The organism is Paenibacillus sp. OT2-17, assembly GCF_009827695.1.
Taxonomy (GTDB): domain Bacteria; phylum Bacillota; class Bacilli; order Paenibacillales; family Paenibacillaceae; genus Paenibacillus; species Paenibacillus polymyxa_B.
Genome location: NZ_WUDQ01000008.1, coordinates 1 through 81351, shown reverse-complemented (window position 1 = coordinate 81351; position 81351 = coordinate 1). Strand labels below are relative to the sequence as shown.

Genomic DNA, 81351 nt, shown 5'->3' with positions numbered 1-81351 from the left:
CCGCCCGTTGTCCGCCAAAAAGTGGAGGACGGGTGAACGCTGCTGTCACACGTGCTTCGCCAATCCAGCGAAGGCTTGGGCGAAACGGAACAGCAATGGGTCGCAGATGCATGCCAATCAGCGTTTCGCCGATGTCTATCCCGGCATGAGCCTGCACGTTCGCCGCCAAACACGCGTCGCTCATAGAACGATAGGCGACGGTAGCCACAGAGCCTCCTGCTGTACGAACAGGAACAGCTGCAACCTCCATCAGTCCCAATCGCTCCAGCACAGCCCGTTCAACGACCAGCGCTCGGTTCAAATGCTCACAGCATTGAAACGCCACATCAAAGCCATACTCCCTGCGAACAGACTCTACTCCAGACAACAGTTGCTGAGCCACATCGAGCGCTCCCGCCGTACCAATCCGACTTCCAGCCACTTCACTTGTGCTAACGCCGATAACCAGCAGGCGACCAGCCTTGAGACTGGCTGCTTCTGCGATTTCCCGCACGACAGAAGTGGTCTGTGCTTCCAGCGGAATCTCATGATCTAATTGTTCCACCATTGGAACCTCCTTTGGTTGAACAGCCTCTCAGAGACTAGGCACGGTCTCATGCCCCAAGTTCAACACACTCTCTCCTGATCACAATCTGACTATATTATAGCCGATGTTTCAGATTTCGAGCAGAAAAAATGGAAGAATCTTTAATGGAATCAACTCTCAGCTAAAAATCTGGCATAACTTGTATATGAAAAAAAGAGCAGTCCACACCTATGTGGAATTGCTCTTTTGCCCAGGCGACCGGCCGTATATCCGATGCTCCATCGTGGTTAATCCCACTTTTGTCGCCAGTTACATCGGATTCTCATTTTTCCACCTTATCTTAACGGATTAACCGCCGAAAATCAACAGATTCCGCACAAAACAGATGAGTAATACCAATTTTATTCGGAAGATGCCTTTAGCTTGTCCAGCAGCTTATGCAGTGCCGTACGGATTTCCGCAGCTGTGACATCGTAATCTTCTCGCGAACCGCCAAACGGATCAGAAATATCAAAGCCCGGAATCCGTTGGTGTAATTCAATCATTCGTTCACGCTCCTGCGCCGATAGCTCTTGTCCGAGTGAAGCCATCAACTGCTGTGAAGCATATAAACTATCCAACTCCTGTACATCATTCAACACCGCATCCCGGTTCTCCACATATTCCTTAAGCGTAAATACTTTGCCCGCCGTTTGGGGAAAGCGCTGAATTACGTGCTGTTTATGTCCTTGCGTCAAGGTTAAGATCAGATGCGCCCACCCGGCAAGCCCGTCGCTCAAAGAGGTTGAAGTGATCTGATCGGATATATCATGATCACGTAGAACCGCCTCTGCATGTCGGGATATCGGCGTGCCTTCCATCGCGGCTACTCCCGCAGAACGCACTTCCAGTTCTAGCCCATGCTCAGCAGCCAACTTACGCAGCATCCCTTCAGCCATTGGACTGCGACAGGTATTCCCTGTGCATACGAATAAGATATTCTTCAACGTTTTCACCCCCCGTATGTTAAAAAAATATATAAACAGAGGATTACTATAGTTCTAATCCCTTACTATAATCCTGCATTTATTTTACACTGTCTACGCTAAAATCAAAACATAAACATAAAGCCGAATGCCAGCAAAATGGCACCGCCCACTGCTTCTCCATAATCTCCTAGATTGCGGCTGACCTTGCGACCCAGCAGCAGACCCAACATCGCCATTGCTCCCCCGCAAAAACCAAACGCCAAAACGGACAGCACCAGATCACTTTGGAACATACCTAGTGACACTCCTACAGAAAATGAGTCAACGCTCACCCCAAGTGCAAACAGCAAAAGGCCTAAAGGCGAACGATGATCCAATACCTGTACGCCGTCCCCTTTAAAGGAATTATACACCATATGCCCGCCCAAAAGGATGAGTAACCCCCCTGCGAAGTAGGCCGTCACATGACCTAATAAAGAACTCATATAATGGCCTGTGAACATTCCCAGCAATGGCATCAGAATGTGAAAAAAGCCAATAACAGTACTGATGCGCAGCACGTCTCGCAGGCGTATCCCCTTCATGCCGATCCCTACGCCCAGCGATAACGCATCCATTCCTAGCGCTACCGCCATGATCAGAATCGTTACAACCTGCCCGGCATGGGCAGAGGCTGCCAGCATACTCCATCCCTCCATTATCCGTCTGTTCTTGTACACGTTATGCGGACAAGGGGGAAATCAGTACAAGCATACACTGAAAGTACCCAATACCGAGATGAGGAGGGAGGAAAATTTAATATAAGAGGCTCTGATTCGACAGAAGCTACAAGCGGACGATTCGGTGACCTGCCGCTTTAAGCAGGCGGTTCATGACGGCGTCTCCCAATCCTTTCGGCGGACAGGCTTCCGACAAAATGTAGGTGACGCCGTCCTCGTCGCAGCGGCGCAGCACGCCGTACAGGCGCTGCGCTGCCTCATGGAGCGCGTCCAGCTTGCCTAGCGTGTAGACGCGCTCTCCGGCGTAGCCGGCGGCATGCTCGTCGAACGCGAGCACTGCCGTGCGCTCCCCGCGCGCGGAAGCCTCCGCCAGCGCGGCGCGAATCCAGCCCGTCACCTCAACGGACGACGGGCCTTGTACCACGCTCAAGCGGCCTCGCGGCGCGTAGTGCGTGTACTTCATGCCCGGCGAGCGTGGCGCCGGGCTGTCCGCGTCCTCCCCGGGCGTAGCGACCAACGCCGGGTCCAGCACGACAGCGCGAGCAACCGCAGCGAGCTGCTCGGCCGTCACGCCGCCGGGGCGCAGGATGGTGACGGTTCCGTCGTCACCCGCCTGCACTACCGTGGACTCCAGTCCCACCCCCGTGGGACCTCCGTCCAAAATGCCGCCGATGCGGCCCTCCAGATCCTCCCGCACATGCTGTGCAAGGGTGGGACTGGGTCTTCCCGACCGGTTGGCGCTTGGCGCAGCCAGTGGACAACCCGCTTCAGCGATCAAACGAAGCGCTATCGGATGATCCGGCATGCGCACACCAACCGTGTCCAGCCCGGCTGTCACACGCGATGACAGTGCCTGCGGCACTACCGGCAATACGAGAGTCAGTGGTCCCGGCCAGAACATATTCATCAGCGCTCGGGCTGTATCGTTTATTTCTGCTACCATACCCTCTAATTGATCAACATCAGAAATATGTACAATGAGCGGGTTATCGGAAGGGCGTCCTTTGGCAGCAAATACCGCCTCCACCGCTTTTGTACTACGCGCATCGGCCCCCAGGCCGTACACGGTCTCCGTAGGAAAGGCTACCGTCTCTCCAGCTTGGAGGAGTAAGGCGGCCTCGCGTATGCCCTCTTCCGCCGCAATCCGAGCCTGTTCATCCCAAATTTCGTCAGAAACATCCCCGTCAGTGTTGCTCACAGGAACCAAACATCTTACATCCCACCATTGTGTATGGGAAGACTTCAATGCCTGCTTCAGCTCGCGAATCCCCTGTTCATCTAGCTTTTGCTCAGGTTTTTCCTTTTGCACAAATTCTCCGCGCAAGTCTTGCATTTGATTCGATTTATCGCTCATATCAGATCATCCCATATCTTATTGTCATATACAGGCCAGTGATTTCGCCTGATCCTATAAGGCTACTTTGTAAGATCAGTTCATTGGCTCTGCCATGTGTATATCTATCGTAAGCTCCATTATAGCATATGGGGAAACTTACACTCCTCAACGTTTAGGCAAACAAGCCACTCACCCAGCTACACAGTCCCGCAAGTGCATCCCACAGAAAAAAACGTACTTCCGGCTCCTTGTCAGCGGCATTCGTCCGACTTTCTCCGTGATCCGTTTTTGCTGATACCGTTTGTGCCGCTGCTTCCCCACTGCCTGCATCAATAAAGCACAGCGGAGGAAACAGCACGCACCACCAATTTTGCCCTTTTCCTTGCCCCAGCGTAACCCGAAGCGCTTCATAATTCCCTGCTGGGTAGACCAGACCACCGTACATTTTCGTTGGGAAAGGTACGCTCGCCAGTTCCACCTGATGATCATATGCAATGCCGCGACGAGCCAGTTCCGTACCTACCAAACGGTCAATTTCAGGTAAATGAGCACCAATCAATGATCTAGCTTGATCTAAGCTTTGCGGGTTTTCCAGCTCACCCACCCAGGCATTCATCTGCTGTACAATAGCGTCCCGTATTTCGCGTTTAACCAGCTGATCCTCCGGACGATCCGAGTTGGCCAAAATACGCAGTCGAATGGAGTCATGTGGAATCACATTCAGCCCTGTTGTAGCTACTCCTGATGCTAAGGTTCCTCTTGTTCCAGTGGTCATAGCAGCATCCGTCTTTTGACCTTCCCAAGACATCATTAATATCGAAATACAAAATAGTATCATTGCGGCTTGCTTTACCCAACTTCTCATTTTCGTCCCCCCAAACCCAAACTCTATCATGTCTATCAGTCTGTCCGGTTTGGGAGAGTCTAAACCTATGATTCTTGTAAAAGATTCAGGACCACTTTACAGATTTTTTTCAATAATACCCTCAAATCATGCTACACCAAGCTTCTGACCCTCACCGAGGAATATGAAAAAGCCCAGATTTCACAATCTGGACTCTCTCGTTGCACCGTTTCAACTCACACAAATACCAATCATTATCTAGCCACATTCCACCTGTGCTAGGCTTTTTTCGCCTTCGTCAAGCTTAGTCTGGAAGGCTGTGGCAGATCATCCTCCAGCTCTTGGCCGTGCACCTTAATACTCATAACCAAGCCGATACTAGCCATGTTAATAAGCAACGAGGTACCACCATAACTTATGAACGGGAGCGTAATCCCCGTAAGCGGCATAATGCCCAGAAACGCACCAATATTCTCAAAAATCTGGTACAGCAACATGGACACAATCCCGACAATAATATACGGTCCGGCGCGATCCCGGCATTCCAGCGAAATCAGGATCATGCGGTGAATCAAAATAAAATATAACAATAGCAGCACTGAAGAGCCTACAAAGCCAAATTCCTCCGCTACGACCACAAAAATAGAATCCGCGTACGTATAAGGAACACGCCCGGACTGTACCGAGGTTCCTTGCAAAAAGCCCTTGCCCATCATCCCGCCAGAGGCTATCGCTAGCTTGGCATTTTTGGTATGATAAGACGCCTTCGCGGTTGCCTCTTCCGGTACCAACCAAGGGTCCAAACGCTCAACCCAGTGACTACGGCCAATCCCCTTCATAAAGGAATCAATCTCATCGTGAAACGAAATATAAGCTTTAATCCCGCCGCCAACAGCGACTGCAAATACGATGAATCCGATTAACGCATGGGATGCCTTCACATTACCAATCCATAGCATACCGATGACGATGACAATGTAACCGAGCGCATTACCCAAGTCATTTTGTGCCATAACCATGGCAAACGGGACAAAGCTCACCAGAGCGACTGGAAGAACATCCTGAATAAAATACAGCTTGCTCTTGCGCTTCTTGATCAGCATATAAGTCAGAAAAACGATAAGGACCAGCTTGAATACCTCAGCAGGCTGAAGGTTCAAGCCACCAATTTTCAAAAAGCCCTGAGAGTTGTTAACCGTCCCGCCAAAAAATCCGAGACCCAACAAGAATATTCCGCCTCCATATACGTACAGGGCTTTTTTAATGAATATCCGAAAATCGACCATCGCTAAACCCAAGATCGCCACAAAACCCAATATATAATACCCGATCATCTTCTGGTAGTCATTGCCGTGCTCTGCCAAGTTCGTAGGGCCCCTACCTGCGCTGTATACCGTTATGATACTAATCGCCATGAGCAAAACCAGAATAAAGATAACCGGACCGTCAATTTTTTTCAATTTCTGAAGCATGATTTCCCCCTGAGCCGTTTCTCGGTCATACTCCTCTTATTCTAAAGGAAAGACTCGCAAAAAGAAAATGCAGCACTACTCCGAGACACCTAGGACATGTCGCTCGATCCCTGCAAGGTCAGGAACGATTATAATGTTCTTCCAATGACCTGCCTGTGCCAGCAGACTAGCCACGTCTCTGGCCTGTCCCATCCCCAGCTCAAACCCGATTAGCCGCGGCGGAGCCTGAAGGAGTCCGAGCTGTTCCAGCATTGCCCGATACGGGCCGAGCCCGTCAGGACCACCATCCAACGCCATCCGCGGCTCATGGTCGCGTACCTCTGGCTGTAAGCCAGCGATGTCAGCAGCCGGGATGTACGGCGGGTTGGACACGAGAATGTCCACCGCCGTTCCCACGAACGGCGCCAGCAGATCGCCCTCGCGGAATTCTACGGCTGCGCCGTTCGCAGCAGCATTATGAGTCGCTACTTTTAACGCAGCAGCCGAAATATCCCCTGCCGCCACGCGCCAGCTCGGTCGCTCAGCCGCCAGCGTCACGGCAATCGCACCGCTGCCTGCGCCGATGTCGAGCGCCTGCGGAGCGCCGCTTGGCCACAGCCGATCGCCGTGCTGGAGTATCGCCTCGACGAGCAGTTCTGTCTCGGGGCGCGGAATCAGCACCGACGGCGAAACCGCGAACGGGCGGCCATAAAATTCCTGCCGTCCGATAATATACTGCGCCGGTTCACCCGCAGCTTTGCGGGCTATAATCCGTTCCCACTCCTCCCTGACGGAGGAAGGGAACGAATCACCCAGAGCAGCGTAAAACGCCGTGCCTTCCAACCCGAGCACATGCTCCAGCAGTAAGCGGGCATTGTGCTGCGGCTCCAGAACACCACAGCTTCCTAAAAAAGAAGAAGCCTCAACTAAGGCTTCTCTGACACTCATGTTCCGTTCCGGCGACATCCGATACACACAATCGCGTTCGTTCCCCAAAACTTAAACCTCTTGTTCCATCAAATCAGCCTGCTCTGCAATCGTGAGCGCTGATACGATTTCTTCGATCTCCCCGTTCATCACCTGGTCCAGCTTATGCATAGTTAGGCCAATACGATGATCCGTTACACGGCTTTGCGGGAAGTTGTAGGTACGTATACGCTCACTGCGGTCTCCAGTACCTACTTTGCTCTTACGCTCGCCTGCATATTTGGCTTCCTCTTCCTGACGCAACATATCCGAAATACGGGCACGCAAAACTTGCAGCGCCTTCTCCTTATTGGAGTTCTGGGATTTGCCGTCCTGACAGGTTGCCATAATACCTGTAGGCATATGTGTCACACGCACCGCCGACTTGGTCGTATTAACGGACTGCCCGCCTGCACCGCTGGAACAGAACGTATCCACGCGAATATCCTTGTCGGAAATTTCAATATCCACTTCTTCTGCCTCAGGCATAACGGATACTGTAGATGTCGACGTATGAATACGTCCACCTGATTCCGTCGTCGGAATCCGCTGTACGCGGTGTGCGCCGCTTTCGAATTTCATTTTGCTGTATGCACCACGGCCGTTAATCATGAAAATAACCTCTTTAAAGCCCCCGAGATCATTCATGTTCGCGTCCATCAGCTCTACACGCCAGCCTTGGGTATCGGCATAACGAGTATACATCCGATACAAGTCAGCTGCGAACAGTGCCGCTTCGTCACCACCCGCTGCACCACGAATCTCGATAATAACGTTTTTATCATCATTCGGGTCCTTCGGCAGCAGCAAAATACGGATTTTTTCATCCAGCTCCCGCTTGCGAACACTAAGTTCATCAATCTCCATTTTGACCATTTCACGCATCTCGTCGTCCAGCTTTTCACCCTGCATGGTTTTTGCAGCTTCCAGCTCTTCAACGACATTTTTATATTCGGTATATGCTTCATAAGCAGGCTGTAAATCAGACTGTTCTTTGGAATAATCTCTAAGTTTTTTGCTATCGTTCGCTACATCCGGATCGCAGAGCAGTTCGCTCAGTTTATCGTAGCGGTCCGCCAATGATTGCAATCGGTCCAACAAGCGATTCACCTCTTCAGTTAAATTAATATGAAACCAGCTTCAATTTCACTGGCTACAGCTCTTTATTATACCAACTAATTCATCAATTAGCTACAAGAAATACTGACTAATTTAGGATTTTGCAAAAATCCACACAACATGCAATACAATAAAAAGTCGCCGCCCTAATATAGGCAGCGACCACGTAATCTAGCACATTTCAGAACACACATACATTGAATCATCGTCTTTTATATATCCGAATCGAGTATTGTACTCTGGAAATTATATATTAAACATTAAAACGGAAATGCATAACGTCTCCGTCCTGCACTACATATTCCTTACCTTCCAGACGAAGCTGACCACGTTCCTTAGCCCCGTTCATCGAACCAGCAGCGACCAAATCGTTGTAGGATACAACCTCGGCACGGATAAATCCGCGTTCAAAATCCGTATGAATTACGCCCGCAGCACCCGGTGCTTTCGTTCCTTTGTGAATAGTCCAAGCGCGTACTTCCTGCACACCTGCTGTGAAATACGTATACAGGCCCAGCAAGCGATAAGCTGCTTTAATCAGACGATTCAATCCGGATTCAGCTAATCCCAGCTCCTCGAGGAACATCGCCTTGTCTTCGCCTTCCAGCTCAGCAATTTCAGATTCTACCTTGGCGCTGATCGGCACCACTTCTGCATTTTCATCTATGGCAAAATCGCGTACCTTTTGCACATATGGATTGCTGTCAGCTTCCGTTACGCCATCTTCGCTAACATTAGCTGCGTAGAGTACAGGCTTCATCGTAAGCAAATGAAGATCGCGTACAATCAACCGTTCTTCATCCGACAATTCTAAGCTACGCGCAGGTTTATCAGCATACAGCGATTCCTTGATCCGCTCCAACACTTCAACCTCTTGGGTGTACTGCTTGTTGCCACCCTTCATGTTTTTGCGGGAACGTTCAATACGCTTGTCTACGCTTTCGATATCCGCCAGAATCAGTTCCAGATTAATGGTCTGAATGTCGCTGATCGGGTCAATTTTGCCGTCCACATGGGTAATGTTCTCATCTTCAAAGCAACGTACCACATGTACAATCGCATCCACTTCACGAATATGAGCCAGAAACTTGTTACCCAGACCCTCGCCCTTGCTCGCACCGCGCACAAGTCCTGCAATATCAACAAATTCAAATGCCGTTGGCACCGTTTTATTCGGTACAACCAGTTCAGTCAGCTTATCCAGCCGCTCGTCTGGTACTTCAACAACGCCTACATTGGGGTCAATCGTACAAAATGGATAGTTTGCGGATTCCGCACCCGCCTGCGTTATTGCGTTAAAAAGTGTTGATTTGCCCACGTTCGGCAAACCCACAATCCCCGCTTTTAAAGCCATAATCAGAACAACTCCCGTTTATATAAAATATGCGTTATGCCATCCGTTAGTTTACCAACCCACATTATATATGAGAACCTATACACGCGGCAAGCATACGGTTATGAAATTCAGGATTTTGCTATATCCCTATTTAGATTTCTTTGCTCATCTGGATATCCGTAACCAGGTATCCCGATTTGCGATATACATGCAAAGCTCGCTCATTATGCCCAAATACATGCAAACCGATGCGGACAGCTCCCAGTCTGCGAGCCTCCTTTTCCAAAGCCTCCATCGCCAGCATACCTAGACCTCTCCCCTGGTATGAATCGTATACAAGAATATCCAGTAGAAAAGCTTCTTTTCCTTGCGCGCCGTCCGTAATATTGAACCAGATATAGCCAGCTTCCTCCTGACTCTGCCCCCCGGCATCGGAAAACATCAACATATACAGGTGAGCATGAGGTGTGTCTAGCCTCTGTGGCAGGTATCGAGCAAAACTTTCTGCCGCACGTTCTGGTGCTTCTTCTACCGTCCATGTACCTGCTTGGATTTTCTCATCCGCATAGTCGGCAAGCGAGCGTTGTTCAAATCGATCATATTGCTCCGCATTCATCGGAACCAATGTAATAAGTCCGCTCATCCGTTTACCTTCTTTCTTAGTCGAGTCGTGTCTTTAAGCCCTTCTATTCCATCTACCCCAATCCCAAACATGACTGTTCGGAGTTCCAGCTCCACCTGCTCCAGGCGTGCTTCCAGCGCTTCGCTGGAGGCAACCGCCGAACCGAGCAAAGAACGCCCGAAGCCTGCCATGTCAGCCCCCAGAGCGAGCGCCTTCGCTGCATCGACACCGTCTCTCAGTCCACCGCTACCGATCAGAGCACCATGTGGCTGAGCAGCTCTAACTTCCACGATACAATCAGCGGTTGAATTTCCCCAATCCGCAAACGCCTCCGCTGCGGCACGACGCACAGGATCAGGATTACGAAATTTCTCCACTTGGCTCCAGCTTGTCCCACCTGCGCCAGCGACATCAATAAAGGCAGCACCCGCATCATACAGTCTCGATGCCGTCTCGCCATCTATGCCCCAGCCTACTTCCTTCACTCCTACAGGCACTGAAAGCTGACGACACAACTCCTCGATGCGCTGAAGCAGGCCGCTAAAATCCAAATTCCCTTCGGGCTGGAAAATCTCCTGCAATCCGTTCAAATGCAGCACCAACATATCTGCTCCGGCAATTTCCACTGCACGGCGACAATCGTCCACGCCAAATCCGTAGTTCAGCTGCACCGCGCCCAGATTGGCAAGGACCGGGATGCTGGGTGCTAGACGGCGAACCGCAAAGGTTGAAGCTAATTCTTCCCTTTCCACCGCAGCCCGTACCGAACCGACGCCCAGCGCCCAGCCGCGTCTCTCCGCTGTCTCTGCTAATCGCTCATTAATCGCTCCTGTCTCGGCGCTGCCGCCTGTCATGGAGCTAATAAGCAGCGGTGTTCGTACAGCCTGTCCTAAAAAGGTAGTATCCAGACGAACCTCGTCAAAATGCAACTCCGGCAGAGCGCAGTGCTTAAAGGCATATCGCTCTAGCCCGCTGGTGATGCCTTGTCCGGCCACATCTTCTTGCAAACAAAGGCGGACGTGCTCAATCTTCCGTTCACCTGTCCGTGCGGCAGGTAACAAAGAGCCGGATCTATTAAAACCGTCAGGTGCTCCTTTTTCATTTTCTGTACTACTCATCTATGTTCCACCTCATCCAAAGTCACTCTGTTTATTGTATCAAGTTCAAGAAGCACAAATAAGACCGTTCCCGAACACGGTAACCGATCTATTTATCGTCTCTTATATCAAATATCGTAGCCCTTAATGTGGCTATTTTAAGATACTTTCATTGTATCATGGATGGAAAAATATATACACGATCGTGAACATTTTTTCTTTCGGAAACTCTACAGAAAAGCCGCTCCTAATTGAGCTGCCGCTTTTCTGCAAAATGCCTATTCGAAAGGACAATCCCTATCCCAGCAAGATAAAGGCCATTTACAATCTCCTCTATCCCTTCATCGAATCAGGTACAGATGAAATGTTTTCTGCTTGCTCCTTCGTACGCCCATGTCCAAATTTGAATACGAGAATACCACCGATAATGACCAATACTCCGATCAACTTGTTAAAGGTAAACGGAATCTTTTCTAATCCCAGCCATCCTAACGAATCCCACAACAGGGCGGTCCCTAATTGTGCCGTCAATACAATGGAGATCGCATAGGTCGGGCCAAGTCGCTTCATTCCTTGTACCAGACAGAACACAACACCGACACCAATCATGCCACTGAACCAGTACCACGGCTGCATATGCTGTAAAGCAAATGTATTTTTCCCTTCAAAAATAAGACTCCCGAGTAAGGAAGCCAAGAACCCTGTACCCAGCACCAATGTTGTTGTGGCCCACGATCCTGTCCGTTCATTCACCTTATTATTGAATATCGTTTGCAGACTGACCAAGGCACCTGCGATAATCGCCAATACAATTCCTAATAACATATGTTAACTCTCCCTTGATGATCCTGATATTCTTCTGCCTTTATCCTAAATGCTCCTATTACAATGATTCATAAATATTATGTCCTGCCAGTTCACTCAAACCTTTTCTGTCCCGAATGACAATGTAGCCTTTTGTCCGTTCAACCCATCCATCTTCAATCATTTTGCGAATGACACGGTTGAGATGTCTATAGCTGGTTCCGATTAAATTCGCCACATCTACCAGACTAGAGGCACGTAATTCCTCATGAAAAGCCGTATTCGATTCGTCAAAAGAAACCGATAGCAGGTAGCTCGCCAGCCTGACTTCCACCGGATACATGAGATTGAAACTGGAAAAGTCGGAGTCCAGGCAAAACTTTCGCGTGACAATATCCAATAGAAATTGCAGCAAAGGAGCATAGTCTCTGCCGTATTTGTTCATCCATTGGTGGTGAATACCGATCACATAGATCGGAGACACTGCCTCTACTGTGTTGATAACGTGACTACTCCGAATATATTCAACATCTCCTATGACCTCGATCGGTGTTTTGAAGCAAAGGATCAGGGTTTTCCCTTCTGTAGAACTGGTATAAATCTTGACCTTGCCCTGCACCAGTATATATAGATGTTCGATGGAGTCCCCCTGTGAACAGAGCCTTTCCCCTTGCTCCAAACGATGCAACGACAAATAAGGATGTAGTGGCTCGTAGAGTATGGATTCCAACTCATGCAGCTGCAAAAAATATTTTAGCTGCTCTTGATCCTGAATTTCTCTCATTCCTAAGCTCACCTTCAATTTCTACATACTAAGCTTTCTTTACAAATAAAATTCTATTTTAGAGCTTCAGAATAATTACACCTGCGATCATCATACCAATACCTATAAATTGTGGCAGCTTCATCTTTTGCTTCACTATACCGAACCATCCCTTAATATCTACCAGGAAGGTTAAACACAACTGCGCAATCAACAACGCCGAGATCGTGAACGTAACCCCAATATGTTGGATTGCCGTGACTTCACTAAATATAATAATTGCTGCAAAGGCACCGCCCCAAAGATACATTGACTTTACCTGTTTCATTTCAGCTACATTGCCATCCCTTGTAAACATCCAGACTAATGCTGCCAAAATAAAGCCTATTAGCTGAGTAACAGCGGCCGCCGGCCATGTACCGATATCCTGACTAATCCGTGTATTCGCTACCCCCTGTAGCGTAATACAAGCTCCTCCCAGAAAAGCAAACAAGATTCCTCTCATAAATCGTTATTCTCCCCATGTAAATGACTTTTCTATATATTAAATTATAGGGCAGACTATTCATAAAGGACATATGTCCTTTATGAATAGTAAAACATTCTCCATTTCATTCCATTCAGTATCCGCGTCAATCCTGCACACTTGCGTTAATAACTTGACAGTATCCCATCATAAAACTGCATGTTCCGGCACGATAAAATGGAATGCAGCATTCAATTGAGGAGTTGATCGTCATATGACTACACGTGATCCGCTGCATTCTGTGCCGGAATATCAAAGAAAAACCGGGAAAAAGGGCCGTACTCTTAAAATCGCCATTCTGGTACTTATCCTCTGGCTGATTGCCGTCATGCTGTATCAGACCCATAAACCATTGCCTCCGTTCGTCTCCTATGAAAGTCAGGAATATTCAACCCATGAGGTAAACTTCTGGACGGATTTGACCTATCCCACCGGGGATGGAAGCACTGCACAGCATGAAGGACAAATTTTGAATCGTATGCTCGGGATCATTGATGAAGCCCAACAATTTATTGTCATCGACCTGTTTCTGTTCAATGACTATAAGCATAAAGGTCAACGCTTCCCCCAAGTCAGCGCACAAATGACCGATCATCTTATTGCCAAAAAGAAAGCTCATCCGGATATGCCTATCTTTTTCATTACAGATGAAGTCAATACCAACTACAATTCTGCCCCCAATCCTTTGTTGGAGAATATGAAGCGAGCAGGGATTCAAGTCGTGCAGACCGATGTAGACCCGTTGCGGGACTCCACCCCCATATATTCGGCAGTGTGGCGTACCTTTTTCCAATGGTTCGGGCAGCAGGGCACAGGCTGGATTCCCAACCTGATGGCCAGTGACGGACCTGATGTAACGGCTCGCTCCTATCTTAAGCTGTTAAACGTCAAGGCCAATCACCGAAAATTGGTTGCCAACGAACAGACAGCGCTCATTTCTACAGGCAACGTGCACGACGCGAGCGCCTATCACTCCAATGTAGCGCTGGAGGTGAAGGGGCCTATCATCGGAGACATTTTACAAACAGAGCAAGCGGTGTTGGACTTCTCGGGTGGTGGTCAGCTTCCTGCCTATACACCACAGGCCGAACCCAAAGTTCCATCGAATAAGGACAGCTATCGGATCAAATATCTAACTGAGGGCAAGGTGTACACCTCGGTTCTGGATGGCATTGCGCAGACGAAAAAAGGTGACAGCATTCATATGGGCATGTTTTATTTGGCTGACCGCAAAGTATTGAACAGCCTGCTGGATGCCTCTGCGCGCGGTGTAAACATCCAATTGCTGCTGGACCCCAATGAAAACGCGTTTGGTCAGGAAAAAATCGGCATCCCCAATCGTCCGGTTGCCCAGGAGTTGTCCGATAAATCGGGCGGGAACATTCAAATTCGCTGGTATCATACCACCCATGAGCAGTTCCATACCAAACTGATTTATATCGCCAAGGCACAAGGAGAGCATATCATTTGGGGTGGCTCTACCAATCTGACCCCCCGTAATCTGGATGATTTGAATCTGGAAAATGAATTGTGGGTGGCCGCTCCGGCGGACAGCAAGCTGACCCGACAGGTTGCGGCCTATTTTGATAAGCTATGGAATAATCAGGGGGCTGAATACAGTTTGGATCTAGCAGCTTACGAGGATCATTCAACATTTTGGAAAGATATTATATACCGTCTACAGGATATTTTAGGCTTTACTACATTTTAACTACGGGATACTGCTGTAGCGAATTCGTTTATGTTACAGCAGCGGTGAAAGCAGCCGCGCGAGTGATTCCATCAAACGTTTGAACAGACGTTTTTTCATGAATTCTTCGCGTACGATCAGACTGGCAGAGTGCAAATCTCGTTCGTAGTCTGTTACCATCTGCTGCACACTGTGCGTTTGAATTAACAGAGCGTTAACTTCAAAATTCAAATGAAAGCTACGCATATCCATATTGGCTGTCCCGATGGTCGCAACTTCCCCGTCAATGATGAGGAGCTTGGAGTGGAGGAACCCTTTTTCATATTCATATACCTTGACTCCAACCTCCAGCAACGACTGGAAGTACGAATGGGACGCGAGGAACGGTAGCCATTTATCCGGTTTTGCGGGAAACAGAATACGCACGTCCAACCCGGACAGGGCAGCCATCCGTAAGGCAGTCAGGATATCTTCATCCGGGATAAAATAAGGAGTGGCAATCCAGACTGATTTTCGGGCGGACGTGATCATGGAGAAAAAGAGATTTTTAAGTACTCTCCGCTCATTATCCGGGCCGCTGGCAATAATCTGCACGCCTCCATCCGTAATGGGTTCAATATTGGGAGACAGATATTCGCTATCGAGCACCGACTCGCCCGTCATGTGAAGCCAATCCTGTAAAAATATAAGCTGCAACGTCCGCACAGCTTCGCCCTTCACAATCATATGCGTATCACGCCAAAAGCCGTAGGCTTTGTTGCGGCTGAGATACTCATCCCCTACATTTAGTCCACCAATTAATCCGATATTACCGTCTATGACTACAATTTTACGGTGATTACGATAGTTTACCCGGCTGGAGAAAAACAAGATCCGAGCTCCACCGTATGCAACGACCTCTACTCCTGCATCTCTCATTTCCTTCAAAAATGACTTCGACAACTGAATACTGCCCACCGCGTCGTACATAAACCGAACCTTAACACCCGCTTTGGCCTTTTCGATCAAAATCTTCTGAATGCTGGTACCGATATCATCCGACCGGAAAATGTAATATTCCATATGGATATGATGCTGCGCCTTGCGCAGTTCTTCCAGCAAAGTGGAGAAGGTTTCATCTCCATTGTTCAGAATTTGAGTTTCTGTCGCAAAATAAATCGGGGAGCGGGCCAGTCTGCGGGCCAAACGCATCAACTGCTGCTGCTCATCTGTAAAGCAGGTCAGATCCCGTTTGACTCGCAAAGCATCCTTTTCAATGCGGTCGTAAGCCTGTTGGTCACGCAATGCCTTTTTGTCATACTTGCGACGCTTGAATACATTTTGCCCAAACAAAAAATAAAGAGGAAGTCCAACGACTGGCAGCAATGCCAGCAGCAAAATCCAGGACATCGTGGTGGAGGGATTACGATTCTCCGTAAAAATAATCAGACTGATGGAGATCACTGTCAGAGTGGAAAAAATACTGATGACAGTTCCTTCATTTTTGCCGATGTAATTAAACAAGCCAAAATAATAAATAATAAACACCATAGCCGCGATCAATACGGCCAGTAAGCTTCGCCTCATAACTAACCTCACTTCCAGTGGACTGCATTTGACAGGTATTCTTCATTATATTGTACATGAGCCCCTTATTTCTTCCCACTTTTTTATTAAAATGTTGATAAAAAAATCCAAAGAAAAGCTTTATACAAAACGCAATGATGCTGGGTTGACACTTACTTTTTTTCGTGTAAAAATAAACTAACGAACGTTAGGTAGGTGAAAATAATGGGGATGGAAGAGATTCGAAAGGCCGCTCTTTTTCAGTTTGCCACCAATGGGTATGAGGGTGCCTCCTTGAGCAGTATTGCCGCTGAGGTCGGTATCCGAAAACCGTCTATATACGCGCATTTCCAAGGCAAGGAGGATCTGTTTCTACAGGTGGCGAGGTACGCTTTTCAAGAGCAGAATTTACGTATTTTCGAATACTTTACGGAACGTAAAGATCAGCCGCTTAAGCATACCCTGCATGACTTCTTGTTTTGGATGGGACAGGAATATGAGAGCAACGACTCAGCCAAGTTTATGCTTCGCTTTTCCTTCTTTCCGCCTGTATCGTTGTATCACGAGGTGCTGGATATTGTTAATCCTTTTCTGGACAAAATGGAGCGAAAATTAACTCGCCGCCTCCGGAATACACGGGATCGGGAACCCTTTGGGCATATGGAGCCAGTGGATGTGGCTTTAGCCTTCATGACACTGGTGGATGGAATCATGGTGGAGCTACTGTACAGTGGAAGCATCAACTACCACCGAAGACTGAACGCTGCATGGCCTATTTTTTGGCGTGGGATTACGTTAACCTCACCTCATGAAGCGTGAAGCCGTCGAACTTATAAAATCTATTTTTGAGGAGAACATTCATCATGAATCGCAGTTGGATTTACGTTTTTGTTGGCGGCCTGATTGAGGTCGTATGGGTATCGGGTTTGAAGCATGCGGATTCTGCACTCGCCTGGGCTGTAACCGTGCTGGCTGTGGTAGCCAGCTTTTATTTGATCATGAAGGCTGCGAAGCGTTTGCCTGTAGGCACGGTATATGCTGTATTCACCGGACTGGGGACAGGGGGAACGGTCGTAGGCGAAATGCTGCTATTTGGGGAACCGTTTCAATGGTCCAAAACGCTGTTAATTGCCCTTTTGCTGGCAGGTGTGGTCGGCTTGAAGTTAGTTACCGACCGTGATGTTCAGGAAGGGAGTGGTGCATAATGGCTTGGATTGCATTGGTTATCGCGGGATGCTCGGAAGTGTTAGGAGTCATCGGTATGAAGGGCATTACGGTGGGCAAAGGCTGGAAGTCCTTAGTGCTTATGGTCTTATCCTTTGTTCTTAGCTTCTCTCTACTCAGCTATGCCATGAAAAGTTTGCCTATGGGAACTTCCTATGCGGTATGGACAGGCATCGGAACGGTTGGCAGCACGATTACAGGCATGTTCTTGTACGGTGAACAAAAAAGCGTACTGCGTGTTTTATTCATCGCCATGATTCTTGCCGCAGCATTGGGATTAAAGCTGATATCTTAGCATGAGCGAATGGCATCAAATGTTGCAAATTGCTGATCTTAAAGGAGTGATGCCTTGTGATTACCACCGTAACGCTTAACGCGGCTGTGGATAAAATCTACACGGTTGCAGGCTTCGGTTTGAATGCCGTCCACCGCATTGAAGGCGGCCTCACGGTGCCGGGCGGCAAGGGCGTGAATGCCGCTCGCGTCATTCGCACGCTAGGCGAGCCTGTACGAGCGACCGGGTTTGCTGCCGGGCACACCGGACGGCTGCTCATTGACGGGTTGAGCGCAGAAGGCGTAAGTGCCGATTTCATTGAAACGGCACATGGGGAAACCCGTCTCGCCATTACCGTGCTCGACCCGTCCGCGCGCACGCAGACCGAGCTGATCGAGAGCGGACCGACCATTGGGCCGCTTGAATTAGCCGCACTGCGGCGCAAAATCGAGACCCTTGCCGAGGATTCGGCTTGGGTCGTATTCTCCGGCAGCCTGCCACCCGGCTGCCCGCCCGATCTGTACGCCGAGCTGTGCACGCTGGCGAAGGCGCGCGGCGCGCGGGTGGCGCTGGACGCGAGCGGGGAGGCGCTGCGCTTGGGGCTGCGCGGAAAGCCCGACCTCGTGAAGCCTAACGAGGACGAGGCCGCCCACTTCGCGGGAATCGACGCAACGCGCCCGGATGCCGCTGAAGCGGCGGCAGCAAAGCTGCTGGAAGCCGGAGCGCAGCTGGCCGTCATCTCGCTCGGCGCGCGCGGGGCGCTGGCGGTAACGAGCGATGCGCGCTACCGCGTGAGCCTGCCAGAGGCGGACATTGTCAGCGCGCTCGGCAGCGGTGACGCCATGGTCGCCGGGCTGGTCACCGGCGCGGCGACGGGGCTGGATCTCCCTGCCATGCTACGGCAGGGAGCGGCCTGCGGCACAGCGGCAGCTCTGCACGCCATGGCCGGGAAGATCGAGCTCCAGGACGTGAAACGTCTGGAGCAAGGCATTACGGTGACGCTGTTGTAATTCAGCGTCACTTTTTTTATTTCATCCAAGCATTCGCTTATCTTTATTTCACAAATACAGTTATTCCGAATGCTCTATATTCCAAATGTTCGGTTCTCCGATTGGCTTACAGCAAAACCCTGTTCTCCAGTATATTTTTCATACAAATATGCGACTTCGAAGGACCCAGCTTGACTAGTGAATCCTGAAGCTCTGCAATTTCCTCTACCGACGCGGTTTGTACCTTAATGAGATAATTAAATTCCCCACTAATGCGAAATAAATCGGTGACTTCCTTCGCCTCTCTACAAAATTCAACCAGCTCTTGGCAATGTTCTGTCTTTATTAGAATAAATGTAGTCGTCCCTCGATTCATTTCCCGTAAATTAAATACGGTGCTATATCCAGAAATAATCCCTCGTTCTTCAAGCTTGGTTATCCTTTCTTTAACAGACGGCTGTGACATCGAGATTTCTTTACTGATTTGGGAAATAGTTATCCGAGCGTCATGCTGTAGCAATTTCATGATTTTGTAATCTATATCGTCAATGTGATGCTGCATATCGAGCCCTCCTAACCTGAATTTAAAAAATAATATTTTTCACCCAAATTAACTTTTATTTAATAATTAATATAGTATAAAAACCTTACTTTAAATATATAAGCACCACATCATTATTCATATAATAAGGTTTACTTACATGAGGATTTTGCAAAAATCTCATAAGCGACTTCCAATGAACAATATATAGATCGAAATGGTTTAGTTCGTCTATATATTGCACTTCGGAGCGACTAGAATCGAATTTTGCAAAATCCTGAATCAAAAGGAGGATCTGAAATGAGCGTAAAGGGACTAGCGCATGTTGCCATACAAGCCCGTGACTATCAAGCGACCATTGCATTTTATACCAAGGTATTGGGATTCAAAAGAGGACATCACTGGAGTCTTCCGTCTTTTCGAATTCAAGAGGCTTCCATGCTGATCTCACCCGATCAGAGAACCTGTCTCGAAATTTTTGATAATGATGCTGTCATTCCTGCCCAAGGAAAAAAAGCTTCACCCGAGCAAGAGATTGCTCACGGGGCTTTATTACACTTGGCATTTTACGTAGACAATGTAGATGAAATATATCAAAAAGCCCTTGCCCACGGAGCAAGAACCTTTGTGGAACCCAATCAGCTTACACTTGGCGAACCTCCTCTGGTTGTAACAAATGCATTAGTCCACAGCCCTAATGGTGAGGTTATCGAATTTATTAAGGATGTTGATTTTGATAGGTCCCTATCGAGCAAAAAGTAATCCTCATAGCTATTAAAAAGATCCACTTCCCGGTGAAGTAGGATCTTTTTATATTCCATACAGCTCTGCCGTTATCTCTATGGAAGAATTAAACTGTTCCTAAAAAACGTCCGATATATTGATTATCTCTTATTTAAAGGAGTAGATTATCATCTCAATTGATTTCAATGTGTATTGGTTTCATTTTAGCTCCGATCTGCTGATGCCATTGTTCAGCTTGATTGGACTGCTACTCATCTATTTTGGATTCAGAACGATCCGTCGTCATCGTTATCGTAAACGCCACTGGGTCCGTACCAAGGGGCAAATCGTTGATGCGCATATCGAAGTAGATATTGATGTCGTTCCCTTTGACCGAGATGATCCGGTAGATACTAGCTACACCCGTCGATTAAAGGTGCGCTTCTATACAGCTTCAGGTGAAGCCGTAGAATTCTGGAACCCTTATAGCACCAACCTAAGCCTCAACCGGGTTGGCAGCAAAATTAAGGTATTATACAATCCATCCAACCCTCGGGACGCCCGAATTGCAGGCGGTGTAAATGGTGCTGGCTGTCTGGCCTTTATGCTGTTTTTGATCGGTGTTCCCTTTGCTTTGAGCGGGGTATTCGCTGTTTTGAAGTTTTTCCTCTAACCAGGCTTGGATCACATACTGGTAATAAAATTTATCGCCATATACATTGCCAGGCCTAAAATAATCAGTGCCGATATTTTGTTGAGCACAGTACCAAACTTCCCTTCTGAATCCATACGTCCCACGAGACGTCCCGCCGTTGCCAGACCGATAAACCATATCCAAGATACGGACACGGCAGCCAGACCAAAGGCCCAGCGTTCCCCGCCGTCATATTGAAGGGAGCTGGTTCCAATTACCCCAACAGTGTCGAGTATGGCATGTGGATTCAATAGCGATACCGAAGCGGCAAAAATCATCTGTCGTTTCGGGCGCATCGGCTGACTTTCTCCTGAGGAAGCTGCCTTCGACCTCCATAGAGTCCAGGCCATATACAGCAGAAACAAACAGCCCGCTGCATAGAGTACATTCGTGAGCCATAGAAATTGCTGCAAAATAAGAGACACGCCCCCAACCGCAAGCGTGATCAGGATTGTATCACAGACACCCGCTGTAATGACAGCAGGCAGTGCATTGCGAAACCGCGACTGGGACGCCCCTTGATTAAACACAAATACATTCTGTACCCCCAAAGGCAAAATCAAACCCAGCGCTAGTAAAACAGCATGGATAATAGCTTCCAACATGTTATGTACTCCCCTCAAAATCATTACACTTCTTCTCTCTCATCTCCTGTTATTTCCTTCCGTTCTTGATGTGGTTATCGTTCTGGTTTTTCCAGGTTCTGTGCACGTTCGGTACGTTTTTGTATATGCTCCAATTGCTCCACTGTAGTCTGATAATCTTGCGGGTAGTTCATATTAAATACAGCTTGCCGCCACATCTCTAAGCTCGCACCTGGCCAATCACCCACTGTCTCATAACGAACGTTCAATGAATCTAGCCAGTCGATCAGACGAAGACGTCCACTACGCAGACATTGCTCGGCAGACGGCAACACACTTTGATGATATATGCCTAGCAGCGGATGTATACGTCCATCCACAGAGGCAATCACTGCCTGTAATGCTGGTTCTGCTGGCTGGGGCGATGAGCCTTTTCCTGTCAAGGGTGCATGATCCCCCTGTACTTGTTGTTTTCCTTGTTCACTGCTTGTCTCTTGCGCCGCTGTCCAGTTCGTTGCGTGAGTAAGCAAAGCACACAATATCTCTGGCTGCACGAAGGGCATATCGCAGGCAACGACAATGCTCCACTCCGTTCTGGAAGCAGAAAGCCCCGCATGAATGCCGCTCAAAGGCCCTAAGCCGGGATACAGGTCTTTTGTCGTTTCCAGATCAAACTCTCTATACTGTTGTGCATCCCGGGTCACTACAATAACCCGTTTTGTTACCTGCCCTAGCACAGCAGCTATTCTCTCCAGTACCGTAATCCCTCCCAGCTGAAGCAGCGCCTTGTCCTGTCCCATTCTGTTGGAGCGTCCGCCTGCCACGATAATTCCAGTCACCTCCACCATCACCACCGCACCTCCTTTTTGCTAGACAAATTCTATCATTAAACACGGATAAATCTAATAATATCATCTATATAAAGTATAAAAAATGGCGATCCACCTGGATCGCCAAAAAAGAGGGTGCCTATTCGTCTAGTTCATTACTTTTAATTCGTGAACTTAATAAGTTGCAAAAATCGTTTTATTATGGAAGTAGCCTCCGCCCGGACCGCCTGCTGTTTGGGCGCAAGCAAGTCGGGAGAGACGCCCTTAATTAAGCCTTGCTCTGTAGCCTGCGCCATAGCATCTTGAGCCCAAGGAGAAACAGTAGATGCGTCGCTGTAAATCTCTTTATATTTCTCATTAGCAGGACCAGCATTCAGTGTTTGAGCGTAATGCACAGCCTTTTCGGTAATAACCACGATCTCCTCGCGAGTAATCAATCTTTCTGGTCCAAATGACTGATTCCCGTAACCACGGATCAGACCAGCTTCCACCGCAGCTCCAACACTACCAGCATACCAGGCATTCTCTTTCACATCTGTAAAAGGCTCCGTTAACGGCTTCTCCTGCATACCAAGTCCGCGAACAAGCATTGCCACAAATTCAGCTCTTGTTACAGCCCGATTCGGTTCAAAAATATCAGGCTGAACACCTTGGACAATCAACTTGTTTGCCAGCATCTCTACATCTTTCTGCGCCCAATGATTTTCTAGATCCTTAAACTTTTTGTCTGCTGAGACTACAGCATAAATGCTGTTATGGTTTGACTTAATAATTGCCTCTAATTGCCCATCCACATTCTGGATCAACACGGGAACAGACGACAACACACCTGTCTTAGGATCGAACCAAACGGCCGCTATATGCTTAGGATCAACTTCATGATCGAGAATCAATTTCCGTTCCACGTAATGCCCGAAAAACTCAGTGATCTCTTGATCTCCAGCCATAAGCTTGAAATCAACCGGGTTTACCACAACATTCGCTAAACCCGTGTCAGCAATAGCTTGTCGCACTTGTACACCGTTTTCGCCTGACAACGCTGAAATTTCGACGATCAGGTTGTCTTCAGGATATAATGAGACCAATTTGCCAACCAATTCAGCAGAAAGAGTAAACTGGGCTACTGCTGTGTGAATGCTAATCGGCACCTTTGTATTTTCTTTCTCATATTCCTTTAAAAAGGTAGAAGGTATACTCACTTTTGCTGCTTTATTGTACCCCGAGGCGTTCACGACCAACTCTTTCTGCTCACCGATTGTAACATTCAGGGCTTGGCTGACGTCTCCATCGTTCAAACCAATAAGTTGAATAGTGCGGCTCTTATCGGCTACTGTCTTAGCGTCTGTTAATACGGCACCCGTCTTATTCTCTGTTTGGAGAGCAGCAGACGAAGTATCCTGATCAGACGTTTTTTTATCCTTAGAACGATGTGAGCGCTCATCTAGCGTACGGAACGTCCACTCCTCTGGAGTATGCATCCCCACATACGGATTCATCGCCGAATCCGTCAGTGCTCCCGAGGTAATTTCCACATAATAGGGCTTTCCTTCTTCCAGTCCACCTGATAGCGTAAATTGTACTATTTTTTCCTGGCCTGACACCTCATATATCCTATTCGAGTCCCCTGCGCCAGATATCCGCAGCTCGCGAACCACGGCTCCTCCCGAAGCTTCGTGCAGTCTTACATATCCGCGGTCCCATCTTACTGACTCATTGAACTCCATGTTGAAATACGCTTTCCCTGGACCCATACCACTTAAATAAAGTCCTTCCGGTGACTTCGATACCAGCTTTGGCGCCGTCTCATCTGCTGTCATGAAGTTCCACATGCTCTTGTCCCAAACCGCGTTCGATCCCTGCCCTCCACGGTCTACAAACATGCCTGAGCTGACTTCTACATAGTACCGGGTATTGTCAGACAACGGATGGTCCAGCTTCATCGACACGTGCTGACCGCTCATTTGTACCGTACCTCCTGCAACCGTTCCTCCGCTCACATCAATCCGTCCAACCTCAGTTCCATCCCACTGATGCACGATAAGATGGCCTGTCCCCAGTTCTACATCTTCGCTGAATAACATGGAGAGATTTGCGGACAGTGAAACTCCACTTTCCTGCTGAGGCGATAGCCAGGTATAGTGAGGAGGCTCTTCCATCTGCGCCTGCATATAGACCGATGAAGCCACACTTAGTGGAGAAACACTCGTGGAGAATCCATCCGACATATCTGCATTTTCTATGATTTCACTGTTAGGACTCTCCGCCGCAAACGTCGCTGCCATATAAGGATTGGCTAGGTTAAATACCTGTGTTGTCAGTACACTTGCCTTAATCATTCTGTTTAAACGTTTCGTGTTTCTTTTTTTCTCACTCATAACATACTCCTTTTTATTTAGGACCCTTTTGTCCGTGGTATTCGATTCTAGGGTGTTTGCAAGTTTATCCATAAGGACCATACATAAAACGAACTATACATCTAGTTTTTCATGCCATTGCATTGACGGATATGCTTATGAACACTTTCATCTGCATAAGTATGAATAAAGCGGTGAAATTTATGGATCTCGTTCTTGATTTCCATATAATCCTGCTGGCATTTCCATATGAAATCCCCGAAGTACAGCAGAATTTGCTCCCCTCTGATCAGAGGATTTCTACTGTTCTGAATGGCGCCCATTTTACTGTACAAAAACTCATACCGCATACGATGGCGAGGCAGAACATATATTTCAAAAAAACGATTACCTAATAATGAGGCAAACAAGTCGTCAAACTGTCCAAAGGACACGTTCAGCATATTGGCCTGCTTCAGACTGAGCTTATGTTTGATGCCGAGCAAAGCATGATGAATCTGCTTCATAATCGCTTGAAAAACCTCTTCATCTCGCTGAAGCTCTTCAATGCGTGACCTCAGAAACAAGAGATCGTATTCCGAATTACTGTTGGTTTGCAGCCATAAATCGTCAATCGGACTTTTTAACCGCGTCTGGATTATCTCTTCCAAGTTTTGAAAAGATGTTCCCTTAATAACAGCACCCTCACATGTTGTATTAATAAATTCCGTCTCTCTCGCTATATTGATGTAAAATTCCATTTCCGTTTTCATTTTAATAAAAGAATGATTTGTGACAACCAGTTGGCCATGAACACCATCAACACGCGGTGAATTAACACTAACCGGAATTCCTTGAGAATTGGTGATCCCCTCAGCATAATATTGTTCATCTCGATAAGCTAAATTTTGCCCTACCAACACAACAGGGTCTGCTTTCATCTGGATCAGACATTGGAGTGCAATGACCGCTACTGAAGGAGCATCGTTAATAATCGTTGGTTTATTTCCCTCCGGTGTACGCAATACGTGTTTGGAGAGTTCATCCTGAGAAATGATGATATGCATAAGACGACCTGGATAATGATCGAGTGTGTGTTTACCGACCGTACTACCGAAAATAAGTGGAATTGAGTCAATTCGCTTGTCGATCACCTTTTGAATTACATTTACGTTGTGTTCGTTCGGGTCATAACTGAACGTGCCGTGCGGATAAATGCCATGCTCCACCAGCGTGTTCACTGCCGATCCTACTGTAAACAGATAAGCAAGATTATTCTCACGAATATGTCGCAGGTGCTCAATTTCGTCGTTAAGCGAAGGGCCAGCAGATATTACTAAGGCTGGCTTACCCCTAATATGCTCTGAGCCCACCTGCAGAAAATCCGAACTATGTAAAATATAAGGGAAATTATGAATACTGTTTAACGCCCATTTTTTTTCGTACACGTTATTGATAGCCATTTTGTCCTTCTTGTTAGAGACCATTTTGTACAATATTTCATTAAACTTCTTCAGTTCCACAGCAAATAAGGAGCGATACGGGAGCCATGGAACAACTAGGACCCCAGATACACGGTCGATCAACCTATGCAGTGTACCGATTGTCTCTCCTGTCATTCCTCCTACCATAACCTCTTCGATCATCTCATCAGCCAGCCAATCGTTTTCATTCAGATGCTGCAAAAAAATATTCATCAAACCAGTGTCTGGCTCGACGATGGAGAAGCTGGTATTCGGGTACTTACGTAGAAATTCACGAATATGATACCCAAGTCCTACACCAAAAAAGATCACGTGCGCTTGAGGTTTAACCTCGTTAAAACCCAAAACAAATAATTGTGCTTCCCGCTCAGGCTGCTCAGGATCATGCAAATAATATGATTGTCCCTCACGAGTCAGTATTACATTGGGCTCGTTGGTTTCAGAAGTCACCAACTCACCTCCTTCTCCTGCCTGAAGCAAAAGAAGCCGAGGAAATCGGTGGTACAAGGAATTGTCTCTATGATGCTGTAATGCCATTTTCCATCCCTTTCCACCCGATATTTCATAAAACCAAGTATACAGGCCAGTCGATTAAACCTATATCATTTCTTATGAAGCATAGTATTCTGATTTTATGTAATATCTGCGACAATGTATTTTTATTCAAGAAAAAATAATCCTAAATTCTCCTGATTATGGATTAAGTATCGGCTATTCTATGTATAAACTTTAGGTCTTAAGAACCTATTTATAAATAAAGATTTTGTAACTAACCAAGCATTTACTTGGACTAACCATATATAGTTTCAAATGCTGTAGTTCGTCTACATGTCGCCCCTTGGAGCAACAAAAACAATAACTAGTAAAATAGCGAAATAATCATTAAGTTTTTCATAAACCAATATCAAATTAGTATCTTCTAATAGTTATTACATAATTGTTAATTTATTGGTTTGTTAACCCTTTCAACACATGATACATTGGAATAAAGAACCTCCCACAGATCGGCATCGATGCGCAATTCTCTATCGGGCTAAGAAAGGAATGGCTTGTCTTGCAAAAGAGAGAAATTCAAGAGACTCCTCTATATTCCTTAAAACTGTATAATTTTTTTCTATATGGAGCTATGGTCATTTTCTCCAGCTTCTTCCCGTTGTATCTGCAAGATATCGGCATGGACAAGCTGGAGATCGGGAGTCTGATGGCTATCGGACCTTTTGTATCCGTATTCGCGAACCCTTTTTGGGGCTATACAAGCGACCGGAGCCGTAACCTCCGACGTATTCTGCTATTTATGATTATAGGTACCTTGTTATTGCTACAGGCTTTATTTCATGTCCATACGTATATCATGATTTATGTGGCGATGATTGGTTTTTATTTTTTCCAAAGCCCTTTATTTGCGCAAAGCAACAGCCTAATTCTCAGCTATATTGAGGGCACAGACCGGAAATTTGGTTCATTCCGTATATGGGGCTCCTTCGGTTGGGCTGTGACAGCGGCAGTTGCCGGCATAGTTATTGACCAAACGGGGATATCCAGCATATCCACTATCTTTACGGTACTTCTTCTGGGTGCATTGGTCTGCACCTTGTCGATTCCACCACTGAAAAGCACTGTGGAGACAGCAACCATTCATTTGCGTGGCTTTGGCAGCGTTTTAATGAACGGATACTTTATATCCTTTATTTTATTGGGCATCCTTGTATCCATCCCGAATTCGATCAACAGCGCCTTTATGTCCCTGTATATCACCGAACTGGGTGGGTCCAAGCAGATGCTTGGTTTTGCTGTTTTTATGTCATCGGTATTCGAAATTATTGTCTTTTTGCTATTTGATCGCTTCCTGAAGAAAAGAATGACCGTGATGGTCGGTTGTTTGGCACTCGTCAGTTTGCTGTTTGCCTTACGGTGGGAACTGATGGCTCTGGCCACAGACCCGATTCAGATCGTGTTCATTCAGGCACTTCATTGCGTCACCTTCGGTGGATACTTCTATGTAGGCACCCAGTTGACCGTCCTATTTACCCCTGCAGCATACCGATCATCCGGACAGGCCGTATATACCTTGACCTGGAGTGGTATATCCGGTATCGTAGCAGGTTTTGCGGGAGGTTGGCTATTCCAGAACTTTGGCGGAGAAATGATGTATCATGCAGGGGTCTTTTTCGCCCTACTTGGCTCTGTGGGATTCGCTATCATGTGGTATATGCTGTACAAGAACGGTTATCAGCCAGGACTGCCAGCAGGCACAAACGAATAGAAGAAGCCCCTAACAACACTAGAGGAATGAGCTATCCCCTCTTCCCTTCTGGCTTGTTAGCAAAGACAATAGAGTATCGTCAAGTCAATGATCATGTATAAAGAGTGTGCATGCGTAAAATAAAGGAGTCTGCCGACGGCAGACTCCTTTTCAACTTGGTCGCACGAAGCTACCATCTCTCCCACACTTTCCAATAACCTATTGCTTAGGCAATTGGAAAGAGCTTTTCAACGATACAACACGGTTAAATACAGGCTCACCCGGCTTGGAAAGCTTCGGATCGACACTGAAATAACCATGACGGAAAAATTGGAACTTGTCCTGCGATTGAGCTTCTTTCATGTTCGGCTCGACATAGCCATGAGCAATTTCCAAAGAGTTCGGATTCAATTGGTCAAGGAATGTTTTTTCCGATGCATCCTCTTCAATCTCTTCCGTGTCCTCTGCGTTAATCAAAGGCTCATACAAACGGAATTCGGCAGGTACAGCCTGAGTAGCCTCTACCCAATGGATCGTGCCTTTCACTTTACGTCCAGTAAAGCCTGATCCGCTCTTGGTTTCTACATCATAGGTACAGTGAATCTCCGTTACATTTCCGTCCGCATCTTTAATCACATCGTTGCATTTAATGAAGTAAGCATGTTTGAGACGTACTTCATTACCAGGGAACAAACGGAAGTATTTGCTCGGTGGATTTTCCATGAAGTCCTCACGCTCAATATAAATTTCACGAGAAAACGGAATTTGACGTGTACCGAGTTCCGGATTTTCAGTATTATTTTCCGCCTCCAGCATTTCAACTTGTCCTTCAGGATAGTTTGTGATAACCACCTTCAACGGATCTATGACTGCCATGGTACGAGGTGCCTTAAGCTTCAAATCCTCACGTACAAAATGCTCCAGTACCTGCAAATCGATGACTCCGTAGGCTTTGGAAATGCCTGTCTCATATACGAAGCTGCGGATGGCCTCCGGCGTGTAGCCGCGACGACGTAAACCGGAAATCGTCGGCATACGCGGATCATCCCAACCATCTACGTGCTTTTCATCGACCAGAAGCTTGAGCTTACGTTTGCTGGTTACGGTTTGAGCCAGGTTCAGCCGTCCAAATTCGTATTGGTGCGGTACCTTTTCCATCTCGCATTCAGCTACAACCCAATCGTACAGCGGGCGCTGATCTTCGAACTCCAGCGAACAGAGCGAGTGCGTTACTCCCTCAATCGCATCTTCCAGCGGATGAGCATAGGAGTACATTGGATAGATGCACCATGTGTCGCCTGTATTGTGATGTGCTGTGTGTGAAATGCGGTAAATAACCGGATCACGTAAATTAATGTTTCCTGAAGCCATATCAATTTTGGCACGCAGCACCTTTTCACCATTTTGGTATTTGCCTGCACGCATCTCTTCAAACAGCTTCAGATTGTCTTCAACACTGCGATCCCGATAAGGGCTATTTTGCCCCGGTTCGGTCAGTGTGCCACGAGTTTCACGGATTTGGTCCGCGCTTTGATCATCCACGTAGGCTTTACCTTTTTGGATCAGCAGGATGGCACGCTTGTACATTTCTTCGAAATAATTGGAGGCAAAATGTTTTTCCTCCCATTCATAACCGAGCCACTTCACGTCCTCCTGGATGGAGTTCACGTATTCCGTGTCTTCCTTCGCCGGATTGGTGTCGTCAAAACGCAGATTTGTGCGTCCTCCGAATTCATCTCCCAGCGAGAAATTGATCCAGATAGCTTTGGCATGTCCAATATGCAAATATCCGTTAGGTTCAGGCGGAAAACGTGTAACAACCTCCTTTACCTTACCCGTACGTAGATCCTCTTCAATAACATTTTTAATAAAATTGGGGGGAGTGATCGGCTTCTCCACGCTAATCAACCTTTCTTCCGTATAATCTGTGTAAAACCTGTTCCCTTAAATATACCCTTTCACACCGCATAACTCAATAAAATGAAAATCCTTATGCACGCTTCAGCAAAAAAAGTGACAAGTTATGAAAAAGAGTTAACATTTTCGGCAAATAAATTCGTTATAGTGTATATATCTTTTATTTTGCCCGGAAAAGGAGACCCACCCGTGTTTAAGCTGCTCATTGTGATCCTGCTGTCTATGCTTTTGTCCTCTTCCGTCATGACTTCCGGCCATCCCTCACCGGACCCGGTGAACGAAACCGTACAATCTCGTCCGCTAGCCAGCGCTCCAGAAGAATCATCTGTCCGCTTATATGCTGTTAATCCGTCACAGGGATTATTCCATTCAGCTGTACTGGAAATCGGCCAGCAACGCCGCACATTCCGATGGTCGGGCTCGGCAGATATTTCCACCGCACTACAATTATATTACAGGGATGTGAACGGGGATGGTGTCCGTGAAGCTGTCGTGATCCTCACGCGTGCCTCGGGAACGGGTGTCGAATTGCAGGAGTTGCATATTGTTAACGCACGCACGATGGAAGAATATGTAGTCGAATCGGCAGCAGATGCTGTATCCCAGCGCGTACACAGCTCAGTGGAGCTACGTGATCACAACCGCCAGGTCCATATTGCTATCACGATTGACGGTGTTACACACACGATAGACCCTAAAGCATCCGTATTTTACGATGATCCTGCCCAATTTACAAAACATCTCGATTTTAGCTCTTTCGTCATGTATGATGCCGAACAACTTCCTCTGCAAGCCACTGTATCTGGCAGTGTATCCCCAACCGAATTTGTAGGGGATTTGGATCTGAAATATGTATACGAGCATGAACGGTTCCGGGTGGGACCTATAGAATTTGAAGCTTCCTCTCCCTTTTGACGACTCTCGCAGAATAAGGTAGCATGGGATTAAATGCTAGACTGGCTGGTTTAGCGATTTTCCGAGTGAAAGAGGGGATCAATCATGTTTACATATGCGTTGGACGAACGCACAGTCCTTCGGCCGCTCACCAAGGAGCATGTGCAGCCTCTGTTTGAGCTGATCGAAATGTCTCGTGACCGCCTGCGTCAATGGCTTCCATGGGTAGACTCTACCACGGAAATCAGCCACACAGAGCAGTTCGTGCAGGGCGCCTTGAAACAAGCCGCAGAGAACGGTAGTCTGACCGCCGGAATTTGGATAGACAACGAGCTTGCTGGCATCATTAGCTACCATGAGATCAATTGGACTCACCGCTCCGTTAGCATCGGATACTGGCTTGGACACGGGTACGAAGGACAAGGTCTTATGACCAGCGCCTGCCGCGTATTCGTTGAATATGCTTTGGTGGAGCTGGACTTGCATCGGGTCGAAATCCGTTGCGCAACTACGAACCGCCGCAGCCGCGGTATTCCAGAACGTTTGGGCTTTGTGCTCGAAGGCATTGTACGCGAAGCGGAATTGCTGCCCGACGGCTACATGAACCACGCAGTGTATGGTATGCTCCAAAATGAATGGAAGCAACTTCGGTAATATTGATGTACAACAACGCCGCAGACCTGATCAGGTCTGCGGCGTTGTTGTTTTAGACCGGGCATACAACCGAATTGCTGTCTGTAGCCTCCCGCCTATTTTAAGAAATAGGCCATTAACACATCATCCACGAATTGGCCTGCTATGTAAAACTCCTCATGCAAACGTCCTTCAATCGCAAAACCGCTTTTTTCATAAAACATAAGGGCTTCCGTGTTGCAAGAGAGTACACGCAAACTCAACTTGCGTATGCCCTCGGCAGCTGCAATGTCCTTCATGGAGTTCATGAGCGCCGTCCCAATACCTTTGCGATGATAAGCTGGATGTACAGCTATATTTATTTCGAGTACATGACAATTACTAGCCAACAGCGTTGGAGAACGAAATCCAATATACCCGCAGAGTACTTCCTGTTCGATGGCGACCAGTTGAGAGCCTGGAGGCGTATTGCGCAGAAACTCTCCGCGCGACTTCCAAGACAGCGAAGCGGGAGCCGTGCGTTCATTCCATACCAATTCATCCAGCGCAATCAGATCAGGAGCATCCTTCATCTCCGAATGACGTATTGTCAAAGGTTGACTTGTAAACAATTCCTTTCAATCCTTCCTGTGAAGGCTTTCCTGAAGCAATAACTACAACCATTCGTCACTTATTGTACCATAATTACAGCATATTACTGCACTTTTATTAGGACTTAAGAACTGGGAGCATCTACCTTGGATGTCGTAGTATCCAAAGTATCCGAATGATGCCGGAAACGGTTCAACCAGCTATGCAGGACGAAAAACAGGATCGACAACACCGCTACGCCTGATGCCAGCCAAAGTGTAGGCGGTAACCCACCGCCATCATACAACTTCCCCATAATATAAGGCCCCATTACCCGTCCGGCTGCGCCAATACCCCCCACAAGCCCAATGTAAAAGGGTGCACCCCGACCTCCATGATCAGACAGGAATGCTGGAACCGCAGGTGCAATCAGCATTTCTCCCAGGGTCGCCAGAACCATAGCGAATATCATTCCAGTATAGTTCTGTGTGCCCAGCATGACAATATAAGCCGCCAAATAAAATCCTCCGGCCCATGTCATTTGCGCTGAAGCGTGATGAGCGTACAGTCGTTTTATCCAAAAAATAATAGGTTGTGCGGCAAAAATAAGGATACCATTCAGCGTCCATAGTAACCCATACATCGTTTTAGGCAAGCCCTGCTCAATAATATGGGGAGACACTCCTGTATTCCAGATCGAATTGCCGAACCATAAAAAAAGCGAGCCTACCCCCACAAAGAGATACAATCTGGTATCACGAAACAGCAAACGAGCTGGTATTTCCTCTCTTTTCTTCACGGACTTGCTGAGCTGTACTTCTCCCTCTTCTCGATCTACCCTGCTTAGATAAGACCAGAAGAACCCGGCAAATACCGCAGAAGTCACCCCGTTCATCACAAAGCTGAGCTGATAGGAAAGGTCAGCCAGAACGCCGCTCAATCCCGTACCCACTGCAACCCCAATATTGTTAGCGACATAAATAATATTAAACAGCTCTCCACGACGGTCAGCGAAACGAAAACCTACAAAGGCCTGAATCGCAGGCACAGATACGACATTAAAAAAGCCGATAAAGCCCATCATGATGACAAACGCTACCCAATGACCACTGGTAAATGGAAGCGTGAGAAGTCCCAGCGCGTTCATCGCCAGTGAGCCAACAATCAATTTTTTGGCTCCAATACGATGATAGAGGGCTCCGCCCAGCACTTGACCAAAAATTCCGCCCAGAGACTGCACTAAAATCGCAATCCCTGCATCTCCCATACTACGGTTCAGTTCGTCAAACACATACATGCTAACCAACGGCCACATCAATGAACTTCCAGCGGAATTAATCAGGCTAGCAATGAGAAACACTTTCACTTCTTTCGGATAAGACTCCAACCATTTCATATCTTTTGTTTCTCCTTTTGCATCTGACGCCATAAATGGCATTATCTCATTGGTGCTTCACATTCACCACCGTTGAGAAGAAAGTAGCCCCCTGTCCCATATCCGACAGCCGATCAGAGGTTAACACATTGGCACGCTGTCTGCGTCCTTTGCCTTCCCACCATAATCCCTGGCTAATCACTGTACCGGGCAGCATCAGATCGGTGACTTTGGCTTTCAGCTCATACGTCCCCCGATCATTCCATACGGTAACCGGTTCCCCATCCGCGATGCCTCTTGTCTGAGCATCCTCCGGGTGAATTTGTAGCAATGGCTCCCGCTCCAGCCGCTGATGCTTGGGTAAGTTAGCGAAAGTAGAATTCAGAAAATTATGGTTTGGCGGTGAAATAAACATTAATGGAAACCGCTCGTCCGCTTGCGGTCGATGCTCTCCATCATACCCTTCAATGAGCGGCACATATGAAGGCATCGCGGGCAGACCTGCTTGTTTCATTTTTTCCGAATATAGCTCAATCTTGCCTGAAGGCGTGGTTAGACGATCCAAATAAGTAGCCTTTGGCGACATATCGAGCTTTACAAAAGGTGACTTCTTTAAGGCTTCCAAGGTTACACCGTTGAGATAAGGGTTCGTTGGATTATCCAGCGCGCCTGCGATCATGTCCGCTTCACTTTCCGTAAAGGCAGCTTCGTCAAAGCCCATAGCCCGTCCGAGCAGGCTAAACAGCTCATAATTGCTTTTGCTTTCCCCCAGTGGAGCAATGACGGGTTCCTGCATCTGGACATAGTGATGCCAGTAGGATTTATATAGGTCTGTACCCTCAAAGGAAGACGCTGCAGGCAGCACAATATCGGCATAACGGGCCGTATCCGTAAGAAACAGGTCATGTACGACTGTGAACAAATCCTCTCGTTCAAATCCTTCAGTCACCCGTTCCGAATCGGGAGCTACAACTACCGGGTTACTGCAGTATACAAATAACGCCTTAATCGGCTGTTCCTTCTGTAGCAGCGCTTCTCCGATCCGGTTCATGTTGATCACCCGGGCATCCGGGTTCTGTCGCAGATCAGGACGCGCCAGATTGGCGCCGTTAAATTTGCCATAAGCGCCATTAGAGCGTGACGCTCCCCCGCCGTGCTTTAGCCATTGTCCAGTGAGCGCAGGCAAGCATGTAACCGCACGTACGTTCATACCGCCATTATCATGATGCTGAAGCCCATTACCTATATTGATATACGCTGCTCGCGCAGTTCCGTACATTTCCGCTAAACGGATAATATCTGCTTCCGGCACGCCGGTAATCCGCGAAACTCGCTCTGGTGTATATGTCTTAACATGCTCGCGCAGTTCCTCATGGCCTACCGTGTAGCGATGTAAAAATTCGTCGTCCGTCAGTCCCTGAGCGAACAGCACATTCATAACACCCAGCGCGAGCGCCGTATCCGTCCCCGGATATAACGGAATGAACCAATCCGCCCATTGCGCCGTCCGGTTGCGATGAACGTCAATAACGACCACCTTAGCACCCTTTTTACGTGCCTTCTCAGCCAAAACGACCTGATGCATGTTGGTGCTAATGACATTTCCACCCCACACAATAATGAGGTCTGCATCCTCCGTGTCCTCCGGGCTGGTGCCGCCCTTAAAGCCCATAACGGATGCCCAGCCTTCATTCCCAGCCACGCTGCAAATCGTCTGATCCAGTTGGCTTGAACCCAGCGCATTAAAAAATCGGCGATCCATTCCATCCACACTCAATACGCCCATATTGCCATAAAAGCTGTAGGGGAGAATAGATTCCGATCCGTCCGTACGTATCAGCTCCTTGAATCGACCTGTAATGGTATCGACCGCTTCCTCCCAGCTAATTCGTTCAAACTTCCCTTCTCCTTTGGGGCCTATACGTTTCAACGGATAGAGCACCCGATCAGGATCATATACCCGCTCCGTCATATTGCGAACTTTGTTACAAATAGCGCCTTTGGTAATAGGATGATCCGGGTTCCCAGTGACCTTGACTATCTTTCCATTTTCCTTGTGAAGCAGGAGCCCACACGTATCCGGGCAATCTAACGGGCATACAGCCGGAAAAATACCGTCCTGCTGCTCCGTCATCCGCTGTCCCCTCTGTAAGTCTTGTTGAAGCGTGGCCTCAGGAGGCGCGCTATTGCGATGATCCATAGTGTTGATGCTCCTTTCCGTTACCGTTTCCAAAAATTACACTGATCTTATCATATCCACAGCTTTGGCCTATGGCAAGAGAAGGATTTTCCCACACAGCCGCTCTCCAAAATATTAAAAAAATCCGTCTGCTGCATAGAGCAAAACGGATTTTTTTAAGAATCATAATTTTTTTCGACATCCTGTTTCATCATATCTTACCGAGGGTAAAAGAGATCAAGGCATTATGGGACGAGAGCACACTCATCCTCCATGCCAAATCATGGACCACTCCCAAAAAAATCCGCCATGACAGGTTTCGTTCCCCCGGGCCTGTCATGGCGGATTTGCTTTGTTCATTGCTGTTTAAAGTGCCGTAATTAAGCAGGATCACTCAACGGATTTGATGTGCAACCGAAGAAGTGGTTGGAGATTCATTCACTGGATGTGCGTTGGCTTGAGGCTTTTTTAAATAGGCCAACCAGTAGGCTCCAGCCACAAACAGGCTACCTCCTACCAAATTCCCCAGCCAGACCGGAATGAAGTTCATAACATAATCTGCCCATGAAAAGTGGCCTGCAAAAATAGCCGCCGGAATGAGAAACATATTGGCAACAACGTGCTGAAATCCAATAGCGACAAAGGCCATGGTCGGGAACCAAATCCCCATAATTTTGCCGCCAATTGAGTCTGTGCTATAAGCCAGCCATACAGCCAGTGCTACGAGCCAGTTACATCCTATACCCGATATAAAAGACTGCAAAAAGCTTTCATGTAGCTTATGTCCTGCCATATCCACCACTTTGTCCAGGTAAGGACCCGTTTCTGTCAAACCCAGCACATGGCCAAAGAAAAAAGCAACGAATAACGCACCCGCAAAATTACTGAGCGTAATAATCGCCAAATTACGAAGCATGGCCCCTGTCTTAATCCGTCCTGCCCATCTCGCCAAAGGAACCGCCATCATATTGCCGGTCAGCAATTCTCCGCCGGCGATCAAAACTAATACCAGACCTACAGGGAACACCGCAGCTCCAATAAAGGTGGCAATGCTTCCCCATTCTTTAGGCGCACTTGCAATAACACGTATATCCAGCAAAAACCCGAGTGCAATAAATGCACCTGCCAAAAATCCCAGTACCACCGCCACAGTCCACGGGTTGTTCGCCTTGGCCACTCCTGTTTCCACCGTCTTTTCGGCAATTTGCCCCGGTTTATAGCTCGCCATATGTCCCCGCTCCTTTAATATCTTTTCACTAAAATGTTCTTCTTTCATATTTTATTTAAAATCAGTGATTATGTTTGTGAAAAAAATCACTTTATCAAGCATTAAAAAAACAGCCCTTGGAAAAAGGACTGTCTTTTCTGTATTATTACATCTACTGCGCTACTACGCGCTTTGCATTTAGTTGTATTCTTCCTTTTCAACTGCTCTCAAGAACCAAATAACTCCACCGAGGCCTACCAGCGCTACGACTACAAGAAAAAGGATATAAAACAAATCCATAAGCTACTTACCCCCTAATCCTTATGCTACTCTATATTGTACTATAAGGATTCGTCCATACGTCTCAGATTGTTGACAAACTTATGAACAATGTCACAGACAAACCGAATTATACAGTAACTGGGTTCCGTTCGGATATTGTAGGCAATGCTTGTAAACCTGCTGCGTTCAGGAAATTCCAAGGCTTGTTATAATGTGGCTGGAAGAAGAAATCGACAAAGGCCAACTGGTCAATGGTCATATGATTTTGAATGGCTACGGATAGCGTGTTAATGGATTGCGTCAAATCCACCTTCGACATAATTTGTGCCCCCAAAATTCTCCGTGTCTCCTGCTCATATACCACTTTCAGTAATACCTTTTCGGAGGTTGGCATAAATTCAGGCCGGTAGCTGTCTTCAATGGTTACAGCTTCTACAGTCATGCCTTCGTCCGTTGCCGCCGCTTCCGTCATGCCTGTTCCTGCAATATTGTCTTCGTAAATTTTGATACCCGAAGTTCCTTGGGTTCCCATGTAGGCAATGGTTGGTTGTACCAGATTACGTGCTACCAGCGTACCCATACGAACTGCGTTGGTTGCCAAAGGGATATAAGCCGTTTTGCCTGTCGGATTATAGCGGATTGCACAGCTGTCACCTGCTGCAAACACGTCCGGGCAGCTACTTTGCATATAGTTATCCACAATGATCGCACCGTTAGGCAACATATCTACCTGACCTTTGAGCAGATCCGTTTGAGGTCGGAAACCGATGCAGAGAATAACAAGCTCTGTTTCATATTCTCTTTTAGAGGTCACGACTTTACTTACCTTACCGTTCGTACCCTCAAAACGACTCACCGTCTCGCCAAGTACCAGCTTAATGCCATGTTCCTTCAGGGAACTTTCAATCCGGTCTGTATACTCATGGTCCAAATACTTATTCAATATACGATCAGCACTGTCGATCAGTGTTACATTTTTACCGTTCATTTGGAAAGCTTCTACCAGTTCAACACCAATGTATCCAGCTCCGACGACTGTAATGTTCTGTACATGCTGGGCTTTCTCAATGATATCATTCGAATGATTATAGTTTTTACAGAGCAAAATATGATCAAGTTCAATGCCTTCCAGCTTCGGAATAATAGGCCATGATCCTGTGGTCACAATTAATTTATCAAATGTGTCTGTAAATTCTTCACCTGTTTGGAGATTACGTGCATGCAGCGTCTTGCCTGCCGTATCCACACTCGTTACCTCATGAAGCATCTTGGTCTCTACACCCAAGTCAGCCAGTTGATCTGGAGACGAATAAAACAGTCCGTGCGGATCTTTGACGACACCACCTACGTACAGCGCAATACCACAAGATAAGAATGAAATATTATCATTACGCTCATAAACGGTAATTTCGGCATCTGGATAACATTTAGCTGTGTTGACGATAGCTGCCGTGCCTGCGTGTGTACATCCGATAACTGCTACTTTCATGTTAAATTCCTCCTTGGTGTGTGGGCATAAAATGTATAATAATTGTGAATAGTTTCACGTAAACAGCTCGTTAGCGTTTGTGATTTATTTCACTTCATGCGCTTATTATAGTGTGATATTTTTCACATTACAATAGCTTTTTAAGATATTCACAATTTGTCCACATTTAAAAAAGAAAGGATATACGAGTTCAGTCGTTTGCTGAAATGTTTCTTTGCTCCATCCAGTTTTCCCTGTAAGCCCCCTGATTATGCCCTTGGAATCGACCTTCACATGATGCAATACACCTTAGACAAATGCATATGTAGAGAACAAAAAAGGTCCGTTTCCCGGAGACATTCCGGAAATCAGACCCTTTTTAAACATATACGTTGGAATTAAAGCGAAGCTACTATAGCAATTGCTCAATAGCTGCTTTCATCGCTTCTGGTGACTCCTTCGGTTCAAAACGACCCACAGGTACACCTTCACGATTCACAATGAATTTCGTGAAATTCCACTGAATTGTCCCATCTTCCTGTTCTCCAGGCTGTTGCTTTTTTAAATATTCAAACAGAGGCGCTGTATCAGGTCCGTTGACGTCCACTTTGGCGAATATCGGGAAACTAACCCCATAATTCAATTGGCAAAATTCAGCCGCTTCCTCGCTGCTGCCCGGCTCCTGACCGCCAAATTGGTTGCAAGGAAATCCTAATACAACTAATCCCCGATCCTTATATTCGTCATAAAGCTTTTGCAAATCCCCATATTGCGGGGTAAGTCCACATTTACTGGCGGTATTCGCAATAACCAGCACCTTACCGGTGTAAGTATCCAGAGAAACCTCCTGATTCGCTGGTGTTACGGCATTATGTGAATAGACAGACATACAGCATCCTCCTTCGTGTCGCTTGGTTTAGGTTACATAACCTATTTTAACCAAAACGTGACGGACATGCCAACATCCACAGTGATTTTACCGTGATGCCATCACTTCGAGTCTGCGTTCTTCGCGTTCGGAAGCGGACATTTTTGGGCAAGCATAACAATACCGCTGGCCTCCACCTGTCTTGTAATATTGGCAACAGGACGGTTTCATGTAGGTATTTTCACCGGGGCGGTAAGGATTGTCCAATTCAATGAGACGAACCGTAAACGGATTTCTTTTACGCCCGAATACCTCTCCCTCCAGCTCACGTGTCACATACATATAATCTTGTTCAAAGCGCTCCACATCCTGAGGATCAGTCAACGATGGCTGTACTCTATCCTTAAAATACAGCAATGTCAACGGAAACTGTCCCCACATTTGCCCAATAGATGCGCTCCCCACTGCAGCTATTGCCTCCAATATGGGCCGCATCTGCAAACTGTAAAAGTCACGTAACGCTTGCTGAGCCTGTCCGGAAGAATGGTCATCCCCATTGTTCCGCGTATTGTCCAGCTCTGTTAGGTCGATGACCTGGAGGCTAATAGAGGGATATTGACCTTCATAACAAATATGAAATCTGAGATTGGAAACGGACAGGTCCAGACGGCGTTCACACAGAGACACCATAAAATGCTGCGCAAACACGAGGCCACGCAACTGGTTCACAAAATAAACAGCTGCGGTCAAATCGTCTTCAGCACGCAGAAGATCGCTATAGTACTCCATTACAGAGCGGAGCTTCTCTGGTTCAAGCCATTCCGCCACTGGGCCGGAATATACTGCATCCTCCGGCGTGACTCTCACTATTTTCGCTAATTGCTCAAGCTGATTGTAATCCAGTGGTCTCATGGTATGTCCCCTTTAACCTCTTGCCGCTACTTGTGGTCTGGCATCACGTCGCTCGGCAACAGAACCCACGGGTTGCTTCTCTTCCACATTCATTTCCTTTACTGCTTGGCTTACCGCTGGCTGTCCAGCCAAAGCATATGGAAGACAGAGCGGTACACCCGTACGAGGATCTGTTACAATATCCGCCTCAATCCCGAACACCTCGCGCAGCACATCAGGAGACATAACCTCAGTTGGAGTTCCTACCGCCTCGGCCTTCCCTTTTTTGATCGCAATCATATGCTGAGCATACCGGGCCGCATGGTTCAAATCATGTACGACCATAACAATGGTGCGCTCCGCCGAAGTATTCAGATACTCTAGCAAATGCAGCACTTCCAGTTGATGCGCCATATCTAAAAATGTCGTCGGCTCATCCAGAAACAAAATATCCGTATCCTGCGCAAGCGCCATAGCAATCCAAGCACGCTGACGCTGACCGCCAGAAAGCTGATCAATCGGACGATCGTGGAACTCGCTCATTCCCGTTACTTGAATGGCCCACTCTACCATTTTGCGATCTTCCGCTTTCATGGAGCCAAAGCCTTTTTGATAGGGAAAACGTCCGTAAGATACCAGTTCCGTCACGGTTAATCCTTCCGGTGCAGTCGGATTTTGTGGCAAAATAGCCAGCTGTTTAGCTACTTCCCGGGTGGATTGCTTATGAATGGATTTACCGTCAAGCAGAACACTGCCGCCCTTAGGATTCATGATGCGAGCCATCGTCTTCAGAATGGTGGACTTGCCAGAACCATTTGCGCCCACCAAGGCTGTGATTTTCCCTTGCGGTATTTCTACGTTCAGATCTTCTACAATCAATCGATCTTCATAAGCAATATCCAGATTTGCCGTTTTCAGACGAAACATTTGGAATCATCCCTTTCCCTTATCCAATATATATAGTCACGGGCTTAACGCACGACTTTCATCAAAACTTCATTCTATCTTTATATAATAAAGATATTGATAATCATTATCAAGTGTTAACTGGTTTATTTCCTATATCATACAGTGCATATCATCCAATATTCCCTCAAAAAATTCAAAAAAAGATCACAGCTCCTCGAAGCTGTGATCTTTTAAATCCGGCGAATCGCATTATGACTATACAGAAGACAGTCCAAATGCTTCAGCCATGAGACGTATAGATTTCATTTTGGCATCAAAGTCGTGAATAATGCTCGCAACCATGATCTCCTGTGCATTATAGTCCTTACTTAATTGCTCAATCTGACGCTTCACCTGTTCGGGCGAACCGACCACCATACGTTTGCGATTCTCACGAATACGCATCCGGTCAAACGGCGTATACGGATACGCCAGTGCCTTTTCGACGGAAGGTGTTCCAGCGGAGCGCATTCCCTGCTCTAATAGTACAAGAGACAAGTCCATACTGGAAGCCAACCGATTCGCCTCCTCTTCGGTGTCCGCACAGATCGCAAATACGGCAACAAGCGAACGCGGTTGGTCACTATGCTGGGAAGGCTGGAAGCTTTCCTGGTATTCCTTCATAGCCCCTGTGCCGCCTTCACCGTTAATGAACTGCGCAAACGCAAAGCCCACGCCACGCTCGGCTGCCAGACCTGCGCTATCACCGCTGGAGCCGAGCAACCACATTTCCGGTACAGTTTCTATGAGCGGCATCGCCTGTAGCGAACCGAAACGGTGATCATTGCCTGTGCTGTCATGTAAATAAGCTAACAGGTCATCCAACTGCTCAGGGTATAGATCTACGCCACCTCGCATTTTGCCTTCTTGCAGTGCTCTGGTAGCAATGGGCATTCCTCCAGGCGCTCGTCCCAGACCCAGATCAATGCGTCCCGGATACAACCCCTCCAGCACACGAAAGTTTTCCGCTACTTTATAAGCGCTGTAATGAGGCAGCATCACACCACCCGACCCCACTCGAATGGTTGAAGTCCGGGCGGCCAGATGTGAAATCAGTACCTCCGGACTGGACCCTGCAAGATTTGCGGCAGAATGATGCTCTGATACCCAAAAGCGATGATAACCCAAGCGTTCCGCCTCTATAGCAAGCTCAGCGGTCTTTTGTAATGCCTGCGCATGCGTCATGCCTTCCGATACCGGAGATTGGTCAAGAATGCTGAGTTTTATCATAAAAGTCTGACCTTTCTATTTTGGAATAAGGATAGGCATTAATTATAGCACGCGTAGCCACAGTTACCCAAGAGGGGGCCATATCAATTTTATAGTGGAAAATTTTATTTCTCGTAAAGACTTGCGTTCTCTTTATCCGCCTCATAGAGATGCGAACGCTTTTTAAAGAAACTGTACAGATGTGTAACGATTACTTTCAAGACAGCATATCCCGGAACCGCCAGTACAATTCCCACCACACCAAACAAATTGCCTGCCGTCAGAATAACGAAGATAATCGTGATCGGATGTACTCGAAGAGATTTGCCCATAATTTGTGGAGAAATAAATTTACCCTCAATGAGCTGTACGACTGTCCATACGATAACCATCTTGAGCAGCATAATCGGTGAGGTGACCAAGGCTACAATTAACGCAGGTGTAATGGCAATAACGGGACCTAAGTAGGGGACAACGCTCGTAAAGGATGCAATGACTGCAAGCGTCAGAGAGTAGTCTAATCCAATGATTAGATAACCAATATACAACAGCGCCCCAATACAGAAGCTGACAATAATCTGCCCACGAATATAGGAACTGACCTGATGGTTCATTTCAGTCATAATGCGATCTGTTTCTTTACGAAACATAGGCGGGAGCATTTTCAGGATAAACTGTGGCAGCTTGTGTCCATCTTTTAGCAAGTAGAACAGAATAAATGGAACCGTGGCAATCGCAAGTACCGTTTCTGTAACCACGCCCAAGAAGCTGCCCACGCCCGTCCATGCATTATTAATAAAGCTAGATAACTTTTCAGAAGCTTTGGAGGCCAGCTCAGATGGATTAATTTGAATGGTGTTCTGGAACTGGTTTACAAAATCGCTGCCGATCAGTTTCTCGAATTGTCGTTGTACTTGCTCGCTATAGGCAGGGAAATTTTGGATGAGCCCCTGTATTTGATCACGGATTACAGGTACCACCGATGTAACCACAATCGCAATAACCCCTATAATGAGCAAAAACAGTACAATAATGGAGTATATTCGTTTCACCTTATTACGCTCCAGTACATCAACCAACGGATTGAACAGATAGTACAACACGCCGGATAAAATGACAGGGAGAATTATCGTTTTCAGCAGCACCATGACAGGTGTGAATATGTATGAAATTTTGGTAAGCACCAAGATATTCAAGCCGATCAGCAGCAGTACCAGCAGGAATAACACAAACTTGTTGTTCAGAAAAAACTTCTTGAATCGGTCTTTCCATGCCGGAGTTATTTCCACACCACATTCCCCTTCTCTTTACACAATTGAGTATACGTTCTTCATAGATACGATATATTTTTGGAACAAAATATACAAGGTTATACCCAAATACACACAAAAGCAAACAAAGTTGTACGTCATCGTACGAACTTCGCTTGCTTTCGAGGGTTATGGAGTATCATTTATCGTGGTTGCAGCATCCACCGTCGTGGTCACAGGTTTGTTCTCCTGTTCAAAAAGATTCTGTATGAAGCGCTTGAGCTTTCTTTCGTCCACACCCAACACCTGCGCACCCTTAATGGTTTCCCCGCGTACCAATTCATTTGGTGGGATTTGCTGCTTCGCTACTGTTGTTGCATCGATATTAAAGCCCAATGAAGCCAATTGCAGCATTTCCGTAGTATTGAGATTCGTTTCAATATAAGGAGAAATGCTATTTAAAATACTTGGCAGTTTGATTAGAGATGAGGTTGACTGAATTTTACCGCCAAGCTCGGTAATGAATTTGCGTTGCCGCTCCGTACGCGTAAAATCGGAAGTCGCATCATGACGGAAGCGTACATATTGCAAGGCTGTTTTACCGTCCATGTGCTGCATTCCCTTTTTCAAATCAATATCAAACTGGTGTTTATCTGCCTTGGAGGTATAGTGCATATCTTTTTCGACATCCAGGTCAATACCACCCACAGAATCAACCAACGCAATAAAGCCATTAAAATCAGTATATACATAATATTGAATCGGTATCCCCAACAGGTCGCTCACGGTCTGTCTGGTTAAATCCGGTCCACCGTAGGAAAAAGCAGCATTCAATCGACTTTGCCCATGACCTGGGATATTGACGTACGTATCACGAAGAATCGACATAAGTGTAGCCTTTTTCGTAACCGGATCAATAGAAGCAACCATAACGGAGTCAGAACGCCCTGAATCCTCTCCACGGGAGTCGCCGCCTAGCAGCAGAATATTCACTCTTTCTGTCCCATCCCATTCTGGTGGGAGCGATACCTCTACTGGTTGTACATTGGTTTGAGTTTGTGCCTGCGGTTTGAATTTCGAATCCTGTCCCGAAGCAACCGAAATTTGATTCGTAAAATGATATATAGAATACGTATAATATCCGCCCACTAAAAGAACAGCCGCAGTCACAGAAATGCCTAACCATTTTAAAAATTTTCGCATATTTTCGGGTAACCTCGCTTTTATTCATCATCGTTCGGCTTTTAAAAGCATACCCTCCCTGCAAGTTATCTGTCAATTCGCGTCGTCTGTTCTAGTGGTCGTCTGGATACCATGGATTCAAATGGACAAGCACCTCATAAACCCGCGGTTCCTGCTTCATGACAGCCCCCTTAATCAGTCGGATAATATCGTGTCCCTGCTGAATCGTCAAAGAGGCATCCACTGAAGCGCGGATATCCACGATAATATAATGGCCGTGCTCACGGGCACGGATACGGTCAATACGTTGAACCTCGGCTACACTCAGTGCGGCTGCGGCGTAGCTTTCAATTTCCTCCGTGGCAATCGCTTTTTCCATAAGCACATCTATGGATTCACGGCCCATTTCCCACGCCAATTTCAGAACTAGCAATGCCACTACGAATCCCGCAATAGGGTCGCCGTAAGATAAGATTGAAATGCTCCAGTGCTCCCCAATCAGCCCCAAACCGATACCCAGTACAGCAGCCCCAGAGGCGTACACATCAGCGAGATGATCTTTTGCCGTTGCGATAAGACCCTGACTATTGGCCGCTCTCCCGATACGAATCGTGTAGATATACAACCACTGTTTCCAGAGCAAGGAAATAATGGCGGCCACCAATGCCAGTATATGCTCCTGTGGCATCGGTTCGAACAGTGCTGCAATCGAATGATAGCCGATAAATATGCCCGCTCCAAACAATATGACCGCCACCACGCTTGCACCGATCACTTCTGCTTTGCCGTGACCATAAGGATGATCCTCATCCGGCGGCTGGCTGGATATGCGCATCGCTCCCAGTGCCGTTGCAGAGGCAATCACGTCCCCGGCATTATGCACACCATCGGCCACCAGCACCTTGCTGTTGAACATAAGTCCTGTAATAATTTTAATGCCGGTTAATAGGATGTTGCTAATCAGGCTGATCCATGCTGAGACCATGGCGCGCTTGCCCATATCCTGTTCCTGCATGATGTATAACCCCTCCAAATTTATCTTTTTGAAAAATGCATCCTAAACGCTAATCGTTTATTTCAAGGTAGCCCCGCTGCTCATGTCATCTTATGGTGCTGCTTCTTCAAGCGGTATGGGTGAAGATTACAATAGCCCCGGAAGATGAGCCTCCCCGGGGCTATTATGATAACCATACTGCAGTATTCTATGAGAATACTCCTGTTTTATCTATCTGGACCGTCCGCGACGGCCGCCTTGTCCTTGACCACCACGCGGGCCGCCTTTGGCTTGTCCACCGCGGCCACCTTGGCCTCCGCGTGCGGAACCGCCGCTACTGCGGTCATATCCGCCACGCTCGCTGCTTTGTCCTGCCGAGCGGCCTTGGCCTCCGCGTGCGGAACCGCCGCTACTGCGGTCATACCCGCCACGCTCGCTGCTGCCGCTGCTAGAGCGACGTTCGCCGCCTGTGGCATCACGACGGCCCGCCTGTTCGCGGCCGCTGCCCCGGCGTCCGCCGCCGGAGTCGTTGCCGCCGTAGGAACGGCGGTCGTTTCTGCCCGAACGGCGTTCTCGACCCTGTCGATCAGCCGTATCGGAAGCAGGTCTACGCTGTCCGCCGCCCTCACTGCTGGTGAATGTGACACCAGCAACTTTCTGGATGTTCCGAAGCTCTGGAACATCTCTTGGCGTAGCGAGCGTCACTGCCACGCCTTTGCCTCCGGCTCGGCCGGTACGCCCGATGCGGTGGATGTAGCTTTCGGCATCCTGCGGCATGTCATAGTTAAAGACATGCGTGACGCCTTCTACATCCAGGCCGCGCGCAGCTACATCAGTCGCTACGAGCAATTGGAGTTTCGCTTCCCGGAACGCCTTCATCACTTGCTCCCGCTTGTTCTGGGACAAATCTCCGTGAAGCTCACCGCTCTCAAAGCCCATCTCTTGCAGCTCTTCGTTCAGTTTGGCAGCCCGGCGCTTCGTACGGCAGAAAATAACAGCCAAGTACGGGCGATCCGTATTTAGCATATCCACCAATGCCTGTTGCTTACCACGGTCTGTTGTTTGCACAACGACCTGACGGATTTGGCTCACCGGAACGGAAGAAGCGGATTTCACTTTGACATCTACGGGTTCGTTCATATATACACGAGCCAGCTTGCGAATACCGGCTGGCATCGTAGCGGAAAACAGCATCGTCTGTCTCCGGTAAGGAACCTCCTGAAGAATCGTCTCCACATCGTTCAAAAAGCCCATGTGTAACATTTGGTCGGCTTCGTCCAGGACCAGCATTTTAATGCCACCCAGATCCAGCGTGCCACGTCTCAGGTGATCCAGCAGTCGCCCAGGTGTACCAATAATCAGTTGTGCGCCGCCTTTCAGTTTACGAAGCTGACGCTCTACGTCCTGTCCTCCATAAACAGCCAGTAATGACAAGCTTGGCTCTGTAGCGGCCAACGTGTTCGCTGCCTCTGTAATCTGGAGCGCCAGCTCACGCGTCGGTGCAATCACGAGCGCTTGTGGATGACGCTTGTCCAAATTCATTTTTTGCAAAATGGGTAGTAAGAACGCAATCGTCTTCCCGGTTCCCGTATGTGCCTCGGCGATAACATCCTGACCTTCCATCAACAGTGGAATCGACTCCTGCTGTACAGGAGTTGGGGATGAAATTCCCTGTTCTTTCAAGGCTTCTACCCAATGCTGCTCTACGCCTAATGCTGCAAAATTCTTCAAGTGGTATTCACTTCCCTTATCTGTATTCAATATGTGTCACGTAAAATAGGTTCATGTGCCATATGACATCTATCGTTCCATAGTTCAGAATTCCCATTTTTGTATCGGTTCTCATTCTACCCTTTTCAGGAAGGGAGCTTATCCGTTATCGTTGAATCTGTTCATGTAACCAACATACGGCCGCAATGCGGCTCAGGCCCGTTCCATCTATGACTTTCCTAGTATACGCGAAGTTGAACTGGTTTCCAAACGATTTTAATGAACAGCACCACAGTCAATGTAAAAGGTGAATTCGATCTTCATGTCATATATTATGGTATATGAATTGGTAATTCATGAATAAAGGATGGATGCTTGTGGTTAACAACCTGCATTATAATTTCATAATGACCGGTCCCTTGTCGGAGAAGCACACTTTGTTTGCCGAAGAGTGCTTTACTAACCTGTTCGATTGTTTTGAAACGCTCCTGAATATATCAGGAATCCGCAATACCCGTGTGTCAGTCTATCAAGCCGGGGCTAAAAAGGCCAAACACGGTAAGTTTCGCTGGGACAAGCAGGAGTTGCTTCGTATTGTTACCGATGATGAATTGATTCCGCTGATGCTAGCTATCGAGGCTCCCAGTATCAAATCATCCTATAACAAAGGGACAACGCCGGAACTGTACATTCTTTTGTCCAATGACCCCCTGTGCCAATCTTCTAATCATTGCGGCATGCTCGTTTCAATCCGTCAGGACGTTTATGAAAGTATCGACCAAGCAATCGTCGAAGACGTTATGATGAAGCTGAGCCAGTGGTTAAAGGCAAACAAGCTGCTACACAGCTCGCGTAACTTTTATGCTGGCAGTAAAGCACACGCTATTATGGATATTCTTCCATTTATGCTCGAACAGGATACCCCGGATATGAAGTATGTTTTTCAATCGTGGACTCCGTTCCCTTTACCACACACTTAAACAATCCGTCATACTATTAACCCCAGGAGGCTGCAATTTATGCAAATTCAAATTCAAAAGGTTGAAAAAAAAGAGAACGAATATCTCATTCATTATCAAGCCGGGGGAGCGTTGCCGTTCGTTCCGCATGATATTGTTTTGATCCATGGCAAACAGTATTTTATAGGCACGATTTTAAAAGTAGAGCCGGAACAAGCCCTTATACGTATCAATCCAGAATATGAAGACCAACTGGCAGGGTCCATCGGACTGGAACTGGCTTTCTCTCCAACCGTTTCTATTCAAGGAGCAGACAGCATTGTCGAGAAGCTTGGCTATTTCCCTCCCTTTCATTATGACCGAATTACAGCTGCTAATATGACGAAAGACCAGATTACGCTGACGATTGAGCTATCCTACGCTAGCGTGCTTGTCCCTAAATCACCGGATCTGGAGCCTTCGGCTGAGGCACCTGTAATCCCTGAAGCTCCAGTAAAAGACGTCCCACGCTATGCAGTGACTTTTACATTTCTGGAAACCAAAGAGCATGTATTAACTCCTGTAGAAACAGAAAACATCATCTTGCAGCTTGATTTCCGCTATGAAGAAGCAGACATGGTAGTTGATATCGATGCCTTGTCGGGACTGTCAGGTAGCTTTCTGTGCAGAGGTATCCGCGCAGAGATTAAGGAGCTGAATGAATAAACAGGAGGCTCGCGAGCTGTTACGTTGTCATTCTTTTATTCACGATGATCTGGAGCATCCCAAAATGCAAAACGGATTTCTAGGGATGCTCCGCCCCTTTCAGGGAGAACTGATCGAGGACAACTTCCATGAACTGATGACCATCATTGAAGTTCTCGCAGATGAGTTGGAGAAACCATCCGTAGAACGGGAGCTGATTGCCGCTCTGTGGGGGATTTGCCAATATACATGGGCATGGGCATTGTATCCTGATAGTATGCTGCAGCGAAACAACCTACTGACCGTAGAGCAGATCAACACCCTCGACGATTGGATTGATACGATCTCCTATGCGGTTATGGTGCTGCTGGAGGGTGGCGGACGGGAAGAAGCTTTATCGAACTACAGACATGAGAGTTGATCCGCAGTGATACATATATCTTAGTCAAGGAGGCCGCTTGTGCACTGCTTCGCGCACATAAAAGCATGCCTTTCGCACAACATGCTCTGAAGCAATTATCGCAGCATGAGAATTCGGTGCATCTGCCAAACGGGAGCTGTCCACATAATCGACAACCAAAGGAGAATCACTCTACTTATGCGTGTAAGAATATTTATATTCATATTGATTATCGGGATTATATGTGTGCCTGCCTATTTCATCATGAGCAGCTTTGGATTATTTCAAAATGAAAAGGTGCTTGTACATTACAAGCTTGCCATTGAGGTAAAGGATAAAAAGTATGATGCCTGGCCTTTAATCAGCAGCTATACCGCTATAGATAAAAAAGGGGACAATCGTCAGCTCTACTATCAGGCGGAGGGCTCAGGCATAGAGTATCTGTTTCAACTGGCGTATGGACAATATGAACTCCGACCCTCCAAGGAAAATCCTTTTCTGGACGGGGGAGTCCACTACACCATGGACCATCCTGAGTATGTGCGTGAGGAAAAGCAGTATGAGAATGCTAGCGACTACACGGAATTAACCCATTATTACAATCAGCAGGAACAGATTATTTATACCTATAATCCCGAAGCCAAGCTCGATAAAACATACGTCCGTTCCATCATCACCGCTGGGATGACTCGCACAACCGGTAGATCAAGCCGTGCGGTAAAGGATGACTATATCAATATCAGTAAGCTGTTTAAGGACAAGCTGGGAGTGAATGTGAAGGTAGATGTGGATGAGGACAACAAAATCGTCACCCTATCCATGACATGATCTCACAAACGATGCACCGCTGCGTCTTCTCATTTCCAAAAAGAGGTCTATGGTTTACTAGGATCAAGGGGGCTGGTTGTTGATGTCATTCGCAATTGAATCAGGGCTTTCGCCTGCCCAGATCGCGGCATTGGAGGAACAGATACAGCATATATTGCCCGCTGGCTATACACGTTTTCTTTCACAATATAACGGTTTTTATGTAGCCGCCCCTTTTTATTGCAATGTGCCCTTCGATCGCGTGGATAACGGAGACATTGATTTGACTTGTTTTTTCGGATATGAGGTATCCAACAAAAACCATGACCTTCTAGCGATTAATGATGAATTTCTGGATGAAATCAATCATGTCCAGAACGCTTTGTTGATTGGTGCAGATGCGGGCGACAATTTTTACGTTCTAATATGTAATGAATACACCCCGTATGTGTACTACTGGGACCGCACACATCTTCATGCTTATGATGACAAACTGAACTATGATATTGCAGAGCAGGACGAATGTGGACATTTGTATCTGGTGGCAACAGACTTTACAACGTTTTTTAATCAGGTAATTGAACGACTCAACGAGCAGAAAGGGAGGCCTACTGATGACAGAAATACATAACCCTAATTGGGGACCGGCTTATTTAGAAGGTTGGGTTGTACCCGAAAACCCAGAGGCATGGGTCGAGCAGGAGTGGACAGGTACGCTTCGTTCACAGGCAGGACATACGAAATTCCACATTTTTTATTATGGAGAACTTATGGACGAGCTGATCACTGGAACTGAATTTGCCCCCCAACTCATTATTGCAGAAGAGGCAGTCACAGGTGAACAGATCGTGATTTTTGACGGAACCCGCCATGGTTACGATGCTCTGCTATGCGAAGTTTATACCAAGGAACAGCAGAACAATCGTACTCCCCTGCTGCCCTATCTGGACGAAGATGGTGAAGATACTTTCGAGGTAAGCTTGACCGCTTTTTATAATGTTGATTGGGATGACGAGTTTGCAGACGATGTGGATGAGAATGGACAGTTAGAGCTGATCAACGGCGAACGATGCGATTTTGAAGATGCGAAGCGGAACGGCTATGATGCGATCAGCATTACGATTACCAACGCTAAAGGTCTAAAAACAGAGATCATTCAGGAAGAGCTGGCCTGACGATGGTGTTTAAAAGAATCAAACATCGGGAAGGCGATATTTTTGTTATCCCCATGCATGACGGCCGATTTGCGGTATGTCAGGTGATCTGCGCACTGTATGGTAGATTCAAAAAAGCGTTCTCCTTCGGGGTTCTATCCATAGGCCAGAATCAAGCGTACAAGGGTGAAAAGACATATCTTCCGTTCACAAATTATCGCGGCCGATTTGAAGTTATATTCACCGCCACCCAAAATCTGACGAAGGGAGTATGGCCTATTATCGATCAGCGCCCTCTATCCGAGGAACAACAGCAGCTAAAATATTTTAATTGTGCGGGCCATCTGTATTGCGGGGATGAATATATACGCAATCTGGAACTGGAAGAATATAATCAATATACTGTAATGGACGTGGCTGGATATGAGTTGGTACAGCGATATTTAGCCCAATATGAAGACCACTAGCAGAAGAATAGCAGCACAAATAACTACCTTGAAGTTTGATACCAAGGTGGTTATTTACGCTGCTAAAAGGGCTCGAACGTATAAGAGAATGGTGTACGCTCTGTCCCTAATACTGACTTCACGCGCTCTTCATCCACCAACGCTTCGACGAGGCTATATAAATCCGAGGCTGCATACCGAAAATTGCCCCATGTGCGTAGATTCAAAGCATAGATTGGGAATTCTCCCCGTTCATCAGGCGATTGAATATCCCAAATCAGCAGGTCATTCCCTTCACTGGAAGCGAAGGGAACCGCATGCTCCAAAAGCTCCGGAAAACCATCTGGCTCCAGCGCCGCTTCTTGTAGAACCTCTTCCGATTCCAGTAAATCATCAAACCAGGCCCGCCAGTTATGATAACGATGAAGCCATGAATCCGGGTGATCGCCAAGAGGAATATGAATGTTCCATAAGCCACATAGTCGCCCGTAACCAAGAGTTTTGACATAATCTATATAAGAAGGCGGAAAGCCCATACCATTTTTAAAACGATGCTCTATTAGAAAAACCTCATCATAATAAGCCTGAAACTGCGGACGTTGCAGCCCTGTAAAAATGCTCATGTTCGCCCTCTCCTTTTGCACGTCCTATTCACCTTTTCACCCTTCGGCGCATTGAAAAGGCCATTTTCAAGTGTTAATGTTGTTAAGAAATATTATAACATATGAATCATAAAATGTACGTTTTTACGCTCTTTCCGAAAAGGAGGAACGAATATGGAGCAAAAGCGCTTCAAAGATGAACATGGATATAAATATGACTTTAGCGCCGTGATCAGGAGAGGAGAACAGGTAGCTGTTCATTGCCCTCGTTGTCAGGGCCAGGCTTTTATTTCCAACTCAAAGGAAGACTGTCATTACGTCGTTCGATGTTCTCATTGTTACTACACGTATCAGCAGCCAGAATCTTATACATTCTATGCACGCGGCGTATGCAACCATTGCGAACGGTATTTTAATATCGAAATCCATGATGACCGAACGAAACTCCATAAAAATACGAATATAAACTGTCCGCACTGTGAGACACGCAATCAGGTTCCGGTGCATCGTGTTCAATCACGCGAATGGCATACGGACGTGATCCAAAACGGAAAAGACCCTATTTTCCAGCTCCAGCTGTACTTCCTTGATTACTATCGGGGTAAACCTGTCTGGGCTCTTAACCGGATACACCTGAATTACCTGCTCTCCTATATCTCTGCCGAGTTGCGGGAAAAGCCTACATCCGGTATGATGCGTACGGCTTCCCATTCCATTCCCAAGTACATTAAGGATGCGAAGAATCGCCAGGCCATCTTGAAAATATTACAAAAGCTACAGCATAAGCAAGCCGCTAAGGGAGGGGCCTCCATACATGAGCATACAAACTTTTGACAGCCTTGAAGCATTGATTCGTGCCGTTGGCCAAACAGAGATCAATGAATGGGTATTTGCCAATCTGGAACGTGTTCAAAGTAATCCGCTCAATTCTACCTATTACATCATCCCCGAGGAAGAATTGTGGGAACTGGAGGATGCCGGTCTCACCGTCACCAATCATCGTGATGAAAGTATACCTGCATCTCTACCAGACCATCACGTGCAATCTTGGTTGGAGGTGGCGACTGTACAGGATGTCATTGAAGTGTTACGCCACAGCGGAAGCGAGCCGGATATTGAACGCATTGCGCAGGGACTGCGATATTATCATGAATATGATGCTTTTATGGAATAAGCGTTTCCAGCAGCTCTTTTACCTCAGGGACAGCCTGCTTCAGGCTGTTTTTTAGTTTCTTCGCGCCACCCCATATACGATAAACAAGCACCTCTTGTTCATAGTCCTCCAGCTTCTCAAGCTCCTCCACCAGTACCTGTGCCTGCTCTACAGTTTCGATTCTGGATGACTTCAGTGGTTTGGCAGACTCGTTGCCTGCCAGTAGAACCCTCGTCCAAATGGGGATCGTGTCCGGTGTCAGTCCGTGTGCGTCAGCAAATACAGCGGCGTAACCGTCCTGTACGGACTGATGTTCACTGTCCACCAGCTTCATATAACGATTCACTAGTGGGAAATAGTTCTTTCCTTTTAGGCCCAGTCCCATCACCGCATAGGTTCCCGGCATCGCCGACTTTTCACCGGGCTCTACATCGTTATACCATTTGAATTCTTCCATCACGGTTTCGGCATATTCAGCCAGCAACGGATGCAGCGACGGATACTCAAGTGCATTGGCGAAGAAACGATGTAGCGTAGATTTAGCCAACTTGGGTACAGGCAGGTAGTTTTTCACCTTGCTTTTGAACTTCATCCGATATTCCTTGGTAAAGCCCTTCTTTAAAATATCGCATAAATATACAAGTGCTTCTCTATAGCTTTCTTCTTCCTCTGAACGAATCTGAACCTCCAGCGTTTGCAAAATATCATTGGCTTGGCAGATGACTCGCTCGCTTGTATGTAGCGCTGGGATGCTTCCTGATCCGCTCTCAAGCCACACGGAAGCCTGCTCCGAGCCTAACTGTGTAGCAATCTCCAAATACTTCTGCCGTGCATCGGCATCGGTCGAACCCACCCGCATCGCGGTAAGCAGGAACATCTCCATGGCTGGCGCAGGAATTTCCGAAGGGAGAATATCAGGCTTCACTTTATAATCCAGCCCATAGCTTTTTTCCCGATCTGTATAATTGGCCAAAAATTCATCCTCTGCCCAATGCTTCAAGCCACTGCTGAGCTGATACCTCCATGCTTCCTCACGCTTGCGGCTGACCTTCACTTTGGCATCCATTCGATTCAGCAGCTCATTCATCCACTGGGCGTTTACAGGGTACAAATGAGGATCAAGCAAGTGCCTTACTAAGAAAAAATCGTCCTCTTCCTTCGGCACAGCTTTACTAGAGGGGTTGAGTTTCTGCTCTACAAACTGTTGGATAGTGGCTAACAGTTGCTGCCGCTTATCTTCGTTCAGGAGTGAGAATGTAAAATGACTAGCCTTATTCTCCAAGACTACTTCCAGATGAAATTCCAGCCGATAACGAAAGAACATGGAACTAAATTCTTTCGACTTAAACAGAGCCTCTATCCGTTCCCTAAACACAGGCATCCATTCGTCCTGTACCTGCTGCAATGTTACCCCATCTGTAAACCCAGAAATTTTCGTATCCGGTCTACGATGATCCCAATCAAACGGTTCGTAGGTATCCACCCACAGCCCATCCTTCTTACAGGTAACTTTTAAGTATTCATGAATCCCTTCGTGAAGGACACTTTTGATTTGGAATTCGGCGATGCGCTTTTGCTCAGAAGCGTACGCCTCATCAATCGCCTCAAAAATTGGATCTATGTAGGCTTGTACCCCTGATGTCATAAGATGTGTTCCTCCTTCGTCCCCTCACAAATTGTAGTTCCTATGAAATTAAGATAGACTAATCTATAACTATTTTATTTCCTGATTATAGCATATCTCTCATTTACTTTTGGGCTCTATCCCTATAGATAGAGTGCCGGGAAGCAGGTGTATTCTACATGTATTGGGTTTCCACACAGCACACACCGATGGCTACCGATGAACTGACAAATATTGAGCATACCTATGGAATAACTTTACCACCTCCCTATGTAGCATTCCTCACCCGCTACGGGCCGGGCACCTATTGTGGCCTGCTGATAATTGAAATGCCTGATCCTCAACTATTGCAATCCTATACGGATTACGAACTGTGGACGCATGATGATAACTGCCCAATTACAGCGCGGCAGCTGGGTGAGTGCGTGGTCATTGGCAGCTCCATAGATGGTGACTTCCTAGCGATTCACCCTCAGGTTGAAGGCTTAATGTGGCTGCCACGACACTCGGAGATCATTACTACGAAGACTTTAGATGTTCAAGTTCCATTCACAGAAACATTAGAGCATATACTACAGGATGAATTCGGAAGAACGGAGCCATTCCCCCGTTATTTCGAACCTGTCAGCCCAGACAAAGCCGCTACATTCCTACTGTTTAGTCCCTCGGATACGGCCGAGGCCTACAATCCAGACAATCCGAGCGATCAGGCGCTGAATTTTGCTCCGGCATCCTTACAAGCATTGGCTCAGCGATTTAAACAGCATTTTAGCTCAAATCTATGGATTGAAAATGAGCATATCTGCATGGCTTTTCTTCAGACTCTTGGCGGATACGTGCGTTTTAACTATGCATATGGACGCGAAGTGGCGATCATTTATGAACCCAAAGCGATAGCACTTCGTGATGAAATTCTAGCATTCTTGCAAAAAGAGCATTGCCGGGTTGTAGAGTAAGGGGAGGAGGAGGACGAATGACAGTACATTTTGCACAAACCTTAGAAAAACTGGAACAAGTCGTTGATCGTCTGAGACAAAGTGGGATGCCTGATGTGGTATACCAATGGACGGAAGGGATTTCTACAGGTGAACTAACTGAGCTGGAGGAACGGCTGCAGATGCATTTGCCTGCCTCCCTGTCTGAATTGATAAAGCGGTGTGGCAGCTTAAATTTGCTATGGTGTCTCCCCCAACACTGTATTGTAGCTGATGAACCAGAGTGTTCATATAAAAACAGCAAGGATCTTGAACAAGAGCAGTGTATCCTAGACGATATCACAGGAGAGTTTGGATGGAATCATGAGTATATTGGCTATTTTACATCCTATGGGGAAGATACCGACTCAGCAGCGGACGAGCAACGATATCTGATCCTTAATTATAATGGTGCGGGTGATCCGATACTGCTTGATATGGCAACATCCGCAACAGAGCCAGCGGTTTTCTGCTATCATCACGAGCTGGATCAGTTCACGCTGCTCGCGGAAAATCTACCCGCCTATATAGACACCATGCTCACCTTGCACGGGCTATGGCTATGGGATTGGTTTAAAGTGGCCGATGAGCATGGCATTCAGCTAAACAGCCCACCACTGCAAATGTGGCAACGCTGGTTGAACATGTTTTGCACGATGAAGCTGGAGGATGCACAGTCGTTGGAGACGCTAATCCATTACACCACCATGCATGGCGTAGATTATCCTGCTGTGTTGCAGGCTTTTCAAGCCTATGATCCAAAGGATATTTTTCTTGCCTGGGAGCAGCACTGGCAGAACATTCAACATAGCCAGGTTCCATTCTCTACTTGGGCCGTTTTGGTAGGGGAGACTGCGGGGATTGGGGCTGCTGATTGGGTCCGCTCCTTGTGGGAACCGGAAACCGCACAAGCATGGACATCTTTAGCTCAAAACAATACCCTACATGCTAAGGGTGCATTTGCGTCCACACGTGCTTATCTAAGCGCCCGCTGCCTACCCGAGCAGGAAGGCTTGGTATGTGTTTGCAATCACCTGCTACAGCATTCGGTCGCAGAAGACAAATTAGAAGGATACACCGCTAATGGGCAGCTACAACATTTTCGTTCACCACAGATCATTAACTGGATGCGGGATAAGGTCAATCATCCGGTGGATGGCTGGGCAATACTTTTCGCTCACTCCCGTCCTACAGCTGAGCAGTTGATTGAATGGCTATCCGATAGCGAGCTTCATCAAAAAATTGCAACCGAGGCGCTGGATATTATGATTCATCGGGATCTTCTTCCCGCTCTGGAAGCAGACGCTTGGGCCAATATCTCAGATCTGCTTCTTGCTTCTTTGCAGCTCGTTATGCTCAAAAAAGATAAACGTCGTATTGAAGCCGTACTTAAGCAGCTTTCAGATTTGGAACTTCGTTAATCTTTCGGAATAGTTGTATGCGGATTCGCATGTACAGTGGTGTGAGGTAAAGAAAGTTAGCCGCTGCGTCAGCGGCTTAACCCCTTGAGGAAAGTATCTATAGTGAATGCGATCAATTCATCATTGGATTTTGCCATAGGAAGTTCAAAATTCAGGAGCAAAGAAGTCAATCCGTGCAGCATGCTCCATACGGATCTGGCGATCAGGCGCTCGTCTCCTTGAATGATGCAGCCTTCCTCCATAGCGGCTTTGAGCCCAGCTTCAAGCAACTCAAAGCCTTTAAAACGCCCACTGTCTATAAGGCTGACCAAGCTTACAGATTCCAGGTTGCTGATAAACAGGATGTTGTAATATTCCGGGTTAGCCGTTCCAAAACGAACATACGCATCAGATACCGTTTTCAGTGTGTCCAGAGCGTTCAATCCCGCTGCCTGTGCTTCATCCACACGCTGCTGAAGAGCCTGCAGGAACAAGGTATTTCCTTCTACCAGCAGTTCACGGACCACGGCTTCCTTATTGGCAAAATAATGATAAATAGTTGTTGGTGAATATTCGATCTGATCCGCAATTTTGCGCATGGAGACTTCGGCATATCCTTGATTCAGGAAAAGCGACCGGGCGGCCTCAATGATTTTCCGGCGGATCTCACTGCTTTCACGTTCTCGGCGTTTGATATGTTTCATGAGTAGATGTACTTGCCCTTTCTGCCTACCCCAATTTGGCGGCGATACGATCAGCTTCCATTATACCCGAGTTCATAACCCCTTGAAACCCGCCCCCAGGCTGTGTCCAGGCCCCTACCAATGACAGACGATTCACAGCTGATTTGTGCTTCAGTCTTTTTATACCAGACTGCCGGACCGTTTGTGCGTAGCCATAAACGGCCCCGTCGGGATTAGCGGTATAACGCTGCATTGTGCGCGGTGTGCCCAACTCGGCCACCACTACCTTGCTGCGAAAACCCGGATACAGCTGTTCTAGACATCCCAGTATCTGCTGTGTCACGGCTTCTTTTTTGGCTTTATATTCGGGACGTGCGGCAGGCCAGTTCTCCAATCTGTCCAAAAATGTAATTGCAATGACACCCTTTCCCGGTTCATTGAGCTTAGGGTCCAAGGCGTTATAATTCGTGAGCATCCAGTTGCCTTTGGTATACTGGCCGCTCATCATAACTTCATAATCTATTTCCGAATCCGGCTCATTGCACAGGATTAAGTCTTCTTCGGTGATGCCAAGCTCATGAGGCTCACATGATAATCCCAGATATAGCTGGGTGAGAGACGTGCCAGTCTCCAGACTGCTGACAGCTTCCAGCTCACGACGGGCAGCATCATGGTTTTCCAGTAAGCGGCCATACGTATGATGGGGACTGATACCAGACACAATCCAGTTGGCTTTATATACATCGCCTTTTTTCAGACGGACTCCAACTGCTTTACCGCGTTCGAGTATAATCTCAGATACTTGACTGCGCAGGTGAACTTCTCCTCCCGCTGACTTAATAGCGTCAACCAATGCATTGGATAAAGCCTGTGCGCCTCCCTCAATGTAATACGTCCCCTCCAAATGATAGCCGATCCAGGGAATGAAAAAATATAAGGCCGCAAGCCGCTTTGGAGGCAATCCATAATAGGCCCACAGCGCGGTAAAAAATTCCGTGAATCGTTCAGACAACCCGAATTGTCTTACAGCTTCCCAGGTCGTCATTTGCGTCCAACGGAAGAAGGTTCCTGCTTTGAGCAGGCCAACCGCCTTGCGCCAGGAAGTGAGAGTAGAAAAAGCAGAAAAGCCTGTTTCAAAACGGCGAATGCCCGCGAATAAACTGTCAATGCCTGCCACCTCAGCGGGAAACATGTTTTTGAGGAACTGCACATACCCCTGAACATCGGACGGAATATCAATGGTCTGTCCTTCCCAACGAATGGAGTAAGGGTGCTTTTTGCGGAGAGGAACAATTCGCTGGTCCGCATTGCAGTCCTTTAACAGCCGACCGAAGCTGCCCTCCTCGAGTCCGCCGACACCGTGCAAGGAGACATCAAAGGTATATCCCTTTCTTGTAAATTCAGTTGCGAAACCGCCAGCTAAAGTATGGCTTTCAAAAACAGCTGTTCGGTAACCGAGCGCGGAAAGTCTTGCTGCACAGGACAAGCCACCCAGTCCTGCACCGATGACAATAACATCGTATTGGTTCATGATTTCATCCCCTTTTGTTAACATCGTTATATAAGTTAACACTGTTAAGTTAAGGAGATTATATACCACAATATTACCGTTGAAAAGCCCCTATGACTTGGTTTTCCTGCTATAGATGAATACCATGAGTTCGACATATCCACTTCTAATTGCAAGTTGCTTTAAGGATTTTTGTAGAATCCTCCGTAACGAAAGTAAAACTTTTTTTAAAAAAACACCCAAAAATGTAGCGCTTTCACTTGTCAGATTCCAATGAAGGTGCTATCCTTCAAGTGGGATTGTTACTGAAAAGGCAAAACCCGAGTACACACGTGTACCCGGAGTTTGCCTTTTTTTGATTTGTATGAATTCCACAGCATACAGTCAATTATCCCGAACATGTAGTAAGCGCTTTAAAAAATGACACCAAAGGAGATTAATCTCATGCAAAGAAGACGTTTTGCCCTTGTTTTATTATCTTTCGTGTTCCTGCTAACGATCTTTTTCCCATCCTCCAGCTCTGCCGCAGCAGCCGATGTCCCAGCGCCACAGGCTACCCTGCTTACTCAGGTACAGCCTTTGGGTGAAGTCGTTTCTGCTGTCGTACTGAAATACAGCACCAATATTGACGGGGCATCCTTATCCACGTCCAGCTTTCAGGTTCAATCTGTACTCAATGATGTATATACAGACAGAACCGTGACCAGTGTATATACCAATGATACTGGAGCCATCACCAACCGCAGTACTTATGGTAAATATGTCGTGATTGAGCTGGATACGCAAGATAAAAATGCAAGTACCCTTACTTACGATGCAACAAGCGCAGTTAACCGCATCAACACGTTGAACTATACGATTAGTCAAAAGAAAGATATTGCAACTTCAAAGAAAACAGTCATCTCAGCCTCTACACAGACTGTAAAAGCAACGGATAAAATTACACCGATCGTGGACGATTTCCAAAAAAACACCTTTGAAAATAAAGAAGGCTTCAAGCTGAACTACTTTACATTTGAACCTAAAGTAGAACCAGGCAAAACTTACCCGTTGGTTGTATTCCTGCACGGAAACGGCGAACGCGGTGATGGAAACGGAGTCAACCTGTTAGCGAATGCTGGTGCTGTCACTTGGGCTTCTCCTGAGCAGCAAGCCAAACACCCATCCTTCGTAATCGCTCCACAAAGCCCGATTGACCTGGAGCATAAATTCATTTGGGCAGATGAGCCACGCAACAGCGCTGTAGCCGATCTGGTACGTGATGCGGCGTTAAAATACCCGATCGATACCAACCGAATCTATATCGTAGGTATTTCTCAAGGTGCCATGGGAACATGGAGATTGTTGGAAAAAAATCTGGACTTGTTCGCCGCAGGTGTGCCGATTGCCGGTTTGACCAACTATGAAAAAGCCGTTAACATGTATGCGCCTGTTGAACCTACACACGTCGAGGCATTGAAAAACGTTCCTATTTGGGCCTTCCATGCTGCAGACGATACCACAGTAAGTCCTAAAAACTCGCAAGAAATGGTCGCTGCCATTAAAGCACAAAACGGAAACCTCATTCACTTCACTGAATACGAAGCAGGGATTATCAAACCTACAGGACACTTCTCCTGGGTTCCGGCTCTGCAAAATCAGGATATGATTGAATGGCTGTTTGCACAAAAGAAATAAATGTAGTTTTTCATATCTATAAAAAATAATGCGCCAGAACGGTTCGATACCCGTCTGGCGCTTTTTTATATCATTCAAAAAAGGCACCTGCCTTCCTGTGTACCACCATCAGGAAAGCAGGTGCAATATCAAAACGAGGAGACTGAAAAATTTGACACTGGTATTGCCATTTGCAGTTAACTTGGAACCTGCTACTTTGCCCGTTTCGCAGCTTTGATCGTTCTCAAAGCTCGTCTGCGAGTTACCTTGTTCGGACTCCGAAGCTGTCTTCTGGCAGTTGCCACATCTGCTTTAGCCATGTGCACATCACCATCCTATTCACTTAGGCTCATATTGGGAGCATGCACCTAAAGACTGTTAGTAATGATTATGATTCTCATTATCATTTAAGATTATATAATGAAATCTACTAGCATGCAAGAGCTTTTGGGGGAGTATGTATCTTTATTAGGACGGTGTTCATTTCACCCTTTTACGCTTCTGTGTTACATTATATAAGTAAAACGAGAACAAAAATTCGAATCAGATTTATGTTCGCCATTTTCATAGTCCTTTATTCCGAACTAAATCAAAGTCTATATCTTCCCGACATGTGTTCCATAACAATTCATCTGTAAGAAAACTTAATGCATCCATGTTGCGCAATCGTTCGACCAACTCAGTAATCACATCTATGTCTTCACGTTGTACATGCCTTGCAAGAGTGAATTCCTCCCGTGTCACCATCAACATATAGATGCGAATAATGCTTTTCCTTTTTTACATGTCGAAGAGTAAGCACGCTATTGTCGATCATCATGACGTAACGGTCCTTGATCAGATAGCCTTCAAAAAGCTCATACATATGCGGAAGATCACAGGGACCAAGAATGACACTTACTTTTTCAAAATTACTTTTGTTCATTTAGATTTAGCTCCCTTCACATCTATTAAAACGGTCTTTACTAAAGATTAGATTTGTAAATTTTATAACTTTTAAAGATTAACCTTTGTAGTTATTTTATATCCTTTAAAGATGAACTTCAATAGTTAATGTTATTTCTATTTAAATTTCTATAATGAGGTGTATGTATGGGAATTGTTTTTAAACTTGAAGAATTACTTCGAGAAATCGGGATTACTAAAAACGCTCTCGCTCGTGAGGCAAAAATCAGGCCTAATACCATCTATGAGATGTGTAACAATACATCCAAGCGAATCGAATTTAAAACATTTAATACCGTGATGGAAACACTGATTCGGCTCTCTGGTCGTCCATTAACTCTACATGATGTTCTCGAATATATACCTGAAAATGAACTAGAGAAACACTAATTCATTCACAGAATAGTCCGCTGCACCTTATATCTCTGCCCCTGGCAGGGATATTTTTTCCCTTGTTATTTAGCATAATTGTTATCATTATTTCAGAGTACGTGTAACTAGAATCTATACTGATAAAGGAGTATTTTTCATCATGAATGTTCATGAGAGATATCATTTTAAACTTGGCGATATTTTAGAAGAACTTGATATTTCCCGAAATAAACTGGCCGTAGAAGCAAAAATACGTCCGGCTACCGTAATAGATATGGTAAATGGCAAAACCAAAAGACTTGAACTGGAAACACTAGTCCATATACTTGATGCTTTGAATAGATTTGCCCGCCAACGAAGATTTACAAGGGCTATTACTCTCGCTGATATTATAGAATACATTCCTGAAGATGGAATTGAGAGACAGTGAGACTGTAACATGAGAATGAGGATTACTATTAGCCCAGTGGGCATTTCCATGACAAAATAAGAGGTTGCTAAGGCCCTCTTTTCCCCATATTAAAGAAGCGTTGGGCTTGTTGTCCCAACGCTTCTTTATGGTAAAACAACAACTTATACTATGATTAATCCACTTTGCCGCCCTCTACAACCAATTGATCTGTAAAGCCTTCTCCATAAACAGAGGTCAATGTGTCCTTGTAGGCTTGATGCACAAAGTTTTCCTTGCCTAATGTAGCCAGCTCATTGTTGATCCAGTCTAACAACTCCTTATTTCCCTTTGCTACTGCGGGTGCAATTGTATCTTGACCACCAAAAGCCGGGATGGTTACGGTAAAGCCGGGGTTGGCCTTGGCCCAGGCGATCAGCTCTGTATTATCGTTGGCAATGGCGGCGCCGCGTTTGTCTTTGAGGGCTGAGAAGATTTCTGTATATTGATCGAATTTAAGCAGCTTGATGTCAGGATAATTTTTCGTGAAATAGGTTTCAGCCGTCGTTCCCTTTGCGACAATCAGCTTTTGTTCCGAATTCTTCAATTGGTCAATCGTGGTGATTGGAGCGCTGTCAGGTGACACAATGCCAAAGGATAATTTCATATATGGATTGGCAAAATCGACTTTTTCTTTACGCTCATCCGTCACCGTAAAGTTAGCCATGATGATATCTACCTTGTTGGATTCCAAATAGGCGACCCGGCTGGCAGCATCCACCAGGACAAATTCCACCTTGGACTCGTCACCCAAGAGATCTTTGGCAAACCGCTTCGCAATGTAAACGTCAAAGCCTTGATTCTTCCCTTCCGAATCCACGTAGCCAAAAGGCGGCTTATCTGCAAATACACCAATTCGAATCTTGCCATTCTTTTTAATGTCCTCAATCGAAGCAAATTTAGCCGAGCCTGAACTACCGTTGGTATTTCCGCCTCCTGCACATCCCGCCAAACCAACAAGCAGCAAGCTTAAAGCCAGTAATAACGTCGTGAACTTCATTCCTTTTCTCATCTGTATTCATCCCCCTGTTTATATCGTTTCGTACTGAAATATATCCAGAAAGTGCTGGGCACGCTCTGTTTCCGGTTGGGTAAAAAATTGCTGTGGCGTAGTCATTTCACATATTTGTCCTTGATCCATAAAAACGATACGATCTCCTACCGACTTGGCAAATCCCATTTCATGCGTCACGATAATCATGGTCATGCCCTGTTGTGCCAGCTCTCGCATGACATCCAGCACCTCTCTGACCATTTCCGGGTCCAAGGATGCGGTGACTTCATCAAAGAGCATAATTTCCGGGTTCATACACAGGGCGCGCACAATCGCAATCCGTTGCTTTTGCCCGCCTGATAATTGTCTCGGATACGCATCTTTGCGATCCAGCAGACCCACTCGCTCCAATAGCTGCTCCGCTTGCTCAAGTGCCTCCTGCTTGTTTCTCCGCTGAACTTTAAGCGGGCCGAGCAATATATTTTCTAAGACCGTCATATGCGGAAACAATTCGTAGTTCTGGAACACCATTCCGATATGCTGCCGCACCTCGCGCCAATTCACTTTCTTATCCGTCAGGTCCTGCCCTCTATAACGGATAGCTCCGCTCTGGACTGGTTCCAGACCATTGAGACATCGGAGGAGTGTGCTTTTTCCACATCCCGAAGGACCGAGAACGACCACGACTTCCCCCTTCGTTACATCCAGATTAATCTGTTGCAGTACTTTTCGGTCTTCGAAGCTTTTGTGCAGCCCTCGAATTTCGAGTAAAACCTCCACAGCCTCTCCCATGACACCCACCCCATCCTGCTAATTTTGCCATCTGCGTTCAAATCTTTTGGAAAGTCTGGATAACGGATAGCATACGAGAAAATACAATATGAAAATAAAGCCGTACACCCAGAAGGATGCCGAGGGCGCTTTGATTACACCGAGCTCAATAATCTGCTGTCCGACCTTGACCACTTCCACTACACCGATCAGCACCACTAATGAAGTGGTTTTGATCATCCGTGTCGCCAGATTAATAGAACCGGGAAGCATTCGGCGCACCGCCTGGGGAATGAGCACATGGCGGTATAACTGTCTATATGTCAGTCCCAGTGCCTGCCCGGATTCCACCTGATGCTTGGGCAGTGATTCCAATGCACCACGAACGATGTCACCAATCTCGGCCGCTCCCCACAGGCTGAATACGATAATTGCTGTCAATTCCCCGCTGATATTCACATTCAACAAAGGAGTAAATCCAAAATATACGACATACAACCACACCAGAATTGGAATAATGCGGAATGTCTCCAAATATAATTTCAGCACAAACCGAATCGGTCTTGATTTTAAGGTGCGCAGCAACCCCATCAAAATGCCTAATAGAGTACCGATAATAATGGAAAGTAGCGCAATCTCCAGCGTAACGAGCAATCCCCCTAATAGACGCTCGAAATTGGAACCTTCAAAGAGCACATTAATCCCCGAATTCAGCATATCGCACCTTCCTTTCCACCCACGTCAGCAGTATCGACAAAGGTAAAAGCAGGACGAGATATGCCAATACCAGCAGAATTAGTGATTCTGTTGTTTTGTAGTACATGCCGATCAGGTCTTTTGCCACATTCATCAGATCTAATAAAGCAATGGCGCCAACAATGGAAGTCTCCTTGAGCAAAAAAATCGCATTCGCTCCCAGAGACGGAACACTGATGGCAAAAGCCTGTGGCAAAATAACATATCTCGCCAGTTGTATCTTGGACAGCCCGAGACTCAGCCCGGATTCCGTCTGGGTTTTACTCACTGCTTCCATTCCCCCACGGAACGCCTCAGCCATATACCCCCCGCCCAAAAAGGTCATGCCCACAATGGCACACGTCATTTCGCTCATATGCAGACCTATTTTCGTAAACCCATAATACAGAAAATATAACTGTACAAGCAGCGGCGTATTTCGGGAAAGCTCAATATAGGCAACAATGATGCCGCTAATTCCCCTTACCTTGTAATACAGCACTGTGCTGCACAGCAAACCGACGACTAATGAAAATAGAATAGCAAAAAAGGCGATCTTCAACGTCAGCCACATAGCTTCTCCATATAACGGCAAGCTCTCTACAATAAACTCCCAGTCTAAGTTCATATGTGCATACCTTTCGATTTTCGATTATTCCTATGTATTTGCTTTGCTTAATAACAATGATTGTATTCCTGCCCAATTATTACGTCAATACTTTGATGAAAATTTGTCATATTTATCTATGATTTAGGAAGAAAAGTGTTGTTTTATTTCAGAAATAAATAAAAAAAGCTTGAAATGAATAAATTTCATTTCAAGCTTTGATTTATGCTATACGATTCATCACACGAGTGGCTCTGTAACTACAGGACCGCCAAGCTTCTCTATAATTAAACGGCTTTCCTCATTTAACCCTTGCAGGGTAATAGATTTGCCGGATTTCGTATACTTTTGCAGCACCTTGCCGATGGCAGTAACCGCCGAGTGATCCCAAATATGAGAATGGCTAAAGTCCACCACGACACGTTCTGGATCATCCGAAGGTTCGAAATGATCGACAAAATGAGTCGTTGAAGCAAAAAACATCGGACCCCTGACATGGTACACCTTCTCATCGTTGTTCTCCGTCGCGCTAATGCGGATTTTAGCCATTTTCCAGCCAAAATGCAGGGCACTCAGCAGTACGCCCACGATCACGCCCTTGGACAAATCATGCGTAGCCACCACGATGATCACCGTGACTACCATAATTAACGTATCTGCTTTCGGAACCTTGGCAATGTTTCGGAGCGATTTCCAATCCACAGTTCCAATACACACCATGAACATGACTCCCACCAATGCGCCCATTGGCACTTCCTTTACAACCCCGCCAAGCACGAGCAGCAGAAAGGCCAAGAATACCCCAGCCGTAAAAGTGGACAAACGCCCTCTTCCGCCTGAGCTGACATTAATGACGGATTGTCCGATCATGGCACAACCACCCATGCCACCAAAAAAGCCATTTACAAAGTTAGCGATCCCTTGGCCGCGGGCTTCCCGGTTTTTATTGCTTTTCGTTTCGGTCATTTCATCCAAAATACTGGCTGTCAGCAGCGATTCCAGCAGTCCAACCAGTGCCATCGTAAAGGAATACGGCAGCAAAATCCGCAAAGTATGCCACGACCACTCAATTTGCGGCAAATGGAATGAAGGCAGCGAGCTGGTTAGCGTACCGATATCTCCTACCGTTTTCACATTCAATCCAAATACATACGTAATGATCGTCATAATGATGATTGCCGTCAATGGAGCAGGAATGCTTTTCACAAATCTCGGTAAAATATACACAATAAGTAGCGTCCCCGCTACCATCGCGTACATGATCCAATTAGCTCCATGAAAGTGGGTGAGTTGCGCCATAAAGACGAGGATCGCCAGCGCATTCACAAATCCGGTCATGACTGGCTGCGAAATAAAGCTGATAAAGCGACCTATTTTCAAAACACCCAGCAGCACTTGAATGATTCCTGCCAAAATGGTAGCTGCAAACAGATATTCCACGCCATGATCCTTCACCAGGCCAACGACCAGTACAGCTACGGCCCCGGTCGCTGCCGAGATCATCGCCGGACGTCCACCTGCAAAAGAGATGACAATTGCCATCGAGATGGAGGCGTACAGTCCGACCATGGGATTGACCCCCGCAATGATCGAGAAGGCAATCGCCTCAGGAATTAGTGCTAGCGCCACAGTCATGCCCGCAAGTATATCGGCCCGGATATTACCGAACCATTGTTGTCTAAGATTCATACTGTCTCGTTCCAGCCTCCTATATTTACAGAGAGTAGCGTGTTGACTCGCAACCCGTGTGTTTCGGGCATCCGTCCAGCTGCCAATCGCCAAGGCTCTCCTATCATTCAGCTCGTCTCTCTCAAACGAACCCGGTCCGTTACATTCAGTCCATCATTATAACGTAAGGAATTCGCAGAGACGAATGAGTTAAAAGGCTGTTTACAGAAAGAAATCATCTATTTCCTTGAAATATCGACCAGTATCTTCATCTTATTCGTTTTCTTATATTTAAAATTTTCGCAACTCCTGTACAAGCTCCGATAGAGCTTCAGCAATCTCCGAGTCCGCATGGTGCTGAAGTAGGCTTTCAAAGTCAGGCAGTGCTTTCTTCAATAATCGATAGCTATAGTCATAATAACTCCAAAAAGCTACCGGATCATAACCGCGTGCTTCTTCCTCTTCCCACTCCAGTTCATCTTCTTCTGGATCGCTGTCTGTCGGCCATAGATATTTTTCGTCCAGCAGCATGGTTAGAGATTCCACAGACTTCTGTGAATCCTCTTGTGCATTTTCCATGTCCAATGCTCCAACCACCGCATGGTACAGTTCCAACTCACTCAGCGTGATATCATCCGAATTTCTCGTATGCATATTACGCAATAAGAAAAGTAACACCCATGGCGTAACCTGCCACAGTGTGCCTTGATGCTCTATCAGATCAGCAATTGCTGCGTACTCCCCGTTGGATATCAATTGTGGCAACTCCGTGCCCCTACCATAAGGAGTAGTCAGGCGGTGCCATGGCACATCTGCAATTAGGAGATTATTCATCTTATGTGTATCCATAACCCCTCCTTCCTGGTCGGTATCTAAAACCTTCCCGATTTAAAAATGGAATACAGTAAAAAGGCAACCATTAAGAGAGCTACAACAAAGCCGATTTCAATGGCAGGTACATTCCACAGCATGGTCGCCTGATGATTCAGCGATGAACCGATAATCAGTCCGACCATAATAATGCTGAACGCTAACAGCACGATACTGAATGAGAGGCGGTTGCTGATCTGATCCAGCCTGCGCAGAAGCATTTCCAGCTCCGGCACAGTAACCTCCAGCTTAAGCTTGCCCTTGCTGATAATCGAGGCCAAATGTCTCGCCTGTCCTGGCAGTTCCATCAGCGTCTCCACCAGCTCGGTTGCACCACCCAGTAGCTTGCCTCGGATACGACGACCACTGAAGCGTTCCTTCAACAGCTTGTTACCAAAGGGCTCAGCCAAAGCGATAATACTGAGATCAGGGTCCAGATGCTCCACGACCCCCTCCAGTGTCAGCAACGCCTTGCCTAGCAACAGGACGTCCGACGGCAAACCAATCCGATGGCGCTGCGCTGCGCCAAATAGGTCGTTCAAAGCATCACCAATACTGACCTGTGAGAAAGGAACGTCTGAGTAATCTTCGCGTATCTTGTCCAGATCGGCACGCAACGCATTCAGGTCGGTGTCCGGTTCGACCAGACCCAAACGTTCGATAGACCGAACCATGGCATCGGTATTTTTGCGCATCAGGGCAATAATGAGGGAAGCGAGATGATTCTTCATCTCTTCGCTCAGCCTTCCCGTCATGCCAAAGTCCAAATAAGCGAGACTGCCATTTTTCAGAACGAGTAAATTCCCCGGATGGGGATCGGCATGAAAAAAACCCTCCATAAAAATTTGATGCAGCATGCTGTTCACCAGCCGCTGCGCCAGTTCTTTCAAGTTATATCCACGGCGTAATAGCTCTTCACGACTACCTAAGTGAGTTCCGTCTAGAAACTCCATGGTCAGTATACGGGAAGAGGTATGATCCCAGTATATTTTCGGAATATAGATATGTGGGTCCTGCTCAAATTGGAGCGCAATCTTCTCTGTGTTACGGGCTTCATGGTTGTAATCCAGCTCCTGAATGAGCGATCTCCCCAGCTCCTCTACCATCTGGCGAAGCTGATACCGCTCTACCCATTCCCAGCGCTTGGCTGCCATAGCGGTCAGTTCCCGCAAAATGTCCAAATCTCGCCGAATAATGCGATTAACGCCAGGACGCTGGATTTTAATGGCGACCATTTCGCCGCTGTGCAGCTTGCCCAGATGCACTTGCCCGATCGAAGCAGCGGCCAGCGGAACATCGTCAAAACGAACCAGTATGTCCTCTAATGACGTGTCCAGCTCCTGCTCCAGAATGCCACGCGCTGTTTCAGATGAAAACGGCGGTACCTGATCCTGAAGCTTAACCAGCTCACGGATAATAGGCTCCGGCAGCAGGTCAGCACGTGTGCTTGCCAACTGTCCAAGCTTGATGAATGCAGGCCCCAGATCCTCCAGCACAAGTCGAATCCGTTCACCTAGCGTTTTGGACTCCGGAGTTTCTCTCGTCAGCCACTTGCGAGGCAATGACAGCAGCTGGAACAGTCCCATTTCTTCCACCATATAGCCAAAGCCATGACGCGCCAGCGCCATGGCAATTTCCCGGTAACGACCGGCGTGCTTCATACGAACCGCCATTTTAATCCAGCCGGTTCGCTTCTTCAGCGTCGCTCGAACCCGTAAGCGCCGCCTTTTCTTTTTCCAGCTCCGCTACCTGTTTTTCCAACAATGCCACACGTTGCTCCAAACTTGTAACATCATTTTCGGTAGGTACTTCCAGCTCCTGCAAAATGCGGCTAACCTGTTCGCGGATCACTGTTTTGAATTGTCCCTGTTCCTCTGCCCCTCGTTCGATCAGACGATCGACCAGCGCTTTGGATTCCGAGGGCGCAAGTTCTCCCCGGTTTACGAGATCCTCGACGGCTTTCTCCACCTTTTCTTTGCTGACAACGGTGAGGCCCCACCCCAATGAGATGGCTTTTTTGAACAAATCGCTCATAATATATCCTCCCCTACCTGTGATTACCTATAGTATAACCTGAAAAGGGGAGCCGCATAAAGCTCGCAGCTCCCCTTCCTCAATGAATGGAATGATCTATGTTTAACCTGGAAAGCGTCCAGCCCACTTGGCAGCCTGAAGCAGCAGCTTGCGGTATCCCTCGTGCTGGAAGCTTGGCTGATTATGTCCAGGCATCAAATAGACGACCCGACCCAAGCCATAGGACAGTGACCATGCCGCCGGCCACCACTCGCCCTCGTGTTCATATTCCATCAGTAGTGTTTTTTCAGTGAATGGATCAAAGTCAAAACGATACGGTTCCTCTTGGATCTCAAACGGCTCGATTCCTTCCATAATCGGATGATCCGGCGCCGTTACTTTGAAGGAAAGTGGTCCGGCAGCCGGATGCCGCAAGAAACGCGCCCCCATTAATTGTGCAATCTCATACCGTCCTTGCAATGTGATTCCGTTATGCAGCACAAGCAATCCACCCCCGCCGCTAACATAGGACAGCAATCCTGCTGTTTGTTGAGGAGACAGGACCTCCTTGCGGCTATCACAGTACGAGATACATAGATCGAATGGGGTTAGATTTTCCTTGAGCAGCATTTTACGATTCTCACTGCATTGTACGGTCATCCAATCCTGTAAAATATGGCTAATCTCTTCGTCCACCCCTTGCAGCGGGTGAAACTCCGGATACGAATAATCTCCTAACAACAATGCTTTTCTTTTTTCCATGATAAATCCTCCTTGCCTGACTTGTATATAAGGACTTTAAAGGCGGGACCCGTGTCATTTATTCTTGTTTGTGGGGTCAAAACGCTCAGAAAATTCCGTTTGGCCCTCATCCATTTCCCATAACACCGCCATCATTGTCCGAGCTACGGCATATATAAATAATTCTACAGACGGCCTATTAAATCCTTTAGCAGAAGATTATAGCATATATGTTCGCTCGGGATAAACTTATTCAAAATTTATAAATCTGAACGATGGCGATTCGGCCTGTTTATGGTATACTCGTAAGAAAAAAAGTGCGTCCATGCTTGATTAACAATAAAGGGCCGCTTTTTGTAAGAATTTATGCTTGCGGTTATAGAATTGATAAGAATTGCCTCAAACCTTATACATTCTATAAATCTTAAAAAACCGGGGAGGTTGCATGAATGAAAAGGACTGGAATGACCCGGCCCTTGGACAGCTTGGGGCGAATTGTGCTACCTAAAGAGTTGCGCATGACGATGGAGATTGACATCGGCGATCCATTAGAGTTTTTTATTGAAGACCAGACACTCATGCTCCGTAAGTACAAATCAACCAACTGTATTTTTTGCGGTGCGGTTGATACCAACACCTACTTTAAAGATCAGTTTATCTGCGATGAATGTGCAGCCTCGATGAAAACGGAAGATTTACTTCCGGTCACAGCGACTGAAACCCATTCATCCCCACTTAAGCAAAATATGCATATGAAAAAAATTTATCAGCGCACGGACGTTATTTTGGAGAAAATGAGAGAGCTTATGGAAGAACATCCAGCATCTTCACAAAAACAACTCGCCTCCATGCTTGGTGTGAGTCAGGGAAGGATTTCCCAACTGAAAAAGCTCATGTAAGCGAATCACCAAAAAAGTAATGTATACGCTTCCAAACTATGTAAGGTTTAAGTCTATTGATATTTAGAAAAGCCGGCCCCTTTAGGGGAATCGGCTTTTTTTCGTTTCTATGAAGTAGTGGACTCGGTTGCAAAACTATTGACCGTAAGCCCGGCATTGTTCCACCCAGCGTGTTGCCGCTTTGGGAAGAGAAGCGAGATGAACATGCGTGTAGGCTGCCAAAAGGTTCCCTTTCGCATAGCCCTCGCTCTGGAGACCACGCATCCCCTTGGTTTGATAGGCATAGGAGTAGGGGGCGGATGATTCATCATAGTGCATGACAGAATAATGAAATTCATGTCCCCGAATTGTCTCTCCAGCCTCCAGCAGCAAGCAATCCTGCAAAGCGGTTGCTTCCCGGTATCCCAGTGCGGCCCGTTTCTCTTGCATGCGGACGTCCGACGGAATAACCCCGGCCATGTGATGGACATTACCCATACGATCCGTAAGTGTCCGTGCCAGTACCATATAACCGCCGCATTCGGCGAATACTGGCATATCCCGGCTCACCGCGTTGCGGATATCTTCCAAAAAGCCTGTATTTGCAGCGATATCTGCGGCAAACTCTTCGGGGAAACCGCCGCCCAGATATAGGCCGCTTGCCTGCTCAGGTACGCGTTCTCCCGCCAGAGGACTGAAATAGACAATCTCCGCTCCCGCCTGACGTAGCAAATCCATATTTTCCGGGTAGTAAAAATTGAAAGCCGCGTCTCTGGCGACGGCGATGACGGGACGTTCTCCGGTATCAGCTTCATGCCCTACTGATGGAAGCCAATCCGGGGAAAATAATGGGTGATCAGGCGGGCTGGGCGGCGGAGCCGAATCTGCCAATGCCCGCAGTGCATCCAGATCCGTACCCGCGCGGATCAGCTCTGCCGCCCGTTGGAAAAGCGGCTCCAGCTCGCCGCGTTCCACAGCAGGTACTAATCCCAGATGACGCTCGGGAATATCCAGCCCGTCATCACGCTTTAACCAGCCGAGCACGGGGATGCCGCACTCCTGCTCAATCGCCTTTTTGACGATGCCATAGTGCCCTTGGCTACCGCAGCGATTCACAATTACGCCCACAATGCGCAGCTTGGGCTCCAAGCGCTGAAAGCCGAGCACAATAGCGGCGGCGCTTCGTGCCATACTGCGCACGTCGACCACCAGCAATACAGGGCTGTCCGTCAGCATGGCGATCTCAGCGGTCGAGCCGGTGTTGCTGAGCGGGTCCTTGCCGTCATACAGCCCCATGACGCCTTCAATCACGGAAATATCCGCGCCTTCAGAAGCACGGATAAAGATTTCACGCACCGTATCTGGTGAGGTCATCCATGAATCCAGATTACGGGAAGAAGTCCCGGTCGCGGCAGTATGATAGGTCGGATCAATATAATCCGGTCCGCACTTAAAACCCTGCACTCGCAGGCCGCTATCGGCGAACGCCTTCATCAGCCCGAGGGTAACCGTCGTTTTGCCTGCGCCGCTGCCTGTGCCAGCAACAACAATACGGCTTCTGCGCGTAGCGGCAGATGGATCAGACTGTACAGCAGCCTGCTTCATGACGTCAGTCATAGGAAACCCGCGCTACAGACAACGTCATATTGCCGCTTTTTTTCTTCTCAAGCAGCCAATGGTCTGCACCAGAAGACAACAAGGCTGAAGGTTCGCTGACCCCATATGCGCCAGTGTATTTGAAGACGGTTTCCGATGGATTGGGAAGCTGCACCGTATTCAGCTCTGACGGAGTATACGTCACCAGTTCCCAACCGTATTTGGCGCAAAGAGCAAGTAAGCCCTCTTCGTCCTTTTTCAGATCAATAGTGGCAATATTCCGTACGCTTTTCACGGACAAACGCAGCTCCTTCAAGGTGTCCAGCACACCCGCCTCCAGCTCCTCTAATGCAGTCCCACGGTTGCAGCCAATGCCGAGTACCAAGCTTTTCGGACGGTACAGCACGCCATTAGAAAGAAGCTGCTCCTCTTCCTCCGGCTCCAATAAACGGTCACTCACGACCAATGCGGCGTTAAACGGTTCTTGCAATGCTTCTGCCGTCGAAGCATATACCTTGATATGTCCAGGTACAGGCTTGTCATAACGCCACCAGTTCCGTTCGCCTGTCTCTTGTATGAGCGCAACAGGCTCCTCGTTCACAACAGCAGCGCTCACAGGAGTGGCCTTGTCGAAGCTATCGACCACCCAACCCAATTCCCGACCAAACATGTCCACCGGGATCGTGCCCTGCACGTCCGATGCAGTCGTGATTACAGCACGTGCGCCTAGTACAGCCGCTACATGGCGGGTCAATTCATTGGCGCCACCTAAATGGCCAGACAATACGCTAATGACATGCTCGCCGCGATCATCAATGACGACTACCGCTGGATCTACCTTTTTATCCACCAAAATTGGTGCAATCATACGAACTACTGCACCGAGAGAAATAAACAAAATAATACCGTTATATTGTTTAAATAAATCCGGCAAAATCAGCTTGACCGAGCCTTCGAACAACTGAATGCCACGCTCCTGCTCGTCGCCACGCTCAAACTTGGACATGTAATACACATCCGTGCCCGGAAAGCTGTCTCCCAAATTGCGGACCATTTCCACTCCATGCTTCGTGATCGCCACAGCGGCAAATGGATTACTCACCGGGCTTCACTCCCTTCCGGTAGCCATGGGTGAACGACTTGTCGTACAGCTTGGAACGATGCGCGTCCTTGTCCACCAGCTCCGGGTCCAGCGCCCAGCCTGCCAAAATCATGGCATGCATCGTTATGCCTGCTGCACGCAAATCGGCGGGCAATTGGGCAAGCGTCGTGCGTACGATCTTTTGATCCGGCCAGGTCGCGCGCTGCACAACCGCTACAGGCGTGTCCTCACTCCAGCCTGCTGCCAAAAACTCAACGACCACTTTCTTTGCCAACGTTGCGCTGAGGAACAGTGCCACTGTACAGTGATGGGATGCCAAGTCACGCAGCTTTTCCCGATCTGGTACAGGTGTACGGCCTTCGGCACGCGTCAGAATGACGGTCTGTGTCAGGTCAGGCACAGTTAGCTCTGCACCCAGCACCGCCGCAGAAGCAAAGACCGAGCTGACGCCTGGTACGATTTCGTATGCTACTCCGCGCTGCTTCAGCAACACCATTTGCTCCAAAATGGCACCGTACACTGCCGGATCGCCTGTATGTACGCGAGCTACACTGCGTCCAGCCTGCACAGCCTCGCTCATAATCTCGACCTGCCGCTCCAGATCCATGCCTGAGCTTTGCAGTACCTGCGCCTCTGGTTTGGCCGTAGCAATCAACTCGTCGTTCACGAGTGAATCCGTGTACAATACCACATCGGCCGTGCGTAGAATCCGGGAGCCTTTGACAGTAATCAGCTCCGGATCGCCGGGGCCTGCTCCTACGATATATACTTTTGGCTCCAACGTCATTTGCTCACCACCATTAAACTCAAATATTCAAGTTCCTGTCCGCGCAGCTCACGTGCGTTGCGCCATACCATTTCATAAGGAGAAGTGACCTTGGTAATGACAGATGCACGGTCCCCAAGATTAAGTTCATCCAGCACATCCAAAATCAAATCCAGCACCTTGGCAACCTTGATAAACACGACCGTATCGTGATTCTCAATCGCCCGCTTCATCGCTTCCCGATCATCCGTAGCCGGAATAATACCGACCTGCTGATCTCCGTCTGCCAAAGGCAATTCCAGCGCTGCTGCCGCCCCCAACACAGACGAAATGCCCGGAATAGATACAATCGGCACCTCAGGATGGAGATCCTTCATGAGCCGTGCCAAATGAATAAAGGTACTGTACAGATTAGGGTCTCCCTCTGTAACAAAGGCTACATCCTTGCCTTGACTCAGTGCCTCCCAGCAAGCAACCACCGTTTTGTTCCATTCACGCTCTAGTACAACCGGGTCCTTGGTCATTGGAAAAATGAGTCCCAGCATCTCCTTTTCCTCCGGGTTGACGTACAACTCCACGATCTCGTGAGCATACGACTTACCTCCCCGGCGTTTCTTCGGATAAGCCACAACTGCACATTCCTGAATCATGCGATACGCCTTGACTGTAATCAGCTCGGGATCACCCGGCCCCACACCTACGCCGTAAAGTGTTCCTGTTGCCGTCGTATTCATGCTGTCTCTCTCCCCCTCTTGAATTACCAGCTTACTCCCCTGCTACTTCATCAGCCACGTCCACCACCGGCTGTCCTGTAATAACATATATCGGATTGAGTCCATCAAAACGAGTCATATTCAAAATCGGCTTGCTACGCGCTGTTTGCAGTAACGTCACCGAAGTATCGAGTCCTGCTGCTTGCATCGCCTTCATACCGTCATGCAGCGTCTCAATCGTTGCAGCATTCACTACAATTCGTCCATCCTTACGTAGACGGGAAGCACACAGACGAATCAGCTCAGCCAATTCTCCCCCGCTCCCACCGATAAACACCGCATCCGGGTCTGGCAGATCTTCCAATCCGGCAGGCGCTTTGGCATGAATGACCGGGAAATCGGTACGGAATTTGATTTTGTTTGCTTCGACATTAGCCAGATCGCCTTCATTCTTCTCAATGGCAAATACTTGCCCATACCTGGCCAGCCGCGCACATTCCACCGCTACAGAGCCGGAGCCTGCGCCGATATCCCATACGATGCTTCGTTCGGTCAGACGCAGCTCGGACAAGCTGAATACGCGTACTTCACGCTTCGTGATCAGCCCTTTTTCCGGCTTGCGCTGGTGAAATTCCGCATCCTCGAAGCCAAATCCCCGACGAATTGCAGGCACGTCTTCGCCCTTACGGCGGCGTAAAATAACCACATTCAATGGTTGGAACGTTCTCTGTGCCATCTCTTCCAGCGTATAATGCTGATACGCCTCATCCGGTCCGCCCAAATGCTCGCCGACAAAGGCATCATATTCCGTCATGCCATAATGCAGCAAATAGGCAGCGACTGTGGCGGGATGATTTCGGTCATCCGTCAGCAGCGCGACCTTGTTCTGTCCGTCGATCCGCTGCGCCAATCCGGTCATCGGACGGCCGTGTACGCTTTCCAGCACCGCATCCTGCCAGCTTTCACCGAGACGCGCAAACGCCAGCTGAACCGAGCTGAGATGCGGCAAAATATCCAGATGTTCAGCCCCCAGCTTGGCAGACAAATAACCTGCAATTCCAAAAAAAAGCGGATCGCCTGACGCAAGCACGACAATATCCTTGTCCTTGCGCAACCGTCCCAATTCTTCTACCACGGCAGATAAGCCGCTCTTTAATGTTCGTTTTTCCCCTGCGAATGCCTTGAAAAAGGCTAGCTGGCGTTCTCCACCAACCAGCAGGTCGGCACGCTCAATGTGCTCCAGCGTCTCCTGCGACAGACCCGCCGCTCCATTTTCACCGATACCAATGACACGAATCACTCTACTCACCGACTCTCGCCCTCCCCAGCACGTTCCCTTTCATCGTTACCAGTACCATTTCCACGACAATTCCACCACCTGCATGGTCCAGACAATGCTGACATCCATAGGTACACAGCTTTTCAAAAAAGCTCAGCGCATTCGCTTCGGTCATCATATCTGCCACCTGCGTAGCTGTATTCGCCTCTGCCACTGCCGCTGCAAGCGACTCGTCCACACCTGCTTCACGCGCGACCTCAGCCAAAAAGCCAAAGTCCACCGGTGCGCTCTTGGAGTGAACCATCATGACACCTTGAGCTACCTTCGACAGCTTGCCGGGCATACCGACGAGAATAATCTTTTTCATTCCCAGCCGTTTCCCGTGCTTAATGGCAAAGCCGACAAAATCCCCCATCTGAATAAAGGCCTCTTCCGTCAGCTGATCGTACATTTGCATGGCATATTTTTCACTGCTGCCACCTGTGGTCAGGACTATTTCCTGGCAGTTCATCGCTTGCGCAACCGATATGGCCTGCACGACACTGGCTTTATAAGCTGACGTGGAAAACGGAACGACCACACCACGCGTGCCTAGTATGGAAATACCGCCAAGAATGCCAAGTCGCCCGTTCAACGTTTTCTTGGCAATTTCTTCACCGTCCGGTACGCTGATGACGACACGGACACCTTTGGCCGATCCATGCTCTTCAAGCACGCCTGTCACAGCCTCCGTAATCATCCGGCGCGGCACCGGATTAATCGCTGCTTCCCCGACAGGCACAGGCAGACCGGGCTTCGTTACCCGCCCCACGCCGATGCCACCGTCCAGCTCAATGCCCGGCTCCTCGCGCCAGCTAACGGACGCGATAATTTTCGCCTGATGCGTGGCATCTGGGTCATCGCCACCGTCCTTGATCGTCGTGCAGGAAGCTTCGTCCGCGTCCAACACAGGCTCAATCAGCTCAAACGCATGATCAAAGCCCGCGGGCAGCGATATCACTGCTTCCTTCGGCGGAATGCCCGTGATGAGCAGTTGTACCGCTCCTTTGGCCACTGCAGCCGCACAAGCTCCAGTCGTAAAGCCTGACCGCATCGGCTTGTCCGGTGCGGGAGCTTCACCGCTTTTCATCCGTTTGGGCCTGTCGACGGACGCCGCTTCCTTTTCCATGCCAATTCCTCCTTAACCTCTTCTGCTGATCATGTTCCAATTCATTTCATGATACAGCAAACGGACAACCGCATCTAGCGGACAGCCATTAAGGAGATCGCATTCAATGCTGCTACAACAATTGTACTGCCGCCCTTGCGTCCAATATTCGTAATGAACGGAATATCCAGCTTGCGCAGCTCGTCCTTGGATTCTGCCGCCGAGACGAAGCCTACGGGCATGCCAATTACCAGTCCGGGCTTAGCTGCTCCTTCTTTCACCAGACGAATTAACTCCAGCAACGCTGTCGGCGCATTACCAATGGCATAGATACCGCCTTCGCCCGCCTGAATCGCTTTGCGCATGGAAATAATGGCGCGTGTCGTATTCAGCCTTTTCGCTTCTTCCATGACGTCAGGGTCAGATATGTACACATGCACATCCCCACCAAATTGACGGATACGATCCTTGCTCAGCCCCGCTTGAATCATTTGCACATCCGCCACTACCTGCTGCCCTGCGCGAATAGCTGCAACCCCGGCTTCAATCGCTTTTGGATGAAACACCATGCTCCGGCCCAGCTCAAAATCAGCAGATGCATGAATGACACGCTGTACAACGGGATATTGCTCTGCTGTAAAAGGATGCTCTCCCAGTTCTTCTGTGATCATCTCGAAGCTTTTGCCTTCAATCTCCTGCGGCTGTACCGTTAGCGGTTTGAAATCTGTTTTAAAATCCATCGTATCGACCACTCCCTTATGGAAAATTAGAAAATTAAATTAGCTTAGAACACTAAAGTTACCTATTGTTCCACTACGCAGTCGGATGGTGCTTCCCATCGCCACCGCCCCCGGATTCCTTGAATAAAACTTATGATCAGCGTAGAAATCCGGGGACAAAAGCGACCGCTACGCTTGTACAGCACCATTCCGACTACTCCGTTTTATGTTCATTTTTCAAGTTCGTCTTATATAGGGAAAATGACATTCATGTTAAGGAGTTACAAACACCTCTACACAAAAACTGCACATTTTAAGATGACTATATTTTAAATACACGCCAGAAATCGTTCTGAATTCATCGGATTGACTGGACCGACCAACTTCATAGGCTTATGTCTTAAAGCACAGACTCCTCTTTGTCTATACGCAGTGCGTCGATGACTCCGTCGAAATGATCAAATACTGTGCCAAATTCCACTTCCGGCCTGGAAATCAAAAGTACGTGAATCCCCAGCTCCAATGCAGATTGAACCTTTTCATCCACTGCTCCCGTGCGTCCGCTTTCCTTGGTGACCATCACGGTCGTGCCATAGTGCTTGTACAATGCTTCATTCATCTCGCGGGAAAAGGGTCCCTGCATGGCAATAATATTCTTTTGCTCCATGCCCAGTTCGCTGCATTTCTCCATATTGTCCAAGCGCGGCAGCATGCGTGCAACCAGACGAATCTCCGGGTCTCCGAGTAAATGCTTGGTGAACGTGCCGAGCGTCTTACTGCCTGTCGTAAGCATTACAGAGCCTTTGAGTTGCTTCGCTTCTAATGCGGCCTCTTCATAGGAAGACACGATGTGGAGCAACGGATGATTGTCATATACCAGTCCCGTTCGCTCGTAGCGAATATAAGGAACTCCGGATACGCGAGCGGCTGTCATCGCATTCGCATGTGCTTCTTCTGCAAAAGGATGACTGGCATCAACGACGGCCAGTATTCCCTGCTCCCGAATCATTGCAGCCATTTCATCGGCTGTCATTCGGCCTGTACGTACGTCTAGTCCCACTTCGGACAAGCTGGCTGCCGCGCTTTCGGTTACGACCGAGGCCAATACGTTGAAGCCATTGTCACGGA

80 protein-coding genes, 2 pseudogenes and 1 riboswitch are annotated in these 81351 nt (G+C 47.5%); of the genes and pseudogenes, 25 read left to right on the top strand and 57 right to left on the bottom strand.

Annotation, left to right across the window (positions count from 1 at the left end; genetic code table 11):
- The 14 genes from GRP75_RS04475 to GRP75_RS04410 all read right to left on the bottom strand — a co-directional run.
- A partial coding sequence (locus GRP75_RS04475; RefSeq protein ID WP_160788701.1) for a TIGR01440 family protein occupies positions 1 to 547 on the bottom strand: 547 nt, incomplete at its 3' end.
- Between the two features lie 220 nt (positions 548 to 767).
- A riboswitch (ZMP/ZTP riboswitch) is annotated at positions 768 to 849 on the bottom strand.
- 78 nt (positions 850 to 927) lie between these two features.
- Positions 928 to 1512: a low molecular weight protein arginine phosphatase gene (locus GRP75_RS04470; RefSeq protein WP_023990718.1), complete on the bottom strand. Its 585-nt coding sequence runs from the start codon at positions 1510 to 1512 to the stop codon at positions 928 to 930.
- A 104-nt stretch (positions 1513 to 1616) separates the two neighbouring features.
- On the bottom strand, positions 1617 to 2177 hold the full coding sequence (locus tag GRP75_RS04465; RefSeq protein ID WP_023990719.1) for a manganese efflux pump MntP: 561 nt from the start codon (positions 2175 to 2177) through the stop codon (positions 1617 to 1619).
- 142 nt (positions 2178 to 2319) lie between these two features.
- On the bottom strand, positions 2320 to 3567 hold the full coding sequence (locus GRP75_RS04460) for an L-threonylcarbamoyladenylate synthase (RefSeq protein WP_160788700.1): 1248 nt from the start codon (positions 3565 to 3567) through the stop codon (positions 2320 to 2322).
- 154 nt (positions 3568 to 3721) lie between these two features.
- Complete coding sequence (gene spoIIR / locus GRP75_RS04455; RefSeq protein ID WP_160788699.1) at positions 3722 to 4414, bottom strand: stage II sporulation protein R; 693 nt, start codon at positions 4412 to 4414, stop codon at positions 3722 to 3724.
- Positions 4415 to 4671: 257 nt separating this feature from the next.
- The gene (locus GRP75_RS04450; protein WP_028542184.1) at positions 4672 to 5865 is read right to left on the bottom strand and encodes an FtsW/RodA/SpoVE family cell cycle protein; all 1194 of its coding nucleotides are present in this window, start codon (positions 5863 to 5865) and stop codon (positions 4672 to 4674) included.
- A gap of 75 nt (positions 5866 to 5940) precedes the next feature.
- A complete protein-coding gene (gene prmC / locus GRP75_RS04445; protein ID WP_160788698.1) occupies positions 5941 to 6840 on the bottom strand; it encodes a peptide chain release factor N(5)-glutamine methyltransferase in 900 nt (299 codons plus the stop codon).
- Positions 6841 to 6843: 3 nt separating this feature from the next.
- Positions 6844 to 7911 (bottom strand): peptide chain release factor 1, encoded by a 1068-nt coding sequence (prfA, locus tag GRP75_RS04440; protein ID WP_023990723.1) that lies wholly within the window; start codon positions 7909 to 7911, stop codon positions 6844 to 6846.
- Positions 7912 to 8182: 271 nt separating this feature from the next.
- The gene (ychF, locus tag GRP75_RS04435; protein WP_023990724.1) at positions 8183 to 9283 is read right to left on the bottom strand and encodes a redox-regulated ATPase YchF; all 1101 of its coding nucleotides are present in this window, start codon (positions 9281 to 9283) and stop codon (positions 8183 to 8185) included.
- 133 nt (positions 9284 to 9416) lie between these two features.
- Complete coding sequence (locus GRP75_RS04430; RefSeq protein ID WP_160788697.1) at positions 9417 to 9908, bottom strand: GNAT family N-acetyltransferase; 492 nt, start codon at positions 9906 to 9908, stop codon at positions 9417 to 9419.
- On the bottom strand, positions 9905 to 11005 hold the full coding sequence (gene fni / locus GRP75_RS04425; RefSeq protein WP_053326274.1) for a type 2 isopentenyl-diphosphate Delta-isomerase: 1101 nt from the start codon (positions 11003 to 11005) through the stop codon (positions 9905 to 9907). The genes GRP75_RS04430 and fni overlap by 4 nt, the downstream gene beginning before the upstream one ends.
- 312 nt (positions 11006 to 11317) lie before the next feature.
- Positions 11318 to 11809, bottom strand: coding sequence for a DMT family transporter (locus tag GRP75_RS04420; protein ID WP_160788696.1), 492 nt, complete (start codon positions 11807 to 11809; stop codon positions 11318 to 11320).
- Positions 11810 to 11867: 58 nt separating this feature from the next.
- Positions 11868 to 12572 carry a Crp/Fnr family transcriptional regulator gene (locus tag GRP75_RS04415; RefSeq protein ID WP_053326275.1) on the bottom strand — a complete coding sequence of 235 codons (705 nt, stop codon included), beginning with the start codon at positions 12570 to 12572 and terminating at the stop codon, positions 11868 to 11870.
- Between the two features lie 58 nt (positions 12573 to 12630).
- Positions 12631 to 13056: a DMT family transporter gene (locus tag GRP75_RS04410; RefSeq protein ID WP_160788695.1), complete on the bottom strand. Its 426-nt coding sequence runs from the start codon at positions 13054 to 13056 to the stop codon at positions 12631 to 12633.
- A gap of 235 nt (positions 13057 to 13291) precedes the next feature.
- On the opposite strand from GRP75_RS04410, the gene GRP75_RS04405 reads away from it, so the two are divergent.
- A complete protein-coding gene (locus GRP75_RS04405; protein ID WP_160788694.1) occupies positions 13292 to 14788 on the top strand; it encodes a phospholipase D family protein in 1497 nt (498 codons plus the stop codon).
- Positions 14789 to 14821: 33 nt separating this feature from the next.
- On the opposite strand, the gene cls is transcribed toward GRP75_RS04405, so the two are convergent.
- The gene (cls, locus tag GRP75_RS04400; RefSeq protein WP_023990731.1) at positions 14822 to 16333 is read right to left on the bottom strand and encodes a cardiolipin synthase; all 1512 of its coding nucleotides are present in this window, start codon (positions 16331 to 16333) and stop codon (positions 14822 to 14824) included.
- Positions 16334 to 16537: 204 nt separating this feature from the next.
- Between cls and GRP75_RS04395 the strand changes: the two genes are divergently transcribed.
- Genes GRP75_RS04395 through GRP75_RS04380 form a run of 4 tightly spaced genes read left to right on the top strand, consistent with a single transcriptional unit; the run spans position 16538 to position 18820 of the window.
- Entirely contained in the window at positions 16538 to 17131 is a 594-nt protein-coding gene (locus GRP75_RS04395) for a TetR/AcrR family transcriptional regulator (RefSeq protein ID WP_023990732.1), read from the top strand.
- 44 nt (positions 17132 to 17175) lie between these two features.
- The gene (locus GRP75_RS04390) at positions 17176 to 17517 is read left to right on the top strand and encodes a DMT family transporter (protein WP_023990733.1); all 342 of its coding nucleotides are present in this window, start codon (positions 17176 to 17178) and stop codon (positions 17515 to 17517) included.
- On the top strand, positions 17517 to 17831 hold the full coding sequence (locus GRP75_RS04385) for a DMT family transporter (RefSeq protein ID WP_160788693.1): 315 nt from the start codon (positions 17517 to 17519) through the stop codon (positions 17829 to 17831). Before GRP75_RS04390 ends, GRP75_RS04385 begins: the two co-directional genes overlap by 1 nt.
- Before the next feature lie 56 nt (positions 17832 to 17887).
- The gene (locus tag GRP75_RS04380) at positions 17888 to 18820 is read left to right on the top strand and encodes a hexose kinase (protein ID WP_160788692.1); all 933 of its coding nucleotides are present in this window, start codon (positions 17888 to 17890) and stop codon (positions 18818 to 18820) included.
- A gap of 106 nt (positions 18821 to 18926) precedes the next feature.
- On the opposite strand, the gene GRP75_RS04375 is transcribed toward GRP75_RS04380, so the two are convergent.
- Positions 18927 to 19361, bottom strand: a complete 435-nt coding sequence (locus tag GRP75_RS04375) for an Lrp/AsnC family transcriptional regulator (RefSeq protein ID WP_069081118.1) — start codon at positions 19359 to 19361, stop codon at positions 18927 to 18929.
- Between the two features lie 279 nt (positions 19362 to 19640).
- Between GRP75_RS04375 and GRP75_RS04370 the strand changes: the two genes are divergently transcribed.
- On the top strand, positions 19641 to 20102 hold the full coding sequence (locus tag GRP75_RS04370) for a VOC family protein (protein WP_160788691.1): 462 nt from the start codon (positions 19641 to 19643) through the stop codon (positions 20100 to 20102).
- A gap of 169 nt (positions 20103 to 20271) precedes the next feature.
- Complete coding sequence (locus GRP75_RS04365; RefSeq protein WP_025722847.1) at positions 20272 to 20736, top strand: DUF3592 domain-containing protein; 465 nt, start codon at positions 20272 to 20274, stop codon at positions 20734 to 20736.
- 11 nt (positions 20737 to 20747) lie between these two features.
- Here GRP75_RS04365 and GRP75_RS04360 read toward each other — a convergent pair whose 3' ends face one another.
- The 4 genes from GRP75_RS04360 to GRP75_RS04345 form a co-directional block, all read right to left on the bottom strand.
- Entirely contained in the window at positions 20748 to 21362 is a 615-nt protein-coding gene (locus tag GRP75_RS04360; RefSeq protein ID WP_160788690.1) for a LysE/ArgO family amino acid transporter, read from the bottom strand.
- A gap of 74 nt (positions 21363 to 21436) precedes the next feature.
- Complete coding sequence (mobA, locus tag GRP75_RS04355; RefSeq protein WP_202403974.1) at positions 21437 to 22189, bottom strand: molybdenum cofactor guanylyltransferase; 753 nt, start codon at positions 22187 to 22189, stop codon at positions 21437 to 21439.
- A 143-nt stretch (positions 22190 to 22332) separates the two neighbouring features.
- Positions 22333 to 24546 carry an S-layer homology domain-containing protein gene (locus GRP75_RS04350; RefSeq protein ID WP_160788689.1) on the bottom strand — a complete coding sequence of 738 codons (2214 nt, stop codon included), beginning with the start codon at positions 24544 to 24546 and terminating at the stop codon, positions 22333 to 22335.
- 101 nt (positions 24547 to 24647) lie between these two features.
- The gene (locus GRP75_RS04345; RefSeq protein ID WP_337194207.1) at positions 24648 to 26438 is read right to left on the bottom strand and encodes a motility associated factor glycosyltransferase family protein; all 1791 of its coding nucleotides are present in this window, start codon (positions 26436 to 26438) and stop codon (positions 24648 to 24650) included.
- Positions 26439 to 27042: 604 nt separating this feature from the next.
- Between GRP75_RS04345 and GRP75_RS04340 the strand changes: the two are divergent.
- Positions 27043 to 28262 (top strand): annotated as a pseudogene (locus GRP75_RS04340) (MFS transporter); the annotation flags it as partial.
- Positions 28263 to 28449: 187 nt separating this feature from the next.
- Here the strand turns inward: GRP75_RS04340 and GRP75_RS04335 are convergent.
- A complete protein-coding gene (locus GRP75_RS04335) occupies positions 28450 to 30129 on the bottom strand; it encodes a glutamine--tRNA ligase/YqeY domain fusion protein (RefSeq protein ID WP_028540719.1) in 1680 nt (559 codons plus the stop codon).
- A 207-nt stretch (positions 30130 to 30336) separates the two neighbouring features.
- Between GRP75_RS04335 and GRP75_RS04330 the strand changes: the two genes are divergently transcribed.
- Entirely contained in the window at positions 30337 to 31062 is a 726-nt protein-coding gene (locus tag GRP75_RS04330; RefSeq protein WP_160788686.1) for a copper amine oxidase, read from the top strand.
- An 84-nt stretch (positions 31063 to 31146) separates the two neighbouring features.
- Positions 31147 to 31695 (top strand): GNAT family N-acetyltransferase, encoded by a 549-nt coding sequence (locus tag GRP75_RS04325; RefSeq protein ID WP_160788685.1) that lies wholly within the window; start codon positions 31147 to 31149, stop codon positions 31693 to 31695.
- Between the two features lie 95 nt (positions 31696 to 31790).
- On the opposite strand, the gene GRP75_RS04320 is transcribed toward GRP75_RS04325, so the two are convergent.
- The 13 genes from GRP75_RS04320 to GRP75_RS04260 all read right to left on the bottom strand — a co-directional run bounded on the left by GRP75_RS04320 (position 31791) and on the right by GRP75_RS04260 (position 47828).
- Positions 31791 to 32285: a GNAT family N-acetyltransferase gene (locus GRP75_RS04320; protein WP_023990744.1), complete on the bottom strand. Its 495-nt coding sequence runs from the start codon at positions 32283 to 32285 to the stop codon at positions 31791 to 31793.
- A gap of 104 nt (positions 32286 to 32389) precedes the next feature.
- Positions 32390 to 33640 (bottom strand): MFS transporter, encoded by a 1251-nt coding sequence (locus GRP75_RS04315; protein WP_023990745.1) that lies wholly within the window; start codon positions 33638 to 33640, stop codon positions 32390 to 32392.
- A gap of 46 nt (positions 33641 to 33686) precedes the next feature.
- Entirely contained in the window at positions 33687 to 35819 is a 2133-nt protein-coding gene (locus GRP75_RS04310; RefSeq protein WP_160788684.1) for a molybdopterin-containing oxidoreductase family protein, read from the bottom strand.
- Positions 35820 to 36192: 373 nt separating this feature from the next.
- A complete protein-coding gene (locus GRP75_RS04305) occupies positions 36193 to 37026 on the bottom strand; it encodes a formate/nitrite transporter family protein (RefSeq protein WP_023990747.1) in 834 nt (277 codons plus the stop codon).
- A gap of 388 nt (positions 37027 to 37414) precedes the next feature.
- Positions 37415 to 38776, bottom strand: coding sequence for an FAD-dependent oxidoreductase (locus GRP75_RS04300; protein ID WP_160788683.1), 1362 nt, complete (start codon positions 38774 to 38776; stop codon positions 37415 to 37417).
- A 391-nt stretch (positions 38777 to 39167) separates the two neighbouring features.
- A complete protein-coding gene (locus GRP75_RS04295; protein WP_023990749.1) occupies positions 39168 to 39644 on the bottom strand; it encodes a glutathione peroxidase in 477 nt (158 codons plus the stop codon).
- 87 nt (positions 39645 to 39731) lie between these two features.
- Positions 39732 to 40535, bottom strand: a complete 804-nt coding sequence (locus GRP75_RS04290; protein ID WP_028540725.1) for a hypothetical protein — start codon at positions 40533 to 40535, stop codon at positions 39732 to 39734.
- Between the two features lie 12 nt (positions 40536 to 40547).
- A complete protein-coding gene (locus GRP75_RS04285) occupies positions 40548 to 41441 on the bottom strand; it encodes an ABC transporter ATP-binding protein (protein ID WP_023990751.1) in 894 nt (297 codons plus the stop codon).
- Between the two features lie 237 nt (positions 41442 to 41678).
- Positions 41679 to 42692, bottom strand: coding sequence for an LLM class flavin-dependent oxidoreductase (locus tag GRP75_RS04280; RefSeq protein WP_028540726.1), 1014 nt, complete (start codon positions 42690 to 42692; stop codon positions 41679 to 41681).
- Between the two features lie 104 nt (positions 42693 to 42796).
- Complete coding sequence (locus GRP75_RS04275; RefSeq protein WP_023990752.1) at positions 42797 to 43960, bottom strand: AI-2E family transporter; 1164 nt, start codon at positions 43958 to 43960, stop codon at positions 42797 to 42799.
- A gap of 150 nt (positions 43961 to 44110) precedes the next feature.
- A complete protein-coding gene (locus GRP75_RS04270) occupies positions 44111 to 45124 on the bottom strand; it encodes an LCP family protein (RefSeq protein WP_160788682.1) in 1014 nt (337 codons plus the stop codon).
- A 91-nt stretch (positions 45125 to 45215) separates the two neighbouring features.
- Entirely contained in the window at positions 45216 to 46118 is a 903-nt protein-coding gene (locus GRP75_RS04265) for a cation diffusion facilitator family transporter (protein WP_023990753.1), read from the bottom strand.
- A 210-nt stretch (positions 46119 to 46328) separates the two neighbouring features.
- Complete coding sequence (locus tag GRP75_RS04260; protein ID WP_160788681.1) at positions 46329 to 47828, bottom strand: DEAD/DEAH box helicase; 1500 nt, start codon at positions 47826 to 47828, stop codon at positions 46329 to 46331.
- Between the two features lie 350 nt (positions 47829 to 48178).
- On the opposite strand from GRP75_RS04260, the gene GRP75_RS04255 reads away from it, so the two are divergent.
- From GRP75_RS04255 to GRP75_RS04220, 7 genes are all read left to right on the top strand, one after another.
- Positions 48179 to 48787, top strand: coding sequence for a hypothetical protein (locus tag GRP75_RS04255; RefSeq protein ID WP_237448915.1), 609 nt, complete (start codon positions 48179 to 48181; stop codon positions 48785 to 48787).
- Between the two features lie 39 nt (positions 48788 to 48826).
- Positions 48827 to 49471 (top strand): immunity 50 family protein, encoded by a 645-nt coding sequence (locus tag GRP75_RS04250; protein ID WP_160788679.1) that lies wholly within the window; start codon positions 48827 to 48829, stop codon positions 49469 to 49471.
- Entirely contained in the window at positions 49464 to 49871 is a 408-nt protein-coding gene (locus GRP75_RS04245) for a hypothetical protein (protein ID WP_160788678.1), read from the top strand. The genes GRP75_RS04250 and GRP75_RS04245 overlap by 8 nt, the downstream gene beginning before the upstream one ends.
- Positions 49872 to 50048: 177 nt before the next feature.
- The gene (locus GRP75_RS04235) at positions 50049 to 50678 is read left to right on the top strand and encodes a hypothetical protein (RefSeq protein WP_160788677.1); all 630 of its coding nucleotides are present in this window, start codon (positions 50049 to 50051) and stop codon (positions 50676 to 50678) included.
- Positions 50679 to 50760: 82 nt separating this feature from the next.
- Positions 50761 to 51288, top strand: coding sequence for an SMI1/KNR4 family protein (locus GRP75_RS04230; protein WP_049828352.1), 528 nt, complete (start codon positions 50761 to 50763; stop codon positions 51286 to 51288).
- The gene (locus GRP75_RS04225) at positions 51272 to 51832 is read left to right on the top strand and encodes a hypothetical protein (RefSeq protein WP_023990760.1); all 561 of its coding nucleotides are present in this window, start codon (positions 51272 to 51274) and stop codon (positions 51830 to 51832) included. Before GRP75_RS04230 ends, GRP75_RS04225 begins: the two co-directional genes overlap by 17 nt.
- Before the next feature lie 2 nt (positions 51833 to 51834).
- On the top strand, positions 51835 to 52278 hold the full coding sequence (locus GRP75_RS04220; RefSeq protein ID WP_160788676.1) for an immunity 26/phosphotriesterase HocA family protein: 444 nt from the start codon (positions 51835 to 51837) through the stop codon (positions 52276 to 52278).
- 62 nt (positions 52279 to 52340) lie between these two features.
- Here GRP75_RS04220 and GRP75_RS04215 read toward each other — a convergent pair whose 3' ends face one another.
- Positions 52341 to 52880 carry an HAD family hydrolase gene (locus GRP75_RS04215; protein ID WP_160788675.1) on the bottom strand — a complete coding sequence of 180 codons (540 nt, stop codon included), beginning with the start codon at positions 52878 to 52880 and terminating at the stop codon, positions 52341 to 52343.
- Positions 52881 to 53033: 153 nt separating this feature from the next.
- Here GRP75_RS04215 and GRP75_RS04210 point away from each other — a divergent pair, with 153 nt between their 5' ends.
- Complete coding sequence (locus GRP75_RS04210) at positions 53034 to 53693, top strand: hypothetical protein (protein WP_160788674.1); 660 nt, start codon at positions 53034 to 53036, stop codon at positions 53691 to 53693.
- Entirely contained in the window at positions 53674 to 54033 is a 360-nt protein-coding gene (locus GRP75_RS29115; RefSeq protein ID WP_023990764.1) for a DUF7716 domain-containing protein, read from the top strand. The genes GRP75_RS04210 and GRP75_RS29115 overlap by 20 nt, the downstream gene beginning before the upstream one ends.
- Here GRP75_RS29115 and GRP75_RS04205 read toward each other — a convergent pair.
- Complete coding sequence (locus GRP75_RS04205; RefSeq protein ID WP_160788673.1) at positions 54023 to 55657, bottom strand: DUF6138 family protein; 1635 nt, start codon at positions 55655 to 55657, stop codon at positions 54023 to 54025. The genes GRP75_RS29115 and GRP75_RS04205 overlap by 11 nt on opposite strands.
- Before the next feature lie 158 nt (positions 55658 to 55815).
- On the opposite strand from GRP75_RS04205, the gene GRP75_RS04200 reads away from it, so the two are divergent.
- Both GRP75_RS04200 and GRP75_RS04195 read left to right on the top strand, forming a co-directional pair.
- Positions 55816 to 56592: an SMI1/KNR4 family protein gene (locus GRP75_RS04200; RefSeq protein WP_160788672.1), complete on the top strand. Its 777-nt coding sequence runs from the start codon at positions 55816 to 55818 to the stop codon at positions 56590 to 56592.
- Positions 56593 to 56609: 17 nt separating this feature from the next.
- Positions 56610 to 58031: an SMI1/KNR4 family protein gene (locus tag GRP75_RS04195; RefSeq protein WP_160788671.1), complete on the top strand. Its 1422-nt coding sequence runs from the start codon at positions 56610 to 56612 to the stop codon at positions 58029 to 58031.
- A 68-nt stretch (positions 58032 to 58099) separates the two neighbouring features.
- Here GRP75_RS04195 and GRP75_RS04190 read toward each other — a convergent pair whose 3' ends face one another.
- Together GRP75_RS04190 and GRP75_RS04185 are read right to left on the bottom strand one after the other, a co-directional pair.
- On the bottom strand, positions 58100 to 58714 hold the full coding sequence (locus tag GRP75_RS04190; protein WP_160788670.1) for a TetR/AcrR family transcriptional regulator: 615 nt from the start codon (positions 58712 to 58714) through the stop codon (positions 58100 to 58102).
- Between the two features lie 25 nt (positions 58715 to 58739).
- Positions 58740 to 60224, bottom strand: a complete 1485-nt coding sequence (locus GRP75_RS04185) for a phytoene desaturase family protein (protein WP_160788669.1) — start codon at positions 60222 to 60224, stop codon at positions 58740 to 58742.
- A gap of 423 nt (positions 60225 to 60647) precedes the next feature.
- Here GRP75_RS04185 and GRP75_RS04180 point away from each other — a divergent pair, with 423 nt between their 5' ends.
- Positions 60648 to 61880, top strand: a complete 1233-nt coding sequence (locus tag GRP75_RS04180; RefSeq protein ID WP_160788668.1) for a PHB depolymerase family esterase — start codon at positions 60648 to 60650, stop codon at positions 61878 to 61880.
- A gap of 191 nt (positions 61881 to 62071) precedes the next feature.
- Here the strand turns inward: GRP75_RS04180 and GRP75_RS04175 are convergent, their stop codons facing one another.
- Together GRP75_RS04175 and GRP75_RS30710 are read right to left on the bottom strand one after the other, a co-directional pair.
- A complete protein-coding gene (locus GRP75_RS04175) occupies positions 62072 to 62179 on the bottom strand; it encodes a putative metal homeostasis protein (RefSeq protein WP_158451783.1) in 108 nt (35 codons plus the stop codon).
- Between the two features lie 244 nt (positions 62180 to 62423).
- Positions 62424 to 62784 (bottom strand): annotated as a pseudogene (locus GRP75_RS30710) (hypothetical protein).
- A 167-nt stretch (positions 62785 to 62951) separates the two neighbouring features.
- Between GRP75_RS30710 and GRP75_RS04165 the strand changes: the two are divergent.
- Together GRP75_RS04165 and GRP75_RS04160 are read left to right on the top strand one after the other, a co-directional pair.
- Positions 62952 to 63194: a helix-turn-helix domain-containing protein gene (locus GRP75_RS04165; protein ID WP_023990771.1), complete on the top strand. Its 243-nt coding sequence runs from the start codon at positions 62952 to 62954 to the stop codon at positions 63192 to 63194.
- A 142-nt stretch (positions 63195 to 63336) separates the two neighbouring features.
- Positions 63337 to 63606, top strand: a complete 270-nt coding sequence (locus tag GRP75_RS04160; protein WP_160788667.1) for a helix-turn-helix domain-containing protein — start codon at positions 63337 to 63339, stop codon at positions 63604 to 63606.
- A gap of 154 nt (positions 63607 to 63760) precedes the next feature.
- On the opposite strand, the gene GRP75_RS04155 is transcribed toward GRP75_RS04160, so the two are convergent.
- The 9 genes from GRP75_RS04155 to GRP75_RS04115 all read right to left on the bottom strand — a co-directional run bounded on the left by GRP75_RS04155 (position 63761) and on the right by GRP75_RS04115 (position 72044).
- Positions 63761 to 64636 carry a cysteine ABC transporter substrate-binding protein gene (locus GRP75_RS04155; protein WP_023990773.1) on the bottom strand — a complete coding sequence of 292 codons (876 nt, stop codon included), beginning with the start codon at positions 64634 to 64636 and terminating at the stop codon, positions 63761 to 63763.
- 18 nt (positions 64637 to 64654) lie between these two features.
- Complete coding sequence (locus tag GRP75_RS04150) at positions 64655 to 65410, bottom strand: amino acid ABC transporter ATP-binding protein (RefSeq protein WP_025721631.1); 756 nt, start codon at positions 65408 to 65410, stop codon at positions 64655 to 64657.
- Positions 65411 to 65428: 18 nt separating this feature from the next.
- Complete coding sequence (locus tag GRP75_RS04145) at positions 65429 to 66106, bottom strand: amino acid ABC transporter permease (protein ID WP_023990775.1); 678 nt, start codon at positions 66104 to 66106, stop codon at positions 65429 to 65431.
- Positions 66087 to 66752 carry an amino acid ABC transporter permease gene (locus GRP75_RS04140; protein WP_023990776.1) on the bottom strand — a complete coding sequence of 222 codons (666 nt, stop codon included), beginning with the start codon at positions 66750 to 66752 and terminating at the stop codon, positions 66087 to 66089. The genes GRP75_RS04145 and GRP75_RS04140 overlap by 20 nt, the downstream gene beginning before the upstream one ends.
- Positions 66753 to 66971: 219 nt before the next feature.
- The gene (locus GRP75_RS04135) at positions 66972 to 68420 is read right to left on the bottom strand and encodes a SulP family inorganic anion transporter (RefSeq protein WP_028540738.1); all 1449 of its coding nucleotides are present in this window, start codon (positions 68418 to 68420) and stop codon (positions 66972 to 66974) included.
- A 270-nt stretch (positions 68421 to 68690) separates the two neighbouring features.
- Complete coding sequence (locus tag GRP75_RS04130) at positions 68691 to 69248, bottom strand: hypothetical protein (protein WP_160788666.1); 558 nt, start codon at positions 69246 to 69248, stop codon at positions 68691 to 68693.
- Between the two features lie 23 nt (positions 69249 to 69271).
- Positions 69272 to 70942: an ABC1 kinase family protein gene (locus GRP75_RS04125; RefSeq protein WP_023990781.1), complete on the bottom strand. Its 1671-nt coding sequence runs from the start codon at positions 70940 to 70942 to the stop codon at positions 69272 to 69274.
- Position 70943: 1 nt separating this feature from the next.
- Positions 70944 to 71303, bottom strand: a complete 360-nt coding sequence (locus tag GRP75_RS04120; protein WP_013312404.1) for a phasin family protein — start codon at positions 71301 to 71303, stop codon at positions 70944 to 70946.
- A gap of 102 nt (positions 71304 to 71405) precedes the next feature.
- Positions 71406 to 72044 carry a ThuA domain-containing protein gene (locus GRP75_RS04115; protein ID WP_023990782.1) on the bottom strand — a complete coding sequence of 213 codons (639 nt, stop codon included), beginning with the start codon at positions 72042 to 72044 and terminating at the stop codon, positions 71406 to 71408.
- Between the two features lie 428 nt (positions 72045 to 72472).
- On the opposite strand from GRP75_RS04115, the gene GRP75_RS04110 reads away from it, so the two are divergent.
- Positions 72473 to 72922: an AbrB/MazE/SpoVT family DNA-binding domain-containing protein gene (locus GRP75_RS04110; protein WP_071558108.1), complete on the top strand. Its 450-nt coding sequence runs from the start codon at positions 72473 to 72475 to the stop codon at positions 72920 to 72922.
- A 135-nt stretch (positions 72923 to 73057) separates the two neighbouring features.
- Here GRP75_RS04110 and GRP75_RS04105 read toward each other — a convergent pair whose 3' ends face one another.
- The 8 genes from GRP75_RS04105 to cobK all read right to left on the bottom strand — a co-directional run.
- Positions 73058 to 74518, bottom strand: a complete 1461-nt coding sequence (locus GRP75_RS04105) for a cobyrinic acid a,c-diamide synthase CobB (protein ID WP_160788665.1) — start codon at positions 74516 to 74518, stop codon at positions 73058 to 73060.
- Positions 74511 to 75599, bottom strand: a complete 1089-nt coding sequence (locus tag GRP75_RS04100; RefSeq protein WP_160788664.1) for a cobalamin biosynthesis protein — start codon at positions 75597 to 75599, stop codon at positions 74511 to 74513. Before GRP75_RS04100 ends, GRP75_RS04105 begins: the two co-directional genes overlap by 8 nt.
- Positions 75592 to 76386 carry a precorrin-4 C(11)-methyltransferase gene (cobM, locus tag GRP75_RS04095; RefSeq protein WP_160788663.1) on the bottom strand — a complete coding sequence of 265 codons (795 nt, stop codon included), beginning with the start codon at positions 76384 to 76386 and terminating at the stop codon, positions 75592 to 75594. Before cobM ends, GRP75_RS04100 begins: the two co-directional genes overlap by 8 nt.
- Positions 76383 to 77099 carry a precorrin-2 C(20)-methyltransferase gene (cobI, locus tag GRP75_RS04090; RefSeq protein ID WP_160788662.1) on the bottom strand — a complete coding sequence of 239 codons (717 nt, stop codon included), beginning with the start codon at positions 77097 to 77099 and terminating at the stop codon, positions 76383 to 76385. The genes cobM and cobI overlap by 4 nt, the downstream gene beginning before the upstream one ends.
- 31 nt (positions 77100 to 77130) lie before the next feature.
- Positions 77131 to 78387: a bifunctional cobalt-precorrin-7 (C(5))-methyltransferase/cobalt-precorrin-6B (C(15))-methyltransferase gene (locus GRP75_RS04085; RefSeq protein ID WP_068938981.1), complete on the bottom strand. Its 1257-nt coding sequence runs from the start codon at positions 78385 to 78387 to the stop codon at positions 77131 to 77133.
- Positions 78380 to 79525 (bottom strand): cobalt-precorrin-5B (C(1))-methyltransferase, encoded by a 1146-nt coding sequence (locus GRP75_RS04080; protein WP_160788661.1) that lies wholly within the window; start codon positions 79523 to 79525, stop codon positions 78380 to 78382. The genes GRP75_RS04085 and GRP75_RS04080 overlap by 8 nt, the downstream gene beginning before the upstream one ends.
- 74 nt (positions 79526 to 79599) lie before the next feature.
- Entirely contained in the window at positions 79600 to 80244 is a 645-nt protein-coding gene (locus GRP75_RS04075) for a precorrin-8X methylmutase (protein WP_013312413.1), read from the bottom strand.
- Between the two features lie 379 nt (positions 80245 to 80623).
- The coding region (gene cobK / locus GRP75_RS04070) for a precorrin-6A reductase (RefSeq protein WP_160788660.1) at positions 80624 to 81351 on the bottom strand (728 nt) is incomplete at its 5' end.

What these genes read in the sequence shown, in the direction of transcription:
- GRP75_RS04110 (WP_071558108.1), top strand. Translation starts at nt 72,473, where the DNA reads ATGAAAAGGACTGGAATGACCCGGCCCTTGGACAGCTTGGGGCGAATT.
- fni (WP_053326274.1), bottom strand. Translation starts at nt 11,005, where the DNA reads ATGAGTAGTACAGAAAATGAAAAAGGAGCACCTGACGGTTTTAATAGA.
- GRP75_RS04075 (WP_013312413.1), bottom strand. Translation starts at nt 80,244, where the DNA reads ATGGATTTTAAAACAGATTTCAAACCGCTAACGGTACAGCCGCAGGAG.
- GRP75_RS04150 (WP_025721631.1), bottom strand. Translation starts at nt 65,410, where the DNA reads ATGGGAGAGGCTGTGGAGGTTTTACTCGAAATTCGAGGGCTGCACAAA.
- GRP75_RS04080 (WP_160788661.1), bottom strand. Translation starts at nt 79,525, where the DNA reads ATGGAAAAGGAAGCGGCGTCCGTCGACAGGCCCAAACGGATGAAAAGC.
- GRP75_RS04180 (WP_160788668.1), top strand. Translation starts at nt 60,648, where the DNA reads ATGCAAAGAAGACGTTTTGCCCTTGTTTTATTATCTTTCGTGTTCCTG.
- GRP75_RS04220 (WP_160788676.1), top strand. Translation starts at nt 51,835, where the DNA reads ATGGTGTTTAAAAGAATCAAACATCGGGAAGGCGATATTTTTGTTATC.
- GRP75_RS04205 (WP_160788673.1), bottom strand. Translation starts at nt 55,657, where the DNA reads ATGACATCAGGGGTACAAGCCTACATAGATCCAATTTTTGAGGCGATT.
- GRP75_RS04190 (WP_160788670.1), bottom strand. Translation starts at nt 58,714, where the DNA reads ATGAAACATATCAAACGCCGAGAACGTGAAAGCAGTGAGATCCGCCGG.
- GRP75_RS04420 (WP_160788696.1), bottom strand. Translation starts at nt 11,809, where the DNA reads ATGTTATTAGGAATTGTATTGGCGATTATCGCAGGTGCCTTGGTCAGT.
- GRP75_RS04155 (WP_023990773.1), bottom strand. Translation starts at nt 64,636, where the DNA reads ATGAGAAAAGGAATGAAGTTCACGACGTTATTACTGGCTTTAAGCTTG.
- GRP75_RS04235 (WP_160788677.1), top strand. Translation starts at nt 50,049, where the DNA reads ATGCGTGTAAGAATATTTATATTCATATTGATTATCGGGATTATATGT.
- GRP75_RS04385 (WP_160788693.1), top strand. Translation starts at nt 17,517, where the DNA reads ATGGCTTGGATTGCATTGGTTATCGCGGGATGCTCGGAAGTGTTAGGA.
- GRP75_RS04450 (WP_028542184.1), bottom strand. Translation starts at nt 5,865, where the DNA reads ATGCTTCAGAAATTGAAAAAAATTGACGGTCCGGTTATCTTTATTCTG.
- ychF (WP_023990724.1), bottom strand. Translation starts at nt 9,283, where the DNA reads ATGGCTTTAAAAGCGGGGATTGTGGGTTTGCCGAACGTGGGCAAATCA.
- GRP75_RS04265 (WP_023990753.1), bottom strand. Translation starts at nt 46,118, where the DNA reads ATGCAGGAACAGGATATGGGCAAGCGCGCCATGGTCTCAGCATGGATC.
- GRP75_RS04410 (WP_160788695.1), bottom strand. Translation starts at nt 13,056, where the DNA reads ATGAGAGGAATCTTGTTTGCTTTTCTGGGAGGAGCTTGTATTACGCTA.
- GRP75_RS04245 (WP_160788678.1), top strand. Translation starts at nt 49,464, where the DNA reads ATGAATAAACAGGAGGCTCGCGAGCTGTTACGTTGTCATTCTTTTATT.
- GRP75_RS04135 (WP_028540738.1), bottom strand. Translation starts at nt 68,420, where the DNA reads ATGAATCTTAGACAACAATGGTTCGGTAATATCCGGGCCGATATACTT.
- GRP75_RS04465 (WP_023990719.1), bottom strand. Translation starts at nt 2,177, where the DNA reads ATGCTGGCAGCCTCTGCCCATGCCGGGCAGGTTGTAACGATTCTGATC.
- GRP75_RS04325 (WP_160788685.1), top strand. Translation starts at nt 31,147, where the DNA reads ATGTTTACATATGCGTTGGACGAACGCACAGTCCTTCGGCCGCTCACC.
- mobA (WP_202403974.1), bottom strand. Translation starts at nt 22,189, where the DNA reads ATGGTGGAGGTGACTGGAATTATCGTGGCAGGCGGACGCTCCAACAGA.
- GRP75_RS04300 (WP_160788683.1), bottom strand. Translation starts at nt 38,776, where the DNA reads ATGAAAGTAGCAGTTATCGGATGTACACACGCAGGCACGGCAGCTATC.
- GRP75_RS04290 (WP_028540725.1), bottom strand. Translation starts at nt 40,535, where the DNA reads ATGAGACCACTGGATTACAATCAGCTTGAGCAATTAGCGAAAATAGTG.
- GRP75_RS04165 (WP_023990771.1), top strand. Translation starts at nt 62,952, where the DNA reads ATGGGAATTGTTTTTAAACTTGAAGAATTACTTCGAGAAATCGGGATT.
- GRP75_RS04250 (WP_160788679.1), top strand. Translation starts at nt 48,827, where the DNA reads ATGCAAATTCAAATTCAAAAGGTTGAAAAAAAAGAGAACGAATATCTC.
- spoIIR (WP_160788699.1), bottom strand. Translation starts at nt 4,414, where the DNA reads ATGAGAAGTTGGGTAAAGCAAGCCGCAATGATACTATTTTGTATTTCG.
- GRP75_RS04370 (WP_160788691.1), top strand. Translation starts at nt 19,641, where the DNA reads ATGAGCGTAAAGGGACTAGCGCATGTTGCCATACAAGCCCGTGACTAT.
- GRP75_RS04295 (WP_023990749.1), bottom strand. Translation starts at nt 39,644, where the DNA reads ATGTCTGTCTATTCACATAATGCCGTAACACCAGCGAATCAGGAGGTT.
- GRP75_RS04115 (WP_023990782.1), bottom strand. Translation starts at nt 72,044, where the DNA reads ATGGAAAAAAGAAAAGCATTGTTGTTAGGAGATTATTCGTATCCGGAG.
- GRP75_RS04395 (WP_023990732.1), top strand. Translation starts at nt 16,538, where the DNA reads ATGGGGATGGAAGAGATTCGAAAGGCCGCTCTTTTTCAGTTTGCCACC.
- cobI (WP_160788662.1), bottom strand. Translation starts at nt 77,099, where the DNA reads ATGAATACGACGGCAACAGGAACACTTTACGGCGTAGGTGTGGGGCCG.
- GRP75_RS29115 (WP_023990764.1), top strand. Translation starts at nt 53,674, where the DNA reads ATGAGCATACAAACTTTTGACAGCCTTGAAGCATTGATTCGTGCCGTT.
- GRP75_RS04130 (WP_160788666.1), bottom strand. Translation starts at nt 69,248, where the DNA reads ATGGATACACATAAGATGAATAATCTCCTAATTGCAGATGTGCCATGG.
- GRP75_RS04160 (WP_160788667.1), top strand. Translation starts at nt 63,337, where the DNA reads ATGAATGTTCATGAGAGATATCATTTTAAACTTGGCGATATTTTAGAA.
- GRP75_RS04215 (WP_160788675.1), bottom strand. Translation starts at nt 52,880, where the DNA reads ATGAGCATTTTTACAGGGCTGCAACGTCCGCAGTTTCAGGCTTATTAT.
- GRP75_RS04230 (WP_049828352.1), top strand. Translation starts at nt 50,761, where the DNA reads ATGTCATTCGCAATTGAATCAGGGCTTTCGCCTGCCCAGATCGCGGCA.
- GRP75_RS04185 (WP_160788669.1), bottom strand. Translation starts at nt 60,224, where the DNA reads ATGAACCAATACGATGTTATTGTCATCGGTGCAGGACTGGGTGGCTTG.
- GRP75_RS04105 (WP_160788665.1), bottom strand. Translation starts at nt 74,518, where the DNA reads ATGACTGACGTCATGAAGCAGGCTGCTGTACAGTCTGATCCATCTGCC.
- GRP75_RS04120 (WP_013312404.1), bottom strand. Translation starts at nt 71,303, where the DNA reads ATGAGCGATTTGTTCAAAAAAGCCATCTCATTGGGGTGGGGCCTCACC.
- GRP75_RS04210 (WP_160788674.1), top strand. Translation starts at nt 53,034, where the DNA reads ATGGAGCAAAAGCGCTTCAAAGATGAACATGGATATAAATATGACTTT.
- GRP75_RS04270 (WP_160788682.1), bottom strand. Translation starts at nt 45,124, where the DNA reads ATGCGAAAATTTTTAAAATGGTTAGGCATTTCTGTGACTGCGGCTGTT.
- GRP75_RS04415 (WP_053326275.1), bottom strand. Translation starts at nt 12,572, where the DNA reads ATGAGAGAAATTCAGGATCAAGAGCAGCTAAAATATTTTTTGCAGCTG.
- GRP75_RS04140 (WP_023990776.1), bottom strand. Translation starts at nt 66,752, where the DNA reads ATGAACTTAGACTGGGAGTTTATTGTAGAGAGCTTGCCGTTATATGGA.
- GRP75_RS04430 (WP_160788697.1), bottom strand. Translation starts at nt 9,908, where the DNA reads ATGAGCGGACTTATTACATTGGTTCCGATGAATGCGGAGCAATATGAT.
- GRP75_RS04280 (WP_028540726.1), bottom strand. Translation starts at nt 42,692, where the DNA reads ATGATAAAACTCAGCATTCTTGACCAATCTCCGGTATCGGAAGGCATG.
- GRP75_RS04405 (WP_160788694.1), top strand. Translation starts at nt 13,292, where the DNA reads ATGACTACACGTGATCCGCTGCATTCTGTGCCGGAATATCAAAGAAAA.
- cls (WP_023990731.1), bottom strand. Translation starts at nt 16,333, where the DNA reads ATGAGGCGAAGCTTACTGGCCGTATTGATCGCGGCTATGGTGTTTATT.
- GRP75_RS04125 (WP_023990781.1), bottom strand. Translation starts at nt 70,942, where the DNA reads ATGGCGGTTCGTATGAAGCACGCCGGTCGTTACCGGGAAATTGCCATG.
- GRP75_RS04200 (WP_160788672.1), top strand. Translation starts at nt 55,816, where the DNA reads ATGTATTGGGTTTCCACACAGCACACACCGATGGCTACCGATGAACTG.
- GRP75_RS04310 (WP_160788684.1), bottom strand. Translation starts at nt 35,819, where the DNA reads ATGGATCATCGCAATAGCGCGCCTCCTGAGGCCACGCTTCAACAAGAC.
- GRP75_RS04195 (WP_160788671.1), top strand. Translation starts at nt 56,610, where the DNA reads ATGACAGTACATTTTGCACAAACCTTAGAAAAACTGGAACAAGTCGTT.
- GRP75_RS04350 (WP_160788689.1), bottom strand. Translation starts at nt 24,546, where the DNA reads ATGAGTGAGAAAAAAAGAAACACGAAACGTTTAAACAGAATGATTAAG.
- GRP75_RS04375 (WP_069081118.1), bottom strand. Translation starts at nt 19,361, where the DNA reads ATGCAGCATCACATTGACGATATAGATTACAAAATCATGAAATTGCTA.
- GRP75_RS04305 (WP_023990747.1), bottom strand. Translation starts at nt 37,026, where the DNA reads ATGGCGAGCTATAAACCGGGGCAAATTGCCGAAAAGACGGTGGAAACA.
- GRP75_RS04315 (WP_023990745.1), bottom strand. Translation starts at nt 33,640, where the DNA reads ATGAAATGGTTGGAGTCTTATCCGAAAGAAGTGAAAGTGTTTCTCATT.
- GRP75_RS04255 (WP_237448915.1), top strand. Translation starts at nt 48,179, where the DNA reads ATGCTTGTGGTTAACAACCTGCATTATAATTTCATAATGACCGGTCCC.
- cobM (WP_160788663.1), bottom strand. Translation starts at nt 76,386, where the DNA reads ATGACGTTGGAGCCAAAAGTATATATCGTAGGAGCAGGCCCCGGCGAT.
- GRP75_RS04390 (WP_023990733.1), top strand. Translation starts at nt 17,176, where the DNA reads ATGAATCGCAGTTGGATTTACGTTTTTGTTGGCGGCCTGATTGAGGTC.
- GRP75_RS04285 (WP_023990751.1), bottom strand. Translation starts at nt 41,441, where the DNA reads ATGTTTCGTCTGAAAACGGCAAATCTGGATATTGCTTATGAAGATCGA.
- GRP75_RS04360 (WP_160788690.1), bottom strand. Translation starts at nt 21,362, where the DNA reads ATGTTGGAAGCTATTATCCATGCTGTTTTACTAGCGCTGGGTTTGATT.
- GRP75_RS04145 (WP_023990775.1), bottom strand. Translation starts at nt 66,106, where the DNA reads ATGCTGAATTCGGGGATTAATGTGCTCTTTGAAGGTTCCAATTTCGAG.
- GRP75_RS04460 (WP_160788700.1), bottom strand. Translation starts at nt 3,567, where the DNA reads ATGAGCGATAAATCGAATCAAATGCAAGACTTGCGCGGAGAATTTGTG.
- GRP75_RS04225 (WP_023990760.1), top strand. Translation starts at nt 51,272, where the DNA reads ATGACAGAAATACATAACCCTAATTGGGGACCGGCTTATTTAGAAGGT.
- GRP75_RS04175 (WP_158451783.1), bottom strand. Translation starts at nt 62,179, where the DNA reads ATGGCTAAAGCAGATGTGGCAACTGCCAGAAGACAGCTTCGGAGTCCG.